Annotated in this window: 86 protein-coding genes and 4 pseudogenes; 46 read left to right on the top strand and 44 right to left on the bottom strand. The window is 71.3% G+C overall.

Annotated features, from left to right (window positions below):
* Both K7862_RS20510 and kdpC read left to right on the top strand, forming a co-directional pair.
* Nucleotides 1-334, top strand: a pseudogene (locus K7862_RS20510) (potassium-transporting ATPase subunit B); the annotation flags it as partial.
* Between the two features lie 19 nt (nt 335-353).
* Nucleotides 354-974, top strand: a complete 621-nt coding sequence (gene kdpC, locus K7862_RS20505; protein WP_222964589.1) for a potassium-transporting ATPase subunit KdpC — start codon at nt 354-356, stop codon at nt 972-974.
* On the opposite strand, the gene K7862_RS20500 is transcribed toward kdpC, so the two are convergent.
* The gene (locus K7862_RS20500; protein WP_222964587.1) at nt 946-1866 is read right to left on the bottom strand and encodes a helix-turn-helix transcriptional regulator; all 921 of its coding nucleotides are present in this window, start codon (nt 1864-1866) and stop codon (nt 946-948) included. The genes kdpC and K7862_RS20500 overlap by 29 nt on opposite strands.
* Nucleotides 1867-2123: 257 nt before the next feature.
* Between K7862_RS20500 and K7862_RS20495 the strand changes: the two genes are divergently transcribed.
* From K7862_RS20495 to K7862_RS20480, 4 genes are all read left to right on the top strand, one after another.
* Nucleotides 2124-3140 carry a zinc-dependent alcohol dehydrogenase family protein gene (locus tag K7862_RS20495; RefSeq protein ID WP_222964585.1) on the top strand — a complete coding sequence of 339 codons (1017 nt, stop codon included), beginning with the start codon at nt 2124-2126 and terminating at the stop codon, nt 3138-3140.
* 69 nt (nt 3141-3209) lie between these two features.
* Nucleotides 3210-3620 (top strand): (R)-mandelonitrile lyase, encoded by a 411-nt coding sequence (locus tag K7862_RS20490; RefSeq protein WP_222964583.1) that lies wholly within the window; start codon nt 3210-3212, stop codon nt 3618-3620.
* A 25-nt stretch (nt 3621-3645) separates the two neighbouring features.
* Nucleotides 3646-4413, top strand: coding sequence for a glucose 1-dehydrogenase (locus K7862_RS20485; RefSeq protein ID WP_222964581.1), 768 nt, complete (start codon nt 3646-3648; stop codon nt 4411-4413).
* Nucleotides 4414-4787: 374 nt separating this feature from the next.
* Nucleotides 4788-5108, top strand: a complete 321-nt coding sequence (locus tag K7862_RS20480) for a carboxymuconolactone decarboxylase family protein (protein WP_222964579.1) — start codon at nt 4788-4790, stop codon at nt 5106-5108.
* Nucleotides 5109-5125: 17 nt separating this feature from the next.
* Here the strand turns inward: K7862_RS20480 and K7862_RS20475 are convergent, their stop codons facing one another.
* Nucleotides 5126-7264: an amylo-alpha-1,6-glucosidase gene (locus K7862_RS20475; RefSeq protein WP_308012085.1), complete on the bottom strand. Its 2139-nt coding sequence runs from the start codon at nt 7262-7264 to the stop codon at nt 5126-5128.
* Nucleotides 7265-7438: 174 nt separating this feature from the next.
* Between K7862_RS20475 and K7862_RS20470 the strand changes: the two genes are divergently transcribed.
* From K7862_RS20470 to K7862_RS20455, 4 genes are all read left to right on the top strand, one after another.
* On the top strand, nt 7439-8470 hold the full coding sequence (locus K7862_RS20470) for a LacI family DNA-binding transcriptional regulator (RefSeq protein WP_222964575.1): 1032 nt from the start codon (nt 7439-7441) through the stop codon (nt 8468-8470).
* 142 nt (nt 8471-8612) lie between these two features.
* A complete protein-coding gene (locus K7862_RS20465) occupies nt 8613-9869 on the top strand; it encodes a sugar ABC transporter substrate-binding protein (RefSeq protein ID WP_222964573.1) in 1257 nt (418 codons plus the stop codon).
* Nucleotides 9859-10995 carry a carbohydrate ABC transporter permease gene (locus K7862_RS20460; protein WP_262413498.1) on the top strand — a complete coding sequence of 379 codons (1137 nt, stop codon included), beginning with the start codon at nt 9859-9861 and terminating at the stop codon, nt 10993-10995. The genes K7862_RS20465 and K7862_RS20460 overlap by 11 nt, the downstream gene beginning before the upstream one ends.
* Nucleotides 10982-11908 (top strand): carbohydrate ABC transporter permease, encoded by a 927-nt coding sequence (locus K7862_RS20455; protein ID WP_222964571.1) that lies wholly within the window; start codon nt 10982-10984, stop codon nt 11906-11908. Before K7862_RS20460 ends, K7862_RS20455 begins: the two co-directional genes overlap by 14 nt.
* 99 nt (nt 11909-12007) lie before the next feature.
* Here K7862_RS20455 and K7862_RS20450 read toward each other — a convergent pair whose 3' ends face one another.
* From K7862_RS20450 to K7862_RS20435, 4 genes are all read right to left on the bottom strand, one after another.
* The gene (locus tag K7862_RS20450; RefSeq protein ID WP_262413515.1) at nt 12008-12244 is read right to left on the bottom strand and encodes a Uma2 family endonuclease; all 237 of its coding nucleotides are present in this window, start codon (nt 12242-12244) and stop codon (nt 12008-12010) included.
* 250 nt (nt 12245-12494) lie between these two features.
* On the bottom strand, nt 12495-13154 hold the full coding sequence (locus K7862_RS20445) for a hypothetical protein (RefSeq protein ID WP_222964569.1): 660 nt from the start codon (nt 13152-13154) through the stop codon (nt 12495-12497).
* A gap of 2 nt (nt 13155-13156) precedes the next feature.
* A complete protein-coding gene (locus tag K7862_RS20440; protein ID WP_222964567.1) occupies nt 13157-13663 on the bottom strand; it encodes a SigE family RNA polymerase sigma factor in 507 nt (168 codons plus the stop codon).
* 125 nt (nt 13664-13788) lie between these two features.
* On the bottom strand, nt 13789-14334 hold the full coding sequence (locus K7862_RS20435; protein ID WP_222964565.1) for a dihydrofolate reductase family protein: 546 nt from the start codon (nt 14332-14334) through the stop codon (nt 13789-13791).
* 146 nt (nt 14335-14480) lie between these two features.
* Between K7862_RS20435 and K7862_RS20430 the strand changes: the two genes are divergently transcribed.
* The gene (locus K7862_RS20430) at nt 14481-15140 is read left to right on the top strand and encodes a GNAT family N-acetyltransferase (RefSeq protein ID WP_222964563.1); all 660 of its coding nucleotides are present in this window, start codon (nt 14481-14483) and stop codon (nt 15138-15140) included.
* A 40-nt stretch (nt 15141-15180) separates the two neighbouring features.
* Here K7862_RS20430 and iolD read toward each other — a convergent pair whose 3' ends face one another.
* The 6 genes from iolD to K7862_RS20400 all read right to left on the bottom strand — a co-directional run bounded on the left by iolD (nt 15181) and on the right by K7862_RS20400 (nt 21939).
* Nucleotides 15181-17151, bottom strand: coding sequence for a 3D-(3,5/4)-trihydroxycyclohexane-1,2-dione acylhydrolase (decyclizing) (iolD, locus tag K7862_RS20425; RefSeq protein ID WP_222964561.1), 1971 nt, complete (start codon nt 17149-17151; stop codon nt 15181-15183).
* Nucleotides 17148-18110 (bottom strand): 5-deoxy-glucuronate isomerase, encoded by a 963-nt coding sequence (gene iolB, locus K7862_RS20420; protein WP_222964559.1) that lies wholly within the window; start codon nt 18108-18110, stop codon nt 17148-17150. Before iolB ends, iolD begins: the two co-directional genes overlap by 4 nt.
* Nucleotides 18107-18985, bottom strand: a complete 879-nt coding sequence (locus K7862_RS20415; protein ID WP_222964557.1) for a Cgl0159 family (beta/alpha)8-fold protein — start codon at nt 18983-18985, stop codon at nt 18107-18109. The genes iolB and K7862_RS20415 overlap by 4 nt, the downstream gene beginning before the upstream one ends.
* A complete protein-coding gene (gene iolC / locus K7862_RS20410) occupies nt 18985-19956 on the bottom strand; it encodes a 5-dehydro-2-deoxygluconokinase (protein ID WP_222964555.1) in 972 nt (323 codons plus the stop codon). Before iolC ends, K7862_RS20415 begins: the two co-directional genes overlap by 1 nt.
* A 2-nt stretch (nt 19957-19958) precedes the next feature.
* A complete protein-coding gene (locus tag K7862_RS20405; protein ID WP_222964553.1) occupies nt 19959-20915 on the bottom strand; it encodes a TIM barrel protein in 957 nt (318 codons plus the stop codon).
* A gap of 280 nt (nt 20916-21195) precedes the next feature.
* Entirely contained in the window at nt 21196-21939 is a 744-nt protein-coding gene (locus K7862_RS20400; protein ID WP_222964551.1) for a GntR family transcriptional regulator, read from the bottom strand.
* A gap of 163 nt (nt 21940-22102) precedes the next feature.
* Here K7862_RS20400 and K7862_RS20395 point away from each other — a divergent pair, with 163 nt between their 5' ends.
* Complete coding sequence (locus tag K7862_RS20395) at nt 22103-23098, top strand: Gfo/Idh/MocA family protein (RefSeq protein ID WP_222964549.1); 996 nt, start codon at nt 22103-22105, stop codon at nt 23096-23098.
* Nucleotides 23099-23179: 81 nt separating this feature from the next.
* Here K7862_RS20395 and K7862_RS20390 read toward each other — a convergent pair whose 3' ends face one another.
* The 6 genes from K7862_RS20390 to K7862_RS20365 all read right to left on the bottom strand — a co-directional run bounded on the left by K7862_RS20390 (nt 23180) and on the right by K7862_RS20365 (nt 33583).
* The gene (locus K7862_RS20390) at nt 23180-26167 is read right to left on the bottom strand and encodes a glycoside hydrolase family 2 TIM barrel-domain containing protein (RefSeq protein ID WP_504740056.1); all 2988 of its coding nucleotides are present in this window, start codon (nt 26165-26167) and stop codon (nt 23180-23182) included.
* A gap of 91 nt (nt 26168-26258) precedes the next feature.
* Nucleotides 26259-28985, bottom strand: a complete 2727-nt coding sequence (locus K7862_RS20385) for a glycoside hydrolase family 38 N-terminal domain-containing protein (protein WP_222964547.1) — start codon at nt 28983-28985, stop codon at nt 26259-26261.
* A gap of 130 nt (nt 28986-29115) precedes the next feature.
* Nucleotides 29116-29922 carry a carbohydrate ABC transporter permease gene (locus tag K7862_RS20380; protein ID WP_222964595.1) on the bottom strand — a complete coding sequence of 269 codons (807 nt, stop codon included), beginning with the start codon at nt 29920-29922 and terminating at the stop codon, nt 29116-29118.
* Between the two features lie 62 nt (nt 29923-29984).
* Nucleotides 29985-30941: a carbohydrate ABC transporter permease gene (locus K7862_RS20375; protein ID WP_222964545.1), complete on the bottom strand. Its 957-nt coding sequence runs from the start codon at nt 30939-30941 to the stop codon at nt 29985-29987.
* Nucleotides 30942-30948: 7 nt separating this feature from the next.
* A complete protein-coding gene (locus K7862_RS20370) occupies nt 30949-32292 on the bottom strand; it encodes an ABC transporter substrate-binding protein (protein ID WP_222964543.1) in 1344 nt (447 codons plus the stop codon).
* Nucleotides 32293-32575: 283 nt separating this feature from the next.
* Nucleotides 32576-33583, bottom strand: a complete 1008-nt coding sequence (locus K7862_RS20365) for a LacI family DNA-binding transcriptional regulator (RefSeq protein WP_222964540.1) — start codon at nt 33581-33583, stop codon at nt 32576-32578.
* Between K7862_RS20365 and K7862_RS37720 the strand changes: the two are divergent.
* Both K7862_RS37720 and K7862_RS37715 read left to right on the top strand, forming a co-directional pair.
* Nucleotides 33536-35158: pseudogene (locus K7862_RS37720) on the top strand (glycoside hydrolase family 27 protein); the annotation flags it as partial. The gene K7862_RS20365 and the pseudogene K7862_RS37720 overlap by 48 nt on opposite strands.
* The gene (locus tag K7862_RS37715; RefSeq protein ID WP_308012086.1) at nt 35150-36346 is read left to right on the top strand and encodes an NEW3 domain-containing protein; all 1197 of its coding nucleotides are present in this window, start codon (nt 35150-35152) and stop codon (nt 36344-36346) included. The pseudogene K7862_RS37720 and the gene K7862_RS37715, both read left to right, overlap by 9 nt.
* Nucleotides 36347-36451: 105 nt before the next feature.
* Here the strand turns inward: K7862_RS37715 and K7862_RS20355 are convergent, their stop codons facing one another.
* The 6 genes from K7862_RS20355 to K7862_RS20330 all read right to left on the bottom strand — a co-directional run bounded on the left by K7862_RS20355 (nt 36452) and on the right by K7862_RS20330 (nt 42204).
* A complete protein-coding gene (locus K7862_RS20355) occupies nt 36452-36847 on the bottom strand; it encodes a hypothetical protein (protein ID WP_222964538.1) in 396 nt (131 codons plus the stop codon).
* Nucleotides 36831-37328, bottom strand: a complete 498-nt coding sequence (locus tag K7862_RS20350; RefSeq protein ID WP_222964536.1) for an RNA polymerase sigma factor — start codon at nt 37326-37328, stop codon at nt 36831-36833. The genes K7862_RS20355 and K7862_RS20350 overlap by 17 nt, the downstream gene beginning before the upstream one ends.
* 52 nt (nt 37329-37380) lie before the next feature.
* Complete coding sequence (locus tag K7862_RS20345) at nt 37381-38022, bottom strand: class F sortase (RefSeq protein WP_222964534.1); 642 nt, start codon at nt 38020-38022, stop codon at nt 37381-37383.
* Between the two features lie 3 nt (nt 38023-38025).
* Nucleotides 38026-38403: a hypothetical protein gene (locus K7862_RS20340; RefSeq protein WP_222964532.1), complete on the bottom strand. Its 378-nt coding sequence runs from the start codon at nt 38401-38403 to the stop codon at nt 38026-38028.
* 248 nt (nt 38404-38651) lie between these two features.
* Nucleotides 38652-41057: a glycoside hydrolase family 32 protein gene (locus tag K7862_RS20335; RefSeq protein ID WP_222964530.1), complete on the bottom strand. Its 2406-nt coding sequence runs from the start codon at nt 41055-41057 to the stop codon at nt 38652-38654.
* A gap of 169 nt (nt 41058-41226) precedes the next feature.
* Nucleotides 41227-42204 (bottom strand): carbohydrate kinase family protein, encoded by a 978-nt coding sequence (locus K7862_RS20330; protein ID WP_222964527.1) that lies wholly within the window; start codon nt 42202-42204, stop codon nt 41227-41229.
* A 203-nt stretch (nt 42205-42407) separates the two neighbouring features.
* Here K7862_RS20330 and K7862_RS20325 point away from each other — a divergent pair, with 203 nt between their 5' ends.
* From K7862_RS20325 to K7862_RS20290, 8 genes are all read left to right on the top strand, one after another.
* Nucleotides 42408-43415 carry a sugar ABC transporter substrate-binding protein gene (locus K7862_RS20325; RefSeq protein WP_222964525.1) on the top strand — a complete coding sequence of 336 codons (1008 nt, stop codon included), beginning with the start codon at nt 42408-42410 and terminating at the stop codon, nt 43413-43415.
* A 43-nt stretch (nt 43416-43458) separates the two neighbouring features.
* Entirely contained in the window at nt 43459-44454 is a 996-nt protein-coding gene (locus tag K7862_RS20320) for an ABC transporter permease (RefSeq protein WP_222964523.1), read from the top strand.
* Entirely contained in the window at nt 44451-45377 is a 927-nt protein-coding gene (locus K7862_RS20315) for an ATP-binding cassette domain-containing protein (RefSeq protein WP_222964521.1), read from the top strand. Before K7862_RS20320 ends, K7862_RS20315 begins: the two co-directional genes overlap by 4 nt.
* A gap of 78 nt (nt 45378-45455) precedes the next feature.
* The gene (locus K7862_RS20310) at nt 45456-46514 is read left to right on the top strand and encodes a LacI family DNA-binding transcriptional regulator (protein ID WP_222964519.1); all 1059 of its coding nucleotides are present in this window, start codon (nt 45456-45458) and stop codon (nt 46512-46514) included.
* A gap of 111 nt (nt 46515-46625) precedes the next feature.
* Nucleotides 46626-46964 (top strand): YciI family protein, encoded by a 339-nt coding sequence (locus tag K7862_RS20305; protein WP_222964517.1) that lies wholly within the window; start codon nt 46626-46628, stop codon nt 46962-46964.
* A gap of 3 nt (nt 46965-46967) precedes the next feature.
* Nucleotides 46968-47474, top strand: coding sequence for a cupin domain-containing protein (locus tag K7862_RS20300; protein WP_222964515.1), 507 nt, complete (start codon nt 46968-46970; stop codon nt 47472-47474).
* A 295-nt stretch (nt 47475-47769) separates the two neighbouring features.
* Nucleotides 47770-48813: a zinc-binding dehydrogenase gene (locus K7862_RS20295; protein ID WP_222964513.1), complete on the top strand. Its 1044-nt coding sequence runs from the start codon at nt 47770-47772 to the stop codon at nt 48811-48813.
* Nucleotides 48814-48917: 104 nt separating this feature from the next.
* Nucleotides 48918-49217, top strand: a complete 300-nt coding sequence (locus K7862_RS20290) for a DUF4873 domain-containing protein (RefSeq protein ID WP_222964511.1) — start codon at nt 48918-48920, stop codon at nt 49215-49217.
* A 15-nt stretch (nt 49218-49232) separates the two neighbouring features.
* Here K7862_RS20290 and K7862_RS20285 read toward each other — a convergent pair whose 3' ends face one another.
* On the bottom strand, nt 49233-50843 hold the full coding sequence (locus K7862_RS20285) for a nitrilase-related carbon-nitrogen hydrolase (RefSeq protein WP_222964509.1): 1611 nt from the start codon (nt 50841-50843) through the stop codon (nt 49233-49235).
* A 135-nt stretch (nt 50844-50978) separates the two neighbouring features.
* On the opposite strand from K7862_RS20285, the gene K7862_RS20280 reads away from it, so the two are divergent.
* From K7862_RS20280 to K7862_RS20255, 6 genes and pseudogenes are all read left to right on the top strand, one after another.
* The gene (locus tag K7862_RS20280) at nt 50979-52235 is read left to right on the top strand and encodes a sensor histidine kinase (RefSeq protein ID WP_222964507.1); all 1257 of its coding nucleotides are present in this window, start codon (nt 50979-50981) and stop codon (nt 52233-52235) included.
* Nucleotides 52232-52954, top strand: coding sequence for a response regulator (locus K7862_RS20275; RefSeq protein WP_222964505.1), 723 nt, complete (start codon nt 52232-52234; stop codon nt 52952-52954). The genes K7862_RS20280 and K7862_RS20275 overlap by 4 nt, the downstream gene beginning before the upstream one ends.
* A 297-nt stretch (nt 52955-53251) precedes the next feature.
* Nucleotides 53252-53833 (top strand): Uma2 family endonuclease, encoded by a 582-nt coding sequence (locus K7862_RS20270; protein WP_262413496.1) that lies wholly within the window; start codon nt 53252-53254, stop codon nt 53831-53833.
* Nucleotides 53830-54057 (top strand): helix-turn-helix domain-containing protein, encoded by a 228-nt coding sequence (locus tag K7862_RS20265; protein ID WP_222964503.1) that lies wholly within the window; start codon nt 53830-53832, stop codon nt 54055-54057. The genes K7862_RS20270 and K7862_RS20265 overlap by 4 nt, the downstream gene beginning before the upstream one ends.
* Before the next feature lie 142 nt (nt 54058-54199).
* Nucleotides 54200-54319: pseudogene (locus K7862_RS20260) on the top strand (ZIP family metal transporter); the annotation flags it as partial.
* Between the two features lie 57 nt (nt 54320-54376).
* Nucleotides 54377-54709 carry a hypothetical protein gene (locus K7862_RS20255; protein WP_222964501.1) on the top strand — a complete coding sequence of 111 codons (333 nt, stop codon included), beginning with the start codon at nt 54377-54379 and terminating at the stop codon, nt 54707-54709.
* A gap of 47 nt (nt 54710-54756) precedes the next feature.
* Here the strand turns inward: K7862_RS20255 and K7862_RS20250 are convergent, their stop codons facing one another.
* Nucleotides 54757-55233, bottom strand: coding sequence for a MarR family winged helix-turn-helix transcriptional regulator (locus K7862_RS20250; protein ID WP_222964499.1), 477 nt, complete (start codon nt 55231-55233; stop codon nt 54757-54759).
* A 67-nt stretch (nt 55234-55300) separates the two neighbouring features.
* Here K7862_RS20250 and K7862_RS37710 point away from each other — a divergent pair, with 67 nt between their 5' ends.
* Both K7862_RS37710 and K7862_RS20245 read left to right on the top strand, forming a co-directional pair.
* The gene (locus tag K7862_RS37710; protein WP_262413494.1) at nt 55301-55567 is read left to right on the top strand and encodes a hypothetical protein; all 267 of its coding nucleotides are present in this window, start codon (nt 55301-55303) and stop codon (nt 55565-55567) included.
* Entirely contained in the window at nt 55558-56223 is a 666-nt protein-coding gene (locus K7862_RS20245; protein ID WP_262413493.1) for an alpha/beta hydrolase, read from the top strand. The genes K7862_RS37710 and K7862_RS20245 overlap by 10 nt, the downstream gene beginning before the upstream one ends.
* A gap of 679 nt (nt 56224-56902) precedes the next feature.
* Here the strand turns inward: K7862_RS20245 and K7862_RS20240 are convergent.
* The 3 genes from K7862_RS20240 to K7862_RS20230 all read right to left on the bottom strand — a co-directional run bounded on the left by K7862_RS20240 (nt 56903) and on the right by K7862_RS20230 (nt 58358).
* Nucleotides 56903-57151, bottom strand: a complete 249-nt coding sequence (locus tag K7862_RS20240) for a hypothetical protein (RefSeq protein WP_222964497.1) — start codon at nt 57149-57151, stop codon at nt 56903-56905.
* Nucleotides 57152-57215: 64 nt separating this feature from the next.
* Nucleotides 57216-57920, bottom strand: coding sequence for a cytidylate kinase family protein (locus K7862_RS20235; protein WP_222964495.1), 705 nt, complete (start codon nt 57918-57920; stop codon nt 57216-57218).
* Between the two features lie 87 nt (nt 57921-58007).
* On the bottom strand, nt 58008-58358 hold the full coding sequence (locus K7862_RS20230; RefSeq protein ID WP_222964493.1) for a winged helix-turn-helix transcriptional regulator: 351 nt from the start codon (nt 58356-58358) through the stop codon (nt 58008-58010).
* Between the two features lie 248 nt (nt 58359-58606).
* Here K7862_RS20230 and K7862_RS20225 point away from each other — a divergent pair, with 248 nt between their 5' ends.
* Nucleotides 58607-59572, top strand: coding sequence for an aldo/keto reductase (locus K7862_RS20225; protein WP_222964491.1), 966 nt, complete (start codon nt 58607-58609; stop codon nt 59570-59572).
* A 71-nt stretch (nt 59573-59643) separates the two neighbouring features.
* Here the strand turns inward: K7862_RS20225 and K7862_RS20220 are convergent, their stop codons facing one another.
* The 3 genes from K7862_RS20220 to K7862_RS20210 all read right to left on the bottom strand — a co-directional run bounded on the left by K7862_RS20220 (nt 59644) and on the right by K7862_RS20210 (nt 64901).
* The gene (locus tag K7862_RS20220; RefSeq protein WP_222964489.1) at nt 59644-60843 is read right to left on the bottom strand and encodes a cytochrome P450; all 1200 of its coding nucleotides are present in this window, start codon (nt 60841-60843) and stop codon (nt 59644-59646) included.
* A gap of 250 nt (nt 60844-61093) precedes the next feature.
* The gene (locus tag K7862_RS20215) at nt 61094-62284 is read right to left on the bottom strand and encodes a metal-dependent hydrolase family protein (protein ID WP_222964487.1); all 1191 of its coding nucleotides are present in this window, start codon (nt 62282-62284) and stop codon (nt 61094-61096) included.
* 181 nt (nt 62285-62465) lie between these two features.
* On the bottom strand, nt 62466-64901 hold the full coding sequence (locus tag K7862_RS20210) for a glycosyl hydrolase family 95 catalytic domain-containing protein (RefSeq protein WP_222964485.1): 2436 nt from the start codon (nt 64899-64901) through the stop codon (nt 62466-62468).
* Between the two features lie 396 nt (nt 64902-65297).
* On the opposite strand from K7862_RS20210, the gene K7862_RS20205 reads away from it, so the two are divergent.
* Together K7862_RS20205 and K7862_RS20200 are read left to right on the top strand one after the other, a co-directional pair.
* Nucleotides 65298-67604 carry an NEW3 domain-containing protein gene (locus K7862_RS20205; protein ID WP_222964483.1) on the top strand — a complete coding sequence of 769 codons (2307 nt, stop codon included), beginning with the start codon at nt 65298-65300 and terminating at the stop codon, nt 67602-67604.
* A 252-nt stretch (nt 67605-67856) separates the two neighbouring features.
* On the top strand, nt 67857-70505 hold the full coding sequence (locus tag K7862_RS20200; RefSeq protein WP_308012082.1) for a fibronectin type III domain-containing protein: 2649 nt from the start codon (nt 67857-67859) through the stop codon (nt 70503-70505).
* 79 nt (nt 70506-70584) lie between these two features.
* On the opposite strand, the gene K7862_RS20195 is transcribed toward K7862_RS20200, so the two are convergent.
* The 3 genes from K7862_RS20195 to K7862_RS20185 form a co-directional block, all read right to left on the bottom strand.
* The gene (locus tag K7862_RS20195) at nt 70585-70974 is read right to left on the bottom strand and encodes a VOC family protein (protein ID WP_222964479.1); all 390 of its coding nucleotides are present in this window, start codon (nt 70972-70974) and stop codon (nt 70585-70587) included.
* A gap of 216 nt (nt 70975-71190) precedes the next feature.
* On the bottom strand, nt 71191-71937 hold the full coding sequence (locus K7862_RS20190) for a DUF6193 family natural product biosynthesis protein (protein ID WP_222964477.1): 747 nt from the start codon (nt 71935-71937) through the stop codon (nt 71191-71193).
* A gap of 34 nt (nt 71938-71971) precedes the next feature.
* Complete coding sequence (locus K7862_RS20185) at nt 71972-82774, bottom strand: LamG-like jellyroll fold domain-containing protein (protein ID WP_222964475.1); 10803 nt, start codon at nt 82772-82774, stop codon at nt 71972-71974.
* Nucleotides 82775-83281: 507 nt separating this feature from the next.
* Between K7862_RS20185 and mycP the strand changes: the two genes are divergently transcribed.
* A complete protein-coding gene (gene mycP / locus K7862_RS20180; RefSeq protein WP_222964473.1) occupies nt 83282-84520 on the top strand; it encodes a type VII secretion-associated serine protease mycosin in 1239 nt (412 codons plus the stop codon).
* Between the two features lie 66 nt (nt 84521-84586).
* Nucleotides 84587-85126 (top strand): hypothetical protein, encoded by a 540-nt coding sequence (locus tag K7862_RS20175; protein WP_222964470.1) that lies wholly within the window; start codon nt 84587-84589, stop codon nt 85124-85126.
* Between the two features lie 87 nt (nt 85127-85213).
* Here K7862_RS20175 and K7862_RS20170 read toward each other — a convergent pair whose 3' ends face one another.
* Nucleotides 85214-86068 (bottom strand): NAD-dependent epimerase/dehydratase family protein, encoded by an 855-nt coding sequence (locus K7862_RS20170; protein ID WP_222964468.1) that lies wholly within the window; start codon nt 86066-86068, stop codon nt 85214-85216.
* A gap of 233 nt (nt 86069-86301) precedes the next feature.
* Nucleotides 86302-88023 (bottom strand): DUF6528 family protein, encoded by a 1722-nt coding sequence (locus K7862_RS20165; protein WP_222964466.1) that lies wholly within the window; start codon nt 88021-88023, stop codon nt 86302-86304.
* 367 nt (nt 88024-88390) lie between these two features.
* Here K7862_RS20165 and K7862_RS20160 point away from each other — a divergent pair, with 367 nt between their 5' ends.
* The 4 genes from K7862_RS20160 to K7862_RS20145 all read left to right on the top strand — a co-directional run bounded on the left by K7862_RS20160 (nt 88391) and on the right by K7862_RS20145 (nt 91297).
* Nucleotides 88391-88882 (top strand): MFS transporter, encoded by a 492-nt coding sequence (locus tag K7862_RS20160; protein ID WP_222964464.1) that lies wholly within the window; start codon nt 88391-88393, stop codon nt 88880-88882.
* The gene (locus K7862_RS20155; protein WP_222964462.1) at nt 88861-89733 is read left to right on the top strand and encodes an MFS transporter; all 873 of its coding nucleotides are present in this window, start codon (nt 88861-88863) and stop codon (nt 89731-89733) included. Before K7862_RS20160 ends, K7862_RS20155 begins: the two co-directional genes overlap by 22 nt.
* Before the next feature lie 81 nt (nt 89734-89814).
* Complete coding sequence (locus K7862_RS20150; RefSeq protein ID WP_222964460.1) at nt 89815-90528, top strand: SDR family NAD(P)-dependent oxidoreductase; 714 nt, start codon at nt 89815-89817, stop codon at nt 90526-90528.
* Nucleotides 90521-91297: a YqjF family protein gene (locus K7862_RS20145; RefSeq protein ID WP_222964457.1), complete on the top strand. Its 777-nt coding sequence runs from the start codon at nt 90521-90523 to the stop codon at nt 91295-91297. The genes K7862_RS20150 and K7862_RS20145 overlap by 8 nt, the downstream gene beginning before the upstream one ends.
* Nucleotides 91298-91377: 80 nt before the next feature.
* Here the strand turns inward: K7862_RS20145 and K7862_RS20140 are convergent, their stop codons facing one another.
* Nucleotides 91378-92391 carry an ArsR/SmtB family transcription factor gene (locus tag K7862_RS20140; protein ID WP_222964455.1) on the bottom strand — a complete coding sequence of 338 codons (1014 nt, stop codon included), beginning with the start codon at nt 92389-92391 and terminating at the stop codon, nt 91378-91380.
* Between the two features lie 413 nt (nt 92392-92804).
* Here K7862_RS20140 and K7862_RS20135 point away from each other — a divergent pair, with 413 nt between their 5' ends.
* Complete coding sequence (locus K7862_RS20135) at nt 92805-93173, top strand: hypothetical protein (protein WP_222964453.1); 369 nt, start codon at nt 92805-92807, stop codon at nt 93171-93173.
* A 90-nt stretch (nt 93174-93263) separates the two neighbouring features.
* On the opposite strand, the gene K7862_RS20130 is transcribed toward K7862_RS20135, so the two are convergent.
* The 3 genes from K7862_RS20130 to K7862_RS20120 all read right to left on the bottom strand — a co-directional run bounded on the left by K7862_RS20130 (nt 93264) and on the right by K7862_RS20120 (nt 95542).
* On the bottom strand, nt 93264-94025 hold the full coding sequence (locus tag K7862_RS20130) for a MerR family transcriptional regulator (protein ID WP_222964451.1): 762 nt from the start codon (nt 94023-94025) through the stop codon (nt 93264-93266).
* 515 nt (nt 94026-94540) lie between these two features.
* Entirely contained in the window at nt 94541-95035 is a 495-nt protein-coding gene (locus K7862_RS20125) for a hypothetical protein (protein ID WP_222964449.1), read from the bottom strand.
* Nucleotides 95036-95164: 129 nt separating this feature from the next.
* A complete protein-coding gene (locus K7862_RS20120; protein ID WP_222964447.1) occupies nt 95165-95542 on the bottom strand; it encodes a DUF805 domain-containing protein in 378 nt (125 codons plus the stop codon).
* 444 nt (nt 95543-95986) lie between these two features.
* Here K7862_RS20120 and K7862_RS20115 point away from each other — a divergent pair, with 444 nt between their 5' ends.
* Nucleotides 95987-96664, top strand: coding sequence for an alpha/beta fold hydrolase (locus K7862_RS20115; RefSeq protein WP_222964445.1), 678 nt, complete (start codon nt 95987-95989; stop codon nt 96662-96664).
* 26 nt (nt 96665-96690) lie between these two features.
* Here the strand turns inward: K7862_RS20115 and K7862_RS20110 are convergent, their stop codons facing one another.
* Nucleotides 96691-97092, bottom strand: a complete 402-nt coding sequence (locus K7862_RS20110) for an ArsR/SmtB family transcription factor (protein ID WP_222964443.1) — start codon at nt 97090-97092, stop codon at nt 96691-96693.
* A gap of 97 nt (nt 97093-97189) precedes the next feature.
* Here K7862_RS20110 and K7862_RS20105 point away from each other — a divergent pair, with 97 nt between their 5' ends.
* The 3 genes and pseudogenes from K7862_RS20105 (at nt 97190) to K7862_RS20095 (ending at nt 100750) form a co-directional block, all read left to right on the top strand.
* Nucleotides 97190-99178, top strand: a complete 1989-nt coding sequence (locus tag K7862_RS20105; protein WP_222964440.1) for a heavy metal translocating P-type ATPase — start codon at nt 97190-97192, stop codon at nt 99176-99178.
* Nucleotides 99175-99585: pseudogene (locus tag K7862_RS20100) on the top strand ((2Fe-2S) ferredoxin domain-containing protein). The gene K7862_RS20105 and the pseudogene K7862_RS20100 overlap by 4 nt, the downstream one beginning before the upstream one ends.
* 223 nt (nt 99586-99808) lie before the next feature.
* Nucleotides 99809-100750: an undecaprenyl-diphosphate phosphatase gene (locus K7862_RS20095; RefSeq protein ID WP_222964438.1), complete on the top strand. Its 942-nt coding sequence runs from the start codon at nt 99809-99811 to the stop codon at nt 100748-100750.
* 85 nt (nt 100751-100835) lie between these two features.
* Here K7862_RS20095 and K7862_RS20090 read toward each other — a convergent pair whose 3' ends face one another.
* Entirely contained in the window at nt 100836-103235 is a 2400-nt protein-coding gene (locus K7862_RS20090) for an ATP-binding protein (RefSeq protein ID WP_222964436.1), read from the bottom strand.
* A gap of 272 nt (nt 103236-103507) precedes the next feature.
* Here K7862_RS20090 and K7862_RS20085 point away from each other — a divergent pair, with 272 nt between their 5' ends.
* The gene (locus K7862_RS20085) at nt 103508-104272 is read left to right on the top strand and encodes an AfsR/SARP family transcriptional regulator (RefSeq protein WP_222964434.1); all 765 of its coding nucleotides are present in this window, start codon (nt 103508-103510) and stop codon (nt 104270-104272) included.
* 75 nt (nt 104273-104347) lie between these two features.
* Here K7862_RS20085 and K7862_RS20080 read toward each other — a convergent pair whose 3' ends face one another.
* A complete protein-coding gene (locus tag K7862_RS20080) occupies nt 104348-105355 on the bottom strand; it encodes a S66 peptidase family protein (RefSeq protein WP_222964432.1) in 1008 nt (335 codons plus the stop codon).
* 209 nt (nt 105356-105564) lie between these two features.
* Between K7862_RS20080 and K7862_RS20075 the strand changes: the two genes are divergently transcribed.
* A complete protein-coding gene (locus K7862_RS20075) occupies nt 105565-105978 on the top strand; it encodes a peptidoglycan-binding domain-containing protein (RefSeq protein ID WP_262413490.1) in 414 nt (137 codons plus the stop codon).
* Nucleotides 105979-106017 lie beyond the last annotated feature (39 nt).

The raw sequence follows: 106017 nt of genomic DNA, 5'->3' as shown, positions 1-106017 counted from the left end.
AGCGCTGACCACCTTCTCCATCGCCAACGACGTCGCCAAGTACTTCGCCATCATCCCCGCGATGTTCGCGGGCGTGTACCCGGGCCTGGACAAGCTCAACATCATGAAGTTGCACAGCCCCACGTCGGCGATCGCCTCGGCGATCATCTTCAACGCCCTGATCATCATCGCGCTGATCCCGCTGGCCCTGCGCGGCGTCCGCTACCGGCCCGCCTCCGCGGCCGCGTTGCTCAACCGCAACATCGGGATCTACGGGCTCGGTGGCCTCGTCGCCCCGTTCGCCGGCATCAAGATCATCGACCTGATCATCCAGTTCATCCCCGGCCTGCGCTGACCGCAAAGGGAGCGATCCGATGTCCGGCACTCTGAGGCCCCTGGTCCGGCGGCACGTCGCTGCCCTGCGGTTGCTGCTGGTCCTGACCGTCGTCACCGGCGTCGCGTACCCGCTCGCCGTCACCGGTATCGCCGAGGCCGCATTCGGCCACCGCGCCGACGGCTCGCTGATCCGCCAGAACGGCAGGGTGGTCGCCTCCGGCCTGCTCGGGCAGTCCTTCGACCTGCCGCCGGACAAGGGCCGGAGCCCCGCGCCGCCCGACCCGGCATGGTTCCAGCCCCGGCCGTCCGCCGGCGGCTACGACCCGCTGGCCTCGGGCGCCTCCAACCTGGGCCCGAACAACGACCGGCTCATCGCGTCGGTCGAGCAGCGGCGGGCGGCCGTCGCCGCGTTCGACCATGTGCGGCCCGCGGACGTCCCCGTCGACGCTCTCACCGCGAGCGGGTCAGGGCTCGACCCCGACATCTCCCCCGCCTACGCCTACGAGCAGGTCGACCGGGTCGCCGGGGCCCGCGGCCTGGTTCCCTCGGCCGTGCGCGGCCTCGTCACCGCTCACCTCCAGGGCCGGTCCCTCGGCTTCCTCGGCCAGGAACACGTCAATGTGGTCGAACTCAACCACGCCCTGTCCCGCCTCCGCTGACCGGCCGGCCGGCTCCGTGCTCGACGGCGAGGCCGGCGTCCTCGGTGGCCGTCAAGGACGCGAGGAGGCGCAGCCGTTCCTCGGAGGCGGATCCGGGTTCCGCGGTGTAGACGGTCAGGGTGAGGCCGGGTTCCGCGGCCATCTCCAGGCCTTCGTAGGCGAGGATGAGGTCGCCGACGGCCCGGTGGTGGAAACGCTTGGTGCCGGTGCCGTGGTGGCGGACATTGTGGGCGCCCCAGCGGGTGCGGAACTCGTCGCTGCGGGTGCACAGCTCGCCGACGAGGTCGTGCAGGTCCTTGTCGTGCGGATTACGGCCGGCCTCGGTGCGCAGGATGGCCACCGCCATGTCGGCGGCCTGGTCCCAGTCCGGGTAGAAGCGGCGTGAGGCCGGGTCGAGGAAGTTGAACCGCGCCAGGTTGCCGTGGTTCTCCGGGCGGGCGTGCACGTCGGCGTAGAAGGGGCGGGCGAGCCGGTTGGCGGCGAGGATGTCCATCCGGCCGTTGCGGACGAAGGCCGGCCCCGCCGTGACGGCGTCCAGCACCCACTGCAGGCTGCGGTGCGGCGTCCACGACCGGGAGGACCGGCGGCGGGGCCGGGTGAGGGCGTCGGAGCCGTCCGCGGCCTGCGCGAGATTGCGCAGGTGGGCGCGTTCGGCGTCGTCGAGCTGCAGGGCGCGGGCGACGGCGTCGAGCACCGCGGGGGACGCGCCGGCGAGGCTGCCGCGCTCGAGCTTGGCGTAGTACTCCACGCTCATGTCGGCCAGGGCCGCGACTTCGCTGCGGCGCAGTCCGGGAACCCGCCTGCGGCTGCCGGCCGGCAGGCCCGCCCGCTCGGGGCTGATCCTGGCGCGTCGCGAGGTGAGGAAGTCACGGACCTCTGCTTGGTTGTCCACGCCTTCGACGGTACGTCGCGCGCCCCGCCGCAGGGGTGTACTGCCGGTACACCCTTCGACGGTGACTCGTTACGCGCCGCGGCAGCCGGTTACCTGGGTGGCGTGGTGCTTCTCGCCCGACCGTGGGAACGGCGGCGGCCGGCGCCCGCCCACCCCGCCCTGAGCGGCGGTCCCGCGACACACCCGGTACCGCCCGCCTCGGCGCGTACCGGTGCACGTACCCGTGCACGACATCGGCAGACGAAGGAACCCCTGACATGCGCGGCGCAGTGATCCACGCCCCCCGTGACGTCCGCTTCGAGACCCTGGCGGACCCGAAGATCGTCCACCCGACCGACGCGATCATCCGCACCGCTGTGACCTGCGTCTGCGGCTCGGACCTGTGGCCCTACCGCGGCCTGGAGCCGATCGGTGACCCGCACCCGATGGGTCACGAGTACGTCGGCTTCGTCGAGGAGGTCGGCTCGGAGGTCACGGGCCTGCGCCCCGGCCAGTTCGTGGTCGGCTCGTTCGCCACCTCCGACAACACGTGCGCGAACTGCCGCAACGGCTTCCCGTCCAGCTGTCTGCACCGCGAGTTCATGAGCAGCTGCCAGGCCGAGTACGTCCGCATCCCCAACGCCCACGGCACCCTGGTCGCCACCGACGAGGTGCCGGGAGAGGAGTTCTGGCCGGGTCTGCTCGCCGTCTCCGACGTCATGGGCACCGGCTGGTGGGCCGCCGACGCCGCCGAGGTCGGGCCCGGGTCCACCGCCCTGGTCGTCGGTGACGGCGCGGTCGGGCTGTGCGCGGTGATCGCCGCCAAGGAGCGGGGGGCCGAGCGGATCATCGTCATGAGCCGCCACGCGTCCCGCCAGGAGCTGGCCCGGGAGTTCGGCGCCACCGACGTCGTCACCGAGCGCGGGGACCAGGGTGTCGCCCGGATCAAGGACCTGACCGGCGGTATCGGCGCCGACAGCGTGCTGGAGTGCGTGGGCACGGCCGAGGCCATGCGGCAGGCCCTGCACGGCGCACGCCCCGGCGGTAGCGTCGGCTTCGTCGGCGTCCCCCACGAGGTGGCGGTCGACGGGCAGGAGCTCTTCTTCTCCCACGTCGGCCTGCGCGGCGGCCCGGCCCCCGTCCGCCGCTACCTGCCCGACCTGATCGAGCGCGTGCTGGCGGGCCGGATCGACCCCGGCAAGGTCTTCGACCTCACCCTGCCGCTCGACGACGTCGCGGAGGGTTACCGGGCCATGGACGAGCGCCGCGCGATCAAGACCCTCCTCACGCCCTGACACCACGACACGCCCGGACGCCGCGACTCTGCCCATCCCCCTGACCCGACCGCCGCACAAGGAGCAACCGTGCAGATCACCCGCAGCTCGATCGACACCGTCCACGGCCCCGCCGACTGGTTCACCGGCGACGTCTACATCGACGCCGTGGCGGCGGCGCCGGCCCCGTCGCGCGTCACCGCCAACCTGGTGCACTTCATGCCCGGCGCCCGCACCCACTGGCACCGGCATCCGCTGGGCCAGACGGTCTTCGTCACCGAAGGGATCGGCCTGTGCCAGCGGCGCGGCGGACCGGTGGAGGTCATCCGGCCCGGCGACCGCGTCCTGTTCGAGGCCGACGAGGAACACTGGCACGGCGCCGCCCCGAACCGCCTCATGGTCCACCTGGCCATCAACGAGGGTGACGACGACCACGACGTCGTGCACTGGATGAATCCCGTCACCGACGAGGAGTACGCCGCTGCACCGGCCACCGCCTGAGGTCCGCCGGCGAGGAGATCTTCTGATGAACCCCACGTACGACTTCGCCGGCCGCGTCGCCTTCGTCACCGGTGCCGGCTCCGGGATGGGCCTGGCCGCGGCACGCGCCTTCGCCGCCTCGGGCGCCGCCGTGGCCCTCACCGACGTCGACGAGGCAGCCGTGGACCGGGCAGCCCGGCAACTCGGCGACGACGGCTGTCAGGCCCTGGCGCTGGTCTGCGACGTCACCGACGAGGACCAGGTCGCCGCAGCCGTCGACCGAACGGTGGCGGCCTTCGGACGACTCGACATGGCCTACAACAACGCCGGCATCCAGATCCCGCCCACCGGCGCCGCCGACGAACCCTTCGGCCAGTTCGAGAAGGTCCACGCGATCAATCTGCGCGGCGTCTGGGCGTCCATGAAACACGAGCTGCGTCACATGCGGGTCCAGGGCAGCGGCGCGATCGTCAACTGCTCGTCTCTGGGCGGCCTGGTCGGCATCGCCGGCCGCGCCTCCTACCACTCCACCAAGCACGGCGTGATCGGCCTGACCACCAGCGCCGCCCTCGAATACGCGCCGCGCGGCGTCCGCATCAACGCCGTCTGCCCCGGCACCATCGACACGCCCATGGTCAGCGAGATGATCGCGAAGGGGGAACTGGATCCCGCCGAAGCCGGAGCCGCCCAGCCGATCGGCCGGCTCGGCACCGCCGACGAGGTGGCCCAGGCCGTCCTGTGGCTGTGCAGCCCCGGCGCTGCCTTCGTGGTCGGCGTGGCCCTCCCCGTGGACGGCGGCTACACGGCCCGGTGAAACGGCAGCCCTCCCGGCGCGGTTCCGCATGCCATCGCGGGGCCGCCTCGTAGTTCGGGCAGGACGGCGTCGGCCGCAATCCTGGCTCCCGGGATATCGACGGCCATGTTGGCGACCCACTTGTGGTCGTCACCACCGAGAGGCGAGTCGCTGTCAAGCACCGATGGAGGCAGGCTCGGCGGCGTAGCCGTCCGGTGCAGGTCAAAGGGTGCAGCCTCAACCTGTTCGGGATGCGCGGCCTGACGCCGTTCCCCGCGTGGCGCCCCGGCGGGCCGCGGATCTACCGTGGAGACAGAGGTTCCAGGTGAGTTGAAGGCCAGCAGGTGCCGGCCCGGAGCGGGCCGGTGGCGACCTGCGGAAGAGGTGACCCCATCATGACCGCATCCACGGACACTCCTGTGCTCGACACCCTCGCCGCCATGACCGTCGATTCGATCGAACGCTGTGGCCTGGACGAGCGGACGCTCATCCTCACCCGCATCGCGGCGCTGGCCGCGATGGACGCTCCGGCGATCTCCTACGCCGCCCACATCGGCCCCGCCATGCAGACCGGCCTCACGTCCGAGCACCTGCAGGACATCCTCGTCGCGATCGCCCCGGTGGTCGGCACCGCGCGTGTGATGTCCGCGGCGGGCAACATCGCCGAGGCGCTCGGGATCGCCATCGCCGTGGCTGAGGAGCTGCCCGAGACCTGAGCGCGGCCCGCCCGCGGTCACCATCCCGTCGCGTGCACCGGCACCAGGGTGAAGCCGGCCAGGCCGTGCACCTCCACGCGGCCTTCGGCATCGGCGGACACGTCGAAGTGCCGTCCGCCGATCCTCAGGTGCCGCACGCGCAGGCCCTCGAAGCCGGACGGGACACGGGTCGCATGCCGCAGCCGCCGGGCGGGGACGTCGGCCTCCAGGCCGAAGAGCGACTGCAGGACGAGGACGGAGGACGCGGCGGCCCAGGCCTGCGGGCGGCATGAGGCGGGGTACGGCGCGGGGCGGCTCTGCCGGTCACGAGAATATCCGGCGAAGAGTTCGGGGAGCCGGTAGCCGAACTGCTCGGCGGCCCCGAGCAGTCCGGTGGCGAGCCGGCCCGCGGCTTCGGCGCGTCCTGCGCGGGCCAGGCCGTGGACCGCGATCGCGGTGTCGTGCGGCCAGACCGAACCGGTGTGGTAGCCGAGGGCGTTGAAGCCCGCCGACGACGCGTCGAGCGTGCGCAGGCCGAAGCCGGAGTCCATGCCGCCGTCCGCGGTGTCTCCCGCGTCCGTGAGCCGGCCGGCCACCCGGGCCGACTCCTCGGGGCCGAGCAGCCCCGTGCCCAGCAGGTGGCCCATGTTGGAGGCGACGGAGTCCACCCGGCGCTTGTCCCGGTCGAGCGCGACAGCCGGATACGGCCCCGTGTCGTCCTCGGTCCAGAAGTGCGTGCGGAAGCGCTCCCGCAACCCCTCCGCCCACCGCCGCCACTGTTCGCCGCCCGGCCGCGCGAACGCGTCGAGCAGAGCGGCTGCCTTGACCGCGGCCTCGTGCGCGTAGGCCTGCACCTCACTCAGGGCGATCGGCGCGAGGGCGGGGCGGCCGTCGCGGAACCGGATGCCGTCGGACGAGTCCTTCCACCCCTGGTTGGACAGCCCCGCGCCGGAGCTGTCGGCGTACTCCAGGAAGCCGTCGCCGTCCGCGTCGGCACAGTGCTCCATCCAGTTCAACGCGGCTTCTGCGTGCGGCAGCAGCGCCGCCACCTCGCTCTCGGGCATGCCCCAGCGCCAGGCGTCGTACAGCAGGATCAGCCACAGGGGGGTGGCGTCGGCGGTGCCGTAGTACGACGGCGGCAAAGACGTGGTCCCGTCGGGTGCCGGCTCGTCGCGGCGGACCTCGTGCAGGATCTTGCCCGGCTGCTCCTCGGTGGCGGGCACGTGGGCGGTTCCCTGCCGGCGGGCGAGGGTGCGCAGCGTGCCGGCCGCGACGTCGGTGCCGAGCGGCAGCAGCATGCGGGCCGACCAGAGGGCGTCGCGGCCGAAGAGGGTGAGGTACCAGGGGGCGCCCGCGGCGAGGAACACGTCCTCCGGCTGGAGCGGGTCGCTGAGCACCAGGCGGAACAGGTCCCGGTCGGAGCGCGAAATCCAGTGCGCCAGGCGGCGGTCGGGACCGGTCACCTCGGGTGCGCTCCACCACCGGGTGGCCTTGGGCGGAGCGGGAAAGAGGTCGCCGTCGCGGTGCTCGGCGTCGCAGCGCAGTTCGGCGTGCCAGGTGGTGCCGGGCGGCACCTCGATGAGGTAGGCCATGGTCACGGTGCCGTCCGGGCCCGTCAGCTGCTCGTCGGGGCCGGGGTTCAGGGTCAGGGTGCCGCTGATGGCACCGTCGCTCCAGCGGGCCTCTCCCGGCCCGGTCCGCGGGCTGACGGGGGCGGCGGGCCGGCCCGACTTGACCTGCTCCATGGTGGCCAGGTCGCTCGCGGCACTCAGGCTGAGGCGCAGCCGCGCGGTGCGGCCGCCCGCGTTGCGGACCGTGTACCGCTCGGTGAGCCGGCCCGGTGACACGGCCCGGCTGCGCTCCAGGACCACCGCCGGGTCGGGGGTCTGTTCCGCCAGACCGCGCAGCACGGCGCGGAACACCACGTCCCCCTCGGGACCGGTGGCCGCGCCGATGGGCACCACGGGCACCGCCTCGACGGCGGCTTCCAGGCGCGACAGCACACGGCGGTCGCCGTGGTAGAAGCCGTCGGCCCCGCCGCGCAGCGCCCCGTCGGGACCCGACGCGCACAGGCTCGGCGCGGCGAGCGACAGGTGCGCGTCGTGGAGGAACGGTTGCAGCCCTGGTACCGACTGTCCCCCGGCGAAGTCGCCGTGAGCCTTGACAGTTGCTTCCACGAGGCCGATCCTCTCTGCCATCGAAGCCGTTTTTGGAGCGTTCCAAGAACCGAGGTCCGCTGGCAAGGGGGGTGACGGAAGTATTTGGATCGCTCCAAGGAGGAGCGATCGCATGAACTGTGGCCTGACCTATGGACGGATACCCGCAGGACCCCCACGAACCGGGACGTGCCGATGCCCGCAAGCCCTTCCCCACCGCCGAAGGCGGCCGCGACGGTGACCCTGGAGATGGTCGCCGCCCGGGCGGGTGTGGCCCGCCAGACGGTCTCCAACGCGATCAACTCCCCCGAACTGCTGCGCCCCCAGACGCTGGAGCGGGTACGGCGGGCGATCGACGAGCTCAACTACCGTCCGCACCGCGCCGCCCAGGCGCTGCGCACCCGGGCCAGCAGACTGATCGGCTACGGCATCCGGCCGAGCCTCGGGGGCGTGGCCACCCCCGTGCTCGACGAGTTCCTGCACGCGATCTCCGACGCGGCCGACCAGGCCGGCTACCGCGTGGTCCTGTTCTCCGCCCCGCCCGACGAGGAACTGGAGCGCTACCAGCAACTCCTGGACGAGCAGGGCGCGGACGGCTTCGTGCTGAGCGGCACCCACCGCGGCGACCGGCGGCAGGCCTGGCTGCACAAGAAGGGCGTGCCGTTCGTCGCCTTCGGACGGACCTGGACCGGAAGGGACGTCGGTGACTGGGTCGACATCGACGGAGCGGCCGGCACCGCAGCCGCCGTGCGTCACCTGGCGGCACTGGGCCACCGCGACATCGGTTTCCTGGGCTGGCCCAAGGGCTCGGGGGCCGGTGACGACCGCGCCCAGGGCTGGCACGACGCCATGCGCGACCTGGGCCTGCCGGTGCGGAACCGGCGGGTGGAGACCCCGACCGACCTCGCCCTGGCTTCGCAGGCCGCCGACCGGCTGCTCGACGGCGGGGTGACCGCGGTCGTCGCGGCGAGCGACGCCCTCGCCGCCGGGTGCTATCAGGCGCTGCACCGGCGTGGCCGTACGCCCGGTACGGACGTGGCGGTGGTCGGATTCGACGACTCCCCGGTCGCCACCATGCTCTGGCCCTCGCTCTCCAGCCTCGCCCAGCCGATCGAGGCGGTCGGCCGGGAGTGCATGCGCCTGCTGCTGGACCGGCTCAACGGGGTCCAGCGGGAGGCCGAGCACGTCCTGCTCCCGCCCGAGCTGATCGTCCGCGACAGCGTCTGACCTCGCTCCCCCGCCGCCGTCTCCGAACTCCCGTCCGCCGAACCCCCGTCCGCCGAACCCGCGTCCCCTCGACATCTCCCCCAGCACCGGACACCGCCACCTCCCCCTCCCGCGTACACCCGCACACGTCAGGAGATCCCGCATGTCCGATCCACGCTCGCTCTGCGTCGCGGCGGCCGCGTGCGCCGCCGCCGTCCTGCTCACCGTCACCGGCTGCTCGTCCTCCGGCGGTTTCGACTCCTCGGCGCCGAAGCAGTCGTCGAGCGGACGGCAGAGCCTCTCGGTGATGATCGCCACATCCGGTGACGCCGAGACCGCCGCCGTCAAACAGGCCACCGCCGCCTGGGCCAAGCAGACCGGCGACACGGTCACGGTGCAGCTCGCCAGCGACATCAACCAGCAGCTCGGCCAGGCCTTCGCGGGCAACAAGCCGCCGGACGTCTTCTACGTCAACTCCGACCAGTTCGCCAACTACGCCAAGGGCGGCTCCCTCTACGCCTACGGCGACCAGATATCCGACGCCTCGGCCTTCTCCGGCACCCTGCGCGACTCCTTCTCGTACGGCGGCAAACTCGTCTGCCTTCCCAAGGACAGCTCGACGCTCGGGCTCGCGATCAACACCACGCTGTGGCAGCAGGCGGGACTGACCGCCGCCGACTACCCCACCACGTGGCAGCAGTTGGCCGACGACGCGGCCAAGCTGACCAAGGGCGGCGTGACCGGGCTGGTGACCACGCCCGACTACCAGCGGATCGGCGCCCTGATGAAGGAGGCCGGCGGCTGGATCACCAACCCCGACCAGACGGCCATGACGGCCGACAGCGCGGCGAACACCAAGGCGCTCACGTTCGTCAAGTCCATGATGGCCAACGGCTCGCTGAAGTACGCCTCGGACGTCGACGCCGGCTGGGGCGGCGAGGCGCTGGGCAAGAAGAAGGCCGCGATGACCATCGAGGGCAACTGGCTGCAGGGCGCCATGAAGGCCGACTACCCCGGCGTCGCCTACAAGGTGGTCCCGCTGCCGGCCGGTCCGGCGGGCAAGGGCACGCTGGTGTTCAGCAACTGCTGGGGCGTGGCGGCCAAGAGCGGACACCAGAAGGCCGCGGTGGACCTGGTCCGCTACCTGACGTCGGCGAAGCAGCAGCTCTCGTTCGCGGACGCGTTCGGCGTCATGCCGTCCCGGACGGACGCGCTCGCCACCTACGCCCAGAAGTACCCCGCGGCCAAGGCGTGGGTCGAGGGCATCGGCTACGCCCAGCGCCCGGTGACCATCGCCGGGTTCAACCAGGTGCTCGCCCAGTTCAACACCGACCTGCAGACGCTGCGCACCAGCACGCCGGCGAAGATCCTCGGCGGGCTGCAGCGCAACGGCGGACAGGTGCTGAAGAATGCCCAGTAGCACCCTGGTGACCACCCCGGCGCCGGCCGGACCGCAGCGGCCGGCGCCGGTCACCGGCCGCGGGCCCTTGCGGGACAGGATGCGCGAGGGGGCGTGGGGCTGGCTGTTCGTCACGCCCATGGTGGTGGTGCTCGGCCTGTTCATGGTGCTGCCGATCCTCATGGCGCTGTGGGTCAGCCTGCTGCACTGGGACGGGCAGTCCGACCCGTTCACCGCCCACGCCGACTTCGTCGGCCTGCGCAACTACCGTGACCTGCTCGGCCAGGACGGCCTGACGCGGACGCTGTTCGCCACCTCGCTGCGGAACACCGCGTACTACGTGCTGCTCACCGTGCCCCTGCAGACGATGCTGGCGCTGGGCCTGGCCATCACCGTGAACCAGCGGATGCTCCGCGGACGCGGTGCGGCACGCACCATCTTCTACTTCCCCTCCGTGACCAGCTCCATCGCCGTGTCGACCGTGTTCCTGTTCCTCTTTCAGGGCAGCGGCTCGATCAACCGCATGCTGTCGTGGGTGGGCGTGAAGGGCCCCAACTGGTTCGCCGATCCCCGCGGTGTCGTGTGGCTGGTCCTGGGGAACCTCGGCCTCACCGATCGCGACCATCCGGGCGGTCCGCTGGCACGGCACGGCGTGCTGGGGCTGTCCTGGGCAGACTGGTTCTCCGGCCCCTCGGTGGCCCTGTGCACCCTGATCCTGCTGTCGGTGTGGACGACGTCGGGCACGTTCATGCTGATCTTCCTCGCCGCGCTGCAGGACATCCCCCGCAATCTCGAGGAGGCGGCCGCCCTGGACGGGGTGAACCGGCGCCAGTTGCTGCGGCACGTCACCCTGCCCGCGCTGCGGCCGGTGCTGTTCCTGGTGCTGACGCTCGGGCTGATCGCCACCTGGCAGGTCTTCGACCAGGTGTACGTGATGGGGAAGGGGGCGCCCGGCAACACCACCCTCACCCCCGCGTATCTGTCGTACTCCTCCGGTTTCGACAACTCCGACTACGGTCACGGCGCGGCCATCGCGTTCATCCTGCTGGCGATCATCCTGCCGCTGGCCGGACTGCAGCGGTGGGTGCTGCGGGAACGCGGCACGAAAGCGGTGACGAGGGGGGTGCGGGTCCGTGGCAGTCGCTGACCGAGTCGAGGGCCGCGGCGTCAGGGGCGGGAACGCTCCGGCCGGCGAGCGGCCGGTCCTGGGGCGCTTCCCCCGTCCGGCGCGGGTCGCCGGCTATCTCGCGCTGTGCGCCTTCGCGTTGCTCTACCTGCTGCCGTTCCTGATCCAGCTGGCCACCAGCTTCAAGACGGATCCGGCCGCGGCCGCCCACCCGATGTCGTTGTTCTCCGCCGAGCCGACCGTCGAGGCGTACCGGCGGCTGTTCGGCCTGAGCGGGACCGCCGAGAGCGTGCCGTTCCTGCGCTGGCTGGGGAACTCGGCGTTCGTCACCGTGGTGGTGACGTCGGGGCGGGTGGCGTTCGACTCGATGGCCGGGTACGCGCTGGCCAGGCTGCGATTTCCCGGACGCAGAACGCTCTTCGTGTTCCTGCTGGCCGCGATGTCCGTGCCCCCGGTCGTGCTGCTGATCCCGAAGTTCCTGGTCCTCAAGGAGTTCGGGATGTTCGACAGCTACGGCGGGATGATCACGCCGCTGCTCGTCGACGCGGGCGGCGTCTTCATCATGAAGCAGTTCTTCGAGTCGGTGCCGCGCGAGATCGAGGAGGCCGCCCGCATCGACGGGGCCGGCGTGCTGCGGACCTTCTGGTCCGTCGTACTCCCCATGTCCCGGCCCTCGCTCATCACGCTGACCGTGCTGTCCTTCCAGGGGTCGTGGAACGAGTTCACGCACTTCCTGGTGTCCACGCAGTCCAGTCGCTACGACACGCTGACCACGGGCCTCGCCCATTTCGTCTCCGGCGGGCTCGGCGGAGGCACCCAGTACCCGCTGAAGCTGGCCGCCGCCCTGCTGTCCACCCTGCCGGTGGCGGTCCTGTTCTTCTGCTTCCAGCGGTACTTCGTCCGCGGTGCCAACGCGGACTCGGTCAAGGAGTGACCGCTGCTCCGCCCGGGGTCATGCGTCCCCGCCTCCGTAGCGGGGAAGCCCCTGCGTGTCGATGATCCAGTCGCCCACCGTGATCTTGTCGCCGAACACCTAAGCGAGATGATTGTCGTAGGCAGGGCGTCCGTAGTCGGTGACGATGCGCCAGTGGTGATGGGCTGTCCCGTTGCGCGGATCGATGATCAGGTAATGAGGGATGCCCATCGCCGGATAATCGCGGATCTTGTCCTGGTAGTCGTTCTCCGGGTTCGACGGAGAGACGATCTCCACCGCGAGTTCGACCGCATCGGCGGAGAAAGCGTCGTCGGTATCCGTGGCCGCGAAGGGCAGGACGACCAGATCGTCACGATGGTGTTGCCGCTGATCTCGAACCGGTCGGAGCAGGGCGGCGGCGTGAGGTGCGCCGCGTACTCGCGCAGCCGCCGGTAGGCCGCTTCCCGTGTTTCCACCCCCGCACCCAATGTGTCACGTGGTCATAGCACCGCGGCCTCCGGCGACTCGGATGGACACGACCCAGCCGGTCCGCCGGCTGTCGGCCGGCCCGGTCGGGGGATCCGCCCGGCCGGGCCGCGCGCTGCGGTCAGTTGTAGTGGTGCTCAGGCGGCGGCGTGCTCGTGCACGTCAGGGGGCCGGTCGCCGGGACGATCCGCTCCACCGAGCCGGGGTTCATGTGGACCGAGGCCAGTTGCGCATCGTTGAGGTAGCCGATGAACAGTTGCTTCCCTGCCGGCATGGCCGCGGGGTAGAACGTGAAGGTCACCCTGCCGTCATGGCCCCTCCCGCCCTTCATGACGTCCGAGACCCCGGGCCCCGACCCGCTGGGGCTCAGCCTCCCGTCGTCGTGCGGCCCCTTGCAGAACACGCCCTCCTTGATCACGACCGGGAACCCGGCCCGGTGCAGCGCCTTCTCCAGCCCCTTGTGGTCGCTGAAGTAGGCGGCCTTGTCCCAGGTGGCGACGAGCGTGCCGTCCGTCTTCGTGTCGACGGTGTAGGCGGCCGTCTGGATGTGCACCGAGCCCGCGCCGGTGCTGTCGCCGGCCGACGGCGGAGCCGTCGAGGGGTTGATCAGGACGGGCACACCGATCGCGAGGGCCGCTGCGGCCGCGACCCCGGCGGTGCCCACGAGACGGCGCCGGTTGCGCCGGGCGCTGCCGGCCGCCTCGATGCGCTCCACCGGCGTGGACATGGTGATGTCGTCGAACGAGTTCCTCAGTGCGTCGAGCACATCGTGGTCGTTCATGGTCAGACCTCCTGGTCGTTGGGGGTGCCGTCGTCGACGGCGACGAGCTGTTCGCGCAACGCCGCCACGGCGCGCGACAAGTGGGCGGTGACGGTGCCTTCCGCGATCCCGAGCGCCCTGGCCGTGGCCCGGGTGTCCAGATCGAGGAAGACGCGCAGTGCGATCACTTCCCGCTGCCGTTGCGGCAGTTGACGCAGCACGGCGAGCAGGCCGGGGTCCAGGCCGGGCTCGGCTTCGCGCGGATCGGGCACGTCGGGCGTGCCGTCCTCCAGCCCGATCTCCTTCCGCTTCCGCCGCCACCAGGACACCCGGGTGTTGAGCGCGGTGCGCACGATCCACGCGCGCGGCGCCGGATGCCGGCTGACCTTCGGCCAGGACGCCCAGGCGCGGGTGAACGCCTCGGCCACCAGGTCCTCGGCGAGCTGCCTGTCGCCCACACTCACCAGGACCGCCCGCAGGCAGACATCCCGGCTGGCTCGGTAGAACTCCTTGAACTCCAGCTGCTTCACACCCCCTATACGCTCCGGGGTCCCCCAGCACTTACCTGCTGCTCCCGTGCTCCCGGCAGCATGCCGCAGGCCGGTCGTCGCCGGGAACGGCCCGATCAGCTGACCCAGCTGCGTCGGTCACAGCGTCAGCTGTTCCGTCCCGTGACGCGGTAGTCGAGAAGCAGGTAGCCGGTCGGGGAGAGTTCGCTGCTGACCGCTTCGAGCCGCAGCGGCGGCAGGCCGTCCAGGAGGCGGCGGCCGCCGGCGGCGACCCTCGGGGCCACGACGAGCCGGAGTTCGTCGACGACGCCGGCCGTCAGCAGTGCCTGCGCGACCGAGATGCTCGCATGGACGCCGATGTCGCCTCCGGGCTGCTCCTTGAGATTCCGCACGAAGCCGACCAGTTCACCGTCGACCGCCGTCGCCTCGGCCCAATCCGCGTCGAGGGGCGTCGACGTCGCGACGTACTTGGTGACCCCGTTGATGAAGGTCGCGAAGGGCTCGATGTCGCTGGTGGGCCAGAACCGCGCCCACTGGGTGTAGCTGCGGCGTCCGAGCACGACGGCGTCCTGAGTCGCGATCACCGAGGCGAGGTGGGCGTCCACCACGTCGTCCCACTCGTCGAAGAAGCTGTCCGGGTCCTCGGCGACCCCGTCGAGGGACACCAGCTCGTACACCACGGTCTTTCGCACGCCCCGCACCTTCCGCTCGGTCTCGATGTGGCTGGTTGACCGGCCGGAGCACCGAAACTCATCGGCGGCCCGGACCGCGGACCGCCCTGTCGGCGGCCGGCGAAAACCGGATGCGGCGGCCGGACGGACTGGCTACCGTCCCGGGCGTGGCTCACACCTATCCCCCGCTGAACGTCGCAGTCCGCACGCCGCGCCTGACGCTGGCCGGCGCGTCCGACGACCTGCTGGAACGTCTCGTGCCGCTCGTGCGCGCCGGGATCGCCGACGCCGAGCCGTGGCCGTTCGACGACCCGATCTCGTTCTACGCGGACAACCCGGAACGGGAATGGCGGTGGCTGCGCAGTATCTGGGGTGGCCGTTCCCGGGTGAGCCCAGACGCGTGGCGGCTGTATTTCGCCGTGCTCGTCGACGGCGAACCGGTCGGCATGCAGGACTTGGTCGGCCGGAACTTCACGCGGTTCGGCACGGTGTCCAGTTTCTCGTGGCTGGCGCCCGGCAGCCGTGGACAGGGGCTCGGCAAGGAGATGCGGGCCGCGATCCTGCACCTGGCGTTCGCCGGGATGGGCGCACGCGAGGCCGGCAGCGACGCCTTCGTCGACAACGCGGCGTCCAACCGCATCTCCCAGGCCCTGGGCTACGAACCGAACGGCACGGACTGGGACACCCGCCGGGGCGAGCCCGGGCGGATCCAGCAGTGGCGGCTCACGCGTGACGCGTGGGAACGGGTCCGCCGGGACGACATCGAGCTGACCGGCGTCGAGGAGTGCCTGCCCGTCCTCGGTCTCGACTCCGTCCCGGGGGCCTGACGGGCGGGGACGGCCCTGCCCCGCACGGTGCGCGACGGCCTTACGAGGATGCGCCGGGGTCCGGCTCGTCCGCCGGCGGCGCGGGAGCGATCAGCGGTCGCTGCCCGGCCTTGTGCCGGACGTACTCCCCGTGTGCCGCCCGCGTGGTCTCGAGGGTGGCCGCCTGGCTGACCGGGACGTCCCACCAGCTCGCGCTGTCGGGCGAGGACACCCGCGGATCGGTCTCGACGTGGATGACCACGGGACCGCCGTCGGCCGGCCACGCCTTGGCCTCGGCGATCGCGGACTCCAGGTCCTTGCGGGAGTGCGCCTCGATGACGTGCGCGCCAAGGCTGCGGGCGTTGGCGGCGAGGTCGGTCGGCAGGCGGGGGCCGTCGAGTCGGCCGCCGGCGCCGCGGTAGCGGTACTGGGTGCCGAACCGCTGGGAGCCCAGGGACTCCGAGAGCGAACCGATGGAGTGGAAGCCGTTGTTCTGCACCAGCACGACGATGATCTTGACGCGTTCCTGAACGGCGGTGGCGAGTTCGGTGGGCATCATCAGATAGCCGCCGTCGCCGACCATGGCGAAGACGTCGCGGGTGCCGTCGGCGAGCCGGGCGCCGATCGCGCCGGGGATCTCGTAGCCCATACAGGAGTAGCCGTACTCCACGTGGTAGCCCTTGCGGTCGCGGACGCGCCACAGCTTGTGCAGGTCGCCGGGCATCGAACCGGCCGCGCACAGCACGACGTCGCGCGGATCGGAGAGTTCGTTGACGCAGCCCAGCACGGTGGACTGGGTGAGGACGCCCTCGGCGAGACGGTCGGTGACCGTGGCGTCCGGGTGGTAGGCGGCCTCCACGGCGGCGTCCCACGCGCTCCACAGCCCGGCCTGTTGCTGCTCGTAGCCGTCCGGCACGCGGTGGCCGGCCAAGGCCGCGGTCAGGGCCGTCAACGCCTCGCGGGCGTCGCCCACCAGGGCCAGTCCCGCGTGTTTGCCCGCGTCGAAGGCCGCCACGTTGATGTTGACGAACCGCACGCCGGGCTGCTGGAAGGCCGTGCGGGAGGCGGTGGTGAAGTCGCTCCAGCGGGTGCCGACACCGATGACGAGGTCGGCCTCGCGGGCCAGGGCGTTGGCCGCGGTGGTGCCGGTGGAGCCGACCGCGCCCATCAGCCGCGGGTGGCCGTGCGGCAGGGAGCCCTTGCCTGCCTGCGTCTCGCCGACGGGAATGCCGGTCGCCTCGGCGAAGGCACGCAGCGCGTCCTCCGCGGCGGAGTAGTGGACGCCGCCGCCGGCCACGAGCATCGGGCGCCGGGCGCCGCGCACGAGTCCGGCCGCGGCCCGGACCAGGGCGGTCTCCGCCGGCGGACGGGCGATGTGCCAGGTGCGCGGGGCGAAGAGCTCCACCGGCCAGTCGTGGGCCTCGGCCTGCACGTCCTGCGGCAGCGAGATGGTGGCGGCGCCGGTGTCCGCGGGATCGGTGAGCACGCGCATCGCGCCGAGCAGCGCCGCCGGCAACTGCTCGGGACGGCTGACCCGGTCGAAGAAGCGTGAGAGGGGCCGGAAGGCGTCGTTGACGCTGAGGTCGGCGGCGTACGGCTGTTCCAGCTCCTGCAGGACCGGCGCGCTCACGCGGGTGGCGAAGGTGTCGGAGGGCAGGAGCAGCACCGGGATGCGGTTGATGGTGGCGAGCGCGGCGCCGGTCAGCATGTTGGTGGACCCGGGCCCGATGGAGGCGGTGCAGGCCCAGGCCTCCAGCCGGTCCCGCTGGCGCGCGTAGGCGACGGACGTGTGGACCATGGCCTGCTCGTTGCGGGCCAGGACGTACGGCAGCGGCGAACGGCCGTCGGCGTCCTGCTCCATCTGGAGCAGCGCCTGCCCGAAGCCGGCCACGTTGCCGTGGCCGAAGATGCCGAAGACGCCGGCGAAGAACCGGCGGCGCTCCCCGTCCCGCTCCGACCACTGGGCGGCCAGGAACCGGGCCGTCGCCTGGGCCACCGTCAGCCGCACCGTCGCGGCCTGCGTGGTGCTCATTCCGTCTCCTCCGTCGTGGGGGCCGGGTCCGGGTGCGGTCCGGGGACCGCCCGGCGGGTGAGCGGCAGCCGCGAGTCGAACGGCTGGTCCGGCCAGGTCTCGCGGACCCAGGCGTGCGCGGGGTCGTCGCAGATCAGCCAGGCCCGCTCGGGGCCCGGACCGGCCATGACGTTGAGGTAGTACAGGTGGGCGTCGGGCGCGGCCGCCGACGGCCCGTGCCAGCCGTGCGGGACGAGCACGACGTCGCCGGTGCGCACCTCGGCGAGCACGTCGACCGGTCGGTCCGGCCTGGAGGCGTAGACGCGCTGGTAGCCGACCGGGTCGGTGCAGCGCGGGTCGGTGGCCAGCGTCTCGAAGTAGTAGATCTCCTCCAGCGCGGTCTCCTCCCCCGGCCGTTCGGTGTCGTGCTTGTGCGGGGGCCAGGAACTCCAGTTTCCCGCCGGGGTGACGACCTCGCAGGCGATGACCGACTCCGCGTCGAGCACCGCGGGCGTGCCGAAGTTGCGCACCTCGCGCGAGGCGGCGCCGGCGCCGCGCCGCTCGACGGGCACGCCGGCGGCGGGCAGGTGATGGACCGCGCGGCCGGTGCTGCCGGGCGCCAGAGCGCCGGCGAGGGCGACCCGGGCGCCGGCGTCCCCGGCCGCGCGCAGCGTGATGCGGGTGCCGGCGGGCACGTAGGCGACGTCCGTGGGACCGGCGAAGACGTCGGGACGGCCGTCGAGCGTGATGCGGTGCACCTGGCCGCCGTCGGTCTCGGCGGTGAGGTGCACGGCCCCGGCCAGCGGGACGACCACGTGCTCGAAGTCGTCCGCGGCGAGCGTGCGGGTGTCGTGCCCGCTCAACCGGGCGGTGTGCAGGCTGGTGTGGTGCCAGCCGGGGTGGGCGTCGGTGACGGCGAGGTCCCAGCCGCCGGCACCGGCGGTGCCGTGCGGCAGGACCCAGCGGGGCTCGTCGGTCACCTGCTGCTCCCGTGGGTGAGGTCGGCGGCGATGTCCACCGCGGCGGCCACGTCGCCGTCCGGCGGGTAGAGCAGGGCGCGCCCGACGACCAGCCCGCGCACCTGGGGGATGCGCAGTGCGGCGCCCCAGGAGGCGTAGGTGTCGCGGGGGTCGCCCACCGGGTCGCCGCCGAGCAGGAGGGTGGGCAGGGTGGTGGCGTCCAGTACCCGGTCCAGCTCGTCGACGACGGGGAGTTTGAGCCAGGTGTGGGCGCTGGTCGCACCGAGGCCACTGGCGATGTGGACGGAGGTGATGACGCTGTCGGGATCGAGCAGGTTGCGGGAACGGCCGTGCTCGCGCACCGAGAGGAAGGGCTCGATCATCGCCATCAGGCCGAGGCTCGCGAGGCCGGTGACGGCGGCCGCGGTCGACTCCAGGGTGGCCGCCGTGCCGGGGTCGCCGAGGCAGATCCGGGTGAGGGTCTTGCCGCCGTCCAGTCCCTGCTCGGCGATGGCCTGCGGGGTGTAGGCGGTGAAGCGGTCGTCGAACTCGAAGGCGGCGCCCTGCAGTCCGCCGCGGTTCATCGAGCCGATGACGACCTTGTCCTCCAGCGCGCCCATCAGCAGCAGGTCCTCGAGCAGGTCGGGGGTGCTGAGCACACCGTCCACGCCGGGGCGGGACAGGGCGCTCGCCAGCCGGTCCAGCAGATCGGTACGGCTGGCCATGGCCCGTCCGTCGCCGCGCACACCGAGGGCGCCCCGGGCGGGGTGGTCGGCGGCGACGACGAGCAGCCGGCCGTCGTCCCCGAGCAGGGGCCGCCGGGCGCGCTTCTGCCAGGCGTGGCCGATGCGTTCGGGCTCGCGGGCGCGGATCTCGGTGAGCTGTGCGGCGTCCATCAGGCCGTCCTCCCGGAGGGGCGTACCCGGGCGGTGAGGGCCGCCTCGACCTCGGCGGTCGTGGGCATGGCGGTCGAGCACTCGAGGCGGGAGGCGACGAGGGCGCCGGCCACGTTGGCGAACTCGATGACGCGCCGCAGTTCCCAGCCGGCGAGCACGCCGTGGACGAGGGCGCCGCCGAAGGCGTCGCCGGCGCCGAGGCCGTTGACGACCTGGACGGGGAAGGGCGCCACCTCGACGCGCTCGTCGCGGGTGGCGGCGAGGACGCCCCGGGGGCCCTGCTTGACGACGGCGAGGTCGAGTCCGCGGTCCAGCAGGGCGTCGGCGGCGCGCTGCGGGTCCCGTTCGCCGACGGCGACGTCGCACTCCTCCTGGTTGCCGACGGCGACGGTGACGTGCTCCAGCGCCCGGCCGACCTGCTCGCGGGCCTGCGCGGTGTCCGCCCAGAACATCGGCCGGTAGTCCAGGTCGAGGACGGTGGTGGCTCGCCGGCCGCGCGCCTGCCAGGCGGCGAAGTGGGCGGCACGGCTGGGCTCCGCGGACAGGCCGGTGACGGTGGCCCAGAAGACGGCCGTCGCGCGGACGGCGTCCAGCGGCAGTTCGCCGGGCTCGATCATCAGGTCGGGCGCGGTGCCGTAGCGGTAGAAGTACAGCGGGAAGTCGTCCGGGGGGAAGACCTCGCAGAAGGTGACCGGGGTGGGCGGACCGCCGGGGCCGGTGATGGCCGAGATGTGGGCGGGGTCGACGCCGAGGCGGGCCGCCTCGGCGCGCACGTAGCGGCCGAAGGGGTCGTCGCCGGTGCGGGTGATGAGGGCGGCGGCGCGACCGTGGCGGGCCGCGGCGACGGCGACGTTGGTGGCGCTGCCGCCCAGGAACTTCTGGAAGGTGCGCACCTCCTCCAGGCCGACGCCGTAGTCGAGGGGATAGATGTCGACGCCGGTCCGGCCGATGGTGACGAGGTCGTGAGCCACCGTCACTCCCCCGCCGGATCCGGGGTGGGGGCCGTCCCCGCCGTCCCCGTCGCTTCCGCCGCCTCCGCCGTCTCCGCCGCCACAGCGACGAGGTGGGCCACCGAGGCGCGGACGTCGTCGCGCGGGTCGGCGCCGCCGGACTCACCGGGGGCCGCGTGCAGCACGGTGTCCTGTTCCAGCACGTACCAGCCGGCGTATCCGGCGTTCTCCAGCAGCCGGACGATGGCGGCGATGTCGACGTCCCCGGCGCCGAGCGGCACGTACATCCCCTGGCCGACGGCCGTGGCGTACGGGATGTCGCCGGAGCGGACCCGGTCGGCGAGGGTGCTGCGGACGTCCTTCAGGTGGACGTGGGCGATGCGGTGCGGATGGGTGGCGGCCAGGGCCACGGGGTCGCCGCCGCCGATGAGCAGGTGGCCGGTGTCCAGGCAGAGCCCGATGCCGCTGCCGTCCAGCACGCGCTGGGTCTCAACGCCGGATTCGACCATGGTGCCGACGTGCGGGTGGAGGGTCGCGGTCAGGCCCGCGGCCGAGGCGGCTGCGGAGATCCGGTCGAGGTTGCCGAGCAGGCAGGCCCATCCCGCGTCGTCCAGCGCGGGGCGGGCGTCGTAGCCGTCGGTTCCGGTCGCCGCGGCGACGACCACGGTGCCGGCGTCGGCGGCGACCAGGCCGGCGATCGCGGCCTCGACCTCCGGCAGCGGGTCGTGGCCGGGATCGTGCAGGACGGCGGGCACGAACTGGCCCACAGCGCGCAGGCCGTGGGCCGCCAGGACGGCGGCCTTGTCGGCGGGTGCGTCGGGGAGGAACCCGTCGGGGCCGAACTCGGTGGCGGACAGGCCCAGTTCCCGCATCTGGGTGAGCACGGTGTCCGGGGCGAGCTGGTGGCCCCAGCCGGGGACCTCGCACACGCCCCAGGAGATCGGCGCGCCGGCGATGCGCTCGGCGAGAGGGGCGGTCACGACCGGTGTCCCTTCGCCCGGCCGGTGTCCGGCCCGGCGATGTGGCGGTGCTGGCGGGCCGACGTGCTCCGCATGGCGCGTCCCTCTTCCCGGTAGGTGTCGGTGTGGCGTGCCGCTGGTGCGCCCGCCGCGGGAGGGCGCCCCGTCCTGCGTGTCCGGGCGGGTGGCCCGGGTGTGCGCCTCGAGCCTCCCTCGCGAGGCGACGGCATGTCAATAGTTTGTCCTGACATACTGACTTCCGACGGGTCGATCGGATGACGGCCGGCTCCCGGTCGCCGGGTCAGTGCGCGGCGACCGTCATCTCGAAGGCGTACCGCGAGGCCCGGTAGACGTGCGAGCCGTACTCCACCGGCCGGTCGGAGGCGTCGCGCGCGGTGCGGACCATGGTCAGCAGAGTGGCACCGCGGCTCTCGTCCAGCAGCCTGGCCTCGGCGGCGGTGGCCCGGCGGGCGCCGATGGTCTGGTCGGCGGTGCTCAGCACGATGCCCGAGCGGCGCAGGAGCTGGTACAGCCCGGCGCCCGCGAGTATCTGCGGCGCGAGGTCGAGGAGGCCGGCGGGCAGGTGGTTGTGGAGCAGCGCGATCGGTTCGCCGTCGGCGAGGCGCAGCCGCCGCAGCGCGACCACCTCGGCGCCCTCCTCGACCTGGAGCGCGGCGGCGACCTCGGGGCCGGCCGGGACGGTCTCCATGGAGAGCACCTCGGTCGCCGGGCGCCGGCGGTCGCGGGCCAGGTCCTCGAAGAGGCTGGTGAACTCCAGCTGACGGCGGATGCGGTTCGCCACCACCTGGGTGCCGACTCCGCGCTTGCGGGCCAGCAGGCCCTTGTCGACCAGGTGCTGCATGGCCTGACGCATCGTCGGGCGGGACAGCCCGAACTGGTCCGCCATCGCGACCTCGTTGCTCAGCCGGGTACCGGGCGGCAGCGCCCCGGACTCGATGAGGTGCTGCAGCTGCTGGGCGAACTGGAAGTACAGCGGGACCGGGCTGCTGCGGTCGATGGTGATCTGCTGCGCGAGCGACTCCACGTCCACCCCTCCTGGCGACTGCGGCCGACGCCCGCCAGTATGACCTATCAGGCAGCGTTACATCCGTACGTCCATATGTCATAACAAACTCTTGCCTTGTCATCCGCCGAAGAGTAGAAAGCAGTAGGTCGCTCCCGGCGCTCCGTACGAAAGGCACCCGCACATGCGCATCGGACTCATCGGCACGGGCCGCATCGGCGCATTCCACGCCGCCACCCTCGCCGGGCTCGACGCCGTGACCGGCATCGTGGTGCACGACGCCGACGAACGCTCCGCCCGCGCCGTGGCCGGCCGGGTGGGCGCGCGGTACACGCCCGACCTGGACGCCCTGCTCGACACCGACCTGGACGGCGTGGTCATCGCCGCGCCCACCGCGTTTCACGCCGAACTGATCCTGGCCGCCCGCAAGGCGGGGCTGCCCACCTTCTGCGAGAAGCCGGTGGCCGGCACCCTCGCCGAGACCGACGCGGTGCTCGGCGCGCTCGACGGAACCGAGGTTCCGCTGCAGGTGGGCTTCCAGCGCCGCTTCGACGCCGGGTACCTGGCGCTGCGCGAGGCCGTCACGGACGGGCGGCTCGGCTGGACGCACACCCTGCGGGCCGTCACCGCCGACCCGGCCCCGCCGCACCCGGGCTACATCCCGGCCTCCGGCGGCATCTTCCGCGACTGCTCCGTGCACGACTTCGACATCGTGCGCTGGGTCACCGGCCGCGAGGTCACCGAGGTCTACGCCACTGGGGCCAACCGCGGCGAGGACTTCTTCGCCGCCGCGGGCGACGTCGACACCGCCGTCTCCCTGCTGACGCTGGACGACGGCTCCCTGGCCGCCTGTACCGCCACCCGCTACAACGGCGCCGGCTACGACGTGCGCCTGGAGGTGTGCGGTTCCAAGGGCACCCTGGCCGCGGGCCTGACCGACCAGAGCCCGCTCACCTCGGCGGAGGGCGCCCCCTGGCCGGCCGGCATTCCCTACGACGGTTTCATGGACCGCTTCCAGGACGCCTACCGGGCCGAACTGGCCGCCTTCACCGAGGTGGTGGCCGGCACCCGGCCGAGTCCGTGCACCGGGCAGGACGCCCGCGCGGCCCTGGCGATCGCCGAGGCCGCCACCCGGTCGCGGCTGGAGGGCCGGCCGGTCCGCGTCGCCGACCCGGACTGACGGCCCGCCCCCGCGCGCGCGACCGCGGCACCTGCCTCCTGCCGCGGTCGCGTGCCGCCCTCGTGGCGGGCCCGGCATCGCTCAGCCCGCCCGCAGCCGCAGCCGGATCGTGCGGGCCTCCGGCCGCAGCGCGAACGGCGGCCATACATCGGGGCCGCACGCCCGCGAACCCAGGCCGTGCTGGGCCGCGTCGACGATGAGGTGCCCGGCCGTGGAGGCCGGCAGCTCGAACGGGTGGGCGGCGCGGGCGATCTGCTGCGGGGTGTGCCGGGCCAGGCTGAAGCCGGGACGGCGACCGCGCGCGTCGGGGAGTGCGGTGACCCGCAGCACGCCCGTTCCCGCGCTGGTCAGCACGAGTTCCCGCACCTGGGAACGGTGCCCGGTCTCCTGCGGTCGCGCGTACTCCACCGACAACTCCCCGATGCCCGCCGTGAACCGGCCGGTGCGGGCCGCGCGCATGCTGTCCGGGTACGACTCCAGCGGGCCGGTGCCGAACCACTGCGCGCCGTCCACCGGGGCGCCGGCGTCGGGCAGTTCGAAGTGGACGCCGATCCGCGGCCACACCGTGGACCAGCCGCGTGAGGGCGCGGTCTCCACCCGCAGTTCCAGCTCGCCGTCCTCCAGCGACCAGGTCGACTCCACGGCCACCCACAGCCCGGAGTTGGCGGCCGAGACGCGGTCGACCGTGCGCAGTGCGCCCTCGGTGGTCTCCACCGACATCCGGCGCGTCGTCAGCCGGTCGAGGCCGTCGCGGCGCCACAGCGCGGCGTTGGAGATCCCCGCGATGCTCGCGTCGCTCTCCGCGACCTCTCCGGAGGTGCCCTCGTCGTTGTCGGTGGGAGCCCGGAACAGCTCCAGCTTCGGGCCGGTGACGGGCCGTCCGGCCAGGCGCCGGAGCGAACCGGCGGCGAACTCGGCGATGCCGAGCGTCAGGGTGCCCTCGGCCGGGCGCCAGTCGCCGCGCGGCCGCGCGGGAGCAGCCGGCCGCGGCAGCGAGCGGTCCTGCTGGGCGGTGGCGACTTCGTGGCCTTCCGGGGCCCAGGCGGTCGCGGTCGCCAGTACGGCGTCGACGGTCAGCCAGGTCTCGGCGTCCGCGGCCACCGGCACGGACGGCAGCGGCACGCTCGCCGTTCCTCCGGCGGGCACCACGGGCACGTCCAGGACGCCCCCGGCGACGCGCACTCCGTCGTGTTCGGCCCGCCAGCGGAAGCGCAGTTCCGAGGTGTCGGCGGAGTGCCGGAGGTTGGCGATCTCCACCGTGTCGGCGGTGAAGGAGAAGCGCAGCGGCTGCACGACGGCCTTGAACTCGTGCAGGCTCGGGGTCGGCACGTCGTCGCTGAGGACCATCCCGTCCATCACGAAGTTGCCGTCGTGGACCACCTCGCCGAAGTCGCCGCCGTAGGCGAAGTACGGGGTGCCGTCGGCGGTGGCGGTGGCGATGCCGTGGTCCCGCCACTCCCACACGAAGCCGCCGTGCAGCCGCGGGTGGGCGTGCACCAGGTCCTCGTACTGGTCGAGCGCGCCGGGCCCGTTGCCCATGGCGTGCGCGTACTCGCACAGTACGAAGGGCCTGGTGCGCTGACGCGCGCCCTGCGCCGGGGTGCAGCCGAGCAGCGGGGCCGCCGAACCGTCGGTGCCGATCTGCTCGGTCTCGGGGACCGAGGCGTACATCCGCGAGTAGACGTCGGTGTAGGCGCCGGTGTGGTCGCCCTCGTAGTGGACGGGCCGGCCGGTGTCGCGGGCGTGCACCCAGGACGCCATCGCGGCCAGGTTGGCGCCGGTGCCGGCCTCGTTGCCCAGCGACCACATGACGATGCTCGGGTGGTTCTTGTCCCGCTCGACGGTACGGGTGATGCGGTCCAGGTACGCCGTGCGCCAGGCCGGGTCGTCGCTGGGGTTGCCGTTCCAGCCGACCGCGTCGAACCCGTGGGTCTCCAGGTCGCACTCCAGGACCACCCAGAAGCCGAGTTCGTCGGCGAGGTCGAGCAGGCGCGGGTGCGGCGGGTAGTGGCTGGTGCGGATCGCGTTGACGTTGAAGCGCTTCATGCGGGCCAGGTCGGCGCGGGCGTGCTCCTCGTCGAAGACCCGTCCCCGCTCGGGATGGGTCTCGTGGCGGTTCATGCCGTGGAAGACGACACGGCGGCCGTTGACGAGGAAGCGGTCGCCGCGGATCTCCACGGTGCGGAAGCCGATCCGCACGGTGACCGTCTCCGCGGCGCCGGACACCGTCGCGGTGTACAGCCGCGGCTCCTCGGCGGTCCAGGGCCGCACCGCGCCCGCGGTGAGCGGCGCGACGTCGGCCGGGCCCGTCCAGACCTGCTCGATGCCGAGTTCGGGGACGCGCAGGGTGACGGGGAAGGCGGACGGGTCCGCGGTGATCTCGGGGTCGATCCGCCCGTGGCCGTCCTCGTATCCGGTGCGCAGCCAGACGTCCTCGATGCCGCCGGCGGGCCGGGCGTGCAGAGTGACGTCGCGGAACACGCCCGGCAGCCACCACTGGTCCTGGTCCTCGACGTAACTGGCCGCCGACCACTGGTGCACGCGGACGGCGACGACGTTGTCGCCCGGCCGGACGGCCGCGGTCACGTCGAACTCGTGGCACAGCCGGCTGCCGCTCGCGCCGCCGATCTCCCGCCCGTTGACCCAGACCCGGAACAGCGACTCCACGCCGTCGAAACGCAGCACGACGGCTTCGGCGCGCGCCCAGTCGTCGGGCAGGGCGAAGTGACGGCGGTAGTCGCCGGTCGGGTTCTCGTCCGGGACGTGGGGCGGGTCGATCGGGAAGGGGAACTGCACGTTGGTGTAGATCGGCCGGCCGTAGGCCCCGTCACCCTCCAGCACCCAGTGGGAGGGCACCGGCAGGGTGTCCCAGGCGCTGTCGTCGAAAGCGCTGTCCGCGAAGTCCGCCGCGAGGTGCGCCGTGGGCGACAGGCGGAAACGCCAGGGCCCGTTGAGCGACAGGGAGGGGGCGTCGGAGTGCAGCCAGGAGCGCGCCGGGCGCAGGGCGCCGTACCCGGGAGCGGTGTCGGCGACGTGCGGGGCGCCGGGGGCGGTTCGCAGGGAGGACACGAGGTGACGACTCTTTCTCGAAAGGGGGCCGGGGGCGCCGGCGGCCGTACGGCGGCCGCCGGGCTCCCTCGTGGTGCGGCGGGGGTCGGTCTCAGCGCAGCAGGATCGTGCGGATCTCCCAGGGGGCGAGCCGGAGTTCGAGCGCCCCGGGGGCGGCTGCGGGTCCGGACAGCACCCGGCCCAGCAGATCGACGGTGGCGGCCTCGGTGAACACCCCGCTCACGCGGGCTTCGGCGCCGGTGTCGCTCATGGCGACGAGCCGTACCTCGGTACCGTCCGCGCCGTCGGCCGCGGTGACCGTGCGGATCGCCGAGACGAACACGTCGGCGCCCTCGACCGCGATGCCGGCGGTGTCCCGCGGCAGCGCGCCGCCGGCCGGGGCCGTGCCGCGGGCCACCAGCACGTCGTTGCGGAAGAGTTCGGCGGCGGCGACCGCTCCTGCCTGCTGCCAGCCGAGCGCCGAGGGCAGGACGGCCAGCCGGTTCTCGATCCGCAGACCGAGGTCCTGGGCGCCGGGTGCGGGGATCTCGCCGGCGGCCGGCTCGTCGCGGTAGGGGTGGATGTTGACGCTGATGGACCCGACGGCGCGCAGCAGGGTGACCGCGAGTTCGCGGCCCTCGCCCACGACCTCGTACTCCGCGGAGTGGTCGAGCAGCACCGTCGCGGGCCCGGCGGCGACGAACTGGCTCGCCGGGAAGGTCGGGAGGGGGTGCTCGCCCCAGCCGCCCTCGGCGGTCAGCCCACGCGGGGTGACGGCGAACTGCCCGGCCGCGGCGGAGCCGGCGACGGGCTCCGGCAGCGGCACGTGCAGCCGCAGGCGGTGGTCGGCCGAGCGGTTGAGGAAGGAGGTGGTGAGCCGGACGAAGGGTTCGCCCGCCCGCAGTTCCACCAGCGTCTCCACGGGCGTGGGCACGGTCCGCGCGCTGCGCACGTCGCGGTCCGCGCTGAGGGCGGCGGGCCAGGGGTAGACGCGGGTGACGCGGGTGCGGGCCCGCAGCGGGCCCTCCTCCAGGACCTCGACGGTGACCTCGGTGGGCTCGGAGACCAGCACGTCCTCGGCCGGGGGCCCGTAGTTGTAGCTGTCACCGCGGTCGCCGCCGTCGACGAGCCGGCCCAGGCCTCGCAGCACCGTCCCGTCGGCGCCGGTCACGTCCAGGGTGCCGTCGGCGGCAACGGCCACCTCGACCAGGCCGTTGGCCAGGGTGCGGCCCGCCGCGGTGGCGGGGTTGAAGGCCGGTTCGGGGGCGCGCTCAGCGGTCGTGACGCGGACACTCGCCAGGCCCGAGGCGGGCACGTGCACCGGCGCGAGGGCGGTCGCGCGGGCCTCCTCCAGGGTGAGCACCCGCCACTGCCCCGGGTGCGCGGCCACGGCCTCGGCCACCTTGCGGCGCAGGATCAGCAGGTCGAACGCGCCGGAGGAGGGCACCTCGGCCAGGTGGAAGACGAGCGAGCCGGGGGTCAGTTCGTAGGAGTCGATCAGCCGGCCGAACAGCTCGCGGCGGTGGATGCGGCGCAGCACCCGCTCGACCTGGGAGGCGTCCATCAGCTCGTCGCTGAGCACGGTCGGCGCCTCGGAGACGAGCTGGACGGGGTGGAGCGAGCCGTCGGCGGCCGTCGCGGCGAGCACACCGCCGTCGGCCGGTGCGACGACATCCACCTCGATCTGCGCGGTGCGGGCGAACGGCAGGGGGTTGGCGACCAGATGGGCGTCGCTCGGCACCCGCGCGGCGGGCAGGGCCAGAGCCGCGTCCCGCACCGCGCGGGCGGCCTGGGCGGCTTCGGCGAGACGCGCCTCGACCTGCTCGCACGTCTCGTCGGTGCCCGAGCCGACGACCGAGTCGTGCGCGGTGGACTCGATGATCTTGTGCCAGGCGAGGGTGAGGAAGGGCGTGCCCGGGTGTCCGCCCCACAGGGCGCCGGCCCGCTCCGCGTGGTCCACGGTCCGCTCGGCGATGGCCATGCGCTGTTTGAGTCCGAGCCGGACCGAGAGCACACCGGGCAGGATGTTGCCGCGGACATGGCTGCGCAGCTCGCCGGTGACGACCGCGGTGGTTTCGTCGCGGACGTGGTCCCGGATGTACTCCTCCAGCGTGGCCAGGACGATCGGGCGTTCGTCACTGGAGGCGCGGTGCAGCCATTCGGTCAGCCGCGGGTCGGGCGCGTTGTGGTCGGTGCCGGCCATCGCGAGCACGGGGTCGCCGCCCCAGCGCCCGGCGGTCATCTCGGCGTAGTCGCCGAGCGCGCGGCCGATGTGCTCGGGGACCAGGAGGACGTCCAGGCCGTTGTCGTAGCCGTCGAAGAGGAACTCGGTGCGCACCTCCGAGCCGTCGGGGGCCCGCCACCGGAAGGCGTGGCCGTCCACGGTGCCGGGCACGCCCCGCCACAGGGCGGCGTGCTCGATCCCGGCGCGGGCCAGGATCTGCGGCATCTGGGCCACATGGCCGAACATGTCGGGCAGGTAGCCGATGCGCATGGCGCCGCCGAGGTCCTGCGCCGCGGCCCAGCCCATCTGCAGGTTGCGCACGATGGTCTCGCCGGAGCACAGGAACTCGTCGAGCAGGATCAGCCACGGCCCGACGGCGAGCCGGCCGTCGGCGACGAGGGCGGCGACGCGGTCGCGCTGCTCGGGCCGCATCTCCAGGTAGTCCTCGACCGCGGCCATCTGCCCGTCGACGGTGAACCGGAAGTCCGGGTGCGCCTCGGCGGTGTCCAGCACGGTGTCGAGGGCGGTCACGAGGCGGTGCCGGAACACCTGGAAGGGCTCGTACCACTCCCGGTCCCAGTGGAAGTGGGGGACGAAGACGGCGGGGTTGCGCATGGGGCGGTGACCTTCTGTCGGCAGGGCCTGGCGGCCGTAGGGAGCGAAGGAAACAAGGGAACAGAGGGGGCAGGGGACGGCTGCGGGTCCGGGCGGTACGACGGCTCGGGACCGCCGGTACCGCCCCGGGTCACTTCAGCGAGCCGGCCGCGAGGCCCGTGCGCCAGAACCGCTGGAGCAGCACGAAGACGACGATCACGGGGACGATCGAGACCAGGGAGCCGGTGATCACCGATTCCTGCAGCAACGGCGCCCGGGCGGTCTGCCCGTTCCACTCGAACAGGCCCAGCGTGACGGGGAAGAGCGACTCCTTCTGCAGCATGACCATCGGCAGGAAGAAGTTGTTCCAGATCGCCACGAACTGGAAGAGGAAGATCGTCACCAGTGACGGCGCCATCAGCCGGGAGGACACCGAGAAGAAGGTGCGGAACTCGCCCGCGCCGTCCAGCCGGGCCGACTCCAGCAGTTCCTCGGGCACCGCCGCGGCGGCGAAGATCCGGGCGAGGTACACACCGAAGGGGCTGACGATGCTCGGCAGGAACACCGCCCAGTAGGTGTTGACCAGTCCGGTGGAGGAGAACAGCAGGAACAGCGGCAGCGCGAGCGCGGTCGTGGGGACCAGGACCCCGCCGAGCACTACGGAGAACAGGAACTCCCGGCCGCGGAAGCTGAACTTGGCCAGCGCGTAGCCGCACATGGCCGAGATCAGCGTGCCGACGCCCGCGCCGAGCACGGCGTAGATCACGCTGTTCATCGCCCACTTCAGGAAGATGCCGTCGCTGCGGGTGAACAGCGTGTGCAGGTTGCCGAAGAGGTTGAAGTGGGAGAACGCCAGGCCGTTGGTGGCGGCCAGATCGCCCTGGGGCTTGGTGGCGGCGACGATCAGGAAGTAGACCGGCAGCAGGAAGTAGACGGCCAGGATGAACATCAGCGCCATGACCGCGCTGCGGCTGGCGAGGCTCTCGCGGGAGGCGGACCGGCGAGGGGCGGTCAGGTCGCTCACAGTCCGGCCCTCTTCGATGTCAGTCGCATGAACCCGAAGCTCAGGACGAAGGTGATGAGCGCGATGACCACGGAGATCGCCGCCGCCTGCTGGTAGTTGTTCCCCGAGGCCACCGCGTAGGCGAGCATGTTCGGAGTGAACGTGCTGGAGATGTTCGAGGAGATCTGGCGCAGCACGGCGGGCTCGGCGTAGAGCTGCAGGGTGCCGATGATGGAGAAGACCGTGGTCAGCACGATCGAGGGCGCGATGATGGGCACCTTGATCCGCCAGGCGATGGCCCAGTTGCTCGCGCCGTCCAGCTTCGCGGCCTCGTAGAGCTCCTGCGGGATGGCCTGCAGCGCCGAGAACATGATCAGCATGTTGTAGCCGGTCCACAGCCAGGTGGAGACGTTCGCCGTGGACCACAGCACCGCGCTCGGCCCGAGGAAGTCCGGGTGCAGGCCGAGGTGCCCGAGCAGGTCGACCACCGGGCTCAGCTGCGGCGAGTACAGGTAGGACCACATGATCGCGGCGATGACGCCCGGCACCGCGTAGGGCATGAACGCCGAGATCCGGAAGAACGCCTTGGCCTTCAGCAGCGGGGTGTCCAGCAGCAGCGCCATGATCAGGGCGACGAACAGCATGACGGGCACCTGCACGACACCGAAGAGCCCGATGCGCCCGATGCTGGACCAGAACTCGCTGTTCTGCAGCACCTGTCCGTACTGGTGGAAGCCTCCGAACGTCGTGTACGAGGTGCCGTACTGGCCGCCGGTGCGGCGCACGACCCGGAAGCTCTGCCACAGCGCGTAGCCCACCGGCACCAGGTAGAACAGCACGAACGGCAGGAAGAACGGTGTCACGAACGCGGCGATGGTCCCCGCCCGCGGGCCGCCGCCGGGGCGACGGCGGCGGGGACGGGGGACATCGGGTGCCGCGACCACGCGCTCGGCGCGGGTTTCGGTGTCGGTCATGCTGCGGTCACTTGCCCGCCTCGGCCGGGATGGCCAGGTCCTTCATGGACTTCAGCGCGGTGGCCTGGGCGGTGGACAGCGCGCCGGTCAGAGCGCCGTTGCCGGCCGCGGCCTTGGCCATCGCGTCCTGCAGGCTCAGGTTGACGGTCTTCTGGGTCGGGCCCCAGGCGAAGCTGGTGTCGATGTCCTTGGACGACTGGGCGAAGACGTCGAAGATCTTCTCGTTGTTGTAGTACGGCACGCCCTGGGAGAGCGCGGGCAGCTGCAGGCCCGCGGTGGCCGCGGGGTAGAGGCCGCCGAGCTTGTTCTCCAGCGCGAGCGCCTGCGGATCGGTGTTCAGCCAGGTGTTGAACTTCACCGACTCGTACAGGTGCTTGCTGCCCTTCATGAACGCGACCGTGGAACCGCCCCAGTCGCCGGACGCCGCGCTCGTGCTCCACGTGGGCATCGGCACGATCGACCACTTGCCGGCCTGGCTGGGCAGGTTGTCGCGGAACATGCTGTAGCCCCAGGCGGCGCCGACGTAGCTGGCGATCTGGTCCTTCTGGTACGCCGCGTACATCTGCGTGGAGCCGTTGGCGAGGTCGGTGCGCACCTCCTTGGCGTCGATCAGCTTCTGCCAGTAGTCGGCGACCTGCCTGCTCTGCACGGAGTCGACGGTGACCTGCCACTTGTCGTCGCTGTAGCCGTACATCTTGGCGCTGTTCTGCCACAGCAGGCCGTTGAACCACTCGGCGTTGTTCGGGTCGAAGAACGTCATGCTGAGGTTCTTGTCGGCCGTGTGCAGCTTCTGGGCGTCGGACGCGTACTCGTCCCACGTCTTGGGGACGGGCAGGTGGTACTTGGCGAAGATGTCGCTGCGCACGAAGAGCGCCATCGGCCCGGTGTCCTGCGGGAAGGCGAAGACGCCGGTGTTGCCGAAGCTCGCCTGCGACCAGGTCCAGGGCACGAACTTCGAGCGGGCGGCGGTGGCCGCGCTGCACTGCGAGGCGTCGACGAAGGCGTTCTGGGTGCGCAGGTTGGGCAGTTCGTCGTAGCCGACCTGGGCGAGGTCGGGGGCGCTTCCCGCCTTGAGGGCGTTGCCCAGGGTGCCGTACTGGTCGTTGGAGATGTTCTTCGTCCGGACCTGGATGTCCGGGTTCTGCTTGTTCCACAGAGCGACGACCTGGTCCATGCCCGGAACGGTGTTCCAGTACTGGAGGGTGACCTTGCCCTTCGCGGGCGCGCAGGAGGCCGCGGCCACGGAGCTGCCCGAGTGGCCGGACGACGACGAGCAGCCGGCGAGCACGGCGACGCTCGCCGCCGCGGTGAGCGCGGCGGCAAGGCGGACGTGCGAGGCGGTGTTTCTCATGACTTCCTTCCAGGGCGTCCAGCTCCAGTGCCGGACCGGTCGACGTTGACACCTCAAGGCGGGCTGCTCCTTGTGGGCCTGCTGGTTGGAATCACGTCCTCGGCGCCGGCTGGTGCGGACACGGGCGGCGCCGCACCGAGCGCCGAGCGCCGGGGAGCGGGCTGGTGAACCCGTTCCGTGAACGTTCACGGGAACGTTCACGGGCGCTCGTGAATTGCTCGGAAGTCTGCGCTCGGCCGCAGACGAATGTCAAGACATACGGGTCAATCCTGAGGCCGGAGACTCAGGCGGAACCGGCCAGCCGGAGCTCGGCGCGGACCTCGAGATCCTCGGGCGGCAGCGGATCGGCGCCGGTCAGCAGCCGTCCGACCTGCTCCACCGCCAGCGCGCCCAGCCGGCGCGTGTCGAGCGCGACGCTCGAGAGCGGGGGTTCCATGAGCGCGCCGAGCTGCAGCCCGTCGAAGCCGATCACCGCGAGATCGGCCGGCACCGCACGACCGAGCCGGCGCGCCTCCCGCAACGCCCCGATCGCGACGATGTCGTTGAACGTGAAGACCGCGGTGACCTCCGGATGGGCGGCGAGCAGGGCCCGCAGCCCTGCTCCCCCGCCGTCCGCGGACTGCCCGGCGCCGGCCACCCGGCCCGGGTCGATGCCGTGCGCGAGCGCGGCGGCGGTGAACCACTCGCGGCGCAGGCTGGGCTCGGCCCGGTTGTCGTGGTCGAGCATGCCGATCATGGTGTGGCCCCGCGCCACCAGGTGCGCGACGGCCGCGTGCACCCCGGCCTCGCCGTCGATCCGGATCGAGCTGAACCGGGCCATCCGGTGCTCGCGGCCGATCAGCACCATGGGCATGCCGCGGGTGTACCGGTCGAGCTCGTCCTCGGCGCAGCTGAAGTAGCCGACCACGCCGTCCACCTGCGAGCCGATCACCTGAAGGGTGCCGAGCTCCTCCTCCGGCCGGTCGGCGGTGTCGTAGACGACCACGTGCCAGCCGCGGGCGCGGGCGGACTCCAGCGCCGAGGCCGCGACCTCGGTGAAGAACGGGTTGCGCAGGTCGGGGATGACCAGGCCGATCGTGGTGGTGTCCTGGCGGACCAGACCACGGGCGAAGCGGCTCGGCCGGTAGCCCAGTTCGCGGGCGGCGTCGAGCACGCGCTGCTTGGTGGAGCGCTCGATCTCGTCCTTGCCGTTCAGCGCCCGCGAGACGGTCTGCCGCGAGACCCCGGCGGACCGGGCGACATCATGGATCGTGACTCTCCGGGACGAGTCCGGTCCCGACGACGACGCCATCACACACCTCCACTGCTCGCGGGCCGCGGAGGGGGCCCGCGTCGCCCGAGTATGCCGCAGGTTCTCCTCCGGGGCGGGTCGGCGCCGTCAGGCGTTCGCCTGCGCGCGGAGCGTCTGCCGGACTCCGGGGACCAGGGCCGCGGGCGCCGGGGGACGGTTGCGGCGGGAACGCGCCGAACCCGTCCGCTCGGCGCCGCGCCTCTTGACAGGCGCACGGCATCCGATGCTATCTGTTGCCCTGCGTTTGATCGTGTGCGCTTGCATCCTCCCTCGCGGTGGATGTTGAGCGCACTTGGTGTGGTCGAGCGCAGCTGGACGACAGTGAGCCGGGCGGGCTCCGGGACGTTCCGCAGACCCGCGTGCCGTGCCCCCTCCGCCGGGCCGGCGGTGCGGGAGCGTGGTGCGCCGAGCCGACGCCCGCTGCCTTCCCGCCCTCCGCATCCCGGTGCCGCCATCCCACCCTCTCGCGCCGTCAGGGCGCTGCGACGGAGGACACCACCCATGAGGAAACCGATCCGGGGCGCGCTCGCCGCGTTCGCCGGAGCACTGCTGCTCGCCACCGGAATCACCGCGGCCGACGGTCCGGCCGCACAGGCCGAGAGCGGCACCACGTCCGCCAAACCCGCGCTGGGCTGGAGCAGTTGGAGCTTCATCCGGCGCAACCCGACCGCGCAGAAGATCGAGGCGCAGGCGAAGGCCCTGAAGGACAGCGGGCTGGCGAAGGAGGGTTACGTCTACGCCAACGTCGACGACTTCTGGTACCGCTGCCCGGGCTCGCAGGGCCCGGACGTCGACCAGTACGGCCGCTGGGTCACCGACGAGACCGCTTTCCCGCCCCAGGGCGGTGAGAACGGCATCCAGGCGGTCGCGGACTATGTGCACTCCCTCGGCCTGAAGTTCGGCCTGTACGTCACGCCCGGCATCTCCAAGCAGGCCGTCGCGCGGAACACCGCCATCTAGGGAACGCCGTACCACGCCGACGACATCGCGACCACGGCCGACGAGGCGAACTACAACTGCGGCGGCATGGTCGGCATCGACTACGACAAGCCCGGCGCCCAGGACTTCGTCGACTCCTGGGCCGGCCAGTTCGCGGGCTGGGGCATCGACTACCTGAAGATCGACGGTGTCGGCACCCCCGACATCGGTGACGTCCGCGCCTGGTCGCAGGCGCTGAAGCAGACCGGGCGCCCGATCCACCTGGAGCTGTCGAACAACCTGGACATCCACAACACCGCCGCCTGGCAGCAGCTCTCCGACGGCTGGCGGACCGGCGGCGACATCGAGTGCTACTGCGGCCGCGACGGCAGCAGCTACCCGCTGACCTCGTGGTCCTCCATCACCTCCCGCTTCGACCAGGTCGCGGCCTGGGCCCCGTACGGCGGGCCCGCCGGCTACAACGACTACGACTCGCTGGAGGTCGGCAACGGCGCCGACGACGGGCTCACCCTCGACGAGCGCAGGACCCAGATGAGTCTCTGGTCGCTCGCCGCATCCCCGCTGATGCTCGGCACCGACCTGACCCACCTCGACCCGACCGACCTCGCCCTGCTGAAGAACGCCGACGTGCTCGGCGTCGACCAGGACGGCATCGACGCGCGGCGGATCTCCGACGACGCCGAAGGCCAGGTGTTCGCCAAGACCGAGCAGAACGGCGACGCGGTCGTCGGCCTGTTCAACACCGGCTCGGCGCCCCGAGAGGTCGCGACCACCGCCCAGGCGCTCGGCCTGCCCTCCTCCCGGGACTACGCGCTGACCGACCTGTGGAACCACGGCACCACCGAGTCGGCCGGCCGGATCGCGGCCGACGTCCCGCCGCACGGCGTGGTGCTCCTCCGCGTCCACCCGACCCGGCAGGTCGCCGGCGACGCCGCCCCGTCGGTGACACTGGCCCTGAACTGGGCGCCGGCCGCGAGCGACAGCACGACCCGGACCGTCACCGCGGTGCTCTCCGACAACGGCTCGCGTCCCGTCACGAACGCGGCTCTGGACCTGACCGGCCCGGACGGCGCGACCATCAGCACCACGTCACCGACACATGCGCGCACCCTCAAGCCGGGCGGCACTCTGTCGGCCACGTACACCGTCGCCCTCAAGCCGTCGGAGGACCTGTTCGCCACCAGCGCCTTCCGGGCGGCCGGTGCGTACCGCTTCGGTCCGGCGACGACGCACCTGACGGTCGGTGACACGATCACCGTCGACCACCCCGTCGGTGCGCCGTACCGGACGTTCGCCTCCACCACGGCGAGCTTCAGCCAGTCCGGCACGCGACTCGGCATCCGGGCACAGGGCGCCGACCTCTACACCCCCGTCGACGAGTACGGCACGATCTACCTGCCGGGCGCCGAACACGACGGCTCCACGACCACGGTGAAGATCGACTCCCAGGCGGACACCAACGTCTGGGCGAAGGCCGGGATCATGGTCCGCAACGACATCACCAAGGCCGGCGCGTCGCCCGGCTACCTGGCGCTGGTCGAGACGCCCGGCAACGGCTACCTCCTGGACTGGGACAGCGACGGCGACGGCCAGCTGGACTCCCAGGACTCCACCGGCACCGCCACCTACCCGTCATGGCTGAAGCTGGTCCGCCACGGCACCACCTACAGCGGCTACTACTCCACCGACGACGCCACCTGGAACCTCGTCGGCACCATCACCCTCCCCACCGCCGCGGCCACCCAGGACATGGGTCTGACCGCGACGTCGCACGCCGCGGGCACGACGGGTGAGACGGACTTCGACTCCTTCACCACCGACTGATCCCTCCCGCCCCGACCGGCGTCCGGCAGCCCGAGAGGGCAGCCGGGCGCCGGTCCTTCGTGCCGGGGAGACGCGGCCGCGGTGGCGGCTGTTCCCCTGCGGGGATCAGGGGCGGGCTCCGGGCGAAGGCGTGGCCGCCGCGCCTCTCTCGCCACTCGGGCTGGTGGCCCTGCCGGCGGCCGCCGAGGGTGTCGGAGCGGCGCGGGTCGGCGAAGGGGTCGCGCGGACCGGCGTGGGAGCGGCCGTCGGCGGGGCGAGCGGAGTCGCCGGGGCGGGACGCGGGGTGCCCGAGGCGGGCCACAGCACGACGGTCACCGTGACGATCGCGGCGGCCACCGCACCGGTCGCCGCCGCCCGGCGCAGTGCGCGCCGCCGGCCGGTGCGGCGGCGGATCCGTTCGAAGGTGCCGGGAGGCGCCGCCAGCCGCACATGGCCCTCCAGAAGGCGTGCGGCCAGCTCCTCGTCACCGGGCTCCTCCCAGTGCTCAATGCGTGTGATCACAACGTTCTCCCAGTACGGCACGCAGATACTCGCGGGCGGCGTGGAGATCGCCCCTGATGGTCCCTTCCTTGCGCTTGGTCAGGGACGCGATGTCCCTGACCGGCAGGTCGGCGAAGTAGTACAGCAGGACGACGGTCCGCAGCTTCTCGGGCATCGACTGCACGATCAGCCGCACCGGCACCGACGTCTCCGCGCCCGGCTCGCGCGGGGCCAGCCCGGCCTCGGTTCCGGCGCGGCGCAGCGCCCGGCGTTCACGGTCGGTCTTGCGCCAGTGGTCGCGCACCAGGTTGGCCGCCGTCACGTAGAGGAAGCCGCGCGGCTCCTCGACGTCGCTCCAGCGCAGCCACAGGCGGGCGAACGCCTCGGACGCGATCTCGTGGGCCGTTCCGTCGTCGTCGACCAGGCGGCGGCACCAGCCGGCGAGGTCGGCGTAGAGGGCGGCGAACAGCTCGGCGGCTGCCCGGTCCTTGGACGGGCTCAACGTGCTCCAGAGGAAGGGTTCGGTGGGGGGAAGGTCATCACAGCGGGGGACGTCACGGCGGCGTGACGGCGGTCAGCGACGCGAAGACGATCACATTGTCGAGGTAGCCGCTGCCGGTGCGCGGGCCGCCGCAGGTGATCAGGCGCACCTCGGGACGGTCGGTGTTCCCGTAGACGGCCTGGGTCGGGAACCGGTCCTTGGCGACGGTGCGCACCGCGTCCACCGTGAACGTGGTGGAGACGCCGTCGCGCAGACCGACGACGATGCGGGCTCCGGGCGTCAGCCGGGACAGTTTCAGGAAGACGCCGTCTCCGTAGCGCCCGACGGTGACGTGTCCCAGGAGGACCGAGGGCCCGATCTGGCCGGGTGTGGGCGAGCCCCGGTACCAGCCCGCCGGGGAGTGCGCCCTGACCGGTGGCACCTCGACGGTCCCGTCGGAGGCCAGGCCCAGACCCATCACCGGGGTGTCGACCGCGATGTCCGGGATCTGGAGGCGCACGGGTACCGAGCGGGCTGCCGGCCGGAGCGCCGCCGCGCCGGCGGACGGTCGCGAGCCGGCGTCCGGGGAGGGAAGGCGGGTCGTCCCGGCCGCCGCGGGTGCCGCGCTCGGCGCGCCACCGCACCCCGCGAGCAGACCGGTGAGACAGGCGGCCGCGACGAGGGTGCCGAGCGCGATCGGCCGGGACGTCCCCATGGGTCAGCCCCGGCCCTGGAGCCTGCGGCGCCGGAGCGCGAGCGCTCCCGCGCCGAGGACGAGCACGCCCGCCCCGGCCAGCGCGCCCGTCTCCGCCGCGTTCGACCCGGAAGCCGGCGTCGGCACGCCGGTGTCGGGGGCGCCCGAGGGCATCGTGCCGACCTGGTTGCCGCCGCGCGTCGTCGCGGTGGGCGAGGCGACGGGCGCCGGGGTGCTGGCGGAGCCGTTGGCGCTCGACGCGGTGGGGGCCGGCGTGCTGGCCGCGGCGGTGGCCGACGGCGTGGGTGCGGGCGTACCGCCGTCGGCGAAGGCCGTTCCGGCCCCGCCGGTGGCCAGCGCCGCGGCGCAGACCGCGGCGGCCACGATGGACCGTGCGCGCATGAGAACTCTCCTGTCCTTCGGCCCGGGGCCCCCTGTGGTGAGGACGCCGGGCTGCTTGCGGTGTGCAATCAGACGGAGAGACGAACCGCTCCCGGGCCGTGCTGTAAAGAGATGGCAAAGTCGCGATCATGCCCTGCCTGCGGGCCGCGTGCCGCGTGCCGCGTGCCGCGTGCCGCGAGGGGAAACGTCCGCTGCCGCCCCCGGGGTTCGTCCGGGGACGGCAGCGGGCAGGGTCGGACGGCGCGCGGTCAGGACACCGTGAGGTTCTGGGCCACCACGTTGCCGCCGAACGCGTTCACTCCGAAGCGGCCGCTGGTGTAGGTGGTGTCGGTCGCGTCGATGACGGGGTCGGTGGCGGAGCCGAGCCAGACACGGATGCGGGCGCCGTCCGTCCGGATCCTCAGATGGTAGGTGCGTCCCTCCGTGATCGGGGTGCTCTGGACGGCGATGTCCTTGCCGGGGCGCCACAGTTTGACGACGCCCGTCGTGTCGAGCGTGGCGGTGTAACCCGCGCCGTCGGCACCGGCGCGGAACGTCAGTCCGGTGGCCGCCCCGTTGGTCACCGAGACATCGCCCTGATAGGTGAAGTCGGAGCCCGTGCGGTCGCTGAGATAGAAGCCGTCACCGGAGGAACTGCCGCGCAGGCCGGCCGGAGTGACCGTCCACGTGCCGCTCACCGGGGTCCACGCCCCGGAGGCGAACGCCTGGAAGCCGCCGTCACCGACGTCGAGATTCTGCACTGTGGCCTGTCCGTTGAAGACGTTCGCACCGAAGCGACCGCTGGCGTAGGTGCTGTCGGTGGCGTCGATGACGGGAGTGGCCGCGTTGTCGAGATAGACGCGGATGCGTGTGCCGTCGGTGCGGACTGTGACGTGGTAGGCGCGGCTGCCGGTGATCGGCATGGCGTAGGTGGCGATGTCCTTGCCGGGGCGCCACAGTTTGACCACGCCGGACCTGTCCAGGGTGGCGGTGTAGCCCGCGCCTGAGGCGTTCGCGTGGAAGGTCAGGCCCGCGGCCTGGGCGGTGCCCAGAGTGATGTCGCCCTGGTAGACGGCGTCGCCGCCACTGGTGTTGCTCAGATAGAAACCGTCGCCGCCGGACGAGCCCTGCTTACCTCCACTGACGTCGCTCCACGCGCCGCCCGCGGCGTGCCACGGTCCGGAGAGATCGCTCTGCAGTGTCGACTGACCGGTCCCCCAGCTGGTGTTGAGCCGCGTGAAGGTCGCCGTGGTGAGCTTGACGCTGCCGCCGGTGGTGTAGAGGCGGATGCCCTGGCTGTCGGCCGAGGAGTCGAAGTTGACGGTGTCCGCCACCGAGTACAGGCCGTCGTCGGCGAAGATCTCCAACTGGCCGCGGTCGACGAGGAGGCGCATCGTCACCTTGCCGTTCCGGGGCTTGAGCGGATGCCCGTAGAGCGTCTGCGCGGCGGTGTCGTACAGAACGGTGCGGTCGGCCGAGCCGTCGGAACGGGCGTGCAGGTCGAATCCGAACTGCTTGGCGGTGGTGTTCTTGACGTCGAACTGCGCGGTGATCTCGTAGGTGTCGGCCTGGACGCCGGACAACAGGTTGCCCGACGCGGTGACCTTCTCGTTGGTCCAGGTCTGGGGCGAGGTGGCCAGCGAGGCCAGGGAGCTCACGGGGGTGCGCGTGATGCGGGGGCCGTCCGGCGTGCTGACCAGGCCGAGGTCGACGGGGAAGGAGGCGTCACCGGTCCAGGTGCTGCCCTGGTTGCCGCGCTGCCAGCCCATCTGGACGGTCGCGCCGTCCGGGGTGTCGGTGAACGTCTCCGCGGCGTAGAAGTCGCCGTTGACCATCGTCTGCGGAGTGCTCTGATCGGTGGTGAAGGTCGTTCCGTCGAAGTCGCCCACGACGTACTGGCTGGAGGCGGTGGTCAGGATCCACTTCTGCCGCGAGGTGTCACCGTCCAGCGGCAGCGGGAAGAGGTCGGGGCACTCGAACAGCCAGGGGGCGTGATACCGGCTGGCGAAGGTCCAGTCGGTCAGGTTGGTCGACGTGTAGACGCTGACGCCGTTGCCGCCCTCGTCGGACCAGAAGACCATCACCCAGCGGTGACGTGCCGCGTCCCAGGTCACCTTGGGGTCGCGGCTGGTCACGCCGTCCGGCACCGTGACGACCTTGCGGCCCTTGTCGTAGGCCTGGAAGCTCTGCCCGTTGTCGTTGCTGTAGTAGACGCTGACGCCGTCGGTGTTGGAGAAGACGACGATGGGGTCGAGTGAATCGGTCTTCAGCCCCGAGGTGTTGTCCCGGTCGACGACTCCCCCGCCGGAGAAGAGCGTGCCGGGCTGCACTCCGGGCTCCATGGCGATCGGCTTCTGCGTCCAGTGCACCAGGTCGGTGCTCGTGGCGTGGCCCCAGTGCATCGTGTCCCAGGCCAGACCGTGCGGATTGTGCTGGTAGAAGAAGTGGTACTCCCCGTTCGCGTACACCAGGCCGTTCGGGTCGTTCATCCACCCGGACTGCGAACTGAAGTGGAACTGACCGCGGAACGGCTCGCTGTAGGTGGTGGGGGCGTACGGGAACTCGGGATAGTCCCATGCCGTCCCCGCCGCCGCGGGCGTTGCGGGCAGAAAGACCGTCAGACTGGCCGCGAGGGCGACCAGGAGAACCCAGATCCGGCGGGCTCTTCGACGCATTGCACCTCACCATTTTCGACTCGATGAATCGTGAGACCGAGTGTCATCGATGACACATGCCATCGATGACATGCGTGGGCGAGACCCGGCTGAGATCAGATCGTGGGGCCGCCGTGCGCAGCCCGTCAACACGTCGTCACCGAATTTCTGGGGCCGCGCCCGACGGGGATCACGGTGCGGCCAGTGAGTCCACGTCATCCATGACAGCGTCGACCTGGTGCGCCCAGGGCGGGTTCGGACCGGCGACGGAGCAGGTCAGAGCGGCCACACGGGCGGCGTACCGGCAGGCGTCGGCCACGTCGTCGAGCGTCGCCCCGTCCAGCCGGCCGCCCAGCAGTCCGCGGACGCCGAGCCGGTGCAGCAGTCCGGAGGTGAACGAGTCCCCGGCGCCGACCGTGTCGACGACGTCGACGGCCACGCCCGGTATCGTCGCCCGCGCGCCGTCCAGGGAGACCACGGCACCGTCGGCACCCCGGGTGACCACCACCAGGCGGGCCCCGGCACGATGCAAGTCCGCACAGGCGGCGCCCAGTTCGGACGACGGACGCAGTTCGCGCAGGTCGTCCTCGCTCAGCCGCAGGATGTCCGCGAGCGCGCACCACCCCGGCAGTCGCCGCCGGTAGTGCTCCGCGTCCACCAGTGACGTGCGGATGTTGGGGTCGATGCTGACGGTGGCGCGATCGCGGGCGGCCGCGAGGAAGTCCTCCACCGCCGCACCGCCGGGGTCGAGCGTCAGGGCCAGCGACCCGGAGTGCACGCACGCCGACCGTCCCACACCGGCCGCGGCCAGCTCGGCGCCGGTCCACTGCCAGTCGGCAGTGCCCCGGGCGTGAAAGGTGTACGCGGCCTGGCCCTCGGGGTCGATGTCGGCGATGGCCAGGGTGCTGGGTTCACGGGCGGCCACCGCGTCGGACAGGTCGACCCCCGAGCTCAGCAGGTGCGCGCGGATCCGCCGGCCGAACAGGTCGCCGGACACCCGGGCGAGCAGCCGGGAGGGTGTGCCCAGCCGGGCCAGCCCGACCGCGGTGTTCGCCGGGCCGCCGCCGGGCAGCATGCGCAACGTCAATCCCGCTTCTCCGTCGTCCTGTTCGGCGAGGAGGTCGGCGACACATTCCCCGAGCACGGTGACCTGCGGTGATGCTTGCATGACGGTTCTCCTCCGGGCGTAAGGGCGGCACAGGCGGCGCAGACCGCGTGCCGTCGTGTTACGAACTCGTGATCAGCGTGGGGCATTGACGCTGCCGGAGCGGGACTCCATCATCTCTCGGAGCCGGGTGTCAACGATAACAGTGTCATCGATGACACCCATTGACCCCTCGTCACGGCCCGTCTGTCGCACCGGGAGAACCCATGTTCCGCAGATCTCGTCCGTTCGTCGCCGCCGGCCTCACCTGCCTCGCCCTGACCCTGGCCGCGTGCGGTTCCGGTTCGGGCTCGGGCTCGTCCTCCTCCAACGGCGGGAAGATCAAGGTCGGGCTGATCACGAAGACCGACACCAACCCGTACTTCGTGAAGATGAAGCAGGGCGCCGAGCAGGCCGCCAAGAGCGAGGGTGTCTCGCTGATGACGGCCGCCGGCAAGTTCGACGGCGACAACAGCGGGCAGGTGACCGCGCTGGAGAACATGGTCGCCGCCGGCGTCAAGGGCGTGCTCATCACGCCGAGCGACTCCAAGGCCATCGTGCCCGCGATCCAGAAGGCCCGTGCCAAGGGCGTGCTGGTGATCGCGCTGGACACGCCGCTGGAACCGCAGAGCGCCGCCGACGCCCTGTTCGCCACCGACAACGAGAAGGCCGGCGAGCTGATCGGCGCGTACGCCAAGGCCGCCATGGCGGGCAGGCAGGCGAAGATCGCCACCATGGACCTGGCGCCGGGGGTCTCGGTCGGCGTCCAACGGCACAACGGGTTCGTCAAGGGCTTCGGCGTCTCCGACTCCGACCCCTCGATCGTCTGCTCCCAGGACACCGGGGGCGACCAGGCGAAGGGTCAGGCCGCCATGGAGACCTGCCTGCAGAAGTCACCCGACATCAACCTCGTCTACGCCATCAACGAGCCGGCGGCGCTGGGCGCCTACACCGCGATCAAGGCCAAGGGCCGCGAGAAGGACGTCATGATCGTCGCGATCGACGGCGGCTGCAGCGGCGTCCAGGCGGTCAAGGACGGCAGGATCGCGGCCACGGCGCAGCAGTACCCGCTGAAGATGGCCGCCGACGGCGTCAAGGCGGTGGCCGCGTACGGGAAGACCGGCACGAAGGCGAGTGGATACACCGACACCGGTGTCAACCTCATCACCGACCATCCGCAGACGGGCATCGACGCCAAGGACACCGGCTTCGGCCTGCAGAACTGCTGGGGCTGAGCACCGGCCCGTCCTCCTTCGACCCCTTCGTACAAGGAAGCTGATGACTGCCTCCACCACGCCCCTGATCCGAGCGAAGGAGCCGGCGATCGCGCGCCGGCTGTTCAGCGCGCCGGCGGCGGGTCCGTTCGCCGCTCTGGTCCTCGCCTCGGTGTTCTTCTCCCTGTCCACCGACCAGTTCCTGTCCGGCGGGAACTTCTCGCTGATCCTTCAGCAGGTCATGGTGGTCGGCACCCTCGCCATCGGCCAGACGCTCATCATCCTGACCGCGGGTATCGACCTGTCCTGCGGCGCCGTCATGGCCTTCGGCAGCATTCTGCTGGCCAAGCTCGCGGTGGACTCGGGCCTGCCGCCCCTCGTGGCCATCGCGATCGGGATCCTGGTCTGCGGCGGATTCGGGCTGGTCAACGGCCTGCTGGTCCGGCTCGTGCCGCTGCCGCCGTTCATCGTCACCCTGGGCATGCTCAACATCGCGTTCGCGCTGACCCACATCTACTCCGACGAGCAGACGGTCACCGGGCTGCCGGGCCCGCTCACCGCGCTGGGCAGGACCTTCCCGCTCGGCAGGACGGACGTGACCTACGGGTCGCTCGTCACGGTCGCGCTCTTCCTCGTCTTCGCCTACGCGCTCAACGGCACCGGGTGGGGACGGCACGTCTACGCGCTCGGCAACAGCGCGGAGAGCGCGCGCCTGAGCGGTATCCGGGTCACCCGCCTGACCGTCGGCGTCTACGCGGTGGCCGGGCTCGTCTACGGCGTGGCCGCGCTGCTGCTGGTGTCACGGACCGGCGTCGGCGACCCGCAGGCCGGACAGACGGAGAACCTCGACAGCATCACCGCGGTCGTGCTCGGAGGCACCAGTCTGTTCGGTGGACGCGGCACGGTCCTCGGCACGTTCGTCGGCGTGCTCATCGTCGGGGTCTTCCGCAACGGCCTGCAGCTCATGGGCGTCTCATCCGTCTACCAGACGCTCGTCACCGGCGTCCTGGTGATTCTCGCGGTCACCGTCGACCAGCTCTCACGGAAGAGGACACGATGAACGACTCCGCGGCCGCGGGACCGGCCGGCCAGCAGCCTCCGAAGCGCCAGGACGACGAACACCCGGGGGCCGGCAGGACCTCCGCCGAGCCGGCGGAACCTCAGGTCACGCCGGTGCTCAGCGCCCGCGGGCTGGTCAAGCGCTACGGCCATGTCACCGCGATCGACGGCGCCGACTTCGACCTGCTGCCGGGCGAGGTCCTGGCGGTCATCGGCGACAACGGCGCGGGCAAGACCAGCCTGATCAAGGCGCTGACCGGCGCACTCGTCCCCGACGAGGGAGAGATCCGGCTGCACGGCGAGCCGATCAGGTTCGCGGGCCCGCTGGACGCCAGGCAGCACGGTATCGAGACGGTCTACCAGGACCTGGCCGTCGCGCCCTCGATGGACATCGCGGCCAACATGTTCCTGGGGCGCGAGATCCGCAGGGCCGGCCCGCTCGGCACGGTGTTCCGGATGCTCGACAAGAAGGCCATGCGGCGGGAGTCCGCCGAGTACATGTCCGAGCTCGGGATCAGGCTGGGCTCGATCGGCCAGACCGTCGAGACCCTGTCGGGCGGGCAGCGCCAAGCCGTCGCGGTCGCCCGGGCGGTGGCCTGGGCCCGCAGTGTCGTGGTGATGGACGAGCCGACCGCCGCGCTCGGCGTCAAGGAGTCCGCGCAGGTACTGGATCTCATCCGTCGCGTACGCGACAAAGGTGTACCGGTGATCCTGATCAGCCACAATATGCCGCATGTCTTCGAGATCGCCGACCGCATCCACGTCCACCGCCTCGGCCGGCGCGCGGCCCTGATCGATCCGCGCGACTACACCATGCCGGAGGTGGTGGCCATCATGACCGGCGCACTCAGCGTCACAGCCGACGGCGGTACCGTCGTCGCGGACGACGACGCCGCAGCCGCCGCAGGCGTGCGGCGGAGTTGACCCAGCCCCCCACGTGCACCACGGGCCCGGCGCGTGCCCGCGCGCCGGGCCCGAGACCGTAACGCAGAAAGGTGGTCCATGAGGCCCCTCCGCCGCCCCACGCTCGCCGATGTCGCCCGCGAGGTGGGCGTCAGCGCCAAGACGGTTTCCCGGGTCCTCAACGAGGACGGCCCCAGCTCCGCGGAGACACGCAAGCGAGTGCTGGCCGCCGTCGAGAAACTCGGCTTCCAGCCGAACCTGATGGCGCGCAGCACCCGTACGGGCGGAGCCGACACGACCGTCGGCCTGGTGGTGCCCGATCTCAGCAACCCCTTCTTCGGCGCTGTGGCGGCCGGAATCGAGGAGGTCGTCCACGAGACCGGGCTGATGCTGCTCATGGGTTCCTCCGAGGACGACGCGGACCGCGAAGCCACCCTGACCCGGACGTTCATGGCCCGCCGGGTGAGCGTGCTGATGGTGGTGCCCTCGGTGGGCGCCGACCATGCGCACCTGAAGGCGCCGCGCGCCGCCGGTATGCCGGTCATCTTCATCGACCGCCCCGGCAACGGCCTGACCAGCGACACCGTGGTCAGTTCCAACCGCTCCGGCGCGCGGGAGGGAGTGGCTCACCTCATCGCCGCCGGCCACCGCAGGATCGGCTTCGTCGGCGACGTGCCGGCCGCGCTCTACACCCGGCGGGAGCGCCTGGCCGGCTACCGGGACGCGCTGGTGAGCGCCTCTCTGCCGTACAGCCGGCAGCTGGTGACGGACGCCCACCATCCCGCGGAGGCGGCGGAACAGACCGCGCGGCTGCTCGAACTCAAGGACCCGCCCAGCGCGTTGCTGACGGGAAACAACTTCATGACCATCGGCGTGGTCAGCGAACTGGCCCGTCGCGGGCGGAGGGACGTGGCCGTCGTCGCCTTCGACGACGTGCCGATGGCCGAGACGCTGCAGCCCGCTCTCACCGTCATCGCCCAGGACCCGAAGGCGATGGGCCAGTCGGCGGGCAAGACCGCCCTCGATCGTCTCCGGGGTGACCGTTCCCGCGCACGGACGGTGATCGTGCCCACCACGCTGATCCCCCGCGGCTCGGGAGAACTGCCCAGCCCCGCACGTGCCGGCTCCCGCGGCCGTTCGCCCACCGAGCACGCGTAGGAGGGCCACGGCCGGCTCCCCGAGTGTCGCAACCGAAGCCGCACCGCCGTGTCAGACCGTGCCCGTAGGGTGAGAGGCGGCCGAAGGGGCCCACGGTCGAGGGAGCCAGGGATGACGCGGTATCTGATCTCGTTCGATGACGGCGCGATGACGTTCCCCGAGGAGGATCTGCCCGAGGTGGACAAAGCCGCGCACGCCGTGCTGCGGGAGGCGAAGGACGCCGGGGTGTGGGTCTTCGGCGGCGGGCTGCAGAGCCAGCGGGCGAGCGTCGTGGCCACCGACGGGACCGTCGCCGACGGCCCGTTCCCGGAGACCAAGGCGGTCATCGGCGGGTTCTCGATCATCGATGTGCCCTCACGCGAGGACGCGCTGAAATGGGCCGCCAAGTTCGCTGCCGCCTGCCGCTGCGCCCAGGAGGTCCGGGAGATCATGCACGACCCGGCCGCCTGACCCATGAGCGAGCCGACCACCAATCCCGGCGAGGGTTTCCACCCGCATCTCGGCGGTGCCGCAGGGCAGTCGGGGACTCCCCTGCGGAGCCGGCTGCACCACATCCGCGCTGACGCGCTCGACGCGGGCACGGCCCAGACCGAGGGCATGCGCAGGTTCGCCGCCGTCAGCGGGAGGACCACCGGGTCGGAGAAGCTGTGGATGGGCCAGACCCATGTCGCGCCGTCCACGTCCTCCTCCGACCACCACCACGGCGAGTCCGAGACCGCCATCTACGTGGTCAGCGGCCACCCGGAGTTCGTCTTCCTCGACGGATCCGGGCCTCGGCCGCAAGAGGTGCGGCTGCGCACCGGGCCCGGCGACTACGTCTTCGTCCCGCCGTTCGTACCGCACCGCGAGGAGAATCCGGATCCCTCCGAGGAGGCCGTGGTCGTCATCGCCCGCAGCACCCAGGAAGCGATCGTGGTGAACCTCCCGCGTCTATACGTGCTGGGCCAGGAGGACGGCTGACGGCGGAGCGCCCCGCCGGGCGGTCATGCGTGAAGCTCGCCACCGGGCGCTGGTGATCCCCGTCGCGGGCTTCCGGCACCGCTTCCGACCCCCAGGAGGCGGGTGGGACGGGTCCGGGGAGCGGCAGGTCAGCGGTCCGCGGTTCAGCGGACGACCGAGGGGCACTCGCCGGGTGAGCCGGAGACATCCGCGCCGGGTCGCACGCGTCCGCACTCACGGCCGCTGACCAGCACCGTCGCACCCGGCTCGGTGACCCGCACCATCGCCCAACGATCACCGCACGGGAGAGCACCTCATGCGCGCAACCCTCATGTACGGCGCCGGTGACGTCCGCGTCGAGAAGGTCCCCGACTCCGTCATCAAGCAGCCCACCGACGCCCTGGTGCGTGTCACCGCGGCCTGTATCTGCGGCAGCGACCTGTGGCCCTACGCGTCGATGAAGCCCGAGGACGGTCCGGCCCGCGTGGGCCATGAGTTCCTCGGCGTCGTCGAGGCCACCGGCCCGGAGGTGACCACCGTCAAGCCCGGCGATCTGGTGGTCGCCCCGTTCGCCATCTCGGACAACACGTGCGAGTTCTGCCGCGAGGGCCTCCACACGTCCTGCTCGAATCCGCAAGCCGGGTTCTGGGACGGCGAGGCGGAGGAGGGCGGTCAGGCCCAAGCGGTCCGCGTCCCGCTGGCCGACGGCACCCTCGTCAAGCTCCCCGTCGCCGCGGACTCCGCGCTCATCCCGTCCCTGCTGACGCTCTCCGACGTCTTCGGCACCGGCTACCACGCCGCCGTCGTGGGCGGCGTGAACGAGCGCACCCGCGTCACGGTGATCGGGGACGGCGCCGTGGGCCTGCTCGCGGTGCTGTCCGCCCAACGCCTGGGCGCGGAGCAGATCATCCTCATGGGCCGCCACCCGGCACGCACCGACCTCGGCCGCGCCTTCGGCGCCACCGACGTCGTCTCCGCCCGCGGCGAGGAGGGCGTCGCCGCGGTTCGCGCGCTGACCGGCGGCCACGGCGCCCACGTCGTTATCGAGGCCGTCGGCACCATGCCCGCTTACGAGCAGGCCTGCGGCATCGTGCGCCCCGGTGGCGTGATCAGCCGGGTCGGCGCCCCGCAGTACGAGGAAGCGCCGGTCGGCTTCGGCAGCCTGTTCCGCCACAACATCCGGCTGGCCGGCGGACCCGCACCGGTCCGCGCCTACATCGAGGAACTCATGCCCGGGATCCTCGACGGCACCATGGAGCCCGGCAGGGTCTTCGACGCCGTCACCGACCTCGACGGCGTCCCTGCCGGCTACCAGGACATGGCCGACCGCAGGAGCCTGAAGGTCCTGGTCAAGCCCTGACACGAGGAGTGCCGGCGTCGGGCTGACGCCGACCCCCGGCCGCCCCGCCGGCGAGATCGCGGGCTCGACGTGCGGGTGCGCGCGCGACGGCGCACGATCGTTAGATGAGCGCGACACCACGACCCCCGTACGACGGCCCGGCCGTCGTCGTCATCGGCACCGAGGAGATCCCGGTCCACGCCCGGCTGAGGGTGACGATGTGCACCCGGCTCGGCGAGGAGTGGGCCGGTGTGGTGAGCCCCGACCGGGGTACCGACCACTTCTGGCAGCTGTGGGACGGCGTCGAGCCGGCGACCCTGCGCACCGAACACGGTGAGTCGGCGTTCCGCCTGGAAGAAGGAACGCGGGTCGACAAGGACGACCCGAGCATCGCGATCGACGGCCAGGGCCGCCCGCCGTTCTAGGCCCCGGCCCGCGCCTCAGTCCGCGGCCTGCCCGGTCCCGGTGACGGGCACCGGTGATGCGGGGTGCCGGCGACGGACCAGCGCCGTGACGGCGAGCGCGCCGACCGCGGCCAGGCAGAGCCAGGCGAAGAGGTCTCCGATCCGGTCGTAGACCGTGGTGGTGCCGCGCGTCGGCACATACGCCACCATGGTCTGCCGGTCGGTCGTGAAGGAGTCCGTCGAGGCGAGGACCCGGCCCTTGTCGTCGTACGCCGTCGAGACGCCGTCCGCGTCCTGGCGCACCACCGCGTAGCCTCCCTCGATGGCCCGCAGGCTCGCCTTCATGGTGTGCGCGCCCCCGTAGGCCTTCCAGTCGTGGGAGGGGACGAGCATGATGTCGGTCCTGGTCCGCATCATGGCGGGGAAGTCGGCGTCGTAGCAGATGACGTCGGCGAGGCGGCCGTACGGGGTGTCGGCGACGGGTACGCGGCCGTCGCCGGGGGTGAACTTCTCCGAGCCGGGGATGGGGTGGGCCTTCTGGTAGGTCCACAGCACCTTTCCGCGGGGGTCGACGAGGACGGCCTCGTCCTTGCCGTAGGCCGGGCCGGTCGTGCTGTAGACGCGCAGCCCGACCTCCAGATAGATGCCTGAGCTGCGGGCCTGGTCCTGCGCTTCGGCGATGGCGGCGGTCTCGTGGGACTCCTGCGTCTTCACGGCCTCCTCCGGCCAGACCACGATCTTCGCCCCAGCCGCGGCCTCCCGCCGGGTGGAGGCCAGCAGGTCGTTCTCGACGGCGGTCATCGCCGGCTGCACCGCCGGGGCGGGGGCGGCGGCGACACCCGCCGATCCGCCGCTGATCCGCCCGAGCGCGGTGGTGAGTTGGGCGGTCACGGCTCGGCCGGGGCTGATCCCGGCGACCCTGACGGTCGTCACCGAGGCCGGGCTGAACGCGAGACGGGCGCCGCCCGCGAGCACCACGGCCGTCACCAGCGCCCCGTAGGCCAAGCCGGGACGCCACGAGGGCCGTTCCCAGATCCGGTTGACGGTACTGGCGAAGTACGCGATCAGGAATCCGATCCCCCAGGAGCCGGTGACCGAGACGACCTGCAGGAGCGGCAGGTCACCGTACTGGGTGACGGCCAGCGAACCGTAGGCCGTGCCGAACGGCGACACCACGCCGATCAGGAACTCGGCGCCCGCGACGGCCGACGGAAAGACGCAGGCCGCCAGTGCGGGCCGCAGCCGGCCGGCCAGCAGTCCGTCGGCCAGGAACGGCAGGGTCTGCACGGCGGCCAGCGCGGCCGCGCCCACCGCGGTCACCGGGCCGAGGCCGATCGCCGACTCCTGGATCCAGAAGAAGGCGGCGGCGATGTGCGCCGCCCAGATCCCCAGGGCTCCGGTCGCCACGCGACTCAGACGGGTGTAGCGCAGCAGGAGCACCGGGAAGATCCACGCCGCGGCGGCGATGTCCCAGCGACCGCCCACCGCGAACAGCATCGTGCCCGTGCCGAGCAGCAGGAGCAGTGGCCGGACGGCGGGTGCCGGCCGTCCCGGGCCGTCGGGCGGATTGCCGGCGGTCGTCGTGTCGCGTCGCGCTGCTGCCGTCGGACTGGCCTGTGCACCAAGGGCGTTGGGGAGTCTGGTCATGCGGAGGACGCTAGGAGCGCGCAGGCACGAGGCGCCTCGGCCGAGGTGCCGATCCTCCCGGCTGCCGCGCAACTATCGATGCGCGCCTGACGGACGATCCGTCACGCCCTCTCTTCCTCTAGCGTGACGACGGAGATGACCGCTGCGACGGATGCCGCGCCACGAGCCGTGCGGCAATGGATGGCCGACCGGCCGCGACTGACGGATGTCGCCCTGGGCGGGGGCGTCACGCTCCTCGACGTGACCACGGTGCTGGACCGCTCCCCGGCGCCGGGCGCCTGGGGGGTGGTGCTGTGGGGCACGCAGACCGTTCCGCTGCTGTGGCGGCGGACGCGTCCCTGCGCCGTGCTGGCGGCGATGACCGCCCTCTACGCGGTCTTCCAGGCGCTCAGCCCGATTCCCGGCCGGATACCCGGGCCGTTCCTGCTCATGATCGGCGTGTACGGCGTCGCCCGGTACGCGACGGCCTCGGCCGGTCTGCCGGCAACGGTGCTGTGTCTCGCGTCCACCAGTTGCGCCGACGCCCTCACCGGGCACTGGCAGAGCCCCCGCCCCGGCTCGCTGGAGCCGATCAGCACCACCACGTTCGTCTTCTTCTTCACCCTGGCCTGGATCCTGGGATACGGCAGGCGCCGGATCGACGCCGACGCCGCACGACTGCGGGACCTCAATCGGCGTCTGCGGGCCGAACAGGAGCGCAACGCCCGGCAGGCGGTGCTGACCGAACGGGCCCGCATCGCCCGGGACCTGCACGATGTGGTCGCCCACCATGTCAGCGCCATCGCCCTGTTGGCGCGGGCGGCCGAGGAAGGCACGCCGGACGGCGTCCCCTGCGCCGGTCAGGCCGCCGCCGTCGCGGAAGCAAGGAAGAGCGTCGGCCTGATCGCACGGACCGCCGACACCGCGCTCGTCGAGATGCGCCGCCTCCTCGGACTGCTGTCGTTCCGCGAGCAGGAACTCGCGCCCGAACCGTCCCTGTCCCCGGACCATCTCGAACCGCTCATCGGCGCGGCGACGGCGGCGGGCTGCCGGGTGACGTACGTGTCGGACCTCGGGGCCGGGACCGGGGTGTCCACCGGCCTGCTGGTCTCGGGTTACCGGATCGTCCAGGAAGCACTGACCAACGCGGTCAAGCACGCCGGGCCCGTCGGCGTGCGGGTCTTCGTGCGCGGGGACGGCACTCACCTCACGATCGAGGTCGAGAACGACCCGGCGCCGCCCGGCCATCGGGCCGTCCCCGGCAGCGGCCGGGGACTCGTCGGCATGCGCGAACGGGTGGCGGCGTTCGACGGCATACTGCGGACCGGACCGCGCGAGGACGGTGGCTGGCGTGTGCGCGCCGTGATGTTCGCGCGGGCCTCCCGACCGGCGGAGGAGAGCCAGAAGCCATGACCGTACGGGTACTTCTCGCCGACGATCAGGAGATGGTCCGCACCGCGCTCCGGCTGGTCGTCGAGCGCCGTGCCGACCTGTCGGTCGTCGGCGAGGCGGCCGACGGGGAGCAGGCCGTCGCCCGGGCTGTCGAACTCCGGCCGGACGTCGTGCTCATGGACGTCCGGATGCCCGGCGTGACCGGGGTCGAGGCAACGCGGCGCCTCACCACCGGCTGGCCCGGGCCCGGACCGGCTCCGCGCGTCCTCGTCCTCACCACGTTCGACCTGGACGAGTACGTGCACGCCGCGCTGCGCGCCGGGGCGGTCGGGTTCCTGCTGAAGAACAGCCCTCCGGACCGACTCGCCGACGCGATCCGCACGGCGGCGGGCGGACAGCCGGTACTCGCGCCGAGCGTCACGCGCCGCCTCATCGACACCGTCACGGCGCTGCCCGCCGCCCTGCTGCCCACCGCCCCCGGGCGGGGCGAGGGGGAATCCCTGGACGGGTCGGGCGGCCCGGACGACCCGGGTCCGCTGAGCGCCCTGACCGAACGCGAGCTCCAGGTCCTCGTCCTTCTCGCCCGCGGCATGTCCAACGCCGCCATCGCCGCGGCTCTCGGCCTCACCGAGGCGAACGTCAAGAGCCGCGTCAACCGCATCCTCACCCGTCTGGGCCTGGAGAACCGCGTCCAGGCCGCGATGCTCGCCCACCGGGCGGGACTTGTGGGGCACGCATGATGGGAGACGACATCCGGCGCGGCGATCCAGGACCGACAGCGCCGGTAGTCCGTCGGCTGCGTCATGACCGCCGAATTTCCACGGACGGCCGTGCGGACCGTTCGCCCAGCTCCACGTGGTGGTCGGCATTCCGCGCGTTTCCTCCACTGTGGGTGGCCGCTGAGGTGCCGGTGTGACGCACCGGGATCCAACTGGCACCTGGCCCGCCAAGCCGGGCCAACCGTAGTTCACGCGCCGGTGGGGGTCGGTCGGGCGCGCTGCACACTATATGCCGATTCCGTCATGTAGCCTGGGATCATGACCGCCGTCCAGCGCGAGATCTATCGGCATCTTCGAGACTTCGCTGCACACTTCACCCCGCCTCCTCCCTTCAGCCCTCACGTTGAAATCAGCGAGGGTCAGATCATCATGATGATGAGTCCTGCCGGCCGTCATGATCTTGCGGCGCTGCGAATTGAGCGCCAGCTTCAACCCCAGCTTGCAGACGGCATCGTGGCTACCACCTCAGGAGACATCGAGGAAGCCGACCTAGGACAGTTGCGCCGTCCCGACGTACTCGTCCTACCCGAAGCCGCGATGGACACCGACGACGCGATCAGCCCCCGGGCTCTGCAGCTCGCCGTCGAGATCGTGTCTACGTCGAACCCGGAGAACGACTACGAAAGCAAACTGCACCATTACCCGCGACTGGGGATTCCGCACTACCTGATCGTCGACCCCCGCAACGGCACCTGTGTGCACTACTGGGCGATCTCGGAGGGTGGCGAGACACCCGCCTACGAGGCCCGGGTCCCCTACCGCTTCGGCGACAAGATCCCGATCGGGGACTGGATCATCGACACGAGCGAGCTGCCCCGCTATGAACAAGGCGTCCAGTGAGTCCCGGTGAGCTGATCCGAGCCCGCCGCACCGAGCTGGGGATCTCGCAGGCGCAACTCGCCGAGCGGGCTGGTACCGGGCAGGCTTTCGTCTCTCGGGTCGAGTCCGGCAAAACCGCTCCCACTTTGTCGGTACTCCGCCGCCTCGCCGCTGCCCTTGGCTGCGACCTCACTCTTGGACTCACGCCCCGAGCTGGCTCACACTGCCCTGGCGGACAACCCTGAATCCCCCTGCCCGGGCTCGTGCCACGTCGGGGGTTGGAGGTGTCGTCCACCTACTCGTACGTCAACGGGACTCCCTGCCCTGGACTTTCCGAATGGCCCCACTGATTAGTCGTCAGGGAAAGCGGGTGCCGATAATCGCGGCATGGCTGCGATCGTCGCCGCGGGCGCGTTCTTGATGACGCTGATCGGCGGGATCGTCGCGCAGCGCGTCGGCGACCGCCGCCACCTCGTTCTGGGGCTGGCCGCTGGGCTGATGCTCGGCTGAGCGTTCTCAGTGAACTCCGAGCCGCCGGAACGGCCGAGGGATAGGCTCGGCCGCGTGCCGAAGAGGAGTGCGGGTGACGCCTGGCTGAACCGCCTGTGGGCGGTGGTGTGCGCCTGTGCCGGTATCTTCCTGTGCATGTGGGCACTGTCGTGGTTCAAGGCGAGCGTGCTCCATGAGGACCTGCAGAACCACTGTGCCGTACACACGGCAAGCTTCCCGTTCGAGAAGTCCTGCACGCACGCGAACGGCACGGTCGAGGGGGCCAACAGCGCGCTGTTCGACGGTATTTTCTTCGGCTCGATGACCACGGCTGCGGTCACCCTGACAGCCGCGCTGACGATCGAGGCCAGCCTGAGGAAGCAGTCCCGGGGCGCAATCGGGGTGTGATCGCCGATCATGCGGCAACGGCCCGTCGCACTGAATGCGCATGCCGGTCAGCCTGTGGGCAGGCCGACCTGGTCGCGTTCGAGTACAGAACGCAACTCCGAGAAGACCTGTACGGCGGCCGGTCCTGAGGGACCGCCCAGGACGTCTGCGATCAGCTCGGCCAGTGTTGTGGTGAAGGTCGCCTCCGCCGCCTCGACGAGTTGCAGGCCTTCGGCGGTCAGGTCCAGCAGTGATGAGCGGCGATCCGATGGATTGGTTCGCCGTGTGACCCATGCCTGCCTCTCCAGGCGGTCGATGCCCTTGCTGGTCGCGCCGATCCCGATGGCGAACTCGGTGGCGAGGTCCGCGACCCGTGACCCCGGGTGGTCGCGCAGGAAGCGCAGGAACTCGAACTGCGAAGTGACGATCCCGTGCCGCTCACGAAGGCGGTCGTTCAGCGCGTTGTAGAGGCGTGTCTCGCAGCGGACGAGATCGGCGAAGAAACCCGGGAGGTCGATCGGGCCACGGCTTGACTTAGATGCCATGGCATATATCGTAACCTAAATGCCTAGGCATATAGTTCCTGGGCATGCACTCGCGATGGAGGAGACAATGAGCCGGCAGCAGCGCGCGGAGATCGACGCGATGGTCCGACGGCCCCAGCCGGAGGCCCCTCGGTCGGTGGAGGAGATCCGCGCCGGGTTCAGGGCGATGATGGGGAACATGATCGTCCCGGCCGGGATCCGCACCCGGACTGCCACGCTCGGCGATCGCCCCGCGGTGCTCGTCGAGCCGGTCGACACTCCGAAGGCCGGGACGATCCTCTACTTCCACGGCGCTCTTACGTGGTCGGTTCACCGGAGACGGCGATGTCGCTGACGGGGAACCTGGTGACGAAAACAGGGTTCAGGGCGTTCTCCCTGGATTACCGGCTCGCCCCTGAGCATCCGTTCCCGGCCGCGATCGAGGACGGACTGAGCGCCTACCGCGCCCTTCTCGACAGCGGCGAAGAACCTTCGGCGATCGCGTTCGCCGGGGACTCCGCCGGCGGCGGTCTCACCGTCACCACCTGCCTCGCCGCGCGCGACGCCGGCCTGCCGATGCCCGCCGCAATCGTGGCGTTCTCCCCCGGGCTCGACATGACCCGGACGGGCGAGAGCATGGACACCAAGGCGGGCATCGACCCGTTCTTCACGCGTGAGGGCCTGGAAAACACCGGGACCATGTACCTTGCGGGGCAGGATCCGCATCAGCCCATGCTCAGCCCCGCCACCCTCGCCGACCTGACCGGCTTCCCTCCGATGCTTCTGCAGGCGGGCACCAACGAAATACTCCTGGACGACTCCACACGCATGGCCACGCGCGCGAGGGAAGCCGGAGTGGACGTCATCCTGGACATCACCGCTGACGTTCCCCATGTCTTCCAGGCGTTCGCCGGCTTCCTGGACGAAGCCGACGAGGCACTGGACCGCGCCGCTCTCTTTCTCGGCCAGCACATCCGCGCCAGGGCCACGGCACGCACGTCGGCAGGCTGAAAGCCCGCAGGCGGTCTCCTACGGACCACGGTCCGAACCCCAGACCCTGGCTCGCTGTTCCTATCCTTGGCGGCTACCTCTTCGGCCGGACGAACTGCCCTGACTGCGCCGCGGATTTCTCGCCAGGAAAGGCTGGATGGCGGGCCAGTGGAGAGCCCGGGCCAGCCGTATCCAGCCGCGGGTCTCAACCGGTCCGCTCTGGGCGCTGCGAGGCTCGCAGTAGCCCCAAGGCGACCATCAGCAGCACGAACCCCACGGCATAGGCCAAGCCCCGTGGGCGTGGGCTGAGAATGGCCCAGCCGACCAGTTGCACGGCGAGGTTCGCCGAGAACAGGACCTCCGCGTACCCCCACAACCGGGGCCGGAACGTCCTCTTGCCCATCCATGAAGGCAGCCAGCTCGACCTGATGGCGGCAACCCCGGCCACGACCCCGAGCAGCGACAGCGCACCGAGGGGGCCCACCAAATACCACACCACGTACCCCCTGCGCGCGCTTCACACGGTCGTATCGAACGCCGCCATCATGGCATCCGTCGCACTCGCTCTTGCGACCGCCGTGATGTTCGGTTCGCGGTGACGGGTTGTGGTGGACTGCCCAGCAGCGCCGCTTGGACCGCGGGTTCACAGGCGAAGGCCGTGGGATCCGAAGCAGCCATAGCCCAACCAACTCGGCGCTTTTCAGGATCGCGTGGCGTTGAACGCAGCCTGGCGGCGCAATCCCCATGCCCTGAGCCGGCCGCTCAGGAAGATGCCGACACCGATGGAGACCGCGAGCAGCACCGAAGAGGGCCCGACGCCAAGGGATACCGAGCGATGCCCGGTTGCCTGCGAGAGACCGAACATGACCAGCATCAGGGTCACCGTTGTTCCCGCGAGGAAGACCGCGAGTTCGGCCCACCACATACCCCGCGTCGGCAGCGTCGTCACAGCCCTGTTGTACACCCCGCCGGCCAGTGAGCCGATACCACCTCGACCGAACCCGGCGAGGCGGTCACGTCCCGGGCCTTGATGAACGTGGGCGGACTTCCCAGGCCGGCCGGTGGAGTTGATCGTTGTGAACGACGATGTCGGCGTGGTCGGCGGGGCGGGCTGTGGCGAAGTAGAGCTGTTGGGCCGGGATGTAGCGGTCGCGCCAGGACCGTTCGATGGCGGCCGTGTCGGTGGTGGATCCGGCCGGCGCTGTCCCCCGGTCCTTGGCACGGTCAACCGTCTGCTCGAAGGGGACGGACACGAAGATGCGCAGGTCCCACCGGTCGATGAGTTCTGAGCGCAGGAGGAAGACGCCGTCGAAGAGCAGGACGGCGTCCGCGGGGGCGGCCGTGGCAGGCGAGGACGACGGGGTGTCGGTGTCCGCGTCGTAGACCGTGTGTTGAACCCTTCGGTCTCCACCTGGGCCGAGCGGATCGAGCAGGACCCGGCACAGTGCGGCGCGGTCGTGGGCGTCGAAGTAGCAGCCTTCGGCCGAGTACTTGCCGCGTCGGTAGCGCCGCGCCCGGGGGAAGAGGAAGTCGTCGATGGTCGCGCGGATGACGTGGCAGTCCTGCGCGCGCAGGGCGACGGCGAGTTCGTCCGCCAGCGTGGTCTTGCCGGCGGCGGGCGGCCCGTCGATGGCGACCCTCAGCGGGTGAGCGGCCCTGACGGACCTGATCGCCTCGGCAAGCCGGCTGATGAGCTCGTCGCGGGTGCCCTGATCCATCGGTGCCCCTCTCACGCCTCCGGGGGGTACGCCCTTCGCGTCCGACCGAGGCCGCTCCGCAGGCCTTGAGCATTGCTCCCCGGCAGGTCAGGCCTGGTTAGGTGCCTCGTGCTCGCCGCTCGTTGCGGCCCGGACGGGCGTGACGTGCCGCTCCCCCCATTTTCGCAGCGCACGCAGCACGGGGAGCAGTTCGCGGCCGACATCGGTCAGCAGATACTCGTCCCGCGGCGGACGGTCGCTGTAGCGGCGGCGCTCGATGACTCCCGCGGCCTCCAGCTTGCGCAGCCGCAGGGCGAGCGTCTCCCGCGGGGCGCCGGTGTTGATCTGGATGTCCTTGAACCGGCGGACGTCGAACCCGAGCTCCCGGACGACGAGCAGGCTCCAGCGTTCCCCGACGACGTCGAGCGCGTCGGCGATGGAGCAGACCCGGGGAGTCACGCGATCAGTCGATTCGTATTCCGGACTCACCCGGTCATGCTACCTCTCCGGCTCTCGGCCCCGCCGCTCGCCGACGGCACACCGCCGGCCCACCGCCGGCGCCCAGGAACGAGCCACCGGCGGGTTAGTTCGCTTTTCGGACTGACCTTGGGTAGCGTGGCCGGTAGCGGTGAGTTCGAAAATCGTACTTACTCATCACCGCTGGTCGCCCCCGTGAGCGACCGAACCCCGTCGAGATGGGACCTGCCATGACCTGGATCGCATCGTCACCGCAAGAGCGCCGGGCGCAGCTCGGACGTTTCGTACTGGGCACCGGCAACATCGGCGGAGTCTCGACGCAGACCGGCCCGGGTCTCGGGCTGTCCGACGCCGAGGGCCTCCGCCTGATCGACCGTGCCGTCGCCGAGGGCTTCGCGGTCATCGACACCGCCGACATCTACACCGGAGGCAACAGCGAACGGGTGGTCGGCGTGTGGAACGCGGCGCACCCGGACTCCGGCATGCTCGTCCAGAGCAAGACGGGCTTCACGAGCGGCGGCCCCGACCTGTCCCCCGAGCGTGTGGAACGCCAACTCCAGCACAGCATCGACACCCTCGGGCGGGTCGATCTCTACTTCGCGCACACCGTCGACCCGAAGACGCCGTGGTCCGAGTCGCTCCCGGTGTTCAGCGCGGCGGTGGAGAGCGGTCGCATCCGGGCGTACGGCCTGTCGAACGTCGACCGGGCCGCGCTCGAGTCCGCCCTGGAGACCGCCGATCGCCTCGGTCTCGTACGCCCCGAGCTGATCCAGAACTCGTACTCGCTGATCGTCCGCGACGACGACCTGACCGTCCTGCCGATCGTGCAGGCGGAGGGGCTGGCGTACTCCCCGTACTCGCCGCTGGCGAACGGCATTCTCGCGGGCCGCTACAGCCGCGGCGAACAGCCGGAGAAGGGAAGCCGGGCCAGCACCGGGCGCCGGACCGACGAATTCCTGGGCGACCCGGGGCTGATGGCACGGGTGGCGGAGTTTGATCGGCTCGCGGCGGACAACGGCGTCACACCGGCCGGCCTGGCGCTGGCCTGGCTGGTCAATCACCCTGTGGTGGCCGCTCCGGTCATCGGCGTCAGCAAGGAGTCGCAGTGGCAGGGAGTCCACGAGGCCCAAAGCCTCCCGTGGACGGCCGAACTCGCCGCACGGCTCGACGAGCTCTTCCCGGCGGGGACGGCCTGACCGCCTGAACTCCCTGGAGAACCTGAACTCCCTGGAGAAAACGCCTGAAATTCCCCGGAAAGGGGCGACATTTACCAGGCGACGGGCAGCCCCTCCACGCCGTAGACGTTCGCGCCGTCGCCGTGGAAGGTCAACTCGTCGGCCGGGACGGCCAGGCGCAGCTCCGGGAAGCGGTGGAAGAGCGCGGGCAGGGCGAGTTGGAGTTCCAGCCGCGCGAGGTGCTGGCCCGGGCACTGGTGGGTTCCGAACCCGAAGGCCATGTGCTGGACCGGCTCGCGGGTGAGGTCCAGCCGGTCGGCGCCGTCGGGCACCAGCCGCGGGTCGCGGTTGGCCGTGAGCAGCGAGACCAGGACCCGCTCGCCTGCCTTGACCGGCCACTCGCCGATCGTGATGTCCTCGTTGGCCACGCGCGGGAACACGCCGGAGATGCTCAGATACCGCAGCAGCTCCTCCACGGCGTCGGCGGTGGAGACGCTCTCGTCGAGCAGCAGGGCACGCTGGTCGGGCCTTTCCAGCAGCGCCAGCGCGCCCAGGGCGATCATCGCCGCGGTCGTCTCGTGGCCGGCGACCACCAGAGCGCTGGTCAGACCGACGATCTCGGCGTCGCCGATGTCCCCGCTGCGTCCTTCCATCAGCTCGGTGATCAGGCCGTCGGTGGGGTGGCGGCGGATCTCGGCGACGAGATCCTTCATGTAGGCGCCGAATTTGCCCAGGTGGGCGAAGTACTCGGCCGGGGAGCTGGCGAAGTTCACGACCCCCGCGCTGAGACTGTGGAAGTCCTGATGCATCGAGGCGGGCACGCCCAGCAGTTCGCCGATCACGATCGAGGGCACGGCGACGGCGTAGGCGGCGACGAGGTCGACACCCGGACCGGCCGCCTCCATGACGTCCAGCCGCTCGGCGAGGACCTTGTCCACCAGCGGGCCGAGCGTCCGGATCCGCTTGGGGGCGAAGGCCGCGGCCATCATGCGGCGCAGCCGGATGTGTTCGGCGCCGTGGTGGTCCGGCGGGAAGCCGGGCATGAACGTCCTGGGTTCGCCGGCGGGCAGGGGAAGGTGGCCGTACTGCAGGCGGGTGTCGCCGAGGGCGGCCCTGACGTCGGCGTACCGGGACAGGATCACGGTGTCCGCTTCGCCGAACCGCGGTTCGTAGACCGGTACCCGGGTCGGCTCCTCCTGCCGGGCCATGTGCGTGAGCCGCTGCGACGGATCGAACGGGCATCCCGGCTGCCGGTCGGTGACGACGAAGCCGCGGGTGAGTCGTTCGGTCATGAGCCAGTCCTCGGGTGTGTGGTGTGACGGTGCCGCGCACGGGATCTCCGACCCGGTGAAGGGATCCCGAAAGGTCCTTGCGCAGTCAAGCATCGCGGGATGCGGCCGTCAAACCGCCGGTCAGGGCGTCGAGTGAGCTGCTGACACCGACCCCCAGGGCACGGATCGCGATGGACTCACGGCTGCCCGGCGATGCACCTCTCGTTGCAGCGGGGGCCGCGTCGGCCATGGCGACGCGGCCCGATCTCGGTCAGCGCCCCCGGACCTGAACGCCCGCCCGGAAGACCGCCTCGATCGCGAACAGCGCGGCGGGGTCGGCCACCGGATTGCCGTGAACGGCGAGGATGTCGGCGTCGGCGCCGGGTGCGATCTGGCCCTTGCGGCCCTCCACCCGGCATGCCCGCGCGGCCACACTGGTCACGGCCGTCAGCGCCTCCAGCGGGGTCATGCCGGCGAAACCCTGGAGATCACGCACCCCGTGCGGAAGCACGTCGTGGGGCTTGAAGGGGGCTATGCCGGCGTCCGAGCCGACGACGACGTCCGCCCCCAGCGCGCGCAGTTCGGTCCAGGCCTTGCGCATGGTCTCGACGTGCTTGAGCAGGTCCCCGTGGGGCTGCACAGCCTTGCCGGGGTCGGAGCCGACCGTCAGGCTGACGAAGCTGCCGCTGTCGGCGACGGTCTTGAGCAGACCCTCGTCGGGCCCGGCGCCGTCGCTGGTCAGGAACGTGAGGTGCTCCAGGCTGTCCACGCCCGCTTCGACGGCGTCCTGGACCGCCTGCACGCCGTGGACGTGCGCGGCGACCGGCAGACCGAGGCCGTGGGCCTCGTCCACCACGACGCGCAGGTCCGCCAGGCTGTACTGCGAGACGTGCGGCGGCACCGAGTCGGGTGTCATGTGGCCACCGCTCGCCATGATCTTGATGACACGGCACCCCCGTGCGTGGCGCTCCCGCACCGCGGCACGCAGCGCCTCGGCGCCCTCGACCTCGCCGCCGAGGAAGTGGCAGTGGCCACCGTGCACGGTCAGCGGCGGCCCGGCCGGGAGAATCTCGGGGCCCAGCTCGGGCCGGCCGGCAAGTTCCTCGACCAGCTTCAGCGACAGGAAGTCACGGTCGCCGAGGTCGCGCAGGGTGGTGATGCCGGCGTCCAGGGCGGACCTGGCCGCGTCGCGCATGTGCGCCAGCAAGGTCTCGTCGTCCATGGCGGCGAGCGAGGCGACGGGGTCGGGTCCGGCGTCGAACGCCAGATGCACGTGCGTGTCGATGAGGCCGGGGAGCAGGCACGCCTCCGTACCGAAGTCGACGAGCGCGGTGCCGTCGGCGGGAAGCGCTCCCTCCCGGTCCACGCGCACGATCCGGTCACCGGCGACGTACACCGTCGCGGGGTCGGACAGGCTGAACCCGTCGAACATCGAGCCCGCATGCAGGGCCAGGGTCTTCATCGTGTGGTCCTCCCAGGTGGCACACCGTTGAGCGTCGGTCCACCACGACTCTACATAATTGCTTTGTCAAGCAATTAACCTAGGGCTCCGCACGGGTCTGGCTCTGCCCCCGGCGGCCGGGGGCAGAGCGCGTCGTCGGTCAACGGCCCGCCGCAGAGGGCGTCGAACCGCTCGGTGCGCCTCAGCCCGCCTTCGGCAGACCGATGACGACCGGCCCGAGGGTGCGTGCCGCGGTCGCGGGCGTGGCGGTGACCGGCGCGAACGGCAGCGTCGGCGCGCCGTCCCGCTCGATGAGGTACGCGTGGCCGGCCCGCAGCGGGACGGTGAACCGGGAGGCGGACGTCGGGGCGACGACCGTGCGGCCGTTCGCGACCACCTCGACGCTCTGGCCGGGCCAGGGGTTGCGCACCTGCTGTGCGACGTTCGCGCCGGCCTCGATCGCGACCGTCACCGGCACGCCGTCCCGGACCTGCACGTCGACCTTGCTCCGGTGCTGGATGAACACCGTGGCGTCGGCGTTCCAGCCGGTGGGCAGCGCCGGTGCGACGCGCAGCAGGCCGTCGTAGTCCTGGACGAGCGCGTCCTGCAGCGCCGTGGTCACGACCGCGCCCTGCTCGGCGTACGGCTCCTGGTAGGTGGCGCCGAAGGACGCCAGGCCCGACGGGCGCTGCTGGTAGGTCTCGGTGAGGTCGACCAGTTCCTTCGCCATGTCGTCGCCGAAACCGAGCCGGGCCGCGTCGATGGGGTCGAAGCTCCAGTCGTTGTGCTCGACGAAGGGGCGATCGGCGAAGGTGCGCTTGGCCAGGTCCGACAGCGGGCCGCTGTCGCCGATCACTCCGTAGGGCCACACCGGTTCGAGGCCGAGATTCTCCTCGTTGTGGGTCTTCGCGGCCTGCTGGAACGACTGGCCGATCACGTCCTGCCCGGTGCTGTCGGCTGCGGGGTCGAGCTGCTGGGTCATGGTCGCGGCGTCGGTGCGGGGGTACGGCAGGATCTTCGGCAGCGCCGCGCTCAGCGCGGTCACGAGGTCCTGGTCGCGATGGAGCAGTCGCGCGGCCTGGATCACGTCGGGGAAGACCGCGGTCATCGCCGTGATGTCGGTGGTGGGATCGCTGACGTCCCACTGGGTCTCGTGCGCGTTGGACGGGCTGGTGTGCAGGTGTCCGTCCGCGCCGGTCGTCGCGTACGCGAGCATGAACCTGGCCCAGTCGGCCATGAGCGGGTAGTTCTGCCGCAGGAACTCCCGGTCGTCCGTGGCCTGGTAGGTCTGCCAGACGAACAGCGCGACCTCCGCGCCCGTGGACAGCGTCCTCGCGTTGTAGTTGGCCGGCCCCTGGGAGCTGCAGTTCAGATACGGTTTGGCGCCCCACTGGCCGTTGGCGAGGTGCACCTGGACGCCGACGCCGTTGAACCGCATGGTCTCCGGTGTGCACGCGCCGGCCGAGCCGGGGAACTCGCCGGCCGTCCAGGCGAGGGTCTCCGGCAGGGCGTCGCGGTACAGGGCGAAGTAGCCGTCGTTGTTGGCGTACGCGCCGGCGCCCATGTCGGCCGTGACCAGCATCCTGAGGTTCCAGCCCCAGTACGACGCCGGATCCCAGGAATGCGTGTCGCCGGAGGAGTCGAACAGGTCGGCGACACCCGCCTGCGAGCCCGGGCGCACGGTGCCGCGCTCCGCTGCTTGGGCGAACAGGCTGATCGTCCGCAGGTTCGCCAGGTACTGCGCCGAACCGTCCGGCGAGGACAGCCCCATCATCCCGACGCCGCCCCAGTACTCGTGCCACCAGGCCGCGGTCCGGGCGAGGACGGAGGAACCGCCGCTGCCGGCCAGCAGCCGCTGGGCGGTGGCCGTCGCGTCGCCGCCGGTCCACTGCGGCGACGCGACGACGACGCGGAAGGAACCGTTCGGTCTGGGCCTGACGCTCACCTGCACGGTCAGCGGGTCGACGACGTCGGCGCGCACGTCGCGCCCGGACGCGGTGATGGCGGCGAGGGCGCCGAACGTCCGGCCGCTGGCGCCCGGTTGTGCGTTGTCCTGCCAGGTCTGGGCGAGTGTGCCGATGGAGGCGCCGGCCGACGCGGTCGGTGTGCGGGGCTGCCACAGACGCAACCGCGCCGTCTGCGCGGTGTCCGGATCGGCTCCGGTGACGTCGACGACGAGTTCGTCGGTGTCGGCGCGTACGTAGGTGGTCGCCGTCATGCCACCGCCGGACTGGACGAACGTGCCGTCGTAGAGGTCGAGGCGGCCCCGGTAGTCGGGGGCGCTGGTCAGCTTGGCCAGTCCCGGCACGACGACCTGGCCGGGCGACAGCCGGTCGGGCAGGGTGTCCGCCCGGTTCAGCTGGACGGTCAGGCCGTTCTCGTCCCACACCCCGGCGCCGAGGTCGCCGTTGCCCAGGGGCATCGCCTGGGCGGACGCCGTGTTGGGCCGGCCGAGGACCACATCGGAGCTGTGCACCATGGCGGGGACGTCGACGTGGAAGGAGCCGTCGCGCCACGCCGTGGTCGCCGCCGCGCTCGCGCCGGCCGCCGGGGACTGCCCCAGCAGCGCCACCGCCAGGGAGTAGACGAGCAGCAACGTCGAGGAGGACCGCCGGATTCTCCAACCACCTTGGGCCATGCGAGGGCTCCGCTCATGGGTTGCTCATGGCTGACAGGACGGCAACGCGAGGGCGATGTCGCAGCAGCAGGGAAGCATCAGACATCGGATGGGTCAAGGGAAAATCGCCCCGCAGTTCGGGAAGGGTGCCGCGTTCACGCCAGATAGATCGGGGGTTTCGTCGCGTCTGGCGTGCCGTCATGGCTGGTCAGACACGGAAGCGCGGGGCCGCGCGATTCACCATGCCCGGTACGGCGCTGTGCGGCATCGACACCACCACAGGACTCACCGCGTATCGCAGGTAACCCCAGATTCATCGGATGAATCTGTTGACGTGACGGCATATCACCCGTAGAACGTGGGATTCGACCGCCGAGGACAAGGCACGTTGCCCCAGATCCCGCGAAGGAGTCACTCGTGCACGCGAAATTGACCAGATGTCTGCTGCCGGTTCTGCTCTCCCTCGGGCTGGCAGCCGGCGTCTCTCCCGCGACGGCCTCGCCGCCCCCCGTGCCTCCGCCCGACGCAGCCGCGCAGGTCTCGCCCACACCGCCGATGGGCTGGAGCAGCTGGAGCGCACTGCGCGAAGGCGGCAGCCTGACCGAGGACGGCATCAAGGCGCAGGCACGCGTGATGCACGACAAGCTGCAGCGGTACGGCTACCGGTACATCAACATCGACGCCGGCTGGTCCGACCACCTGGACGCGTACGGGCGCGACACCTGGGACACCACCCGCTTCCCCGACGGCATCCCGGCGCTCGCCGCCTATCTGCACGGTCTCGGCCTCAAGCTCGGCATCTATCTGACACCGGGCGTTCCGATCGAGGCGTACCAGAAGAACCTGCCGATCCAGGGGACCCCGTACCACATCCAGGACATCGCCGATCCCACGCAGCCCGGCAACACGAACAACGACAACTACCGCATCGACTTCAGCAAGCCGGGCGCGCAGGAGTACGTGCAGAGCTACGCCGACCTGTTCGCCTCCTGGGGCGTCGACTACATCAAGATGGACTTCGTCGGTCCCGGCGGCGGCGTGGTCCCCGGCGACCAGCGCCCGGACATGCAGGCGTGGCACCAGGCCATCGTCGCCACCGGCCGCCCGATGCACCTGGAACTGTCGAACTCGCTCAGCATGGCCGACGCCGCCACCTGGGAGGCCACCAGCAACGGCTGGCGCACCGGCGGGGACATCGAGTGCTACTGCGGCGTCAACGGATCGAGCACCCCGCTGACCAGCTGGCAGAAGGTGTCGGGCAGGTTCGACCAGGTCGCGGCCTGGCAACCGTACGGCGGCCCAGGCGCGTTCAACGACTACGACTCGATAGAGGTCGGCAACGGCGACGACGACGGGCTGTCGCCCGACGAGCGCCAGACCCAGCTGAGCCTGTGGTCGCTGGCCGCCTCCCCGCTGCTCCTCGGCACGGACCTGACCAGGCTCGACGCCGCCGACCTCGCGCTGCTGACGAACCGCGACGTGATCGCGGTCGACCAGGACGCCGTCAACGCGTCGCGGGTGAGCAGTACCGCGACCACGCAGGTCTTCGCCAAGCCGGAGCCGAACGGCGACGTCGTCGTCGGGCTGTTCAACACCGGGACCGCCGCGCAGACCGTCTCGGTGGACCCGGGCGCCACCGGCCTGCCGCCGTCCTCCGCGTACCGGCTCGACAACCTGTGGACCCACCAGGTCACCCGGTCCTCGGGCAGCGCCGTCGCCGCCTCCGTCCCCGCTCACGGCGTGGCCCTGTTCCGGGTGCGCCCGTGGGCCGCGGACAGGGCCCCGGCCCGTCCGCAGACCGGGCTCGCGGTGACCGCTGCCCCCACTCTGATGACCGGTCAGGACACCACGGCCACAGCCGACTTCACCAACTGGGGTACCACGGCCGCGACCCAGGTCCACGTCGCCCTGGCGGTTCCGCAGGGCTGGGCCGCCGCCCCCCTGTCGCCCACGTCGTTCGCCTCCGTCGCGCCCGGTGAGACGGTCCACGCCACCTACCGTGTCACCGCGCCCGCCTCCGTCGACCGGCTCTTTCCGACGGTCCGGCTCGACGGCACCGCCGGGTTCCGCTGGAAGAACGGCAACGGCGCCGACTCCACCGGGTCGGCCGCCGGGCACACGTCCCTCCTCCTCGGCGCGCCCGTCGGGACCCCCTTCCGCACCTTCGGCTCCACGCCGGAACCGGCGAACTTCTCGCAGGTCGGCAGCGCACTGAGCATCCGCGCGGCAGGCTCCGACGTCTACGGCTCGAAGAACGAGTACGGCGCCGTCTACGTCCCCGGCGCCGAGCACGACGGCTCCACGACCACGGTGCGCGTCACCTGGCAGCAGTACCAGAACTCCGGGGCCAAGACCGGGATCATCGTGCGCAACGACGTCACCCGCGCGGCCGACTCGCCCGGCTTCGTGACCGTGGGAGTGAGCGCCAAGAAGGGCTACTTCATGCAGTGGGACGCCAACGGCGACGGCCGGCTCGACTCCGGCACCGCCGCCAACGGCTCCGGCGTCGGCAAGCCCGTTCTGCCCAGCTGGATCCGGCTGGTCAGGTCCGGCACCTCCTACACGGGCTACTACTCCACCGACGGCGCCACCTGGACCGCGCTGAGCACGGCGAACGTCCCCTCCGCAGCGGCCACTCAGGACGTCGGGGTCTTCGGCACGGCCCGCAACCCGGGCTACCCGAGCCAGGACGACTTCGACAGCTTCTCCACCAGCGCCGGCTGACTCCTCCGGCTGCGATGTCGTGGGGTGGCGCACCGCCGCGGTGTGCCACCCCGCACCCTCGCACAGCTTCTCCGGTGGCGGCCGGCGTTCCACGACGCGGCCCGAAACTCCTGCAGTGAGCGCGCTTGTCATCCGATGAATAGCCGTCGTGCACACCTCGTGGCGCCGTCATTCCTGCGCTTTTCATTGACGGTACATGCCAAAGGTCGTAGGTTTCCCCCGCGATTCCCCGACCTCTGGAGGAGGATGACCGTGTCCCGACATCGACTGGTACCGGCTCTCGCGGCGCTTGCCCTCGCCGCGGGAGCCCTGGTCGCGGCCGTACCCGCGAACGCCGCATCGCGGGCGGACGCGGACACGGCGTCCGACGTCTACGTGGCGCCGAGCGGTGACGACCATGCGAGCGGCGACGCCCGGCACCCGGTGCGCACCCCGCAGCGGGCCCAGCAACTGGTACGGGCGCGCGACGGCCACCTGACCGGCGACCTCACCGTGCACCTGGCCGCCGGAACCTACCGGCTGTCCGCGCCGCTCACCCTCGACGCACGCGACTCCGGTTCCGGCGGCCACCGGGTGGTCTGGCAGGGCACCGGGGCCTCCGTGATCAGCGGCGGCCGCCAGGTCACCGGCTGGCACCAGGTCCCCGGCCGCCCCGGCCTGTGGTCCGCGCACGCACCCCAAGGACTCACCGACACCCGCCAGTTGTACGTCGACGGGGTACGCGCCGACCGCGCCGCGGGTGAGGTCCCGGTCACCCTGACCAGGACCGCCACCGGGTACACCGCGTCCGGCGACACCCTCGCCCGTTGGCCCGACATCGCCGGCGCCGAGTTCGTGTACACCAGCGGCGAGGCCCTGTGGAACGTGCAGCGCGACGGACTCGGGCAGTGGACACAGCCCCGCTGCGACATCGCCTCCGCTTCCGGCACGACGGTCACCATGGTCCAGCCCTGCTGGGACAACTCCAACAAGCGGGTGGAGTTCCCCGACATCCCCGGCCGCACGGTCAGCATGGTGGGCCCCGGCTCCCTGACCAACGGCGGCCACGCCACGTACATCGAGAACGCCCGCGAACTGCTGGACACCCCGGGCGAGTGGTACCTGGACCGCGGTGCGCACACCGTCTACTACATGCCGCGCCCCGGCGAGGACCTGCACCGGGCCGACGTGGAGGCGCCGGCGCTGGAGAAACTCGTCGACGGCCGCGGCACGGCCGCCGCGCCCGTTCACGACATCGCCTTCCGCGGACTGCAGTTCAGCTACGCGACCTGGCTCACGCCGTCCTCGCCCGAGGGGTTCTCGGAGATCCAGGCCGGCTACACCATCTCCGGCCCGACCGGATACGCCACCGAGGGCCTGTGCGGTTTCGTGGAAGGCGGCGCATGCCCGTTCGGCGCGTGGACCAAGGAACCCGGCAACGTCGCCGTCTCGCACGGGCGCCACGTCGACTTCTCCCAGGACGCGTTCGTCCATCTCGGCGCTGCCGGGTTGGAACTGGCCGACGGCACCCAGGACTCCCAGGTCAGCGGCAGCGTCTTCACCGACATCTCCGGCAACGGCGTGGAGATCGGCGGCGTCGGCGACGCCCTGCCCGGCGACGACGGCGACGTCACCCGCGACGTGCAGGTGCTGGACAACCACCTCTACGCCCTGCCACGGGAGTTCACCGGCGGCGTGCCCATCGTCAACGGCTACACGCAGCACGACCTGATCTCCCACAACCAGATCGACCACGTCGGCTACTCGGGCATCTCCATGGGCTGGGGCGGCTGGCCCGACAAGATCGGTTCCCCCGCGACCCCGAACGACAGCCACGACAACGCTGTGAGCGACAACCTCATCACCGACTACATGCAGGGCCTGGACGACGGCGGCGGCATCTACACCCAGGGGCTGACCGGCACCTCGATGACCGACGGGGAGAAGGTGACCGGAAACGTCATCCACACCCAGTTCGGCCTCGGCAAGAGCGTCTACACCGACAACGGCTGCACCTACGAGACGGTCTCCGGCAACGTCCTGTACGGCGCCTCGTACGCCAACGTCGCCAGCCGCCACACCGACTACCGCGACGCGCTCGGCAACAACGACCCCACCCTGGTCTCCGGCAACTGGTGGGAGCAGGGCGACGCCGACAGCTCCAACAAGGGCCTCGTCACACAGGGGAACCACATCATCGCCTCGCCCGCGGACGCCCCCGCTGACGTCGTGGCGAACGCGGGGCTCGAACCCGCCTACCGCTGGCTGCTCGGTGAGCGGTACGGCGCCCTGTCCGTACCCGCCGCTCCCACCCGCGTCGGCACCTCGACCGGCGTGGACGGAACCCTGCTCGTGACGTTCAACCCGGTCTGGGCGGACGGCGGTTCACCGGTCACCGCGTACCGCGCCACGGCCGTCGACCCCGCCGGGCACGTCGCGGCGACCGCCACCGTGCCGGCCGCGGAGTTCGGCGCCTCGGCGCTCGCCACGCTCACCGGACTGACCGACGGCACCGCGTACCAGGTCACCGTGACGGCGCTCAACTCCCAGGGCAGCAGCGCCCCCTCGCTTCCGTCAGCCCCTCTCGCCCCGATCGCCGGCAGCGTCCTTCCGGCGGCACCCAGCGGGGTCAAGCTGCACACCCAGGCGACGGCCGCCACCGTCTCGTGGACCCCGCCGGCCTCCGTCGGCGACTCGCACGTGACCGGCTACCGGATCGTGCTGACCGACCCGTCCGGCACGGCCAGGACGGTCCAGGTCAGCGGACGGGACGCCCTGGTGACGCAGCCCTCCGCCAAGGGCATGTTCCGGGTCCTCGGCGACCTGACGCCCGGCACCTCCTACACGGTGACGGTGGCCGCGGTCACCGGCACCGGGACCGGTCCCACCGCCACCGCGAAGGGCAGCACCCCGGCGGCGTAGGCGGGTGGTCATGCGGGGCCCGGCGGCTGTTGGCCGGGCCCCGCATGACCACCCCGTCCCGGCGGCGATGCGGTGGGCCTCACCGGCCCTGGGCGATCTCCCACACATAGCCGTCGAGATCGCGGAAGCTCGCGGTGCGCGGCCCCCAGGGCCTGTCCATCGGCCCGTTGACCAACTCGACACCGGCTGCGGCGAGTTCCGCGCACTTCGCGTCCACGTCGTCCACCGCCACGGTGAAGACCAGCCGCACCCCGGCCGCGCGTGAAGCGGCGGTCGCGGGCTCGACGAGTTCGGGTACATGCGTCGTCTGCAGCAGGTTGACGACCGTCGGGCCGAACCCGAAGACGACGGAGTGGGCGTCCTCGTAGAGGATCGGCGCGTCGAAGACATCGAGGTAGAACTTCCTCGCGGCGGCCACGTCCTCGACGAAGAGGGTGTTGGCGGCGATGCCGTTGGCCCATGCGCTCATGCCGGCTCCTTGCTCGTTGGCGACGGGGAGCAGAGCCTACGGCCACTCCCTGACAGCGTCCGGTGTGAGCGGCACCGTGAGGTCCCCCGCCGCACGGCCGCTCTTCACGGCGCCCCTTCACGGGATGAACGTCACCTCGGGGAACGCCTCGGTCGGACCGTCGAGCAGGCGTCCGCACATGGGGCCGCGCGCACGACATCGCCCCGAGAGGACGGGCTACGGCGTTCCCGGCCCCCCTTCCAGGTCATCGGCCGTTCCGGCACGTGCGGGGCCGTACCCGGGCGGCAGGCGGTCCGCCACTGCCCTGATGGCCTCCCCGGCGGACTCGGTGTCCGCCACGACGCGTACCGGGTCCCCCGCGAACACCTGGTAGGAGGGCCCTGGGGTGGAGTACGGAGCGACGTACGGCGCGTCACCGGTGTAGGGATAACCGGTGACCCGGCTCAGCCGGAGCGTGTGGTGACTGAGGTACGGGAACAGACCCGCCACCTCGGGCACCGACGCCGCCGCGACGGCGAGCGCGGCGATGCGCGCATCGGGATCGTCACGCAGCATGCGCCACCTGAACGCCACCGCGTCACCGCGTTCGTGGGCTTCCGCCAACTCGTCGAAGAGCAGGAAGGCATGCTCCTCCTTGATCCCGCGAAGCGTACGACCGGACTGCCAGGCGAATCCGACGCGCACGACGTCATCGAGTTCGGGGCTGCCGCCGGCGGCCAGCTCGACCCCCCGGTCCCAGATCCGCACGATGAACCTCCGCTTCGACTCGCTGAGCGTGACCGCCAGGTAGCCCGTCGGGGAGTTCAGCGCCGCGGACCGCTCCCCGCTCGAACCCCGGCCCGGAACCACCTTCCCCAGCGGGACGCCGAGGTGGCGCGCCCGCTCGTTGATGGCCGTCACCAGTCCGCCCGTGGCCATGAGGTCCGGGTAGAACTGCGCGAGCCGCTCGTCACGGGACGTCACCGATGCTCACTTCCCTTTCCGATGCCGTCCGTCGTCACTGCCCGGCCGCCTTACGCAGCTTCGGCCAGTCCGGCTCGTCCGGATACACCCTGCTGAACTCGTCGTCTCCAGGCTCACGGTAGTAGAAGTGGAAGTCCGTCCACGGTCGCCCACCCGGTTCGTCGATCGATCCGAAGAAGGCGTACTTGCCGACGATGCTCATTTCCCACACGGTTCCGAGACCCGAGCCGGGTTCCGCGGCCTTCGCCATGCCGGCCTTGACTCCCGCCTTGTACGCGAGATCGAACATGTCCTCGTAGTTCTGGCCTTTCAGGTCGTTGAGCGATATGGAGATCTGGATGTCCGGATTGCCCACGGACGACAGAACTCCCGTCTGCCACAACGGAGTGTTGCTGTTGTCGCCCGTCAGCCCGAATTCCGGCTTGTTGTAGGTCTTCGCACCCAGCTGCTCAGCCAGGGCGTCCGATCCCGGATTCACCCCCAGGACCACATGAGGGCCGATGTCCGTGCTCGGCAACTTGTCCGGGACCGCGAAGGCGATGTTCGGGTCCGATGCCGATGTGTCCGCTGGGAGGGTCGTCGTGCCCAGTCCCGTGTGGGGGTTTGCCGGGGAGACCGATCCCGAAGGCAAGCCCGCGGTCGGATCGACGGGTGTCGTCAGGGTGGTCGGCAGGGACGCTGAGGGGTCTGTCGGAGTGGTGAGGGTGGTGGGCTCGCCGGCGGACGGATCAACGGGCAGGGTTGTGCCGAGGCCGCTCGTCGTGGGTGCGGCCGTCATGGTGGTCGGGGTGTAGCCCGCCGCTGCGGCGGGTCCGGCGCCGGTGGGCTTGGCGGGAGCGGCGACTCCCGGGCCGGTGGCCGCGGTCTTGGTGCCGGGCTGGGCATGCGTCCCCGCGCCGGTGGCCTGCCCGGCGGGTCGCGCGCCCGGGTTCTCGTGCACGCCCATCTCCGCCGTGGGCGGCGGGGGCGGCGGGGGCGTGACGACGACGTTGCAACTGCCGTAGCCCAGGGCGAAAGCGAAGCCGAAGTCGAAACCGAGCTCGAGCGACGAGCCGCTGAGGCCGAACAGGCTCAGCCCCCCGGTACCACCGATTCCCCAGTAGCCGGAGCCCCCGTAACCACTGCCGCCCCAGTTGAAGTTGTTCATGCTGTCGAGGTACGACTGCGCCGGGTCGTAGGTGTACGAGTATCCGCTGCTGTAGGAGCTGGAGAGGTTCTCACCGTCCGGGAACCCGGGCGGGTACGCGTACCCGGAGCTCCGGGACCCTCCGCCGCCGCGGTGCGTGTGACCTGAGGGGTAGTAGCCGCCGGGTCGGTACGACGACGTACTGCAGCCGCTGTCACCCGAAGGGTCCGCCGTGTTCATGGGGTCGTCGTCACCGTAGGTGTACGGGTTGGCGTCGACCGAGGGGAAGGGCGACTGCGAGGTCGCGTCGTGACTGGTGAAGGTTCCCGTGGACGGGTCGTACCAACGGCTGGCAGTGGCGACCCGGTTGCTGGTGGGGTCGGTCCAGCCGCCCTGGTACCCGAGGTCGTGCTGGGTGCCGCTCGTTGCCGTGGTCCGGCCGTAGGGATCGTAGGCCGTGGAGCCGGCAGGCGTGGTCCCCGTGGCCGTGAAGGTGGCCGTCAGGTCTCCGTGCTGGTCGGTGTACGCCAGCGCCGGGCCGCCCTGGCCGCTGACCGCGGTGAGTTCCCCGCCGGGGCTGCGGTCGTAGGTTTCGGTGCCGTCCGAGACGATCCCGGGGGCGGTGCCGTCGTAGCCGAAGGTGTTGGTGCCCGCGGTGGCCAGACGACCGAGGCTGTCGTGTGTGTAGGAGCCGGCACCGTCACCGGTCAACTGGTCGAAAGCGTCGTACGACAGGTGCTCGGAGCCCGTGGTGCCGTCGACCGAGGTGAGGGTGCCTCGAGCGGAGTAGGCGTAGGAGGCCGACGTTGAACCACTGGTGCCGGTCAGCTGGTCGCGAGCGTTGTACGTGGCGGTGGTGGTGTTCCCGCCCGCCGCGACGCTGGTGCGATTGCCCGCGTCGTCGTAGCCGTAGCCGGTGCTGGCCGAGCCCTTGGTCCAGGAGGTCAGGCGGCCTGCCTCGTCGTAGCCGTAGGTCTCGGCGCCTGCCCCGGCGGTGCCGGTGGTGGTGCGGGACGTGACCAGTCCGGCGTCGTCGTAGCCGTAGGTGGCCGACGCCTCCGTGACGCCGCCCGGCGTGTCGAGGGTGTCTCCGGTCAGACGATGCTGGTCGTCGTAGCTGAGGGAGCGTCCGGCGGCGCCGGTTCCGTAGGACACTGCGGTCAGCTGGCCGATCGAGTTGTACGTGTCGGTCAGGGTCGTGTTGGTCAGCGGGTCCGTGGCCGTGTGCGGGCGGCCGTCGGCGTCGTAGGTGTAGGTCGCGGTGCCGGCCTTGTCGGTGCGGGAGACCAGCAAGGCGTCGGAGTTGTAGCCGTAGGCGGCCGTACCGGAGGGGCCGGCGGCGGACAGGATCTCCCCGCGGTCGTCGTACGTGTAGGTGTTGTTGCCGCCGGGAGCGCTGGCGGACGTCAGGCGGCCGTCGGCGTCGTAGCCGAAGTCGCGGTCGGCGGTGGCGGCCTCGGCACCGGTCCCGGACTCGGAGGTCAGCCGGCCGTCGGCGTCGTAACCGGCGGTCACGGAGACACCGCCAGGGCGCGTCGTCGTGACGGGGAGGCCGTTGGCGTCGTACCCGACGGTGGTGGTGCGGTCGCCGACTCCGGGGAACGCAGAAGTGCTCGGCTCGACGGTGGACTCGGGCAGGCCGAGCGCGTTGTAGGTGGTGATGGTGGCGTTGCCGTTGCCGTCCGTCGAGCGCGTGGCACGGCCTGCGGCGTCGTAGCCGAAGCTCGTGGTGATGGTGGAGGTGCCGGTGACCGGTTCGGTCTGGCTCACCAGCCGGCCGAGCGCGTCCCAGGCATAGCGCGAGGTGTGCTGGTCCGCGTTCGTGACGGACAGGGGGTTGCCTGCCGCGTCATAGGTGGCTGACTGCTCGGACAGCGTCGCCCCCGCGGCGTTCAGCTTCGCTGTGCCGGTCATCCGTCCGGCCGGATCGTACGTGTCGGTGACAGCCGTACCGTCGGGCAGCGTCGTCCTGGTGGGACGCCCGGCGAGGTCGTACGCGTACGACGTGGTGTTGTCGAGCGGGTCGGTGCTGGTGAGTGTGCGTCCTGCCGCGTCATAGGTCGCGGTGGACTTCTCCCCACCCGGGAGAGTGACCGAGACCTGGTCGCCGCGGCCGTCGTACTCGTAGGTCGTGGTGTAAGAGGCGGGAGTCGGCTGGCGGACCACGGCGGTGGACGTCAGCTGCTCCCCGAGTTGGTCGTAGGTGGCGGTGGTCACCGCGCCGGTCGGATCGGTGACCGACAAGGCCTCACCGTCCGTGTCGAACGTGGTGTGCGTCGTCGGCACGCTTCCGTCGACGGCGGGCCGCTGGACCTCGGCCCGATCGCCGAACTGGTCGTAGGTGTAGCGGGTGGTGTGCTGCAGCCCGTCGGTCACCTCAGTGAGGTTTCCGACCGCGTCGTACACGGCGCCGGCGGTGGGAGTGATCGCCGTGGCGGAACCGGGCGGGGTGTACGCCGGAGCGGAGATGGCGGTGGGGCGGCCGTCCAGGTCGTAGGTGTAGGTGGTGATGTCACCGTCGGGGTCGTCGACGGACGTCTCGTCGCCGAAGGTGTCGTAGCCGCGGAGGGTGATCGGGTGAGTCTGCTGCGCTGCCTGCCCGTTGGACTCCGCTGCCACGACGGGGGCGGTGATCTGGGTGAGCTCTCCCAGTTCGTTGCCGGCGAAGGACGTCGTGAAGTCGGCCGCGTCGGCACCCGCGAGATGGCCGCGGGGGTCCGTCGTCGAGGTCAGAATTCCGCGCTGGTCGTAGGTGTTGCTGGTGACCTGGGTGTCCGCACCGTCGTGGACCGTGACGGACGTGACGTCGTCAAGGGCGTCGAAGGTCTGGTCGGTCTGCTCGGTGACCCCGCCGCCCGTGACCGCACGTGAGGTGACGTTCCCGTTGGGGTCGTAGACGTAGTCGGTGACGGTGTCGAGTTGGTCCGGATCGAAGGTCTGCCGGGTCACCCGTCCTGCCGGATCGACGGTGTAGTCGGTTTCGACCAGATAGGTGGCGTCCCACCGGTTCACGACGTTGCCGGCCGCGTCGTAGGAGAACTGCAGGATGTCGCGCCCGTCGGTGGTGCCGTCCGTCTCATGGAAGTCGGGCATCCAGTGTTCGGTCAGGCGGTAGTTCCAGTCGTACTCGTTGTCGACCGTCCTGCCCATCGAGTCGGTGTCCGAGGCGAGCAGCCCGGCCGGGTCGTAGGCCCGGGAGTCGAGGACGAGCGAGGTGGGCGAGGTCGGGTCGACCGGATCTCCGGTGTAGTTGGTAAGCGTCGTGGTGAGCAGTTCACCGGTCGGCGAGTAGGCGAACGCGTAACGGCTGCCGTCGGCATCGGTCTGCTCGCTGCGGTTGCCGAACAGGTCGTATCCGAAGGCCGTCGTGTCGCCGGCAGGGTCGGTGACCTTGGAGACCTGGTCCTGGTCGTTGTAGCCCCACGTGGTGCTGCGGGTGCTGTCCCCACCCGTGGTGTCGGCGACGGCCACACCCGTGGTGTCGCCGTCGTCGTCGTAGGCGTAGGTGGCCTGCGGCGTGTGGGTGGTTCCGGTGACGGCGTCAGTGGTGGCGGGACCGGTCCGGCTGAGCAGCCGGTTGTCGTCGTCGTAGGCGTAGGTGGTGGTGACGCCGTCCGGATAGGTGTCGGAGACCTGAGTGGACGTCAGGCGACGGCCGAGTGCGTCGTACGAGTAGCTGGTCCTCATCCCGGTGGGTGCCGTGATCTGGGCCAGGTCACCGGCCTTGGTGTAGGCGTAGGCGGTGATGCTGCCGTTGGGGTCCTTGGTGGTCGCCACTAGTCCGGGCGGTTCTGTGCCGCCACCCGAGGCAGCCTCGGAGCCGGTGGTGTAGGTGCTGATGACGGCGTTGCCGTCCGCATCCTCGGTGGTGAGCAGATCGCCTTCCGGCGAGTAGCCGTAGGTCGTGGCGTAGGTGGTGTCCGTGGGGCCGGACGACCGTGGGTCGGCGTAGGCCGTGGGTTCGTCGTTGCGCGGATCGGTGACGGTCAGGGCGCCGGAGACGGGATACGTGTAGTAGCTCGTGGTCGAGTCGCCATAACTGTCGGACACCGTGCGGGACAGTGTGTTGCCGCGAACGTCGTGGACGAGGCCGGTCCGGGTGCCGTCGGGGTCGGTGGTGGCGGACAGATAACCGTTGCTGTCGTAGGTGTACTGCGTGGAGCCGCCCAGGGCGTCGGTTGCGGACACCGGACGGTCGCCGTGACCGGGGTCGTACCGGTAGGTCAGGGCGTTGTTGCCCGGGTCCGTCACGACGTCCGTGGTCACCGGGACGGCCCCGGTGGACGGGCCGCGGCCGGCGTAGTGGTCGGCGATCGCGTCGCCGCTCAGCGCGGCGCTGTACTCGGAGATCTCTGCGAGGCTGCCCTTGAAATAGCCCTGCGGGTTGCTCGCCGGCAGGGAGGGCCAGCCGCCGGAGAGGTAGCCGGCGCCGAACGACACGTACGGCATGCCGATGTAGTGCAGGGAGTCGCCGCTTCTGGTGTCGGTCTGTTGCCCGTCGACGCTGAGCGTCTGGTCGCCGTCGGCGTCATAGGTGAGGACGGCCTGGTGCCAGGCATTGTCGTCCACCTCGGCAGTGGACTCCATCGGGGACAGATAACCGTCCCAGATCTGGCCGTAGAGGTGCCCGTCGGCGCCGATGTACAGGGCCGGGGTATAACCGCCGCTCAGCGTGGTTCCGACGGGGCCGCTCTGGTAGCTGAAGAGCGTCTCGCCCGCGGTGCCGGTCTTGAACCACAGTTCGACGGAGAAGCCGCTGCTGTAGCCGGGCTCCGACGAACTCGGGGCCGACACGTACGAACTCGTCCCGTTGAACGTGGCGGCCGTCTGTCCGCTGCCGGTCAGCGGTCCCGCGGCGCCGAGGGTGACGTTGTGGTAAGTCGCCGGATCGGCGCTCTTGACCGAGTACGCGGCCTGGGCGGCCTGCGTGGACAGCTCGTTGGCCGCCTGGCTTCCCGAGGACTCCCCGAGCCGCCAGTAGTTCCAGGGGGACGAGGAGAGAACTCTGGACCGGTAGTAAGCCGCCGACCCGGCCGTGCTCGGGACTGCCAGCTTCCACGTTCCGCCGTTCCCATCGGTCACCTGCGAGGCCCGGTCACTTGTGGCGTCGTAGGAGGCGGTCATCCGGGTCTTGCCGGACGGCAGGGTGACCGCGCTCAGCTCGCGGGCGGCGCTGCTGCCCGCGTTGTACTGCTGGCTGATTGCCGGCGCGCCCAGTGCGTGGGTGTAGAAGGCGACTTCGCCGACCTGCCCCTTGAAGTAGGTCGGGTATCCGGTGTTTGCCGTGGTGCTGGAATGGGCCTCGTCGGGCCAGTGTCCGCCGAGGAAGCCGCTGCCGATGGCGTCGACGGGCTGTCCGCTCACCAGGATCTGGCCGCTCTGGTTCCCGACCAGACTGCCGTCGAGGTAGAGCGACTCGGTGTCGCCTGCCCCGGTCAGCACCGCATAGTGCCACTTTCCGTCCGCGACGGATGTGGAGGTCGCGATCGGGGTGCCGGCGTTGTCGTCGATGAGCTGGCCGTAGAGTTTGCCGGAGGTTCCCAGGTAGAGCGCGGGCGTGTAGTTGCCGGGCGTCGACGTTTTGCTGAGGGCGTCCTTCTGGTACGAGAAGAGCACCCCGGCGCTGGTGGCGGTGGACTTGAACCACAGCCCGACGGAGACGTAGGAGGCCGAGGTCAGCAGCCCGCTCGGCAACGTCACGTATCCGTGGGCGCCGTCGAAGGTGGCCGCCGTGGTGGGAGAGCCCACCAGAGGACCTGCGGAGCCCGGTGTCACTCCGGTCGATGAGTAAGTGCCCTTGTCATTGCCCTCGTTGACGGCTACGTCACTGGTGGCCGTCGTCCCGGAGGGGTCTGCGAGCCGCCAGTACGAGGATGGGTTGGCATCCAGGACGGTTGACCGGAAATGGGAGCCGGAGGACGAACCGGACGTGTAGGAATAGGCGGTGCAGGCGGTGGCCGAGGTCGGCGGGCAGACGGTGGTGAGGTCGTCACCGTCGTAGGAGTACGTCCAGGTCTCGGCGCGCCCGCCGGTCGAAGCCGGGTCTGTCACCACCTGCGTGACGTGACCGCCGCTCCAGGTGAAGTGCAGCGCTCGGTCGCCGGCGTCAGCCGTGACGGTCGCCAGAGTGCCGTCCGTGTTGTAGGTGAGGGTCTGGGTCCGGTCGTGCCGGTCGGTGATCTTCGTCAGCTTCCACACCGCGCCGGAGGCACGGCCGAAGGTGTACGTGGTGCCTGACTTGTCCTGCAGTGCCCAGCCGGCGTTACTGCCGGCCACCGGGCCGAAGGTTTCGAACTCGCCGGCCGCGGGAGTGTAGGCGGCCATGCCGCTCGTGGTGCGGGTGTTGCCCGCGTAGGAGGTCGAGGCGTTGAAGGTCGAACCGGAGTGGTACAGGTAGCGGATGCCGCTGGACTTCTGCGTGGCGAGGAAGTCGACCGTTCCGTCCCCGGGGATGCCGGTCACCGGCGCCAGGTCCTGCATGCTGCTCCAGCCGGTGCCGAGCTGCACACGGCTCCCCAGGGCATTCGATCCCTGGCCCGGGTAGAGCCAGAGGTACCCGGTGGACTTCTCGACGGCGACGACGTCGCCGTGACCGTCCCCGTTGAAGTCGCCGCCCATGAGCTCGGTCATGCCGTTCCAGCCACCGGTCCCGATTTCGATCCGGGTGCCGAGGCTGCCGTCCCCGTTCACGGGATACGCCCACAGGAAACCGGTCGACGTCTCCGCGGCGACCAGGTCCTTCTTCCCGTCCGAGCCCAGGGGGGCGGTCAGGGCCAGGACGGCCATACCGTTCCAGCCGCCGGTGCCGATCTCGACTCGCGTCCCGTAGCCCCCGCCTGCGACCCCGGGATACATCCACAGGGTGCCGTCGGAGGTCCGTACGGCGTCCAGGTCGCCGACGCCGTCGCCGTTGACGTCACCGCCGGTCAGCCATGCCATGCCGTTCCAGCCACCGTTGCCGACCTGCAGCCGTGACAGGGCCGAATAGTCCGGACCGGGGTACAGCCACAGTTTGCCGGTCGTCTGGTCGACGGCGACGGCATCGTCCACGTGGTCGCCGGTCTGATCGCCGGCCGACGCGATCTGATCGAGTTCGAAACTGTTGCGGCCGAATCGCTCCTGCCTGCCGTCGGCCCCGGTCACGACGACTCCGCCGGAGGAGTCGTTGTCGGGCTGCACGGTCATGTCGTAGCGCGACGACCAACCGGCGCCGAACAGCAGGGAAGTCCTGGGGTCCAGCGAGTTGTAGGTACGGGACACGTCGAGTGCCGGGCCGGCCGCCGGGACTGCCACGTCGGTCGCGGAGGTGGTGTAGTCACCCACCTGCGGATCAAAACTGCGGCTGCTGTCGGCACCGCCGCCGCCCAGATGCGAGGTGATCAGCGGCTGCTGGACGGTGGTCGAGAACAAGGACGGGTCCGACCAGTCACTGGCGGCGTCGCCATCGCTGTCAGCGACTACCCAGTAGTAGGACTGGTACCAGGCGAGCTTGCCGTCAGGCACCGCCCACTGCCCGTTGGCGATCCATCCCGAGTCCGCCACCAGGGAGGGAGTGCCGGAAGCCGGATTGGTGTACACCTGAAAGTCGTACTTCAGCGGGTTCCCGGGGTAGCCGTCCGGGTCGTGGCCGTCTGCGAACAGCTGCGGGGTGATGGTGCCCGCGACGGTGTCCGAGGGCGGCGAGGCGGTGTCGACCTGCGGCGGCGTGTCGGCCGAGGCGACCAGCGAACACACCATGGGTACGGCGTAGCTGGTGTAGAAGGACGTGCTGCCGTTCAGCATGTCCCAGCACACGTAGTACTGGCCGGGGTCGAGTGCCGGGATCGAGCCGGTCATCGTCACCGTGGCGTTGGAGGCCACCGATGAGGGGACCGCCGTCGTCGTGGCGTTGGTCTTGAGCTTGGTCCACGATGTGCTGTACACGTCGGCGGCGAGCTTCACCGTCGACGTCGACCAGGCGGCCTCGCCGCGGTTGGTGATCGTCACCTTCATCGAGCCGGTGGTGCTCGCTGTCGGCTCGGTGTACGTCTGCTTCGGGATGGAGTAGTCGGCGCCGTAGGCGCTGTAGGTGACGGACAGGTACGGCGGGTACGAGGAATTGACGGAGGCGAACTGCTTCCAGGCCGCGACCTTGGAGGTGTCGGCGCTCAACGCGAGGCCGTGGTTCGCGCCTCCGTGCGACCACCCTTCCAGCAGCTTCACTCCCGCAGCCGACGGGTTGTCGCCGATGTCGATACCGTGCCAGGCCGAACCGCCGCAGCTGGCGCCGGCGTCGAAACTGCTGGAGCCGACGGACGATCCGTAGGAAAGCCCCGGGTACTTGGCGATCGAGCCGACACTCCACGAGCTGGTGATCGGGCGGACGGCGACCGCCTGGGCGCTGCACCCGCCCGACCAGACGTCGTCCAGGTAGAGCGACGCCTTCTCGATGTAGTCGTTCTTGAACTGCGTCCCGAAGGAGCCGAAGTTCAGGTAGCTGAGAGCCTTGTGCGAACCGCCGTCGTAGGAGCCGACCTTGAGGGTGTCATCGGTGGAGAAGTTGATGTCGTAGGGCGTCTCGACGTACGTGCTGGACGAGGCGTTGAGGTTGGTCGGGTCCACCTTCACGGGATAGACGCGGCCCGTGGCGTGCAGCCATGCGGAGTCGAGCGACACCTTCAGTGCGGGGATGCCCCCTGCGGTCGTGATGAGGCTGTAGGTCACACCCGTCGAGATCGCGCCCTCGTGGGAGACGGCCCCACGGGCCGAGTCCTCCATGAAACCGTGCGGAACGGTCTCCCGAACCGTGCCGGAGCCGTCGGTGAACCGGACGCTGCCGTCAGCGGCCAGCGACGGTGTCAGACCCGACAGACTCAGCGGGAAGACCCAGGTCGTCGGTGCCGAGGGCTTGCTGAGCGTCAGCGTCTCCTTGACGCCGGAGGCCGTCGCCTCGTACGTCAGGTCCGAGGCAGCGGCGATGCCGGGGTAGGTGATCGAACTGCCCGACGCCCGGGCGGTGACCGCCGACGCTCCCTGGAGGCCGAAACTGACCTGCTCACCGTCACCGGGCCCGAAGCTGACCAGCGCGGAGTCGCTGCCGTTCCGGGCGAAGCTGGCGGCCGGCGCGTCGGCGCTTTCGGCCCATCGACCGTCCGCCCGCCGGGTGAGGGTGGTGTTGATGTCCTGCCAACTGCCGTCGGCTGCCCGATAGTGCACCGGGCGGCTGTAGACGCGAGCGGTCAGCGTGCCGTCCGCCTGCTGAAAGACCGAGGTATCGGCGGTGCGGTCCCTGACGATCTCGGTCCCTGTGGTGGCGACACCAGGCAGAGCCGGGTCACCGGTACCCGTGTCCGCGGGAGTGATCGCGTCGCGGGTGGTCGCGGCGACGCCGGCCTGCGCCGGACCCTGAGGCGTCACGGTATGGCCGTCGAACGGCGACCGCGGACCGCTCCAGGACTGCTTCGGCTTGCCCGCGCGGCTTGGAGCCGCGTCCGGTGGCAGGGCGCCCGGCACCCTGGCCGCCTTCCGGCTCGCCTCGCTGCCCTGCCCCGGCTTCACGGCGGACTTGGCCCGGTGCGGCAGTCCCGCGGCCGACCCCGTTCGCTGGTGTGGCAGCACCAGACGCGACGACTTCGTATGTGCGGCGATCGCCGCTGCCGCCGGCTGCGTCCCCAGCAGGACCACCAGCAGCCCGCTCACGACGGCCGCGAGCCGGCGCGGCCGACGGCGCACCGGTGAGCAGACCCGTGATATCGCCCCGGACAGCGCACGCGCGCACACCGAAGCGACCCACCCCGACACGTGGCTCACGGCCACCCCTCCCCCATGCCGACGAACCGCACTCCCCCAGGAGCAACGGCGAGGGATTTTGTATAGGCCGGGTGAAGAGCGGGCAAGGGGGCCGCAGATCAGCCGACGGTGTATTTGGCTGTCTCTGCGCTCTTTTACGGGACTTGCCACCAAGAGCCTTGACCAAGACTTCACGCGGACCAGAGAAAGCGATGACCCGTCAGTCAACGGTCCGTCATGTTGCATTCAGGTGGCAGTAGTTCACGGTTCGGGATCAGAAGTCCTGTGGTAGAACCGCATGGCCGCACAGCGAAACGGGCGGTTCCCTCGCCCCCGGATGAAATGACGAGGAGCTGACCGATGCCGCCACCGCGACAGCGCAGACGCCTGCGCCGGCCTGGGACGCCGTTTCCGGCCATTTGCCTCGCCGCTCTGCTGACCGCTCTCACCGTGGCCGGAGCCGGTCTCGCGGGCGCCGACACCATCCGGATGCAGGAATGGCCCCTTGATTCCGCACACTTTCAGGCAGACCGGATCTGGGATCTCTCCCGGGGTCGAGGCGTCACCGTTGCCGTGATCGACAGCGGCGTCGACGCGGGGCACCCCGACCTCGTCGGGCAGGTGTTGCCGGGGACCAGCTTCCTCGGCGATACCGACGACGACGGCAGGAACGATTCGTCCTCCGACTCCCATGGCACCGCCATCGCCGGAATCATCGCCGGCACCGGCAAGGCCGACGGCGGTACCGGGATGATCGGGCTGGCCCCCGGCTCCACGATCCTGCCGGTCAAGGTCGCGCTCGGAGCGGCGGTCCAGGCCACGGCACTGGCCGAGGGCATCAAGTACGCGGCGGACCACCGCGCCCAGGTCATCAATGTCTCACTCGGTACGCAGACGCCCGATCCGCTGCTACGGCAGGCTGTCACCTACGCCCTGGGCAAGGGGTCCGTCATCGTCGCAGCGGCGGGAAACGAGGGCAACAGTGGCAACCCACCGCTGTACCCCGCCGCCTTTCCCGGTGTCGTGGACGTCACCGGCATCACGGACAGCGGCGCGTTCTGGCCCGTCAGCGAGTCCGGGCCGCAGACCACCCTGGCAGCTCCGGCGACGGGCATCTTCTCGACCAACAATCAGGGTCAGTACGTCAACGCCGAGGGCACCAGCTACGCCACCGCCTACGTCTCCGCTGCCGCTGCCCTCGTGCGGTCCGCTCATCCCGGGCTGACCCCGGGCCAGGTCATCAGGCGCCTGATCACGACGGCACGCCCGACCGGCGGCAAGCATGCGCACAGCGACCAGTTCGGCTTCGGACTGCTCGATCCGCTCGCGGCTCTGCAGGCATCCCCCTCTGTGGACGGCAGCCCGGCCAACCCCCTGCTGTCGTCGTATCCGCCGGGGGCGGCACCCGCTCCGCACGGGGGACCACCGTGGAAGACGCTCGCCGCCGTCGGGACCGCACTTGCCGGTCTGGCTGCGGCCGGAACGGTGCTGTTCACCCGCCGCCGCAGGCGTGTTCACGAACAGAACCGCAGGAAGACCACCGCTTCGCCGCCTGCCGCAACGGCGAACGGGAAGCGCCGCACGCCGCAGGCACGACGAAGCCCCGACAAGGCCGCGGCAAGCCGTAAGGCCGGGAAGTCCGGCGCGGGACAAAAGCGTGGCCGCCCGCCGAGGACCGTTCGGCGGTAGAAGCCGCGCCCGGACCCCCGTACGTCCCCTCTGCCCCTGCCCGGCGGAAACTGCCCCGGAGGACTCATGTCGCCGCGCCTGCCCCTGCGCAACCGCTCACGACGTTTCCGCATGGCCGCCGCCGGCGTCCTGACCGTCGCCGGCGGCGCCGTCGTCGTCGGTCTGTTCCTGCCCCGCGCGGGCTCCTCGCCACCGCACACCGCCGCCAAGAACATATCCCGTGACTTCCGGGCCTGTCTGGTCACCGACGACCCCGACCAGACGGCGGCACGGGCCGGCTGGTCCGGACTACGAGAAGCCGCGCGCGCCGCACCCGTGAACACCCAGCGGCTGATCACCCCGCGCACCGCGACGACTACCGAAGCGCTCCTCCCCTACGTCGAGAGCCTCGTACAACGCAAGTGCGGAGTCATCGTCTCGGCCGGGCGCCTCCTGGACGGTGCGGCCCGCGACGCGGCACGGACTCACCCTCGCCAGCGTTTCGTCATCACCAGCGGCGCGGCTTCCGGCCTGCCCAACACCACAACGCTGGCGTCGCCCACCTCCGACACCGTCGCCGCCGCCGTCCGCGCGGCGTCAAGGACATCGGCATCGGGCTCCTCCTGACCCAGGGCGCGCCCGGCGCGGTGTGAGCGTGCGCTGCGAGAGCCGTCCGGCACCCGCTGCCCGGCATGCTCCGCCCGGACGGGCGGTTCAGAGGGTGTCGCGCCAGGAGTGCCGCGGGGCGTAACCGAGGACGCTGCGGGCGCGGTCGATGGCGAGGAGGGTGTCGTACGGGTCCGCCAGCTCGCGGGCGAGCTCGACGGTGGGGAACACTTCGGCGAGCAGGTCCACGGAGGGGCGGGCCATGATCGTGTCGGCCGCGGCGATGATGAAGTTCTGCGAGCCGGTGACCGGCGCGGTCAGCGCGAGCCGGCACGCCTGGGCGACGTCCCGGGCGTCCACGTACCCCCACAGGTTCCATTTCCGCAGGTGCGGATCGTCCTGGTAGCCCGGGACGAGCGCATAGTCCGCCTCGACATGGACGTTGGACAGGCGCAGGCCGACGAACGGGATGCCCGACCAGCCCGCGATCTGCTCGGCGGCTGCCTCGGCCAGCACCTTCGACAGCGCGTAGGTGCTCGTCGGGTACGGGAAGTGGTCCTCGTCCACCGGGGCGTAGCGCGGCGGCACGTCGAACGGCAGACCCAGGGTCGTCTCGCTGGACGCCCACACCACGCGGCCGAGCCGGTTGTGGGCCGCCGCCAGGAACACGTTGTGGTTCATCGCCGTGTTGGTGTTCAGCGTGTGCGCGGCCGGATACAGGCCGGGCGCCGGGATGTTGGCCAGGTGCACCACCGTGTCGGCCTCGCGCAGCGCGTCCACGGCCTGCCCGTAGTCCGTGAGGTCGGCGCACAGCAGATCCGCGCCGAGGCCGGCGGCCCAGGCGCGATCCGCGGCCCCGACGGCGACGTCCACCGCCAGCACCTTGTGCCCGTGCTCGGTCAGATCGGCGACGACGACGCGCCCTGTCTTCCCGGTCGCGCCCGTGACGGCCACCGTGCTCATACCCATGCTCCTCGCGGTTCCTCGTGCGTTCGCTCGGCAGCGGTCACCAGCGGATCCGCGGCCAGGTCGTCATCGTCAACGTTCACACGCCGCAGGTCAATGCACGATCGCTGCGGCGCGTCCACTGCCCGCCGGCCGCGGCGGGCACCGGCGGCCGACGGGCATGGGCAAGACCTCTCACGCTGCGAACCGGTGCTCCGGCACGCGGCCACGGGACGGCGCCGGAGGTGGAGTCAGGTGTAGCTGGGCACGAGCCACCGAGCCCTGTAGTGGCACGCGTGCGACTCGTCCCAGGAGTAGGAGGTGCGGCCCGAGGAGTCGACGAAGTCGAGGTCGGGGCTTGTCCAGGCCAACCACGGATCACTTCCGGGCAGTTGCGGGTGACAGTTGTCGCTGACCGTCGGATCACGCTGCTGGCATGTGGTCAGCACGCGCCCGGTCGCCGGATCGTTCCCCGTCGCCTTGACCATGCTGTAGCGGTTGACCTGCGACTCGTAGGGATAGTCGGTGCACCAGTGCGCAGCATCCGGCCCGAGCTCGGAGACCGTGGGCCAGCGGGAGATGTTGTAGCACGGGCTCTGTCCGGATTTGGAGAACTGCACCACGCCGGCATTCGCGGACACCCAGAAGCGGTCCGGATTTCCGTAGACGGGGGCGATGTCGTGAACCCAGGGGGACTTCGTCCCGTTGGCCGGCAGCTGGTAGGAAGCGCGCCGCGTCAACTTGCCCGCGCTGTAGTCGTACTGGACCAGGACGGATTGGGTGTCGGGGTGCAGCGGGTCCGCGCCGACGGCCCACAGAGTGCCCGTGGTGTCGTCCCAGAGCACCTGGTGCGCGTCGGGCAGCGACTCGGTGTCGGAGGGTGTCGCCCAGGCACTCGGGCTGTTCCCGGGCGTGCCCTGAGCGGCGGTATAGACCTTCACGGCGTTGCTGCCGACCTCGGCGACAGCCACGCTGCCGTCCGGAAGCAGTTCGACCCCGTGCAGACTGGCGGCGTGCCCGACGTTGATCGCCCATCGGTATCCGGACAGCGCGGGATAGGGCACCACACCCACGAATCCGCTGTTCCCGTCGCCGATGACGAGCAACTGCTTGCTCAGGCCGCCTGTTGAGGCGTAGGCCCCCATGGGGCGCACTTTGAACTCGGTGCCGCCCCCGAAGGTGGTCCCTCCCAGCAGAGCGGGGTCGAACACCGAATGGTAGTCGTCCGGAATCCAACGCTGGTACGGTCCCGAGGAGGGCCATACCGACGGCTTGGAGGAATCGAAGAACTCCAGTGCCGGGCTGGTCGAAGGATAACCGCCCGGGTACGGGACGCCGTAGTTGTCGCCGGACATCAGCGCTGTCGAACCGGAGTCGAACTCGACCTCCAGCGTCGGCGTGTAGTAGGCGATGCTGCAGGCGTACTCGGAGGCGCCCGGGTTCATGGAGCAGAAGTCCTTGTACGCCTTGCTGTCCGATTCACCCGCGGACAATTGCATTCCGTAGTTGGGCATAGTCCCCTGCGCCCACGCATTGACCATCGACGTCACGTCGATGCGGTAAAGGCCGTTCGACTGGTCGGGGTCGGTCTTGTCCGGGACATCGGGGCAGTCGGGGTGCCCGATGCCGAAGTTCGCCGCCGCCTGGTAGCCCGGCGTGACTCCGGGCTTGTTGTCCCAGGTGATCGTGGACTGCTGCCATGCCGAGGCCACCGGGTCCACGTACATCCACCAGCCCGCACAGGAACCCGTGTAGGCGTCGTACAGCCGCAGCTTGGCGCTCTTGATGCTCGCGCCGTGCAGCTTCGACACGTCGAACTGCAGGAAACTCCGGTACCGTGTCGCGCCATTGTCCGGTGTGCCGATATGCAGCAACGCGCCGTCCGAATGATCTCTCGGGTCGGTATTGCTGACATAGGTGTCCTGGACGCGCTTGACGATGTTCCGGGGACCGCTCTGGACCAGCGGCGCCAATCCCTGAACGGTCTCATAGTCCGCACTGGACTGCCCGTTCGCTCCCTTTGGTGCGGAAGCCGTGGCCGCAGCAGAGGCCATCTCCTGCCCCTGAGCAGGGAGCGCGATCGCCACACCCAAGGCTGTGGTCAAGCCTATGACGAGAGCCCGTACACGCACGGAACCAGCCTGGGATCGCCTGCCGTACGCCTCGCCGCCTCGAGGTTCTCCCCACCTGAAATACCTCACACAAATCCCCTCCCCTTCTGGCGATGAACGGGAGACAGTCTCCTGGAAGGGCCCTCGCGGGTACAGCAGTTAGCATGTATGCCCGTGCGGCGACAGCGAATTCCGGGCCAGAGACGAGCCGCCTGACGGGAGGGGCCGTATGACGTCCGGACACGGCCCACGCGCCGGGGCCACACAGGCCCCGGCGCCGCTGGAGCCGCGGCCGCGCATGTCCGCCTGGCGGTTCGTCATGGCCTTCGGAACCGTCAGCCTCCTGATGGACTTCGTCTACGAGGGCGCCCGCTCCGTCACCGGGCCGTTGCTGGCACACCTCGGAGCGTCCGCGCTCGTCGTGGGGGTGGTCACCGGTGCGGGCGAGGGGGTGGGACTCGTCCTGCGGCTGGGGTCGGGGCGGCTGGCCGACCGCAGCGGGCGGTTCTGGGCCTGGACGATCTCCGGCTACGCGCTGACCGTGGCCGCCGTGCCCGTTCTCGGTCTGACCGGTGTGCTGTGGGTCGCCGCCGTCCTGGTCGTGGCCGAACGCGTGTGCGCTCGCCGGCCAAGGACACGCTGCTCTCGCACGCCACGGCGGCGACCGGCCGCGGCCGTGGCTTCGCCGTGCATGAGGCGATGGACCAGGTCGGCGCCCTGATCGGTCCGCTGACCGTCGCCGGCGTCCTGGCGGTCACCGGTGACGACTACGCGCCCGCGCTGGGCGTGCTGGCCGCGCCCGGGGTGGCCGCGCTCGCCGTGCTGGTCTGGCTGCGCACGCGGGTGCCCGATCCGGTGGCCTTCGAGACGCCCCCGGCAGCGGCCGTGCCGGCGGGCGTCCCGGCGCGTTCAGCGGCGACCTCGGAGTCGCCGCGGCTGCCGCGTGCGTTCTGGACGTACGCGGTGTTCACCGGCGTCACCATGGCCGGCTTCGCCACTTTCGGCGTGCTGTCCTTCCACTTCGTGCAGCGCCACCTGGTCTCCACCGCCGTGGTGCCCGTGCTGTACGCCGCCGCGATGGCCGCCGACGCGCCGGCGGCATTGGCCGACGGATGGATCTACGACCGGGTCGGCGCACGGGCCATGGTCGCCCTGCCGGTGCTGGCCGCCGTCGTCCCGGCCCTGGCCTTCACCGACAGCGTCCCTCTGGTGGTCCTCGGAGTCCTGGTGTGGGGCGCGGCGGTCGGGATCCAGGAGTCGACGCTGCGGGCGGTGGTGGCCGACCTGATTCCGGTCGGCCGCCGGGCCACCGCATATGGGATCTTCGCCGGCGTCCTGGGTGCGGGCAGCCTTGCCGGCGGGGCGCTGACCGGCGCCCTCTACGACGACTCCGTGCCCGCTCTCGTCGGTGCCGTCGCCGCGATCCAGGCCGCGGCCCTGGTCCTGCTGCTGGTCACCACGAGCAGGTCACGCACCGTTCGGGCGGAACCGACTGAGCCGGCTGAGCCGCCTGAGCCGCCGGAACACCGTCGGCCGGGCACCACGGCGCCGAGCGTCTCCGCGGCCCGGTGATGGCGCGCACTTTTGCCGCATGTGCATCCTTTTGCCCCTGTCGGACGGAAGGAGGAGTGTGGCGGAGCGACGAGAGGTGCCATGGACATCGAAGGACGACGGATCCTGCTGCCCGGGGCCACCGGGGTCATCGGCGGCGCTCTGGCGGAGCGACTGCACGCGCACGGCGCGCGGCTGGCGATGACGGGCCGCGACCCGGCGGCCCTCGCGCGCGTGGCCGCTGCTTGCGGAGGGCCCCCGACCCGCGTCGTCGACGCCTACGACCTCGACGGATGCGCCCGCGCCCCCGAATGGGCGGCGGACGGCCTGGGCGGTCTCGACACCGTGATCGTGTGCATCGGGGTCGCCGGGTTCGGGCCGGTCCCGACCGTCTCGGACGCGGTCGCCGAGCACCTGTTCACCGTCAACGCCCTGGCGCCCATGGCGCTGCTGCGGGCGTCGCTCGCCTTCCTGCCGCGGGGCGGCGCTCTCGCGGCGGTGACCGGCGCCGTCGTCGACACCCCCACGGCGGGTATGGCGGACTACACGGCGTCGAAGGCGGCGCTGTCCGCCTGGCTGTCGGCGGTCCGCAGGGAACAGCGGCGAGCCGGCGTAGCGGTGCTGGACGTGCGTCTGCCGCACGTCGAATCGGGCTTCTCGCAGCGGGCCGTGGCGGGCGGCGCGCCGTCCCTTCCGCAGGGACTGCCGGTGAACGAAGCCGTCGACGTCCTGATCGAGGCCCTCACCGCAGACCCGCCGCCGGGCGAGCCGCGTCCTGACCGTCCTCACGGAGCTACCGGACGACCGCATGCCTGAGCAGCCGCCCGGCTGGTCGCCGGGCCACGAGGCCGGGCGCGCCGAGTCTCTGACTCCCGTCGCGCCCCGCCCCCTCCGCCGTACCCTGTTCCGCCAGTCGTGGCGCGACGTCGTCTTCCTCCACTGGGAAGCGGACCCCTCCGAGGTCGCCCGGCTGCTTCCCCCGGGAACCCACCCCGACTTCTTCGACGGCCGCACCTATGTCGGCCTGGTGTTCTTCACGATGCGGGATCTCGCCCTCGGGCGGACCCCCGCGCTCCCCTACCTCGGCACGTTCACCGAGGTCAATGTGCGGCTGTACAGCCGGGACGGGCGCGGGCGGCGGGGAGTGGTGTTCCGCTCCCTGGACTGCGACCGGCTGCTGCCCGTGCTGGCGGCGCGGGCCGCTTTCGGCCTGCCGTACCGCTGGTCGTACGCGGCGCGGCAGAGGCACGACAGCCGTCTGGTGTACCGGTCCCGGGTACGCGGCCGTGACGGCCCCACCGGGCACGTCTGGATCGACGTCGCGGACGAGGCGATGTCACCACGGCCCCTGGACGCGTTCCTGACCAGCCGCTGGGGACTGCACGAGAGCCTGCGGGGGCGCGCGTACTACCTGCCCAACGCCCACCCGCGCTGGACGTTCCGGCGCTGCGACCTGCTCGGCTGGGACGCGTCGGTGGTCGCGGCGGCCGGGCTCACCGAGCCGGTGAGCGAGCCGGTCAGCGTCCTGTACGCGCCGGAGGTCCCGGTCCGCTTCGGCCCGCCCGTCCGGCTTCCGGCGGCATGACCGGAGCCCGGGGCACGGTCGGCTGCGGATCAGCCACGTCTCCTCGCCCGCGACCGCGCATCACCCCTGAGGCGCGCGCCCTACACCCGGCCGCGGACCAGGCCCTCGCCGAGCGGCGTCCAGAGGTGGACGACGCGGCTGTCGATCCGGCGGCTGATCACCAGGCCCGCCTGCCGCAGGGCGCTCACGTGGCCGCTGGCGGTGGCGGCCGACACCCTGAGGCGAACAGCGAGTTCGCCGGTCGTTCCGCAACTGGCCAGGGCGACGAGGACGCCGGCCCGGGTCCGGCCCAGCAGCGTCGACAGGGCCCGGACGCGGTCCCGCGGGTCGTCCTCGCCCAGGGCGGCCGGGGCCGTGCCGGGCAGTTCGGCGGTCGCCGGATACACCAGGGTCTGCGGAAGCCCCGGGTCCGCGAGCGCGACCGGCATCCGCCAGCAGAACCGGGAGGGCACCAGCCGCAGGCCGCGCCCGTCGAGCCAGATGTCGCGCTCCTCGGGGTAGGCGACCACGAGCGTCGGCGCTTCCCAGCGCACCGCCGGGCCCAGCGACGCCAGCAGACCGAGGAGCCCCTCGTCCCGCAGCACCCGGGAGCGTATGGCCCGGTCCGCCTGCACCAGCGTCTCCGTCGCGCTCCACCCCGGTGCCACGACGGTCCGGTACACCCGTGCGATGGCGTCGGCCAGTTCGGCCAGCCGGAGGCTGTCGCCCTGGGCCAGGTCCTGGAACCAGGCGGGCACGACGCGGCGGGAGCGCAGGGCGCGCGCGGTCTCCTCGGCCAGCCGGGGGCGCGGGGTCGCGCGCATGCCGTCCAGCCCCGCCGCCAGCCCGTCCTCCGCGGCCGCCGGCGTCAGGAAGTCCGGGAAGTATCCGGCACGCGATGGGGCCAGCGTCAGCAGCATCCGCAGCGCGCCCTCCAGACCGCCCTCCGCGAGTGCCGACCGCGCCCGCCGCCGCCACCCGGCGAACGTCAGCTGCCCACCGCGCGAGGCGGGCGCGAGCTGATGCGCGGCCAGAAGTGTCTCCCACATCGGATCGACTCCGGTCGCCACGCGCACCCGCACGAGGTCCCGGTCGGTGAAGTGAATACGCAGCACGCTTCCCCCGGTAGCTGCCGGCGTCCCGTGGAACCGGCGCGGCGACCTGGTCGGCGCCACCGGCGTGTCGTCGCCCGGCGGTCCCCCAGACCGCGGTCGGTCCGCGATGCGGGACTTCGAATGGCGACCTCAGCATGGGGCAGCCTGGGATACGGCGATAGGCCGAATAACGCCGAAATGCCGCTCGGGCGGTTCGCCGCACCGCACGCCCCCGGATCGGCACGAACGTGCAGGGTACGTGGCTCACGCCCCATGGCTCCCGGTCCGGCGGACCCGGTGGGGAGCGAGGGGCCGCGAGCCGTCTGACCTGCGAGGTTCGGGCATTCCCGAAAGGTGTCGTCGTCACGCCCCGAAACCCGCAGCATCGTTCCTGGCAGTCCCGAGCGGTCTGCCCGTCAACGGAGGGAAGGAACATGCGAAGGATTGCGAAGGCCGCCACCGCGGTCGCGTTCACCGCTGGTCTCCTGGCGACGGCCGGTGCGACCAGTGCCCAGGCACAGCCCGCCACCAGCACGTACGAGGGCTGCCCGCCCGGCTACGTGTGCATCTACCCGAATGCCAGCTGGAACAGCGGCCACCCCTCGGAGCTGTACTACCAGTACGGAGGGCACAACCTCTCCAACCAGTACGGCGTGCACCGGGTCTTCAACAACCAGACGGGCGGCGCCCACTTGTACCTGTGCAAGGGCACCGGCGGCACGAACTGCGTCTTCCGGATCGACGCCTTCGTCTACTCGGACTACGACCTGACGCCGATCAACTCGGTTCTGCTCACGTCGTAGGACGCCGGGGATCGCCCGCCGGACGCACGTCCCGTGGGCCGGTCCGGTCAGGCCAGACCTGACCGGACCGGCACATGGGCGCCACGGGTGTCAGCTCAGCCGAGTGTCGGCGTAGACGGCCATCGCGTCGCGCTGGTAGCCGGCCAGTCCCTCGGCGATCGCGTCGAAGTTCCCCCGGAACCGCGGGTCGTCGAGGTAGGTCTGGCCCAGCCCCTTGTAGGCGGCCGCGCACGGGGTCCAGAACCGGCAGACGCCCTGGTAGTGGGCGTCCACCTCCGCCTGCACCGCCGGATCGGCGACGGGTGTGCCGGCCACCATGAACTCCGCCATGCGGATCATCTGCGCCGTCACCTCACGCTGCCATCGCTCCATCTCCTCGGCGGTCATCCCCTCGGTGGCGCGCCGGGAGCTCTCCCACTGCTCCGGCCACCGCTCACGCGCCTCCGCCTCATGGCGGCCGGGCTCGAAGCCCTCGAACAGGTTCTCCGGCCTGTTGATCCGTGCCATGTCGCTGTTGCCCCTGCCTTCCTCGAGTTCGGCGATGGTGCGGGCGACCGTGCGGGCCAGCGTCTGCAGCCGGTCGCGTTCGGCGAGCAGTCGTCGGTAGTGCCCGCGGAGCGCGGCCACTTGATCGACGTCGCTGTTCAGCACCGCCCGGATCTCGCGCAGCCCGAGGCCCAACTCCCGCATCAGCAGGATCTGTTGCAGCCGCAGCAGATCCGCCTCCTCGTAGTGACGGTGCCCGTTGCCGCCGATCGACGCCGGCGGCAGAAGGCCGATCTCGTCGTAGTGCCGCAGGGTCCGGGACGTCACCCCGGACATCCGGGCCACTTCCGCGATCGACCAGGCCATCGCCCTGCCTCCCATCCCCGGCCGGTCTCTCCGGCCACACCCGAGACGGTAGAAGTTGACGCAGCGGTAAGCGCAAGCCGATGGGCTTGCGCCGCATCGCCGCACCATCGGCGCCGCGCTATCGGCCGGGGGCCGAACCCCACGGGTCCTGGTCGTGCTCCGGAATGGACGGGGCGGCGCAGCCGGTCAAGTGCGGGCTCCAGCACGGGGTGAGTCGCCGTCAACGCAGTGGTCGTAGACGGGGTCCATGGAGGGATACGAAGCACGCAGCGAGAGGCGGCTTCCGGGAGCGTCGTCCTCGCACACGTACCGGCCCGGGCCGGACATCGCCCTGACGTGGAGCACCACTCCGTACGACGAGATGCGCACCTCCCGGACCGCCCCTGCGGGCAGGCGTGGGAGGCGTACTTCCTCCGCGCACACGTCGGCTCCGTCGCCGCCGCACCAGACCACCGATACCCCCGGGGTCTTCAGGAGCGGCCTCCGTACTCTGACTGCGACGGCCTTACCGCGCTTCAGGTCGTGCGGAGGGACACCGCGTACTCGTCGGCGTAGAAACGGCCGGCTTCGCGGACTTCCGGGTCGGCGTCGGCCAGAGCCCTCTGAACGAGATCCCGCAGCAGGGGCCACGCCTGGAGGTAGGCCAGCAGGTCACCGAGGCGCCAGTACTCGTAGTCGTCGCCACTCTCCAAGTGCTGCGTGACCAGAGGCTCGAGCTCGGGCATGAGCTCGTCGCGCCGGATCTGCGCGATCGCCGCACGGGCATAGCCGTGGAACCTGTCGGAAATGGTCAGGGCCACGAGTTCCGGAAGGAGGGCTGCCGCGTCGCGAGAGAGGCCGCCCAGGTAGAGCAGGGCTGTCGCCTGGCCGCCGACGTTCCCCCTGAGTGCTTCCCTCAGCACACCCGCCGGGTCGGCCGCGTCCTGATGGAAGTCGGCCTGCACACGGTGCAGTTCGCTCCGCGCCGCGACCACCGCGGCCCAGCGTTCTTGATCGGATGGAGTCGTCACAGTCCTGCCTCACGTCGGGATCCGCCGCCGGGAACGCGGATGCGCGACATTCGAAGCCGTGCCGCGGTGAGTGTGCCGGGGAACGAAAGGGCGGGTCGCCGCCTCTCGTGCCCCGGCACACTGGCGAGATCAGTACTGCGGCTGCGGCACGAACGGTGAGTCGACGGGTGCCTTGGGGTCAGACCCGTAGGTGTTCGGGTGCCGCTGTCCTTCCAGGCACATGAAGACCAGCGCGATGAGGCCCCCGACCAGCGGGATGAAGTTGAGCAGGATGAACCATCCCGACTTGCCCGTGTCGTGCAGGCGCCGCACAGCCACGGCAAGGGTCGGCACGATGATGGCGACCAGGTACAGCAGGTACGGGATCATCGTGTTCACCACCACCCCGAGGCCGAGCAGCACCGCGAGAGCGATGCAGTTGAACAAGGTGTACATCCAGTACTCCTTGCGTCGGGCTCTTCCGGAGAAGACGGCGTACTTCTTGAGCACGTCGATGTACCAGCGCACGTGTGTGTCCCCCCAAGGACCGGAAAGCGGAGAGTCTCGATCGAGTCGTCGAACCCAGGCCGATCAGCGGCCGGGCCAGCAGACACTAGGGGTGCTGACGTGGGCAAGTCAATCTGATCGGGGCACCGTTGCAGGCGCCGCGTTCAAGCAGGCGACGGCGCCCATCCGGAGGGGAAGAGGAAGTGCCGGGGGTCGTGCGCGTGTCCCGGCCTCGGGGCCGAGGCCGGTGTCAACCGGAGCAGGAGCCGGAACCCAAGCCGCCGGCACAGCCCCGTCACCGTGCCACAACGAGCCGCGCGTGCTGAGCGTTTCCGCAGGCCAGACCGCAAAAATGCGGCCCGGTGGCCCGGGCATCCGGCCCCGTCCGTTCGGCGAGCGTCACCCGCACCCGAACGGTAATGTGCACCGTGTGTCCGGGATTCACCACAAGGAGAGGCATATGTCATGACTGCGATCCTCCTGGTCCACGGAGCCATTGCGGACGGATCCTCGTGGAGCAGGGTCATTCCGCTCCTGAAGGGGGCCGGACACGAAGTCGTCGCGGTACAGCAGCCGCTGTCGTCGATTCCCGACGACGTGGCCAAGGTCCGCAGCGTGCTCGAGGAGCTGGACGGCCCGGTGGTCGTGGTCGGCCACTCCTTCGGCGGCGTCGTCATCACGCAGGCCGCCCATGACGCCGCGAACGTCAGCGCCATGGTGTACGTAGCGGCGTTCGCTCCCGACGAGGGCGAGAGCGCCCAGAGCCTCGGCGAGCCCTACGGTCAGCTGGAGTCCGCGTCCCACTTCAAGATCGACAAGCAGGGACGCTTCACGCTGCCGCAGGAGCTCTTCCCCAAGTACTTCTGCCCGGACGTCGAACCGGAGCAGGCCAAGGTCATGGCCGCCGTGCAGGGCGCGAGCGACGCCGCCCGCTTCGGCTTCGTCTCGGGTCCGCCCGCCTGGCGTGAGCACCCGACGCACTTCATCGTCTCCGAGAACGACCAGATCATCCAGCCGGAGCTCGAGCGCTTCTGCGCCGACCGCATGAAGGCCAGGACCACCGTCGCCGAGGGCGCCGGCCACGCGGTGATGGTCTCCCAGCCCCAGGTGGTGGCCCAGGTCATCCTGGACGCCGCGAGCTGACCCTCGGATGAACCGCCCCGCCCGGATCAGGGCAGGGACGGTTCCGCCTCGACTGCCGCGTCGTCCGCCGCCGCCGGTGCGTCGACGACCCCGAGGCGCAGGTGCTCGATGTGGTGGACTGCCTGGTCGAGCAGGGCCGCGACGTGGTTGTCGTGGAGGGCGTACACCACGGAGCGGCCCTGGCGCGTGCCGGTGACCAGACCGAGGTTGCGGAGCAGACGCAGCTGATGGGAGCAGGCGGACTGCTCCATCCCCACGGCCGCGGCCAGCTCGGTCGCCGCGCAGGGCCCTTCGCGCAGGCGGGCCAGGATCAGCAGCCGCGAGGGCGTCGACAGCGCCTGCAGCGTGGTGGCGACCTGCGCCGCGTTGGCCGACGTCAGCCGGGTGCGCGGTGGCGTGTTGCTGTCCTTGCTTGCTCCGTGGCCCATGGCACCATCTTACGGAATGAATGAATGAACGACTCTTCAACCATTCCTGTTACGGTGGAGCGATCGCCCGTCGTCGCGTGAAGGAACCGCCACCGTCATGACCACTGCCCTCGACCAGCGCCCGGCCCAGGCCCCGCCCCGGCACACGACCGCCTCCGCACCCCGGCGGCGCACCCGCGTGCTGGCCCTGGCCGAAGCCCGCTGGGCGGCGGCCGCCCTGGCGCTGTTCCTGGTCGCCCTGCCGCTGCAGCTCACCGGCGCCCCCGCGTGGGCGTGGGGCCCGCTCTACGCCCTGACCTACGCCACCGGTGGCTGGGAACCCGGTTGGGCGGGCCTGGAAGCGCTGAAGGACCGGACGCTGGACGTCGATCTGCTGATGATCGTCGCCGCCCTCGGCGCCGCCGCCATCGGGCAGGTCATGGACGGCGCCCTGCTGATCGTCATCTTCGCCACGTCCGGCGCGCTGGAAGCGCTGGCGACCGTACGCACCCAGGACGCGGTACGCGGCCTGCTGGATCTCGCGCCCACGACCGCGACACGCATCACGGACGACGGCACCGAGTCCACGGTGGAGACCGCCCGCCTCACGGTCGGCGACACCGTCCTGGTCCGGCCCGGGGAGCGCATCGGCGCGGACGGCCGCGTCCTCGACGGCACGAGCGAGGTCGACCAGGCCACCATCACCGGCGAACCGCTGCCGGTCGCCAAGCGGACCGGGGACGAGGTCTTCGCCGGAACCCTCAACGGCACCGGCGCTCTCCGGATCAAGGTCGAGCGCGACCCGTCGGACTCGGTCATCGCCCGGATCGTGACCATGGTCGAGGAAGCCTCCCGGACCAAGGCGCCCACCCAGTTGTTCATCGAGAAGGTCGAGCAGCGCTACAGCCTGGGCATGATCGCCGCCACCATGGCGGTCTTCCTCGTCCCGCTGGCGTTCGGCGCGGCGCTGACGGGGTCGCTGCTGCGCGCGATGACCTTCATGATCGTGGCGTCACCGTGCGCGGTCGTGCTGGCGACCATGCCCCCGCTGCTGTCCGCGATCGCCACCGCGGGCCGCCACGGCGTACTGATCAAGTCCGCAGTGGTGATGGAACGCCTCGGGCAGATCGACGCCGTCGCCCTGGACAAGACCGGCACCCTGACCGAGGGCACGCCCCGCCTGGCCGCCATCCGGCCGCTGAGCGGCAGCGGCCTGGACGACGACGGCCTGCTGGCCTTGGCCGCCGCGGCCGAGCACCCCAGCGAACACCCCCTGGCCCGCGCCGTCGTGGACGCCGCCCGCGACCGCCGCCTCGACCTGCCGGCCGTCGGCGACTTCTCCTCGACGCCCGGCATCGGCGTCACCGCCACCGTCGCCGGCTCCGATGTCACCGTCGGCGCCCCCGCCCGGGTCAGGGCCGCGTCCGAAGCCGAGGGCATCGCCGCCCGGGCCGCCGTCATCGCCGGCGAGCTGGAGGGCGGCGGACACACCGCCGTCGTCGTCCACCGTGACGGCCGCCCTGTCGGGGTCCTCGGCATCGCCGACCGCCTGCGTCCCGACGCGGCCGCCACCGTGACCGCCCTCGGCCGGCTCACGGGCAGCAGCCCCATGCTGCTGACCGGCGACAACCCGCGTGCCGCCGCCCTCCTCGCGTCCGAGGTCGGCATCACCGACGTCCGCGCCGGCCTGCTGCCGCAGGACAAGGTCACCGCGGTCAAGGAAGCGGAGCAGGCCGGCCGCAGAGTGCTGGTGGTGGGCGACGGCGTCAACGACGCACCCGCGCTGGCCGCCGCGCACACCGGCATCGCCATGGGCCGGGCCGGCTCCGACCTCACCCTGGAGACGGCTGACGCCGTCGTCGTCCGTGACGAGTTGTCGACCGTCCCGACGGCAGTGCGCCTGTCGCTGCGGGCACGGCGACTGGTGGTGCAGAACCTGATCATCGCCGCGGCGTTCATCACGGGCCTGGTGATCTGGGACCTCGCGGGCCATCTCCCGCTCCCCCTCGGCGTCGCCGGCCACGAGGGCTCCACCGTGATCGTGGGCCTCAACGGCCTGCGCCTGCTGGCCGACAGCGCCTGGCGCCGCGCCGGAAGCCCGCAGTGAGCCGCCGCACCCGCTCGTCGGCTCCGGCTTCCCCCGCAACGGGAGCGGCACGCTGCACGGTCACCGTCTGCCGCGGCTGCCGCTGCGGAACCGCCAACGTGCCGGGCGTCGACCACGCCGCCCAACTCGCCGAACTGCGTGCCTGGTTGACTCCGTCCGCCACGGTGCGGCCGGTGAACTGCCTGGACACCTGCGAGCACGCCGACGTCATCGTCGTCCAGCCCTCCGCCGAAGGCCGCCGGGCCGGCTGACGCCCCGTCTGGCTCGGCCTGGTCAACGACCCTGACGCCGCCGGCGACATCGCCACCTGGATCCGGGCCGGCCCAGGACTGGCCGATCCGCCCGCCATAGTCGAGCTGTACGCCTTCAGTCTGTCGCGCCGCGTCCGCCAGGCGATCGGGGACTGAACACCGCGCCGAAGTCCTGCCCTGTGCCGCCGAGGCCCCCGATGCCACCCGCGCGAGGTCTCCGCCATCCGCCATTCGGCGGGAATTCACCCGAGCCGGCTTGTGACACCGCCGGCCGTCTCCTACGTTCGCCTGGAAGGTCTACAGCAATGTAGACGTGAGCGGCTCGACATCACCCCCCGTCCGTGGCCCCGCGTCACTTCGGCTCCGCGAGGACTGTCCCGTGTCTGATCTGTCCTACCTCCAGGCCGTCACCATCGGCGCCCTTCAGGGCGTGACCGAGCTGTTCCCGGTCTCCAGCCTGGGCCACTCCGTGCTCGTCCCGGCCTGGATCGGCGGTTCCTGGCAGCACCTGGTCACCGAGAACGCCTCCGGCGACTCCGGGGCCTCTCCGTACCTGGCGTTCGTGGTGGCCCTCCACGTGGCGACCGCTCTGGCCCTGGTGGTGTATTTCCGCAAGGACTGGGTGGCCGTCGTCGGGGCGCTCTTCACGACCTTGCGCACCCGCAGGGTGAACACGTCCACGGAACGGCTCGCCTGGCTGCTCGTGGTGGGCACCATCCCGGTGGGTATCACCGGTCTGGCGCTGGAGCACACCTTCCGCACCCTGTTCGCCAAGCCCGAGGCGGCAGCGGCGTTCCTGACCGTCAACGGCGTGATCCTCTACGCCGGCGAGCGCCTGAGGCGCGGCGCCGAGGTTCGCGCGGCCGCCGCGGAACCGGAGTTGAGCGCGGGGCCGGGCGCGGCCACGGAAGGTGACATCCAGGCCCGGGCCCCGAAGCGGCGGCTCGACACCCTCGACTACCGCGAGGCCGGCGTCATCGGCCTGTTCCAGACGCTGGCCCTGCTGGCGGGGATCAGCCGCTCGGGCATCACCATGGTGGGCGGCCTGCTGCGCGGGCTGGACCACGAGGACGCGGCGAAGTTCTCCTTCCTGCTGGCCACTCCGGTCATCCTCGCGGCCGGCCTCCTCAAGCTGCCCAGCCTGGCCGGGTCGGCCGGTGACCACATCCACGGGCAGGTCGCCGTGGGCTTCCTCACCGCGGGCGTGTGCGCGTACGCGTCCGTGCGCTTCCTGTCCCGCTGGTTCACGACCCGCACGCTGACCCCGTTCGCGATCTACTGCCTGGTGGCCGGTGCCGGCAGCATGATCTGGTTCGCCTGATCCCGGTACGTCGAGCACGTCCGGTGTCCTCGCCCGGAACGTCCGCCCTCCTCGAAGGGCGGACGTTCCGGGCGACGGGATCGGGTCAGCCGACGGCCGGTTCCAGGGCGTCGAGCTCCGCGCGGACCCCTGCTGCGGTCTCGTGGTGGCCGAGTTCCTCCCAGAGGGCGTGAGCCTGCAGCAGGAGGGCGCGTGCCTCGACGGTGAGGCGGTCCGCGGCCTTGATGCGGCCGAGGTCGCCGAGGATGGAGGCCTGGGCGTAGCGGTCGCCGGCCTTGCGGGCGACCGGCAGCGCCTCTTCCAGCAGGGGCAGGCTTTCGGCGGGCCGATGGTGGTGCAGATGGACCTCCGCCATGTTGAGCAGCGCCACGGCCTCGCCGTCGATGTCGCCCACCTCCCGGTGGATCGCGATGGAGGCTCGCAGGTAGTCGAGTGCTTCCGCGTCGTCGCCCAGTGCGTCGGCACATGTCCCCAGGTTGCTGAGCGCGTTCGCCTCCATCGGGCGCCGCCCGAGGGCCCGGGACATGGCGAGGACTTCCAGCTGGCAGTCCTTGGACTCGGCCCACCGCCCCTGTCTGGCGAACAGGGCGCCGACGTTGCCCAGGGTCGACGCCTCTCCGATCCGGTCGCCGATGTCCCGCCGGATGCGGAACGAGGTGGTCAGGTTCCGCTCGGCCTCCGCCAGGCGGCCGGCCAGGATCATCAGGGAGCTGCGCGAGTTGAACAGGGTGGCCTCCGCGCTCCGGTCCCCGAGAAGCCGTGCCGCCTCGAGGCCGACGTCGATCATGGCGAGGGATTCGGCGTACCAGCCGCACTGCCGGAAGGTGCCCCCCGCGAAGACGGGGAGCATCCAGGCGACGTCGTGGACCGCGTGCCGAGCGGCGAGCCGAGTGGCCTCCACGAGAGCAGGGCGTTCCTGGTCGCACCAGGCGAGCGCGGCGGTGACGTCGGCGAAGACGGGCGGGGGTCGGCGTGGGCCGGTTTCCGGAAGGTCGGGGCGGCGGCCGTTCGGGAGGAGAAGGCGGTCGACGGCGGCCGCGCCGCCGAGATACCAGCCGGTCATCCTGCGGACGGCTGCCTGCTGGTCCGAGTCGTCGTCCTCCTCCGCCGCCTGCTCCCCGGCGTAGAGCCGCAGCAGATCGTGGAGGCGGTAGCGCCCCGGTGCCGGGCTGTCCACCAGGTGGGCGTCCACGAGGAGTTCGAGGGCTGCCTCGGTGCTCTCCTCGTCGCGTCCCAGCAGCGCGGCGGCGGCGGGCAGACCCACCTCCTTGGGGGCCAGGCCCAGCAGACGGAAGGCCTGGCGGGGGTCGACCGCCTCGTCCTCCTGGGGCTTGGGGAGACCGGTGTAGCTCAGGTGGAAGACCGCCCGGATCGCGAGGTCGGCCACCTTGAGCTCGTCGAGCCGGCGGCGTTCGTCACGCAGCCGGACGCCGAGCGCGCCGACCGGCCAGGACGGCCGTGCGGTCAGCCGAGCCGCGGCGATCTGGACGGCGAGCGGAATGCCACCGCACAGGTGGGCCAGTTCGGCCGCCGCGACCGGATCCTGCTCGACCCTGGCCGCGCCGATCCGGGCGGCCAGGAGGTCGAGGGCCTCCCCGTCCGCCAGCGGTCCCAGTGCCATGGGCCGGGCAGCCGGGATCCCGGGCAGCCAGTCCCGGCTGGTGACCAGGACGGCGCACGACCGGGCCGCGGGCAGGAGCGGCAGCACCTGGTGGGCGTCCTTCGCGTTGTCCAGCAGCACCAGCGCGCGGCGGCCGTGCAGGGCGCTGCGCCAGCGCCCGGCGAGCTCGTCGAGGTCGTCGCACGGGTCGACCTCGCGTCCCAGCGCCCTGAGCCACCCGCTCAGGACGTGGTGCGGGTCGCGGGGTGTGAGGTCGGTGCCGCCGAGGTCGGCGAAGAACCGGCCGTCGGGGAAATGGTCCGCGATGCCGTGCGCCGCCTGCACGGCGAGGGAGGTCTTGCCCATTCCGCCGCCGCCGGTGACCACGGCGATCCGTACCTGGCCGACCGGGCCCGCCACCGAGGTGAGCGTCGCTTCCAGCGCCCGTAGCTGGTCCTCGCGTCCGGCGAATCCGACGACGGCCGACGGGAGTTGCGCGACGGTCTTTCCGTCCGCTGGGCCCGGCTCGCGAGCCGCTGGGCCGGGCCCGGCGGCCGTGGCGCCGGACTCCGGGTCCGCTTCCCGCGCTGCGGCAGCCGAGGGCGTGGCCCGCTGAGCGGGCACGTGCGGCGGGTCGGCGGCGATCGCGTGCAGCCGCAGCAGTTCGTCGTCCCCCCGTGTCGCCGCGAGGAGGCTCGTCAGCGCCGCGTGGGTGATCAGGCGCTTGCCGTTGAGCCAGCGCTCCCACGAGGCGTGGCTGTAGTGGGTCAGCCTGCCCATCTCCTGGTAGGTCAGGCGGAGTTCGTCCTTGAGTGCACGTAATCGGCTGACGAGTTGACGGTGTGCCGGGCTCAGATCGTCGGGCAGCGGAGCCCAGTACGGCACGTTCGTCTCCCCACGGCGGCGTCACCAGATGGCGGTGACGCGATCTCACCGCCCAGCTCACAGGCGCGACGTCGGTGTGATTCTCACACGTTCGGTTCGCCTGCTTGGGCGCCTCTTCCGAAGTCGCGAGGATCGGCGCAGCGGACGCCGGGGGGCTCGTCGCGGAACAGGCCGGGCTGCCCCGGCGCAGGTACGGCGGTGTCCGGACGAACAGTGCCGGCGCGGCGGCTGGTCGGCCGCCGCGGCCGCGCTCGCACACACGGGGGTAGGTCATGCGGTTCAGGGTTCTCGGTCCCTTGGAGATCGTCGACGTCGACGGACGGTGGCGACCGGTCGGAGGTTCACGCCAGCGGGTGCTGCTGGCGGCGTTGCTGTTGAAGGCCAACACCCCGGTCTCCGTGGACGAGCTCGCGGAGACCGTCTGGGACGGTGCTCCGCCGGCCGGCTGCGCGCAGACGCTGCGCAGCCATGTGATGCGGCTGCGGCGCAGCCTTCCGGCCCAGGATGCGGTGGTCCTCGGGACCCGGGCGCCCGGTTATGTGCTGACGGTGGCGGACGGCGAGCTCGACGCCCCCCTCTTCGAGTTGCTGTGCCATGAGGCAGCCGAGCAGCTCCGCGCCGGTGCGTGGAGTGCCGCCGCCGACACGGCGGAACGTGCGTTGACCCTGTGGCGCGCGCAGCCGCTCCTGGACGTGCCCTCACGGCTGCTGTCCGAGACCGTCGTACCGCGCTGGGAACAGCTCCGGCTCCAGGTACTGGAGTGCCGGTTCGACGCCGAACTCCGTCTCGGCCGCCATCATGTGCTGGTGCCGCAGCTCCAGGCGCTGGTGGCGGCCCATCCTCTGCACGAGCGTTTCCGGGCCCAGTTGATGCTGTCCCTGTCGCGGACAGGACATCGTGTGGAGGCCCTGGCGGTCTACCGGTCCGCGCGGCGCACGCTGATCGACGAACTCGGCGTCGAACCCGGCCCGGAGATGACGCGGGTGCATCAGTCCATCCTGTCCGGCGACGACCCGGTCTTCGACCGCGCGGCCTGACCGCCGCCGCTCCGGGCCCGCCCGCGGAGCTTCGTCCGCGCGCGGGCCCGGAGCCGGCTCCGGTCAGCCGGCCGGTCACGTTGACACGTGCGGCAGCATCGCCGATTCCAGCAGCGACAACGTCCGCTCCCGCGCGTCGAGGCCGACGCGGACACCGACCGGCATCGGCAGATTCGGTCCGGCATGCCCGAAGTCGACGTTGCCCAGGACCGGGATGTCACGGTCGCCGAGGACGTCGAGGACGATCTCGCGCAGGGTCGGGGACGCGCCGGGCTCCAGCCCGTCGATCTCGCGCGGCACGCCCACGACCATGCCGGAGATCCGGTCGAGGATGCCGGCGTGCCGCATCACCTGCAGATAGCTCCACACATACGACGCCAGGCCGCCCATCTCCTCCCAGAACAGCACCGCGCCGTCGAACCGGTCGAGCGGCAGCGCGAAGCGCGTCGCCTGCGCCAGCACGATGCGATTGATCACCCCGCCGATCAGCCGGCCTTCGGTACGGCCGGGACGCCAGCACTCCCATGACGCGCGCGCCGGCAGCGTGCCGAGCGCCTCGCTGCCGGTCAGCAGCCTGAAGTAGATCCTTTCGAGTTCGGAGCGGCGTTCCACGGGAGCGGACTGCCAGTGTCCGCCGAAGCCGGGGACGGCCATGTCGGCGTGGAACCCGACCAGGCCCGTGCGCGCGTGGAGCACCAGATGCAGCAGGGAGATGTCGCTGTAGCCGAGGATCGGCTTGGGGTCGGCCCTGATCGCCTCGACGTCGATCAGGTCCAGGTAGCCGAGCGCCGTCTGCCCGCCGTCACTCGCGACGATCGCGCGCACCTCGGGGTCACGCAGCAGAGCGTTGAGCTCGGCGGCGATCTCCGCCGGGGTCGCGGCGCTCCACCAATGACGCCGCCCCGCCGCGAGCAGCGGAGCCCGCCGCACCCGGAATCCCATGCGTTCGAGCACGGCCACCGTCCGCTCGACGTTGGGCTCGTACGCGGCCGGCAGCGGGCCGGACAGCGATGCGACGACAACGAGATCGCCGGGCCTCAGGGCCCGCGGTCGCAGCAGTCGCGGCTGTACGGAACCGGTCATGACGCCAGTGTCGCCGCCTCCCGTGGTCGGGGCACGCGACTTTCGCGGTGCCGGTCGCCGTCCAGCCGCCGGTGCCACGGGACTTCCACAGCCGTCGCACGGAGGTGCCACGCCCCTCCGGGATGGTCTTCGTGACGGCGACGGCCGAGACACCGCAAACGGTCGTCGCAGACGTCGCGGAAGCGTCCTTTCGAGAGGGGAACGGAACCATGGCAGATCGCTCACTCACCCAGCCGATCCGGCGCCGCCTGGTCGCGGTCGCCGCCGGCGTACTCGCGGTCGGTGGCCTCACGATGGTGGCCGGTGCGCCGGCGCAGGCGGCGAGTTCGCCCCTGTGCGGCTACACGAACTCCCAGCCGGAGATCACCGTCGGCAGCCAGGGCACCGCGGTGAAGCAGGCCCAGTGCGAGCTCAACTACGCCTACGCCTACGCCCACTCCACCAACTACGGCAACGGCTCGTACAACGGCCTGACCGTGGACGGTGACTTCGGCTCGAACACGGAGGCCGCCACCAAGAACTTCCAGATCCACTGCATGGGCGCCACCGACCCCAACGGCATCATCGGCCCGAACACCTGGTCCGCGCTCAACTACTGGGTCAACCAGCCCGGCTACTGCTGAACCCGGCCGGCAGGTGGCGCCCCGCCGTGCACCGGCGGG

Origin of the sequence: Actinacidiphila acidipaludis (genome assembly GCF_019890725.1) — a bacterium.
GTDB classification, from domain to species: domain Bacteria; phylum Actinomycetota; class Actinomycetes; order Streptomycetales; family Streptomycetaceae; genus Actinacidiphila; species Actinacidiphila acidipaludis.
The sequence above is the reverse complement of the archived record's forward strand: the minus strand, read 5'-3'. Positions and strand labels throughout refer to the sequence as shown.

Bases quoted from the DNA above. Each gene is read 5' to 3' on its own strand.
- kdpC (WP_222964589.1), top strand. From the start codon at position 354: ATGTCCGGCACTCTGAGGCCCCTGGTCCGGCGGCACGTCGCTGCCCTG.
- K7862_RS20495 (WP_222964585.1), top strand. From the start codon at position 2,124: ATGCGCGGCGCAGTGATCCACGCCCCCCGTGACGTCCGCTTCGAGACC.
- K7862_RS20485 (WP_222964581.1), top strand. From the start codon at position 3,646: ATGAACCCCACGTACGACTTCGCCGGCCGCGTCGCCTTCGTCACCGGT.
- K7862_RS20480 (WP_222964579.1), top strand. From the start codon at position 4,788: ATGACCGCATCCACGGACACTCCTGTGCTCGACACCCTCGCCGCCATG.
- K7862_RS20470 (WP_222964575.1), top strand. From the start codon at position 7,439: ATGCCCGCAAGCCCTTCCCCACCGCCGAAGGCGGCCGCGACGGTGACC.
- K7862_RS20465 (WP_222964573.1), top strand. From the start codon at position 8,613: ATGTCCGATCCACGCTCGCTCTGCGTCGCGGCGGCCGCGTGCGCCGCC.
- K7862_RS20460 (WP_262413498.1), top strand. From the start codon at position 9,859: ATGCCCAGTAGCACCCTGGTGACCACCCCGGCGCCGGCCGGACCGCAG.
- K7862_RS20445 (WP_222964569.1), bottom strand. From the start codon at position 13,154: ATGAACGACCACGATGTGCTCGACGCACTGAGGAACTCGTTCGACGAC.
- iolD (WP_222964561.1), bottom strand. From the start codon at position 17,151: ATGAGCACCACGCAGGCCGCGACGGTGCGGCTGACGGTGGCCCAGGCG.
- K7862_RS20415 (WP_222964557.1), bottom strand. From the start codon at position 18,985: ATGGACGCCGCACAGCTCACCGAGATCCGCGCCCGCGAGCCCGAACGC.
- K7862_RS20395 (WP_222964549.1), top strand. From the start codon at position 22,103: ATGCGCATCGGACTCATCGGCACGGGCCGCATCGGCGCATTCCACGCC.
- K7862_RS20385 (WP_222964547.1), bottom strand. From the start codon at position 28,985: ATGCGCAACCCCGCCGTCTTCGTCCCCCACTTCCACTGGGACCGGGAG.
- K7862_RS20380 (WP_222964595.1), bottom strand. From the start codon at position 29,922: ATGGCGCTGATGTTCATCCTGGCCGTCTACTTCCTGCTGCCGGTCTAC.
- K7862_RS20375 (WP_222964545.1), bottom strand. From the start codon at position 30,941: ATGACCGACACCGAAACCCGCGCCGAGCGCGTGGTCGCGGCACCCGAT.
- K7862_RS20370 (WP_222964543.1), bottom strand. From the start codon at position 32,292: ATGAGAAACACCGCCTCGCACGTCCGCCTTGCCGCCGCGCTCACCGCG.
- K7862_RS20365 (WP_222964540.1), bottom strand. From the start codon at position 33,583: ATGGCGTCGTCGTCGGGACCGGACTCGTCCCGGAGAGTCACGATCCAT.
- K7862_RS20345 (WP_222964534.1), bottom strand. From the start codon at position 38,022: ATGGGGACGTCCCGGCCGATCGCGCTCGGCACCCTCGTCGCGGCCGCC.
- K7862_RS20340 (WP_222964532.1), bottom strand. From the start codon at position 38,403: ATGCGCGCACGGTCCATCGTGGCCGCCGCGGTCTGCGCCGCGGCGCTG.
- K7862_RS20335 (WP_222964530.1), bottom strand. From the start codon at position 41,057: ATGCGTCGAAGAGCCCGCCGGATCTGGGTTCTCCTGGTCGCCCTCGCG.
- K7862_RS20330 (WP_222964527.1), bottom strand. From the start codon at position 42,204: ATGCAAGCATCACCGCAGGTCACCGTGCTCGGGGAATGTGTCGCCGAC.
- K7862_RS20325 (WP_222964525.1), top strand. From the start codon at position 42,408: ATGTTCCGCAGATCTCGTCCGTTCGTCGCCGCCGGCCTCACCTGCCTC.
- K7862_RS20320 (WP_222964523.1), top strand. From the start codon at position 43,459: ATGACTGCCTCCACCACGCCCCTGATCCGAGCGAAGGAGCCGGCGATC.
- K7862_RS20315 (WP_222964521.1), top strand. From the start codon at position 44,451: ATGAACGACTCCGCGGCCGCGGGACCGGCCGGCCAGCAGCCTCCGAAG.
- K7862_RS20310 (WP_222964519.1), top strand. From the start codon at position 45,456: ATGAGGCCCCTCCGCCGCCCCACGCTCGCCGATGTCGCCCGCGAGGTG.
- K7862_RS20305 (WP_222964517.1), top strand. From the start codon at position 46,626: ATGACGCGGTATCTGATCTCGTTCGATGACGGCGCGATGACGTTCCCC.
- K7862_RS20300 (WP_222964515.1), top strand. From the start codon at position 46,968: ATGAGCGAGCCGACCACCAATCCCGGCGAGGGTTTCCACCCGCATCTC.
- K7862_RS20295 (WP_222964513.1), top strand. From the start codon at position 47,770: ATGCGCGCAACCCTCATGTACGGCGCCGGTGACGTCCGCGTCGAGAAG.
- K7862_RS20290 (WP_222964511.1), top strand. From the start codon at position 48,918: ATGAGCGCGACACCACGACCCCCGTACGACGGCCCGGCCGTCGTCGTC.
- K7862_RS20285 (WP_222964509.1), bottom strand. From the start codon at position 50,843: ATGACCAGACTCCCCAACGCCCTTGGTGCACAGGCCAGTCCGACGGCA.
- K7862_RS20280 (WP_222964507.1), top strand. From the start codon at position 50,979: ATGACCGCTGCGACGGATGCCGCGCCACGAGCCGTGCGGCAATGGATG.
- K7862_RS20275 (WP_222964505.1), top strand. From the start codon at position 52,232: ATGACCGTACGGGTACTTCTCGCCGACGATCAGGAGATGGTCCGCACC.
- K7862_RS20270 (WP_262413496.1), top strand. From the start codon at position 53,252: ATGACCGCCGTCCAGCGCGAGATCTATCGGCATCTTCGAGACTTCGCT.
- K7862_RS20250 (WP_222964499.1), bottom strand. From the start codon at position 55,233: ATGGCATCTAAGTCAAGCCGTGGCCCGATCGACCTCCCGGGTTTCTTC.
- K7862_RS37710 (WP_262413494.1), top strand. From the start codon at position 55,301: ATGAGCCGGCAGCAGCGCGCGGAGATCGACGCGATGGTCCGACGGCCC.
- K7862_RS20245 (WP_262413493.1), top strand. From the start codon at position 55,558: ATGTCGCTGACGGGGAACCTGGTGACGAAAACAGGGTTCAGGGCGTTC.
- K7862_RS20235 (WP_222964495.1), bottom strand. From the start codon at position 57,920: ATGGATCAGGGCACCCGCGACGAGCTCATCAGCCGGCTTGCCGAGGCG.
- K7862_RS20225 (WP_222964491.1), top strand. From the start codon at position 58,607: ATGACCTGGATCGCATCGTCACCGCAAGAGCGCCGGGCGCAGCTCGGA.
- K7862_RS20220 (WP_222964489.1), bottom strand. From the start codon at position 60,843: ATGACCGAACGACTCACCCGCGGCTTCGTCGTCACCGACCGGCAGCCG.
- K7862_RS20215 (WP_222964487.1), bottom strand. From the start codon at position 62,284: ATGAAGACCCTGGCCCTGCATGCGGGCTCGATGTTCGACGGGTTCAGC.
- K7862_RS20210 (WP_222964485.1), bottom strand. From the start codon at position 64,901: ATGGCCCAAGGTGGTTGGAGAATCCGGCGGTCCTCCTCGACGTTGCTG.
- K7862_RS20195 (WP_222964479.1), bottom strand. From the start codon at position 70,974: ATGAGCGCATGGGCCAACGGCATCGCCGCCAACACCCTCTTCGTCGAG.
- K7862_RS20175 (WP_222964470.1), top strand. From the start codon at position 84,587: ATGTCGCCGCGCCTGCCCCTGCGCAACCGCTCACGACGTTTCCGCATG.
- K7862_RS20170 (WP_222964468.1), bottom strand. From the start codon at position 86,068: ATGAGCACGGTGGCCGTCACGGGCGCGACCGGGAAGACAGGGCGCGTC.
- K7862_RS20160 (WP_222964464.1), top strand. From the start codon at position 88,391: ATGACGTCCGGACACGGCCCACGCGCCGGGGCCACACAGGCCCCGGCG.
- K7862_RS20155 (WP_222964462.1), top strand. From the start codon at position 88,861: ATGGACCAGGTCGGCGCCCTGATCGGTCCGCTGACCGTCGCCGGCGTC.
- K7862_RS20150 (WP_222964460.1), top strand. From the start codon at position 89,815: ATGGACATCGAAGGACGACGGATCCTGCTGCCCGGGGCCACCGGGGTC.
- K7862_RS20145 (WP_222964457.1), top strand. From the start codon at position 90,521: ATGCCTGAGCAGCCGCCCGGCTGGTCGCCGGGCCACGAGGCCGGGCGC.
- K7862_RS20135 (WP_222964453.1), top strand. From the start codon at position 92,805: ATGCGAAGGATTGCGAAGGCCGCCACCGCGGTCGCGTTCACCGCTGGT.
- K7862_RS20130 (WP_222964451.1), bottom strand. From the start codon at position 94,025: ATGGCCTGGTCGATCGCGGAAGTGGCCCGGATGTCCGGGGTGACGTCC.
- K7862_RS20115 (WP_222964445.1), top strand. From the start codon at position 95,987: ATGACTGCGATCCTCCTGGTCCACGGAGCCATTGCGGACGGATCCTCG.
- K7862_RS20110 (WP_222964443.1), bottom strand. From the start codon at position 97,092: ATGGGCCACGGAGCAAGCAAGGACAGCAACACGCCACCGCGCACCCGG.
- K7862_RS20105 (WP_222964440.1), top strand. From the start codon at position 97,190: ATGACCACTGCCCTCGACCAGCGCCCGGCCCAGGCCCCGCCCCGGCAC.
- K7862_RS20085 (WP_222964434.1), top strand. From the start codon at position 103,508: ATGCGGTTCAGGGTTCTCGGTCCCTTGGAGATCGTCGACGTCGACGGA.
- K7862_RS20080 (WP_222964432.1), bottom strand. From the start codon at position 105,355: ATGACCGGTTCCGTACAGCCGCGACTGCTGCGACCGCGGGCCCTGAGG.
- K7862_RS20075 (WP_262413490.1), top strand. From the start codon at position 105,565: ATGGCAGATCGCTCACTCACCCAGCCGATCCGGCGCCGCCTGGTCGCG.